The sequence below is a fragment of the Calidifontibacillus oryziterrae genome (assembly GCF_000331575.1).
Lineage (GTDB): Bacteria > Bacillota > Bacilli > Bacillales > Bacillaceae_J > Calidifontibacillus_A > Calidifontibacillus_A oryziterrae.
The window spans coordinates 57672-173014 of the sequence record NZ_ANOK01000005.1; the positions used below are offsets into that span (position 1 = coordinate 57672).

Below are 115343 nucleotides of genomic sequence, written 5' to 3' on the forward strand. Positions count from 1 at the left end.
GAATGTCTGCGGTAATTCTCTCATCCGCTGACATATCAGTCGCATCTACTGTCGTAGGTATAACTGCCGGCATCCACATTCCTATTAGCATACAGATAACCACAAATCGAGCGGTTATTTTGGTAAGACCTTTAGTGTACATTTCATCTCCTCCTACTAAAGTTTAGTTGTAATTTTCACCAATACTATTGCTTTATAGGGGGCCACCCACGAAATTCACACATCAACACGAATTTCATAGCCCTTTTACCTTGTGGAACCCTGATGGTGTTTTGTGATAAATCAGCTTAAGGCATTTTTCCCCCATTCTATGTTGACTATAATTTTTTTAAAAAAATCATGCATTGACGATTTTGCGGATAGAAAAAAACACCTTGAAAAATATTCAAGGTGTTAGGCCATATCATATTAAATTTTTGTTATATGAATAGATTCGACTAGAGGGCAATCATGAAATTTTACCTGGGATGCGAGACTTTTTTTATCCGCCTGATGTTTTTTCCTAAACTCCGATGGTGTACATTGAAAGTTTTGCTTAAAATGTTTAATGAGATACTTCACGTCGGAAAACCCACACTCCATGGCAATATCTATAACCCTTCGCTCGGTGCTCAAAAGTAGCTTTGCCGCCTGTTCACATTTGCTGTAATACAATAATTCCTGGAAAGTGAACCCAAACTTATCCTTAATATCATGAGATAAATGGTGCAACGTCACACCAACTTCATCTGCCAAGGCTTTCAATCCCAATTGTACCTCTTGTTCGCCGCTCGCATGTCCAGCAATCTTTTTGAGTCTCTCAACCAATTTTTCACTAAAGGGGGTTATGCCATATCCCCACCGTAAAAAATCAAAACTATAATTCAGGTAAGCAATCATATTTGTAAGGATATTATGAATAGTATCTTTGCTATTACCAGTGGGACCTTCACTTAAAGCTTTGAGCAACTGGGCAATTGTTTCTTTTACTATTTTATATTTTTCCGGCACTTCTGACTCATGGTAGGGTGAACAACAGTAAATAAAAAAATATTCGTTTTCGGGAAGTACATCCCGGCAAAAGCTTGCATCAATCTGAAGTATTAAAACTTCATTATCCTGTTCACTTTTGGTGATGCGGTGCAATTCCCCAATGTTGATTACAGCGATATCATTCTCCTTAAGCAGTAGGTTATCATTACCAAGTCCCACATGAACCGAACCTTTTAAGACCTGGATAATTTCCAACGTATCATGCCAGTGGTAGGGATATTGCTCTATAGATCTAACAAACGCTTTAACTGGTAATCCATCTGTAAATTCAATTGTTTCCGGTCGCATATATCCCACCTACTTTGTTTGTCTTTGTCTCAGCTACCTTACTGCAAGTGTGGTAAATCCATAAGCTTTTGTCGCATATATTCCCACCTACTTTGTTTGTCTCAGCTTTTCTGGATTTGTACGTTATTTTTACTTATTAACATACCCGCTTGGTAAATACTCCCTTTTAACAGCCTTTAAATTTTTTAATACTGATAAATAATACTTACGATAGATTACAGTATGAATATCATAACGTATTCCTTTTAAATCTCTTAATACTGATAAATGATATTTACATTCGCACGGATTTCCATTTCTCCGCCTGAGATTGGCGTAGACGAGACACTATCATAAGAAACGCCACTTGCTGAAACCTTTTCCATGCCATAATTGATTGGGGATGGCAAATAAGCACCCGATTCACTTATAACAGCTGGTACTGTTAGAGAGATTCCATATATACTCGCAATATACTCCGCTTTTGATTTTCCGTTTTGCACTGCTCCCTTTAATGCTTCCAAATATTTTTTCGTTTTTACAGCGTCGCTCAATCCAAAAGCAATATTATTAATTTTGTTTGCACCTTCTTTAACAGTAGTATCAATAATAGTACCTACTTTTTGAAAATCGTTTACTGTAACTCTAATATTATTAATTACCTCATAACCAATTAGTATTTGTTCTCTAATTGTTTCAATCCCGCCTTGATTATTTTTCTTTTCAACATTTTTCCATTCGTATCTCGGCTGAATTCGATAATCAGTCGTGCGGATATCCTTCTCCTCAAGCCCAAGATTTTTCAACTGTTCCATAACTTTGTTCATCTGATGTTTATTTAACTCCTGCGCTTTTTTTGCATCCTCATTAAACGTGTTAACTGCGATATCAATATAAGCAATATCAGGCGCAACCTTAACACTATACTCCCCATTCACACTGATTGTCTTTTTTGATAGTTCAGACTCATTCGCATAAGCATTTGTGCTACTTGTTAACGAATTTAAAGTGATAAATAATATTGCCATGACTACAATACCAATGATTTTCTTCATCGTTCCAATTGTCATACAAATCATCTCCTCATATAGATTTTTTTAAAGTAGTAAATACTATTTTTCAATGCTGACGTTTTAAATGTTCGTTTCTGCTCCTTATATGACTTTTCCACAACATGCTACTAGTATTATTGTTTAATAACTGACTATTTCCTCTTTATTATATAATAAAAAAAAGAAATTAGCGGACAGGAGTTCCGCTAATTCCCCAGTTTAGACATTATTATTGATTTTTACGGACATATATTCCGTTATTCGTGATATTAAGTGCCAATTGAATTCGATGAACATCAAATAAAGGATCCTGTGTCCATTAATCATGCTATACTATAATTTTTCCATAAAATAACGGATCTGTTGTCCGCAAGATAACTCCATTTCAGAGAAGCATTATATGAGAGAGGAATTTAAATTAAAAACTGGATTATTTTCAATTTCATATAATAATTCGAATGTTTTAGGTGCATTTTGTTTCAAAATTTCTCTTGAATTATCATCATAGTAATACATGGCAAATGCTTCGGCAAAAAATTCATCTTGGTAGTCTAAGAAATATTGGCGTGATGGCATTAATTTTGGCGCTTCTTCCTTCCATATTGAATTATATACTAAATTCTCTTTAAGAGCTGGATAGTTTCTCTCAAATAAGTGGCCAATCTCATGTAATTCTAAATTTATCGAACTATGCCCCATTCCAGTCTGACTAGCTCCTATTTTTGCTGCTGCTAAAGTAGAGCTACAACCACCTGGAACATCATCCCATGTTAATCCATTATCCCACCCTCTAGGTACTATCCCACTTAACTTTTGAAAATATGGTTCATCTGTAATATTTCCATCAAAAAGCTTTACTTTCAGATTATTCTCAGCTAAAAAAGAGAGAATAACTGGATCAATTTGTGAAATTCTCATAATCATATTGAGTGCACTTTCTCTATCGAAGTCATTATTTTCCGGCAGAAGAACAATATCGCGAACAAGCATTTCTACTCGTTTACTTTCATATGAAATGTCTAGCTGCTTTTCATCCAATGAATCACCCAGTGATTTTCCATTAACATAACTATTCGCTGAAAAGATTATTACAATTGAAAAAAAGAATAACGATATTCTTTTCATGAGTATACCTCCCAAAGAATCAAATCTTAATAAAAAATATAAATTATGAGTCTGAAAGTTATATGAAAAAAATAAAAAGTCTAGTAGTTTTATGAGATTTTTTACGAATAAAAGCGGAATTAAAGGCCATACGTTGAAGTTAGATCAATCATTCCAATTTCAAATGGTACTCAAATCAAAAAAGAAAAAACCCCGAATTCAAATTGAACTGCACCCCAATTGTTGGACACCATCTAACAATTGGAGGTGCAGTTCAAATATCCGAGGTTTCTTTATCAATCTAGTTCGTATGATAAGGTCAGCTAAAATTCTGCATAACCATTTTATCTAGTTAATTATTTGTTCCAATGAGCTTTTGCTTCCTCCTCAAGCACTTTCAACCTTTTATAATAATCTGGAAATTCATTGAGATGAGCCAAAGCAATTTTCCCAGTTGTTATAGGATCATCCGTTGTAACATTTGTCAGATTGTATTTTCTCCCATGTTCAAGTTCAGTATTTACTCCCATCCAAAACTCATTTAAATCAAATTTACTCTTCGTAAAATCAATACCTAATAGTATTGCTATGGCAGCAGCTTCCTCTTTTGAAAAGCTCGTTCTAAATTTGATTCTTTTTATCCCAAAGATATTTGAATTTTTGCGATGGCCGTGAGCTTCTTCTGCTGCCATTGCATCTTCTTTGGTTACATGAACAGTACCAAATGGATGGTTAGGCGGAGCATATATCGAGTAAAGTTTTAACGGAATGTTACCTATATTGGTAAGATTATGCCATGTTCCAGCAGGTATTAATATTGCAAAATCATCATAGACATTTCTTTCAAAATCAAGATTATCCTTGCTATTGCCCATTTGAACAAGCCCCTGCCCCTGTTCAACCCGTAAGAATTGATCGACATCAGGATGCATTTCCAATCCGATATCTTCACCAACATTGATACTCATTAACGTAACTTGCAAATATTCTCCTGTCCATAAAGCGGTGCGATAAGTTTTGTTTTGTTTCGTAGCTTCATTAATATTAACCACAAATGGTTCAGGACCATAATCTGCTAACCTAATCCTTTCATTACTATTAAAATATCCAATTGGATCCATTCTGTTTGTATGCTCTATCTCATTAGGAAAAGCTCCATAATCAGACTGCCCTCTAAAGTTATAAATGGGTACATTTACATAATACGGATATTGATATGGATACATATTTGGAACGTAATACATTTTACTCATTCCCTTCATAGCTTTTCAAATTATACTATGCACTATGTTTGGGTAATGTTTTTTATTATGCACTATGTTTGGGTAATGTTTTTTATTTAAAACTGGTACTGTTTAGTGAATTACATTCCTACCTACCACTAATCTTTATAACAGCAACGGTACATGCCTATTAAGGTGGTTTAATTTAATTACGTACCTATTTTTCATCTTTATAACAGAGATAGGATCAAATATTGAGTAAAAATCCTTAATCGATTTCAACTTCTAGATTTAACGGACCTCAAATCCGTTATTTATCAACAATACGCGTTTTTTTACTTTTAACGGACACCAGATCCTTTATATGCTGAATAGTAGCTGAAAATTACCTCGTTTTCTCCAAATAGCGGAACGTATGTCCGTTAAATTTATGAAAATCAATAATTCCCACAAATAGCGGAACGTGTGTCCGTAAGATTCGCAACTTGGGTTTATTGTCGCACCTATTTATCTTCATGAAGGATGGCAAGATGGATATTATCAGATGTATGAGCGTTTGGATACTGAATTACCTTCTGAGGCGAAGAAAGATCTTACCTTTGAGTTTATCCAGCATCGTTTTACAAAGCCTGCTAAAAGAGTAATTGAAAAAAACTACCCGATGACAAAATTAGAGTTAGATGAAGAAAAAAGAAGATATAAATGGGGAAAATACGGAATTGGAAAATATATTTATCAAAAAGATGAAGAAGGGGACATAAAAAAACATCTTTACACCTTTATGGAGAAGTTTTTCCCAAAAGCAAAACTAGAATATTTCACTTAGTTTACTTGATATCACCACCATATACAATCCTTTCAAGATTATGAAAGGTCCTCTTTTTTTTTTATTTAATTCATCCCGATAATGTTGTCTATATTTCTTCCAAATTAACTCATAATTTAGCATTGCAATTACATAATAATTATTATAAATCTAGTTTTCTACGTTTTAGTTAACTAGATGAATAAATTATTAAACTTAAATGAGGGGGAGATGGAAATATGGATACTAAAGAAAATGGCAACATTGGAGGATGCCCGTTTCACGGTGGTGCAACTAGCCACAAATCAAGTGGCACTTCAAATCGAGACTGGTGGCCAAATGCATTAAACTTAAATATTCTCCATCAGCATGACAAAAAGTCCAACCCTATGGGAGAAGACTTTGATTATGCTGAGGAATTCTCGAAGTTAGATTACGATGCTCTAAAGCAGGATCTTAAAGATCTAATGAAAGACAGTCAGGATTGGTGGCCTGCTGACTATGGTCATTATGGTCCATTGTTTATTCGTATGTCTTGGCACGCAGCTGGTACTTACCGCACAGGCGATGGCCGAGGCGGTGGTGGAACTGGTAACCAACGTTTCGCACCACTTAATAGCTGGCCGGACAACGTTAGCCTTGACAAGGCACGACGTCTTCTTTGGCCAATTAAGCAAAAGTATGGGAACAAGATCTCATGGGCAGACTTGCTTGTTCTAGCAGGAAATGTTGCGATTGAGGACATGGGCGGTCCAACAATAGGTTTTGGAGCAGGCCGCCCAGATATTTGGCATCCAGAAGAAGATATCTATTGGGGCACGGAAACGGAGTGGCTAGGTGATAATCGTTACACAGGTGATCGTGATCTTGAAAATCCACTTGCTGCTGTTCAGATGGGGTTGATTTACGTGAACCCTGAAGGTCCAAACGGCAAACCAGATCCGATTGCTTCGGCTCACGATATTCGTGAAACCTTCGCACGTATGGGGATGAATGATGAGGACACTGTTGCACTAATCGCTGGCGGTCACACTTTCGGTAAGGCTCACGGTGCAGGAGATGCAGCTCTTGTTGGTCCAGAGCCAGAGGCTGCTCCAATTGAGGCACAGGGATTAGGCTGGCAAAGTTCTCATGGAAAGGGATTTGGCCGTGACACTATAGGTAGCGGTATCGAAGGTGCTTGGACTGCTAATCCAACACAGTGGGATAACGGTTACTTCGATCTATTGTTTGGATATGAGTGGTGGCTTACAAAAAGTCCTGCAGGTGCCTGGCAATGGGCTATTGTAGATCCTGCTGACGAGCATCTTGCACCAGATGCAGAAGATTCATCAATTAAAGTTCCAACAATGATGACCACTGCTGATTTGGCATTGCGTCACGATCCAGAATACGAGAAGATTGCTCGTCGTTTTCATGAAAATCCAGACGAGTTTGCTGATGCATTTGCCAAGGCATGGTTCAAACTTTTACACCGTGACATGGGACCTAAAACAAGATACCTAGGTCCGGAAGTTCCAGAAGAAGATTTCATCTGGCAAGATCCTGTACCAGCAGGTAATTATGATTTAGCTGAGTCTGATATAGCAGAGCTAAAAGCAAGAATCCTTGAATCAGGACTTACAGTCAGCCAACTAGTGACCACTGCTTGGGCTTCTGCTAGTACGTATCGTGGGTCAGATCATCGTGGTGGTGCTAACGGTGCCCGCATCCGTCTTGCCCCACAAAAGGATTGGGAAGTCAATCAGCCCGAACAACTTGAACAAGTACTTCATGTATTCGAAAGCATTCAAAAGGATCTAGATAAGAAGGTAAGCATGGCCGATTTAATTGTACTAGGTGGTAATGCTGCAATTGAAAAAGCTGCACAAGATGCTGGCTTTGATGTAATAGTTCCTTTTGCTCCTGGACGTGGCGATGCAATACAAGAGCAAACCGATATAGAAAGCTTTGAAGTGCTGGAGCCGATCGCTGACGGTTTCCGTAACTATCAAAAGAAACAGTATAGTGTAAGTCCAGAAGAACTCCTTATAGATAAGGCTCAGCTCTTAAATCTAACGGCACCAGAAATGACTGTTCTTATCGGCGGTATGCGTGTTCTAGGTACAAACTATGGTGGCACTGAGTATGGTGTGTTCACAGATCGTTTAGGTGTACTTACAAATGACTTCTTCGTTAACTTACTTGATATGGGAGTCGAATGGAAGTCTGTAGATGGTGTCATATATGAAGGCCGTGATCGCAAGACTGGCGAAATCGTGCGTACAGCAACAAGAGTAGACTTAGTTTTCGGCTCAAACTCTGTTCTACGTGCCATAGCGGAAGTTTACGCTCAAAATGATAACAAAGAGAAGTTTGTACGTGACTTTATCGCTGCTTGGGTCAAGGTGATGAACGCAGATCGCTTTGATCTTAAAGCGATTGGCCATAGAAAAGTTGAACTAACAGGTAAATAAGTGTTAGAAAGACACGGCTTTCCGCCCACAATGGCGGAAGCCGATGTCCTTTCTTATACTTTAATCCTTTACCACTGAAAAGTAACGAAACAAATTCTAAGTGCTACGATTGATTACTGACCCCATGATCTATAATGCCGAATTTCATTTCCTACTTTCCTAACATTTCGACAAACAATTTCACTTGCTCTCGAATGGCAATAGGATCGTATCGATAAAATTGATCAAAATCGTTAACAAAAAATTTATTATTTTTCACAGCTTCAAGGTTTTGATAAATGGATAAATTTTGTAATTTTTTCAAACTTTGGCCTATCCCCTCAGGATCATATACTGTTAAAAACATATAATCCGCAGCATATTCTGGCAATACTTCATAAGAGATTTCCTTCCAGCCTTCCCCATTCATAACTTCTTTTTCAATTATTTCTGGAGCTTTTAAGCCTAGTGCATCATATAATGCTTGTCCACCACGACCAAAGTTGGCCCCAAATACATATAATTTGTCATCAGGGGTTAACTCATAAATACCGAACGTTGTATCTTCGTCAAAAACTCCTTCAAGCTTCTTTTTTGCTTCTGAAATTTCCTTATCATATTCAGCTATAAATTCTTTTGCTTCACTGCTATTACCAGTTATATCCCCGAATTTTTCCAGCGTATCATAAATATCAGCATCTGCTGCCCACGGGATATATAGTGTTGGCGCAATTCTTGAATATTCTTCATAACGATCTTCGTACATTGTAATAATAAGATCTGGTTCCAAGTCTAAAATCATTTCTACATTTATTGGTGAACCTAAATCCATTATTTTCGAGAGTTGATCTTGTATAAATGGATGAGCAAAAGCATCTGAATCTGCACCAACTACATTTGCTCCAACAGATAACAATTCTCCCACATAAAAATCGGTTACAATTCGCTCTGGTTTAACGGGGATTTCAATATTCCCTTTTACTGTTTCATATGTCCTGACCTGCCCAGCAGACTCTCCTACAGATTGATCTTGTACAATATCACTTGAATCAGAATTCCCACCGCAAGCAGACAGAACAAGTATTGTAAGTAAAAAAGATAGACTTAGTAATAGGCTTTTCTTTACCATTGATATATTCCTCCAATGTAAATTTTAATTCTCAGTCAGTTTTTACATGTAAAGTCATTGTTGATTTATCTCAATATTTTCTTTAGAATTATGGCTCTCCCTGAAACAACTGTGGAAACCTTATATATTCATTCGTATATGGGCCTAGAAATTTGCATGTTTGTCTGTTAACCTTGGTAGTAATTTTCGTTACAGCCACTTCGTTGTTTTAGCGCGTTCATGTCAAGCAAATGTCGTTGAACTGGCAGAATGCATGCCAATAGAAAACAATATGCAACAACTCACATATATCAAGCTTTTGCCCGTGCAAGCAAATATAGAAAATATGGAGCCCCAATAATCGCAACAATTATTCCCGCCGGTATCTCAGACGGTTGAATGATAAAGCGCCCAACTGTATCAGCAACAAGTACTAAAAGTCCCCCTAGTAAAGCTGCAACAGGCAAACTAAATTCATGTTTTGAACCAACTAACTGCCTCGCAAGATGCGGTGCAATTTACCCTACGAAACTAATACTTCCGCTTACAGATACACTTGCTCCAGCTAGCGCTACAGCCGATCCTAGCAAAAATAATCGTTCTCTTTCAATCGAGGTACCTAAACCTATCGCATGCTGATCCCCTAAATCAAGAACATTTAATACGCGAGTTTTTAATAACACAATTGGTAAGAGTATTATTAACCATGGAAGCAAAGCAACAACATTCTTCCAGCTTGATATTCCGATATTTCCAGCCATCCATACTGCAATTGATTGATAATTCTCTGGCGTTAAACGTAATGTCAATACAATCATTGCGGCATTGATCCCTGCTGCTATCGCAATTCCGGTCAGTATTAATCTTGTCGGCGAAATTCCCTCACCGCGCTTATAGGAAAATGCATAAATAATTCCAGCGGTAATGAGCGCCCCACAAAATGCAAATAGAGGTAAAAATAATGAAAGCTCCAATGCTCCTGCTGGAACAAATGAAATAAATAGCATAACTCCTAAACCTGCACCAGAATTTATACCCAGTATTCCAGGCTCAGCAAGAGCGTTTCGCGATATACTTTGTAAAATACACCCTGAAATAGCTAAACCAATTCCTACCAGCACGGATATTACGATTCGCGGTAAACGAAATTCAAATAACACTAAATTTTGTCTATTGGTACCCTGACGTAGTAATGTCTGAAAGACTTCGAATGGAGAAAGCTTACTAGCTCCTGTATTCATACTGATGAAAAAAGTCACTACGAGTAAAATTAGTAAAATAATCATAACAATGATGAATTTCTGTCTTTTTTGAAGTTGCGCCTTTGACATTAGAGTCTTTTGAATCATAGCTCCCTTCCTCCCTTTCTCGCTAAATAAAGAAAGAAAGGTACGCCAATTAAAGCAATTAATGCTCCAATAGGTGTTTCAGATGGCGGATTAATCATTCTGGCACAAAGATCCGCAACAACCATGAACAAGCTTCCGATAACAATGGAACATGGAATAATCCATCGATAATCATGGCCAACAAGAAATCGAGTAATGTGGGGAATCATAAGCCCGACAAAACTAACTGCACCAACAACTGAGACTGCAATGCCTGCTAAAATTAATACGATGACAGCTCCAAAAAGTTTTATCACACCTGTTCTTTGCCCAAGACCGATGGCAACCTCTTCCCCAAGATTTAGTAATGTTAGGGATGGACCGATGATAAAAGCTCCAATCATTGCAACTACTACCCAAGGAGTGAGGATTTTGAGATTACTCCACGTAGTACCTGAAACATCGCCTGCATACCAAAAGGCTAAATCTTGTGCAAGATCAAAATGAATAGCAATCCCTTGACTTAATGCTACAAGCAATGCACTGACAGCTGCACCTGCCAAAACAAGGCGCATAGGTGTTAATCCACCTTTTCCCATAAAACCAATTCCATATACTAAAATGGTGCCAAGCATAGCACCTACGAAAGAAAACAAAATAAGATATTGATAAGACAGCCCTGGGAAGAATGCAAAACAAATAGCCACCATAAAGGCAGCACCTGCGTTTAAACCTAAAAGGCCTGGATCTGCAAGGGGATTTCTTGTCATCCCTTGCATGATAGAACCTGCTACCGCAAAGCAAGCACCTATTATTGCGGCTCCTAGGACTCTCGGTAGTCTGATTTCTTGAATAATTTGATGTGTTGTTAACGTAGAATTATAATCAAACACTGCGAGCCAAACAGTAGAAAATTTAATATCAGCTGCACCAAATAGAATCGAACTCCATATCGCAAACACCAATAAGGCTATGCCGCCGAATAGGACTATACTTGCTACCATAGGCTGATTCTTTGGTTTTAATGTTAACTTGTCTGCATTTTTCGTAGAATCTTGCATGTGTAACTCCTTTAGGAACGCGCTTTACATAATTGGTACGATAAACAAATGGGGTGATTACTAAAAGGACATTCTGCTAGGATTGCATTGATATCAAATATAGTTTTTAAATTGTCACTAGTCATTACCGTTTCTGGAGAACCTTCGGTTACTATTTTCCCAGCTTTCATCGCAATCAAATAGTCAGAAAATCTAGAAGCATGGTTTAGATCATGTAGAACCATCAATATGGTTTTGCCTTCTTGCTCATTCAGTTTTTTTAATAATAATAGTATGTCTAGCTGATGTGCTAAATCTAAATACGTTGTCGGCTCATCTAAAACTAGAATTTCTGAATCTTGAGCAAGTGCCATCGCAATCCATACTCGTTGTCTTTGACCACCTGATAATGATTCAACAGGATGATCTCTATACTCAGATAGTCCTGTTTCTTCAATCGCCCAATTGATAAAGTGATAATCCTCCTTTTTTAACGATCTAAAACCTCGTTGATGTGGAAATCTACCATATGATACAAGCTCAAACACAGTTAATCCTGGCGGTGTCTCAGCCGTTTGCGGTAAAACTGCCATTTTTCTAGCAATTTCTCTTGTATGTAATTGATGAATTTCCTTTCCATCTAAAAAAACAGTCCCTTGTTTTATTTTCAACAGTCTTGATATAGCTTTTAACAACGTTGACTTACCACAACCATTTTGTCCAATAATCGTTGTTATTTTTTTCTCAGGTATTTTTACGCTTAAGCCATCAATGATGAGAAAATCATTGTAGCCTACTGCGATTTGATCAATTGTAAGTCCTGACATAAAATCCTCAACCTACCTTTGCTTTTGACACTGATAATCATTATCATATACTCATCCTAATGTATGAAGCCAATCGAGTCAATGAGCTATATCACACCCCTTTGTCAAATAGTATGGTAAAAATAAGGCAAGAAAACTCGTTTATAATGATTAAAATGAAGGCAAAAATTTATTTCTTTAATAATATTTCATGTAATATCCACCATGATTTAAAAAGTAAATATAACATCTCTTTTCGTGTTATAGCGTAGCCAAAGAACTGAAGGGGTATTGAACAAAAGGAAAAAGGACTGTACCACTATTGGATACAGCGCTTACTACCATAGCTTAATGAATTAACAAAAAAATGAGCTCGGTGTTTACCATGAGCTCATTTTTACTTTGTGTAAATTTCAGCAATGCAACAATCAACGTACGTTGAGTAGTAATCCCGCAAACATATTAACATAGTGGTATTTGCCTATTATAATTTAAATATCCTTACTTCCTAAATCGTCCATTGGTTGTTTATAACGCCTATCAATTTCCAATAATCCCCATATTGTGCCTTTTGCTAGCACAGCCTTAGTTGAAATATTCATCAGTATCCTTATTATACCAAAGTCGCCCTATCTAAACATGAAATATACGTACCTTGTAATTTTATCCTTGTTCATTCATTTACTAATTTAGTACTTTATTTATTCCATTAATAATAACATTTTCTTTGTGTGTTACCGTCATAGATTACTAGTTTTTCGCGATTATTCCTTTTTCTCCGTAAATGTATTCCTTAACCCCTTCAACAATAGCAGTAGCCACGCGATTTTGAAATTCATCAGCCCACATTTTGAACTCATCCTCGGGATTTGTCAAATATCCTACTTCTATCAAAGCCCCAGGCATTTTTGTATCCTTTATAACAAATAAATCTTTCACCATTATGCCTCTATCCCTAAATCCGGTAGCTTCCGCCACATGTTCCTGCATGGTCTCAGCAAAATGGCGAGAATTGTTGTGATAATAATATGTTTCTGTGCCGGAAACATTCGGATTTGTAAAAGTATTTCCGTGAATCGAAATAAATAAATCTGCATTTAAGTTGTTCGCATATTTTGGTCTGTATCTACTTTCTTGCGAAATAAAGCTATCATCCGTTCTTGTCATAAAAACTTGTATTTGAGGTTCCTTCTCCAGTAGTTTTTCAACCTTTCTCGATACACTTAATGTAAAATCTTTTTCATACTGGCCACTTGCGCTTGAAGCTCCGACATCTTTGCCACCATGTCCTGGATCAATTACAACCTTAAAAGGTGTGTTACTGTTTTGGTCACGATTGTGATTATCACTACTGGAACTAACTTTCATGTAATTATCGTTATTGTTAATGGAATTGTTGATGAAAACTGATAATAGTAGAATGAGAAATAAGATCAATATAATAAAAAGCCTACTTTTTCCCCTTCTTCTCCTATTATTGTGCTGGAATGCCATCGCTAATCTATCCCTTCTATTTCAAAGTATCCTTGTACTTTTTAAAGATTAATAGAGAGAGATAAAGATTAGGTGCAGATCATGTCAATATCATTTAAAGAATAGGAATCGGAAATCTATCGGTCTTCTATTCCTTGTTACGTCTTTTTTTAAAGAAGAAAACAAGAGAAATCAAAAATAGACATATAGTAAGAAACCATGTAGTAAAAAATGCAAGTCCTAAACCAATATTGGCATCCACATATTGCACAATTTTATGATTAATTACTGCGTATACAACAGGACTTGCAACACCTAAATATATAAAGCACGCGATTGCATACGGCATTTTACCTTTCTTATTTGTACTTTTCAAGTAAATTACAAAAGGTATAATCAATATAAATAAAGTTATTAGTAATAAAATATTCAAGGACAAGTGAATGCCCTCCCCCATCTTTCACTATATTTCTGCAATAACTTCAATGAAAATTAGCGATGAGCCTTGCGAACAGTAACAGTGACTGTTCGTCTATCCGTTCAATACCTATGGCAAAGGCTGATTGAACGGGTGGCTCATATATTCTTGTTTCTTTAAATAAAAGAAAAACAACACGCCATCTTCAGTATTCAAAACACCATACTGTGCACCATGCAGCTCCAAAATATTTTTTGAAATAGCCAGACCTAATCCTGTTCCACCATTCGACCGCCTACGAGACGCATCCCCACGGTAAAATCGATCCCATATTTTCTCTAAATGTTCCTCTGCTATATGTGCCCCTTTATTTTCAATGCATACTTTTACACGCTCGTGCTCTTCTATTGTAGAAATGATAATCTCTTTGTTTTCTGGTGTATAACGAATCGCGTTCGTAATAAAGTTTGTCAAAACCTGTTCAATTCGATGTTGATTGGCAACAACCTTCACTTTAAATAGTTGTTTATGGACATGTAATTGCTTGTTCATTATATCTATATTTAATTGCACACATATATACTCGATGACCTCATCAATATAAAATACATCCATCTTCATTTTATACGTACCAGACTCAAATTTTGCTAATTCGAGCATATCGACAATAAGCATATCCATTTTATCTACTTCTTTTGACATCGCTTGAAAATAATAATCTTTTTTATTACTCGCAACCCCATCTTCCAAAATGGAGATGCAGCTTTTCATAATGCTTAAAGGGGTCTTTAATTCATGTGACACACTCGAAATAAATTCTTTTCGTGTATTTTCCAACCTTTTTTCTTTCTCTATATCTTGTTGCAATTGATTAATATACGAATGTAACGTATTGGAAAGCGTATTAATATTTTGTGACAATGCACCAATCTCATCATTTGATGTAATACGTATAGTCTCAGAAAAATCTAAGTTTGCCATCTTGTTCGTCGTATCGTTTATTTGTAATAATGGTTTGGCAATCTTTTTTGAATAATAAAATGACGAAAGAACAACAAGAAGAACTACTAAGATAATTAGGTAAATATAATAATCTTTTAACATTTGAATAGCTTCATCAACTGGTTGTAATGATGTCATCGCAAAAATATACATTGTTTCACCAGTTGTATCTTTTATCGGTTTAATAAATATTTTGTAATTAATATTATTTTCTTCAAAGTCGATTGTTTCAGGCTTGCTATAATGGCGTTCAGCAAACAGTAAATTCACCTGAAATTGTTTTACCCTTTCTATAAATACACGATTTGTATAAATGTTTGAACTACCTGACCCAAAAGGTAATTGTAATTCCTGAATATCTCCTTTTAAAAACAACTTTGAACCATTATAAATGTTTGAATTGCCTGGTTCCACGGGTACTTGTAATTTCCGATTGTCGTCCATTAATTGCCTCGATTGCTCTATTGGAGAAGGTTCTGTTATCTCTTTATTACCATATAATTTTTCTGATAAGAGCATATTTTCCAAGACTGTATTCTTATTATCTACCGTTAATATAGCTGGAACTACCGTATTATCTTTTTTTATTCCGTCTATATAAATTCGATTTCCTTGTTTCAGATCGAACTTGACCCTTTCCATTTCTTCTAAACCAATTAAACTATACAAAGGAATGGAAATCGTCCGGTTAGAAAACTCTTTATCTCGAGCTGGATCTATATGAACTTTTATGGAAAAATCACTTGCGTGTTTAATAGTTCCTACCCTGTCTAATACTGCAATCCAAGTCATATTTTCTTGGTAAAAATCCTGCTTTAGCTTTTGGATTGTTTCAACATTTTTTTCAGATTTTAAATACTCTTTCGTAAAGCTTTGAATACTTGTTTCAATATTCTTTACCTTTTGGTTTTCATAATATTGCTTGAAAAATATAGTTTGTCCAACAAAAATTGTTGCCAAAATAAACATACATAATATAGTTGTTAAGATAAATAGCTTTAATACAATCCCTTGTTTCATACTTTTCCCTCAAATTTATAACCCGCTCTAATAACCGTAACAATACAATTTGCTTTATTTCCTAATTTATGACGTAAATTTCGAATATGACTATTGACCGTGCGATCATCGCCCGAAAATTCGTACCCCCAAATTTTCGTAATGAGTTGTTCTCTTGTCAAAATAATCCCTTGATTTTGCATTAAGTAGGTTAGTATTTCAAATTCCGTATACGTCAAACTAATTTGTTCTCCATCAACAAATACCGTACGTGTAGGAAAATGCACATGAATACCACTACTTATTAAAGTATCTTCGTTAGATTTGTTACTTATATGAGAATATCGACTATCCAGTAATCGTTTTACTCTAGCCAATAAAATCGGGGGGCGGTACGGTTTTGTAACATAATCATCCGCCCCCAGTTCAAAACCTAATAACGTATCATCTTCATCGCTTCGTGCCGTCAACATAATAATAGGTACATTGGATGATTTTCGAATCCGCTTGCATACAGACCATCCATCTAATTCTGGCAACATAATATCTAGAATAATTAGGTGTACTTCATATTCTTCAAAAATAGCTAGAGCTTCATTTCCATCTGCTGCTTCTAACACTTTATATCCTTCATCTACTAAATAATCTTTCATAATTTCACGTAAAATATCTTCATCTTCTACAATTAATATCGTTTTTTTCATTTTTCTCCCTCACAATGCTTCAACGGTTACTACCTATGAAAGAGTACCATATTGATGTAAAGATGAGATAAAGATGTTGACTTAAATTCAGATAATCTTTACTACAGTATCCCCACCTAATTTAATAAATTTTAGAATTATTGTTCCCATATTTCCATTTTCAATCAATCCAGTAATGATACTTTCACTCAAAATCAATCAATGATTTTTAACTTACGTCTCATTTCCGCATAAAAAGTAAGACCTCGGCTCGGCTTAAAAATCCCCCGAACCATTAGTCCGAGGGAACATATTTTAATATTCAAGTATGCATTTAAGGAAAATCTCCGCTTATTTACCATCCTATAGAGGACTACCATCCTCATTCCAATATTCCCATTCTCCTATTTCTTCACCAGCAGCATAGGCACCCCTAGCTTTAATCTGCCCATTCTCATAATAGTATTCCCACGTACCTGTCTCTAGGCCCTCTTCATAGCTTCCTTCAGACATAAGTTGACCATTGAAATAATATTGCTCCCATGTTCCTGTCTTTTTATCATTAGAATACTGTCCGATAAATTCTTTTGCACCGTTATGGGTATACCAAGTTTTGTATAAGCCATCTAATACTCCATTGTTATAGTTGGCTTCAAGCGTCTTACTGTATTCAGGTCCTTCATATTTTTCATGGATGCCATGATACGTATTATCCTTGTATACATACCTTTCGGAAATCAGGCCACCTACATAATTTTCCCAAGCTCCCTGCTTGTCTCCGTAATCATCTTCATACCAGACATAATACCAGTCTGAAGAGCCTTCAATTTCCCTTGTTAGCTGCGAATAATCCACTCCTGTATCATCAACGACATATGGATAGAATTCCACGGTGATAGTCGGAATAAATCCCCCTGAATTTTTCACATTAGATGGTGGCAGGAATTCCCCTTCAAATGTATACAATCCTGTATAAGGAAATATTCCAACAACGCTATCAACAGTAGGATAGAGAACGACCGGATCCTCTTTCCAGTCTACGTTGAGATCCATAGTATCTGGGCCAGGACTTAAATATACTTTGATTTTTTTCGGTAAGTAAGATGATACGGCTTCAGCAAAACTCGTACCCTCTGGGATTCTCACGGTTTCTGCCGGATCATCATATCCACCAATTTCAAATTCATCATAAACTGGAACTTCTCGATACGTTACAGTAACAACCCTATTAAAGGCCGGCATTGACCCTGTTACGTTATCAATATCAGCATAATAACCATCAATTGTAGGAGAAGGGATATTGTAGTCTTCTCCTACCTTAAACCTTTTAACAATCGGTTCTGCTACTTTTGTTTCATCTTCATATATATAGTTGATGGTTAGTTGATAAGTTAGAGTATCATTATAATAAATCACGGTGATATATTTAAATGTTTCATCCATTATTCCGGTAACGACTGGTGTATCCGCAGTATACCCTTCTATTGTTGGAGAAGGAACACTAAACTCCTCACCTTCTTTTAGGCTGTCATCGTTATAAGGATCTGGTGCAAGGACAGCCTCATCATCGATTACATAGTTTATAAATAACGTATAAGTCTCCTCAAAATCCTTTGTGTATATGACTGTAACGGTCGTATCTCTTGCGATAATACCTTCTACCGTTGCTTTATCAGGAGTATAACCTTCTATTGTTGGTGTAGGAATATTGTAGCTATCTCTATATTCATAATCTTCTTTTTTAAAAGTTGCAGGTGCTGCCACTCCGCCATCGTCAATCACATATTGCACAGTTAAAGTGTAATAGATGATATCATCATCTGAGTCGTCTTCGTCTGAATCCCCTGAATCATCTGAATCGCCCTCATCTGGGTCTTCTGAGTCGTCCTCATCTGAATCCCCCGAATCATCTGAACCATCTGAACCACCGGAGTCATCTGATTCGTCCGAATCTCCTGGGTCTTCTAGTTCTTCCGTTTCCCCAAGTCTCTCTTCTTCTATTTCTTTTTCGATTTCATCTAGAATTTCATCGATCGGTCTACCCTCTAGTTCTTCAATTTCTTGGATTAATTCATCATACACCCTATCAAACTCTTCAATACCCATGTCCAACTGATCTAGCATTGTATTTATATCTTCATAGCTAATCCCATCAAAAGTAGATGCATAATCTTGATTCTTTTCATAATCCAATGCAAAGTTCATATCAGAAAATAATTGTTGATAATCTTCCATAAAATCGGATGAAAACATCTCAGATTCTAATAATTCTTGAGGAATCTGCCCATCTTCTAAAGGGATTTCAACATAAGCGATACTTCCACCTTCAGCATCACTACTAATTTTAATTCCGAGAAGCTTCCCTTCATTCACCAAATCTGCAATTTGTTCTCCTACATAAAATATTTGGTTCCCTAAATCAGCCCCACCAAAGTCAGATAGGCCAAAAATAGAGGATACCGGCGCAAAATCATCCTTCATCTTATCAAATGTCATCGTTACTTTATCATTTTCTCCAACGATAATTGCACTACCTAATGAACTGACATCTAAAATAACATCCACACCAGAAACAACAACCCCCGCAGCTTCACCGAGATACAACGTACCTGCCGCTGCCGTAGACATACCTGCGGTAATGATTGTACCCCCTATAAAAAGTCCTACTTTACTAGCTGTCTTTGTAGTTCTAGCGATTAATTCTAGATTCTTGTAAAAGGCCTCATCAGCCATAGCATCTCCATGAACTATTTCACTAGACAATTTTAAAATTTCAAAGGCCTGTTTTGCATCTACTCCTAGCTGCTTGGAAAACTCTTTCAGCTTTTGCGCACTTTTAATGGCATCAAACTGATTTTGTATTTTTTCAGCCCACTCAAGACTATTCCCATTGGATGCAAGCATTGAATTTTCCATTTTCTCTTCCACATCACTAATAAAACGATCCGCTGCATATTGCATAGTTAAACTATTCTGGTATACCTTATCCCATGTTTCCGACGCTTCGTTTCTAGTTTTAATCCACTCATCCATTCCAACTTTATCAATATCCATAGTAAATAATTTCTCATTCAGCAGAGATGCCTTAATAAATAATGATACTGTATTATTTGTAGCTTTAGAAACTGATCCCATTTGTAGATCTTTATTAGATCTAGTAACTTCGCCTGAATTTATTGATTGAATGGTTTTTAAATCATTAATTCGTTTAACAATTGTAATAGCTTCACCAAATGTTAATTTATCTTGTATTCGCAGAGTCTTATCATCATATCCACGAAGTATACCTAGTTTAATAAACCTATTAACATCGGCTATTAAACTGTTATCAATTTGTTGACTATCTCTATAATCCCTTACTGAAACCTTTAATATCTCTTCATATTCCAATGTATCAGCTAACAGATTAACTACGTCAATTCTAGTTAAAGCATTATCATCACAATCCATATCTTTCTTATTTGAAAGTGCGATATTAGTAACTTGTTCAAACAATGCCCGGAACTCACAGGATGAAATATTTTTATTTAGGTTAATAGGTTCTTCTTCTGTTAAAATATTCTTTTGTTTAAAATATTCAAAGTTTTCACTTGCCCAATGATTTACGTTTTGAGCATAGGCAAAGTTGCTAAAAAGTAAAAACAATACTGTTGCTAAAGCTATAGTTCTTTTAGTGATCATTCTCAACTCACCTCTAATTTAATTTTTGAACGGTATACAAAATTTGTTATTGTAAATGCTTACCTTCCTGCAATAAACATTCCCGATTATTTGTATATCTACAAAAGTAGTTTAAAAGTAGTTAATATAAAATACATCACTATTAAGTATGAAATCACAAAAAAAACGCCTTTCATACTTTAGTACGAAGGGCAACATTGTATAATATCTATAATATTTTGCGACTATACGTCCTTGAGAAAGGTGCTAATGAGTTCCGCACGACTCGATACATCATACTTTGAATAAATATTTCGCACGTGCGTTTTAACAGTACTTTCACTTATACAAAGAATCTCACCAATTCCACGATTTGATTTTCCCATCAATATAAGTTCAAGTACTTCATTTTCCCTTTCTGTAAGTGGTGTTGCTATCTTTGTCTTTTGAATAATATTAGGTAGTTGTAGGTTTTTTAGGCTATCATAGTTTGCAAGATAAGTATGGTTCTTGATTAAAATCGTTAATTGACGATTAAGCGGCGGCAACAAAGCAAGTGCAATACTTACTACTACAAGTGCAATAACTGCCACTTCTGCGCTTGGTAACCGCATTGATGTAACACCCAATCCAATAATATCACCGAATAATACTCCAATTACATTCGCTGCAAGGCCTATACCAAAAACTACACTTGGATTTTTACTATAATCCAGCATCTCAGCAATTATACTCCACCAAAACAAATCAAAAATACCACAGGCTGCTAGCATCAACGTGTTCACAATAATAAAATCCATGGATTCACGTCCTACTAACATAAAAGAAATAAACGAAGCCATAATCATTGCCATACCAACGTATAAAATATGTGATCGTTTCACTTTAGTTGGCAAATTGCGCATTATAATAATGGCAAAAATATAAGGTACAGCCCAATACCAGCTCAACAAACCCGTTAGATGTTTAAAAGCAGGATTTATAACTTGATACATAAGACCAGAGTTAATAGTAATAATACTGACAAATAGAAATAACAACACAAGAGATTTTATAGCATTGTTGCTAGATTCTTTTCTTTCAGTTTCTTTAATTAATAGTTTATTAGTTTCAACTGGTATGAACCAAATAAATAGCATACCTAAACCTAAGCAGAGCATAGATAAAGCAAGGCCCACAAATGGCGATAGATTAATAGCAATCACATTGATAACTATCATTATAATGTTCGAGTAAATCAACACATCTGCACAAGTCTTAAGCCGCTCGTATTTAGGTGTAAATAATTTTAAAAAATATCCCCATGAGGCTATAGCACAGCCACCAGAGTATCCAATAATAATTAACCCAATACCCCATAAATTTGCAACATTAAAAACGAAAGGTGTAGTTGCAATTAGACAAATACCCATAGTAATGAGCATCGTGCGTCTTGCCATAACAGATGTTTTTACTACTAAACCGCAAGATAACAGTCCTGCAAAATGTGCTACAATACCAGCTAATACGTAACCAAAAGGATTATAATTGTAGTGGTCAAAAAGGCTATATAATACCTGGCCTTCAAAAACAAAGGATAATAAGTAAGCAGATAGCAAGACGAAACCATTAATCGAAAGGATTCGTTTATCAGTTATTTTAAACATAATTATTAAACCATCTCCTATAAATCAACCATAACCATTTTTCCAGTTTTATTAATGTATTAGCCAGCTACTAGTGAGCAAAAGTAAAGGCCGACCAAACAGAGATCTCGTTTGATTGACCTTCTTTTTATTGATAATATTAAACTTTGTGAAATTACATGAATTTTATAAATATTCTACTAACTTATTATACTACTATATATCACCCTTAAATGTGGACAACTCGTGACATTTTGCTTTGCCCTATTATTGTTCCCATATTTCCATTTTCAATCAATCCAGTAATGATTCTTCACCGTATTAAATACGCGATGTGTCTATCTAATAATATTTTATTAAGTTAATATCGAATTTAGGTAGTCCAATAAATCCGATTTTTGAAAGAGGCGCTATATGACTTAAGATACAATATTTACAATCCATTCTCACTTTCACTTGCCTACTTACAATCTATCATACGAAAAGAAATATAATTATCGGACTAAGTTTAATTTCTTATCTTTGATTTCATAAATTACATCAGCCACATTCTCAAGCAGCCGATTGTCATGAGTGATAAACAATATGGTTCCAGTATATTCCTTCATTAACACTTCCAAAGCTTCTAAACTCGATATGTCAAGAAAGTTGCTAGGTTCATCCATTAACAGGATATTGTATCTCCCCATAAGCATTTTTGCCAGTAACAATTTAATAATTTCGCCACCGCTTAAAACAGATAAGCTTTTAGCAATATCGTTTTGTTTAAACCCCATTGATGCTAGCACTGAACGGATTTCTGATACATTGTAATCACACTCCTCTTGCATAAACTCCATGACATTCTGATTACTGTTGTACTTGTAACCATTTTGTGCAAAGTACCCTATTTTTGCCTTAGGTGAAATAGAAATTCCATCTTCATGGTTTAAGATCATCTGTATTAACGTTGTTTTTCCCGTTCCATTACCACCAGTTAGCGCTACTTTTGCTCCAAGCGGAATTTGAAAAGATGCATTTTCAAACAATACCTTTTCTCCAAATATTTTATTAATTTCCGTACCGACAATAGGATATGGATTGTGGAGTGCCAATGCTTTGCTTTGCCTGAAACGAATCCTACGAATGTTTTCTGGAGCTTCTACATCTCCCAAGGCCGCAATCCTATGTTCCAGAGACTTAACGGCATTATGCATCTTTTTTTCCTTACTTCCCATTGATTTTTGATGAGCTAAACGCCCACCACCTTCAGTATTTTTTTTCTTTGAAGCACCTTTTACCTTCTGTTCTAGTTTACGAGCATGTTTTCGCTTTTCCTCCGCAGCCCTTTCCAATCGATCACGTTCTGCAACAAATTGTTCGTATTCTGCAGCTTGGTTCTTGCGTTCATCCTCTTTCTGGCGAAGATAATCAGAATAGTTTCCCCAATACTCCGTGATTTTGCCATCTTTCAGTTCCCATATTTTATCTACTACCTCATCAAGAAAATATCGGTCGTGACTAATAACTAACAGTGCACCTGTAAAATATTTTAGCTGTCCGATTAGAAAATCAATTCCTTCACGGTCTAAATGACTTGTTGGTTCATCCGCTAAAATACCATGCACCTGTGCTGATAATGCCTGTGCTAGTTTAAGCCTTGTTTCTTCACCACCGCTCATGGTCTGTATATCCAATTGCTCAACACCGAGCTTGCCTACAAGTGCAAAATCTTTTTCCGCCTGCAATCTTACTTCGTCCAACTGGGGGATATAGGCAAATTCACCGAGTCGATTAATTTTACATCCTACCGGGGTTAATTCTCCTAAAAGCACCTTAAATAAAGTGCTTTTCCCTACACCATTTGCTCCCACTAGACCAATACGGTCATAATCATATACTTCTAATTCTTCTATATCTAAAACATCACGCCCTGTGAATTCCACATAAACGTCTTTTGCCTTTAATATCAATTCCATATTATTTCCTCCTGTCTATAATCGCCTGTTTTCATTTGCCTGTACGCAGGGAAAACCCTGCGATTTAAGCAGGAAGAATTACATGAAAATATAATACATAAATAACCCTCCAATTATGTTTACTTTATTTTGAATCTAATTTTCTTATCTCAGTCACCATTGGGCAAACACTAGCAATACCGATGATTAAAATACCTGATATGAAAAACCAATGGTTTACACCGATTCTATCCGCAAAGAATCCGGAAAGGATTAACCCAAATGGCATAGCAAGTGACATGAAGCTCCCTGTCAATGAAAATACACGTCCTAAATATTCAGGCTTAATTTTCTCCTGAAAAAGAGCTGTTTGTACACCGCTGTAAAATGGCACCGAAAGTCCCATCATTGCACAGCAAACTACAAATATCACAAATCCACTCGGAGGTAGTAAGCCTGAAATGACCAAACTAGACCCCATCACAAAAATGGATACCGTGATTAATAGGATTCGCTTTTTATAGTTGCCAAAAAACCCTAACGATAGCCCCCCTGCCAGCATACCAGAAGCATAAGCAATCTCCGTGATAGAAATATGCATCGGTGTCCCATTAAAATATTCCATGGTGATTAAAGGATATAATGCATTAATAGGCATATATACAAACATATATAATGTTCCTATTAGTAGTAAGGCAAATAATCCTTTATTGTCCTTTAAGACTATAAATCCCTCTCTCATCTCGCCTATAAAATTCAGCTTAAAGTTTTGCTTGTCTACTTTAAGCTTTGGAATATTCACAAAAGCTACAGTGAGACTAGCAATTACAGCACCTAACACATCGATCGTAATAATCGCATTTAATTCCCAAACAGAGTATAACAATGCTGCTACTGCGGGACTAACAATATAGCTAATAGACTGCAAGGACTGGCTATAACCCGCACATTTAGTTAACTGATCTTCCGGTACTAACAGAGGAGTGACCGCATGTAGAGCAGGTGTATGAAAAGCTGTGCCAACACTACGGATAAACAATACTACCATAACGATCCAAACAGGTAACTCCATATAAAATGCAATAATTGCTAGCACTGCTCCAGCTGCTGCAATAATTAAATCAGCACCAATCATTATCTTTTTCCTATCATAACGATCCACCAATACACCAATAGCTGGCCCAAAAACAGCATATGGTAGAAAACCAACTAGTGAAGCCATAGATAAGACCATCGCAGATCCTGTTTTTTCTGTAAGATAAAAAATAATTGCCATTTGCAGGATGGCACTTGTAATTAATGATACTGCCTGCCCTGCCCATATTGTAAAAAACTTAAGTTTCCAATTATTAAATTTTTCCATGTTATTGCCTCCTGCATACTATCTGCTTGAATTCTGCTTGAATTTTTATGGTTCTAGGCAATAAAAAATGCAGGCCAAAATCCACAATGTGGCTTTAGTCTGCATACATACAATATGAAAGCATTCTTAAAAAAGACATAGTTAAATAAAGCTATAGTTAAATAAGCTATATCCTAACCGTAACTAATGAATGCCCAATATCGTATAAATAAGCACAACAAAAAAGCCTATCATCGGGGATAGATTTTGCCTTTTTTATTGCCAGCTTATCTTAAACGCATTGAGGCTGTCATAGTTTCGGTTCCTCCTATGTTCTTATTTGTAACAACGTGCATTTTAACACAAAAAATTAATATGTTCAATATTTAGAGTTAAAAATCCACGGGGAAAACCACCAATTACGACATTCCCTGTTCAACAACACATATCTAGTCCTTTATCTCCCAAGCTGGATTCCAAACTACTTCCCACAAATGGCCATCCGGATCTTGGAAGTGACCAGAATATCCACCCCAAAAAGTCTCATGTGCTGGATCCGTTATTGTTGCACCCGCTTTTTCGGCTTGTTCTAATACTTTATCTACTTCTTCTTTACTATTTACATTGTGACCAATTGTAAATTCAGTAGGACTTGCAGGAGCCTGTGTAACTTTTGCCTCATATGCAATACTTTCTCGTTTCCAAATAGCAAGCTTCAAACCTTCTTGTAGATCAAAAAAAGCAACTGCTCCATGCTCAAATTCTTTCCCTACAATACCTTCTGTTGGTAGTCCTAAACCATCACGATAGAATTCTAAAGCCTTTTCCAAATCATCTACACCTAATGTAATTACAGTGATTCTTGGTTTCATAAGTGATCTTATCCCCCCTCAATTCATCCTTAAATAGCAATAAAAAGAATCTTTTTTTTAATATTCATTTTTTCTTTTCCTATTTCTGCCAGATAGCCAAAGTAAGAATTCATTATTCTTATTCCCAACAGACTCTTTTTTATACGATAAAATAAACAATAACCGCTAGAATAATAGATGTCACTGTCATTGCTGCTAATGGGCGCATTGCTTTCTTACGCAAGTCTTTCAAACTTACATTTAGTCCCAGTCCTACCATTGCAGCTGTTAAAAGCCAAGTCAAAACCGTGCATCTCTCTAACATCACCAAGTTGTATGGTATGCTCCAAAGATCCTGATACCTTTCTCGTCTCTGCCCCTTTCATAATTGAAAAATTCCTGTAAAAGCAGTTCTCATAAGCTCATTTGGAAGTCAATTGAACAGCTAATTCCCAGACTCTTTCAATATTAGCTATATCATCAGCATATTTAGGGTAAACACCTTTATCAGTTAGCTGCTTGAACTCTTGAATAAATCCGCTTGAATAATTGGAGGGCCTCATCAATTCTCTTTTGTCATTGAAAAGTTTACCGGTTATATCTTTACATTCTTCAGAAGTACAGATATAGAAGTAAGTATCTGCCATTGACTCTGGCGTGGAACTATAAATATTTTGAATTGATGCGGCCATTCTCCATACAGATTTGAACTTTATCAATGTTTCTTTTGACAACTTTATTGCAGGTATTTGAATGGCATTCACCTTGATACCATCTTTTCTAAAGACATCTGCCATTTTGAAGGTCAACATCAATAATGCCATTTTGGAGTCTCCATACATTTTGTAGCTATTGTAACGCCTACTATCGATTAATTCCCCCTGCAAATTATCATAGTCAATTGTCCTATTTGAATCAAAGAAGTGCCTGATATTGGTCGTGCAGGCATTAAGAACTCTTGCATCCTCCGATTTTTTAAGAACATCTGCCAACAAGTGAGTCATTAGAAATGGGCCAATGGCGTTGGTTGCAAAAGATAATTCAATATGATCTGGACTTAATTGATATTCTTTTTCACCATGCTTAAAATATCCCGCGTTATGAATCAAGATATCTAGCTTTTTATATTTTTTCTTAAACTCAGAGCAGAAATCTTTTATAGACTGAAAAGAAGAAACATCAAGTTTAAGTAACTCAACGAAGTGATTGTTGGACTGTTCTATTATTTCCTGTTGAATTTTTTTACTTTTTTCAATATTACGGCATGCCATGATAATCTTGTACTGTTCTCTCGCGAACCTAATGGCTGCAGCCCTACCAATACCTGAATTTGCACCTGTAATAATAACGATTTTATCATTCAAAATGACCTACCTTCTTTCATGAAATTCAATTGGACAATCAGAAAACCAAATGAACATCGCCAACATTACCTAAAAGCTGCTCCATTTTAAGAGAAAAGTCTATAGATATGTATTAATCTAACAGAAGATTTTATTTCCTAATTACATTTTACACCCTAGATTACTACAAACATAGCAATACCATATAACATCTTACTATGCTTTAACATTCTCAAGTAATCACCGCCCATTAACCCTTACAGGATTCTGCCTGCGTTTTTTGTATTATTGGTAGACGGGAACATATCCACCCTCGCTCGTATTGTCTCCAAAAAGGGCGCTCTAACTAAGAGCGCCCTCAATCATAAACATTGTTGTAATTAATAGTCTTTTTTCTTTACTGGAATCCAGATTTCGCTTCGATAGTTTGGATTTCCAGTGTCTGGGCTCTCATTCCATAAAATTTCAGGACCTGGGGCTGCCTCAAACCCTGAAGTTGGAAACCACTCTGAGTATATCCTTCCCCATACATTTTGAAGCGTTTCCGGGAAGGGTCCAATGGATTCGAAAACTGCCCAGGTACTAGCTTCTATATTCAAAACATCGAATTCTGCTGTTTCATCACTTGAAGTTGCTACCCCGATGTAATGATCCAGCTCACCCCTTTCTTCCATTCTTCCTTCCGAGAAGTTTGTAGATGCACTAATAATCCCTTTTGGTTCTATATTTGAAAGGGCTTTTAATTGTTTAATAACCTCAGGGGTTAAAAGTTCACTCATTTTTGAAATCTCTGGATTGACGCCTTCAAAAATTATTGGAATTCTCTTCTTAAATCCTACTAACTTAAAAGGTCCTTTCTCAACAATGCGATAATTCATTTCGCATCCTCCTTTAATTGATAATTGAAAGGTCATTCTAGGATAGGCTTTTAACTGTGTATTCTCCCTTCTTGCTTCAGAAGGAAGAATACCATGAATAGAATGAAAAGCACGGGAGAATGAATCAGCTGAATCATAACCATATTTGACAGCAACATCGATTATTCTCAAATTTGTATCCTTCAAATCAAGGGCAGCCAACGTTAGTCTCCTTCTTCGAATGTATTCTGACAAACCAATTCCTGATAAAAAAGAAAACATCCTTTTAAAATGATACTCTGAGCAGGAAGCAATTTTTGATACTTCACTATAATCAATATCCTCCGTTAGGTGCTCTTCAATATATGCCAATGCTTTATTCATACTACGTAACGAATCCATCAAACAACCTCCTTTCATCATCGATATTATCAAAGGATGCGCTTACCCATCCGATAATCTGTGCACAGTATAGTCGACTCGTGTTATTATCGTTGACCATAATATAATCTGTTGCAAAATATTAAATTGCGCTCTTTCCAAAATTTCCTGTATTATTGACGTTTTAGCATCTGCGTAATGATGAACATGATGCCACTTACTCTTTGCCAAGCCTCGTTTGACTTGTGCATATTTCTCCCGTTCACCTTCATTAGCCCGTAGCCAATCTCGAAAACGTAACATTCTATCAATCTCTGATGTACCCGAACTGAACACATACAGATTGATGTCGGTATACTATTTTTTCTTTGCGATATAAAATACATAGCTGTAATAGTGCTTAAACCGATTGTACATATCGGCTTCTATTTTACCTTGTTCAACAAAATCTTTAACTTCATCAGCATAATCATATTTTTTCAGGAATTCTTCCGCATTTTCCATATGTAGATCTATTAGGTTTTTCTTGGTTGAAATTTCTTTTTCATAGAGCTCTCTTTATAACCTTATTTATTTTTTCATTAATTGCTCTAATCCTATTTCGGATGTTAACATTTCAAGATTATTAAATATTTCTTCTTCGCTCCAATTCCACCACCCTAGCTTTAGCAGAAATTCAATCTTTTCGTCACTAAAGCGTTTTTTGATAAATTTAGCTGGATTCCCACCATATATTGAATAAGGTTCAACACTTTTTACTACTGTTGAGTTAGCAGCAATAATCGCACCATCTCCAATTTTAACACCTGGCATTATGGTTACATTTTGACCTATCCACACATCATTGCCAATCATTGTGTCACCCTTAAAAGGAAGTTGTTCTATTGTAGGAGTCACCTTTTCCCATCCACAGCCAAAGATATTAAAGGGATAGGTTGTAATCCCATCCATTCTATGATTTGCGCCATTCATGATAAACTTAACACCCTCTGCAATTGCACAGAACTTACCTATTATCAGTTTATCCCCCAGAAATTCGTAATGATGCTCTATATTTTCGTAAAATTTCTCTGGAGACTTTTTATTATCGCTATAATAGGTATATTCACCAATCTCAACATTTGGTCTTTTAGGTAGATTACTTATATAGCAAACCGTCTTTATATTTTCATTCGGATAAAGCTTTTTCTTATCTGGTCCCGTCATTGAATATGGACTCCTTTCAGGTATTCAACCTCATTTACTAGTCTTTGAAGAATCTCTATTCCTTTTCTTGTACAATCTACATCAGTTGATATTAAGGAAATAACCTTATCGACCCTTTCCTTGTAATCGCTTGGCTTAATCTTAAAATCTTCAATCAACATAACAGCCTTTTTTTCATTTATACAGTATTCTTTATTTATTGCAAACAAGACTTGATTAAGGGAAGATATGCTTCGAAAACAATGCCCGCAAACATAGGATACATCGTCTTTATCTATATTGTTCTCAGCAAACATTAAAGAGAAACCTGCCTCAAACATAAAAAATTCGGTTAGCCCTTTCTGCAAAGCGGTTGGATAACGTTCTGCTTGCTTTTTAAACTCATAAAAGTTTTCATCATTAGCGTATTGTATCTTGCTGATTGCCAATTCTCCACGATACATGGCGCTAATATATCCATGGGGATGCCCTGTCTGATAATTAGCAGTAACAATTCCTTGCTCCGTATTTTTGATTATTTGTTCCACCCGTTTTTTATCACGTAAAATCAAGTCAACATCATACCCATTTATGACTAACCATCCACCGCCATTAACCCAATCACCCCACGCTCCGGGAGGTACAACAAGGTTGCTTCTATTCTCATCATCTAACTCCGTAGCAAGTTGATTAATCGCAGTCAGGTCAAATGATTCTGAATTGTAATAGATTCCGATATCTATATCAGAATCCTCTGTATGGGTGCCTCTTGCACGTGAGCCCCCTAATACAATGCCTTCTATACAAGGCATAGAGGATAATTTCTCTACTACTAATTTAATAATATTATCCATCAGGCACACTCCTTGAATCGATTAACTGCTAACAGTACCAAAGTTCCAAGCCAAATCTTTTACTTCTAATAAAATATCGCAATTTATTTTAAAAATTTTTATAACTCAAATTAGATACATCATAAATATTTTCCTTCTCTAAAATCGGATTCCAAACTTTAGATCGTTAATTTATAAGAACGTTCCGAGCTATTCGTATATTTTGCCGAAAACCGAGTCTGAAAATATGGTAATTTTAATTATTAAACTCTCTAAATAAGATGCACATACGTCCCACAAGGCATGAGTGGTGATGGCAGATTGGATATCTTGTTTCATTATTCATCAAAATGCTGGCCTTTCTTCTGTCAATGCTGACAAAATTAGCATGCCAAGCAAAGAAACTTTTTGGGAATTCCCCATACCCTTCTGAAGAGGTCAGCTCACTATCCTTTATTCCTAACTTATCAAGCAATGTCTTTGTACATTGAATTAACAATTAACATTTGATTCACCCTATCGTTTACAATTGTTAAAAACGAAAGCAAAATTTATTAAATAAGATCTTCAATGTTTTCCGAGCTCTACTTTCTCGACATCAACACCATGCACTCCACATGGCTCGAGAGGACAGAATGAATGTCATTTGAGCGTGTCCGTTCTCGGAAACATATCCACTGAATTTAATATTTCTAGGTTCGCGGGAATATATCAACCATTATGTATTGTTCTTTAAAACGGATTACTAAGCTTCGCCTTTTTGAAACCTGACTTCCACACCTAGAAAATCATAAAGGCATCAACTGTGTTCGACATATGTTGCATCAAAATCAGCTTCAGTTATTAAGGACAAATCATCTCGTGTAATATTTGAAATATTCACTACTCTTCTTGCGTGATTCATGACCAAATCATCATAAAGGTTTCTGACCAAACGACCATTAGCAAAATTCTCATCCTTTGAAGATACTTGTTTTTCAAAAAACATATGGATTTTTTCTTCTGCGGCCTTATCCAATGCGTAGTCATTTTTCTTGCACATAGAAAGTAAAATTCTATCCAATTCAGTAGGACTATAATCCTCAAATTCAATGAATGTGTTAAAGCGAGATTTTAGTCCCGGATTGGACTCGAAAAATTTATTCATTGGCTCTGTGTATCCCGCAACAATCACAACCAAATCTTCTCTATAGTCTTCCAGTGCTTTCGTTAATTCTGTCAAGCACTCCCTACCATAAGAATCGGAATGGTCATTTTCTGTAATGCTATAGGCTTCGTCAATGAAAAGTACGCCACCCTTGGCCTGCTCAATAACCTTTTTTACCTTCAGAGCAGTTTGTCCTTGATATCCAGCAATCAAATCAGTTCTTGATACCTCTACAAAGTGTCCCTTTGAGAGGAGTCCTATTTTCTTATAGATTCTTCCAACAATCCGTGCTACGGTAGTTTTTCCTGTACCAGGATTTCCCTCAAATGCAAGATGTAAAGTATTTTTGGATGCGTGAAGATTATTCTCCCTACGCAACTTCTGAACCTTTTGATAAACAATCAAATCATGAACCTTGTCCTTGACTGTATCTAAGCCGACAAGGGCATTAAGTTCGTCCAGTAATTCCTGCAATGTTCTTGTATCTTCAGTTGGCACTGTATCTGGTTTGCAAATACCTTGTAATGTCGAGTAACCATAGTATTCAATCAAACTGGAATTCAAGAACTGGGCTACACGCTTTACCTCAGTCTTATATTTAGGATTGTCAACCACCTCAGATATTTTCTTAAGGAGTGAAATCGTCGCCGACTTACTATTGTCCTCGACTATCAATGATGCCAGCTTAGTTATTTCTCCACAGGCATCTGTAATAGCATCTAATTTTGAAGCATTATTTATTAATGTCTGCTTGTACTTATCCATCATATCACCTTCACAAGAATCACTATCAACTCAACAATCGCAAGTCCTACCGCACCCCCGGCAAGCAAATATGCATACTTAATTTTTTTCGCTAACATCTCCACCGCCGTATTGGACTGTTCAATAGCACCTGCAATTGCAGCATTAGTATCATCCTTGTTTGTCTGAACAATATCCTTTATCTCACCACTCTGCTTTTCTAACTCAGACAACTGGGTAGAATGGTTCTCGACAGACTCCCAAATATCATCTACATCATCTAAATGAGCCATGCTACAGAGTTTTGTTTTGTACTCATTCAATCCATTGATGCTTGTTTTGTTCGCCTCTACAAGATCAATGATATCCTCATCTTTTTGCTTTAGTTCTTCCAGTCTAACAGCGTGTGTTTCGCTTCTGTTGGCGAGTTCTCCTATGCGAAGCCGATGTTCTTCAGTTCGATTCCAACTAGCATCTACATCTGTTAAATGTGCAAGGCCAGACAAATTCTCCATAAATGCAAGAAGCGTTTCTATATCCGCTTGCTGTTTGGTTGTGGTATTCTTGAACAAAGTTAACTCATCACCGATATTTTGCAGGGAGTCATGTGCAGAAGATATGGACTCCCACATTTCATCGATATCCTGTAGATGTGTGATTTTTTCTAATGCACCAGTAAACGAGATGATAGATTCCAACCTTACAGTTTGTTGTCCTAATTGCTTTGACAAATCATCAATTGTCTTTTCTGCCGCCTTTAATGCCGACTTAACGACATCTGCTTTTTGGGCACTTTCTTTACTGCTGGCAGTTGCACTGCTAATTGAATTTGAAAGCTTGTTTATTTCCTTATACCATTTCTGGCAATCACTCCAAATTTTATCTATGTCCCCAAGGTGAAGGTAGCCGTCAAGTTTCTGTTTGAACTTTTTCAGTTCTTCGAGCGTTATTCTCTGGTTTTCTATAATCTTCTTAATCTTTCCTTGTGTTTCTTGGATGCTTTGGCTCGTTTCCTCAGTTGCCTTGATAGATACTAAAATTGCTTGAATATAATCCTTGTCCAGGGCCTCCAATGCACTATACACCTGACCAAATTCTTTAATTAGCTTAATTTGAGTGTTATTAATACTATGCAAATGTGATTGGATTTGAGTTGTTAATTCATTCAGCTCTTCTCCAGTTACCTTGTGTTTCAAACCTATACCGCCGCCCAAAAAGAAGTCTCCAAACCACTCTCCAACTTCCTTTGAATCGTCTACCCTTTTTAAGTCCAAATCTGTTGTGGTTTGTTCGGAAAACTGTTTTATCTCTTTTTTGGCGTTCTCAAAATCATGATATTTTATAACTAATTCGCTCATCTTCAATCCTCACTCAACATTTTATCTAACTCCGTAGAAACCTGGTCTATATCATTATTTGTACTTTCAGAAATCTTAACTCTTTCACGAATTGTGTCAACAGATTTCCTTGATGATACTGGCAGCCCCTTCGTGTCTGGTGTACATATTTCCTATTGCCGAATCCTTCACATCTTCATATCCAGTTTCCTCATCGTGAACAACCTCTTGGCTAACAAGGGATGTATCACCACCTGTTGTCTTTACCTCGAAAGTTTCTTTTGGACTGATATCAGCATTCCGATTTGCTTTTTCCTTTTTGTTCAGCAACACATACACAGCTACGCCAAGAATCAAGGCAACTCCAATAAACCCTAAAACTTTTTTCACAGCAATCAATCCTTCAATTCATCAAACAACTTATCAATATCGTCAAATGTATCCTGTATAGATTCATCAGTTGAACAGTTTGCTCTGATGTTCTCGACAGACTCCGCCATAACAGTTGCTGCTGCGACATGAAGGTCATGAATGTCAGTTGCCAATGTTACCTTGGTGTGTTCAAGTTTTACCTCATTTACAACCTGGACTTTATGTTGAAGATTTAAAATCTCATTGCCTTTTTTAATTTGGGCATCAATATTTTCTGCCTTCAAACTTTTTTCAATCTGTTTTTCAATAAGGTTTATCGCAATAGCACCAATAATACCAGCAACTACTGCTCCAAGGAAGATGCCCAAAATATTCGCCAGGCTACCGAGCAGAGGGATTTCAAACGCAAAAATAGGAATTGTCATCAGACCTTTTTCAATGACCTCTCCAAGTAACAACGCACCTGAACCAGTTAAACCAGCAATAATTATTTTACCAACTTCAAGAAGGAGACGACCAACAGGCTTTCCTTTATTGACAGGGTTCTTAATATAGTTGACAGCATCCTTAAGTGATTTCCATCCCTGTTTTAGCAACATCCACATCTTCTTAATCGTTCCGAAAATAGGTCCGATAATTGCGGTTGCAACTGTACTGAAAACAGTGTTCCCTGCGTTAATCAGATGCGTTTTCATTTTTCCGATGAAAGAGTGAATTGCCTCTTTCAAACTGTCAAGAAGGGTATCTAAGCCTTTCTTTACAGACTTAAACCACTTAACCAACTTAGCAATGATTTCTCTAACTAACTCAGCAAGCAGCTGCATAAGTACTGCCCGGAGTGCTTTCCCACCAATACGGAAAGCCTCTTCTTTTTGAGACTTTTTGCCAGACTCGATGGATTTCTGTTCTGCCTCTCTTTTCTGTTTCTCGTACTCTTCACGAGCTTCAGCATCTTTCTGACGCATTTTTTTATCATCTTCATCACTGATGTCAAATATCTCATTAGGCTTTTGACCATTAGCGTTTGGATTATCAAGCCACTCGGTTGTTGGCTTGTCACCCTTTGAACGATTAAGGCTCGAATCCATTTCGTTAAGGTTTGCCTCACTATTAGCAAAGGCGATTTGTTCCTCTTTTGTCATGTGAGCGTTAGCCGCCGGGTCTCTAATAATTTCTGCTGCCGATACAGTGTGATCCATATCCGTGTGTTTCTCAGCAGAACCACATGGTCGGTCATCATCAAATGGTTTTCTTGCACCTTTAACCAATGTAGCTTCCTTTTTTTCAGTTCTAGTCGTATGAGTTACAACATTTCCATTTTCGTCTTTTACGAAATTGGACTGCCAATCATCGTAACGTTCTTGATAATCAATTTTTGTATTATGTGTTGCAATCTTTCCGTTTGCAAAATTTTCTGTGGTTTGAATATGTGCTTCGTTCCTTAAATCAAGGTGGAGACCATTATTTTCTTTAATGAAATCTTCTCCGGCGGTAACAGCAACTTGATTCAGAAACTGTTCCCAAACAACATCCATAATGACATTCCCAAGGTTGTCTGGATTGCCAAGCTTCTCTTTTTCCTCTGCCAAGAATTGCATATCAGCCAGTTCTTCTTCCAATTGGCTCTGAAGTTTTTCTTCCAGTTCATCTAAGTCAAATGATTCAAAGGAAACATCATCATATTCTTCTTTTATATTTAATATCGCATTATCCTTTGCCATATATTCTTTACCCCCTTTTAACAATTGTTATTTATTCATTCAAAAATTTTTTTGTATCAAGAGATTTTAACTTTCATAAAAATCTATCCCTGTTTCAAAGAAGTCCGAAAAGAATTCGGATTTCAAAAAGCGAAAGAACTTATCTGAAGAATATGAATAAAGCTGAGACAATAGCAACATCGTATTTGCTGTAGCAACATTTTCTTTCTCATGGTATCTCTGGAAATAATGAATCTTCATAACTATTTATCTCCTCTTTTTTTCTTTCCGTAGTTCTTTGGGAAGTAATCCTTCCCAAGTAGCCAAACACACTGGTCAATTTGCTTCAGGTTATATTTATCCAAGCCATAAAAGGCACGGAAATCAATCAGTATACCTTTGAATTTAATATAGGCCTTCAAATCGTCATCTTGGAAATCCGAGAAACTATCACGATTCCTAAAATAGCGAAGCACCTCATCAACGTAGCTGTCATAAATCGGATAATCAAGTGGATTGTGATGGCTACAATACTTTGTGGCAAAAGAGTAAAAATTCTTCTTTGTATCACCGATAGTTACATACTGGATATCTCGAACTAGGGTAACATCACCAGCTTTATGTCTTGAATCAATATCCAGAGTACATATGTGCTTAGCCACCGGATAGATTGAGAAAATATTCGTACTATAAAAGTCGTTAAGCGTTGATGCCTTCAAAAGAACATCGATAATGTCTGTATTCTTCGGGCATATCTCAAAGAACAGTTTATTAAGTGCATTCTCCTGCAGGTGGTAGTTCTCAAGACCATCCCACTTAGCAAGATAAAACTCTACCTGCTCAATTGATGGATCAGGAACATCAACATCCATTTTCTTTTTACGAGTATATGTACGATTAGCAGTATTCTCCTGTTTGTGCATTGATGGCTCGGCAATTCAATCAGAAGCTAAGAATAAACGGAACCTCCTTAGATGAGACAAGTAACTATTAACAAGTGATTTAACATTGCCGGTCAAGTTCTCAGAAAGAGCCTGTCTTAATAAATTCTTCGCCTCATTCTCGAAATCACTAGCAGTCACTGCATTCCAGAACAGGGCCTTTGCTTCCTTTTCTCCAAAGATAGAAGGTATCTACATAAGCAGTATTGATTGTTGCATTTGAAATACTCTGGCTATGCAGGAAGTTTCTATATAAAGCACGCAATTCATCATATGGTAAAGCTATCATTTTATTAATATCCAAAGTCAAATCTCCTTTACCCGATACCACTTAATCTTTCAAGCCACTTCAATTAATCATTTTAAAAAATATTTACTCGTCGTTTTTATATTAAATAATTCTTCTTTGTCTTTTTCTGTTAACAAATCATCCGGATGTTTAATAGAATCCTGAATCCAATTAGCCTTATCCATAGCCCATTCATATTCATCTGTTGTTTCATCCAGCTCAGCAGAAATGTATTCCTTTATTAGTTTCGAGTAAAAATAGTTTATCGAGTTAGTCAGCAAATCCTTGGTTCTTTTATGTTCCTTTTCTCTTCGCTTCCTGAGTAATTCCCGATCCCGTTCTTCTATCAATCTTCTTTCTTCCTCTAGGATATGTGCCTTTTCTTCTTCATCAATGATTGACGGAAGTGAAAATATGTATAAGAACACCTTTCTTAATAAATCTTCAGGTGTCATAGTTTGCGTTTGTTTTATTAATTTTTCATGCTTTCCCCATTTACGCCAATACAACTTATAACCTACTTCAACATTTACTTTTCCTATTGTTTCATACTTAAATGTGTTGTAACGTGAATAGTCTTTATCCTCTGGCGATAATGTGACTTTTTTACAAGGGAGTCTAAATTTCAAACTGACTGTATACTTTTTATACAATACTTGTATTTCATCATATTTACTAACGACTTTTGCTCCAGCCATTTCAAGTGCTTTAAATAAACTATCAATGAAAGGTAAAACTTCTGGAATGATTTCACCCGAAGCAGAATTAATTCTTAATTTATCCTCTCTATATGATTGCGTTTTTCTGCGGTATTCCACTATTTCCTTATGGGGTATATTGGATAAAGTCTTATTAACCTTTAATGAGTTGTATATTTTAGTTAATTTTTCTTGGTCAGATTCTAGGTCAAGAAAATAGGACAGCTTTTCCTTTTCTATCTTCTTTGTGGGTGAAGAAGCGCTCTTTTCTGCAGGGGGGCTACTGGACTTTTTTTCATTTACTGCAACTGTTATTTTTTTAGGTACCTTTGCAATTTGTTTTTTAGCTGTTTCAATGACAACTATTCGGTTATCATTTGGATTTGGTAGTGGCTGTTGGACTGGCTTCTCATTCCCCAAATGTAAACTGCTCCAATAAGATGCTGTAGGTAATGGAATATCATTGCTAGTACATGTATTTTTCAATTTATTATAGAGTACATTTAACTCTTTAGCTGTTTTAGTGGTACCAATAGTCCATAGCTTTTCATATAAATCTTTTCTCGAGATTGATAGCATGATTTTCCCTCTCTTTATCCTTTGTTTCATTTTATATCTACAAAAGTTTTCGGTCAATTTGATACTCGGGTCTTTGACAGTTGCATAAGGAAAAATCTCTGAAAGCCTTGATATAGGCTTATTTTTTTGTCTTTTTTACCTTTTTATATATCGCACCTTATCGCACTGTGTTATAATATAAGGAAAGAGAGGTGATATTTGTATGAGACTCAAGGTGACCAAGTCCAAAAATGCAGCTTCACTTTATGTAATAAAATCTGTTTATAACAGTAAGACTCAATCAAATTCTTCAGTGATTGTAGAGAAACTCGGAACCGAAGCTGAACTCAGAGAAAAGTTAAATGGACAGGATCCTTATGAATGGGCTAAAAAATACATTGATGAATTAAATCAAAAGGAAAAAGAACTCAAACGTGAAGTTATTGTTAAGTATAATCAATCAAAATTGATCGAAAAAGACAAACAACGTTCTTTTAATGGTGGTTATCTCTTCTTACAAAAAATCTATCATCAGCTGGGGTTACACAGAATTTGCCAAGAAATATCTAGCAAGTATAAGTTTGCCTTTAATCTTGATTCTATTCTGTCAAGATTGATTTACGGCAGAATCCTATATCCGTCTTCAAAACTAAATACCTGCCAACAATCAAAGAGATTGTTAGAACAACCTGACTTCGAATTGCAGCATATATACAGAGCATTGGAAGTGATTGCTAAAGAAACGGATTTCATACAATCCGAGCTTTACAAAAATAGTTTGGCTCTATCCAAACGGAACGACCGTATTCTTTACTATGATTGCACAAATTACTTTTTTGAAATCGAACAGGATGATGGTCTCAAACAATACGGCTTCGGCAAAGATCACAAACCTAATCCGATCATTGAGATGGGTTTATTTATGGACGGGGATGGTATCCCTCTTGCTTTTAGTATTCATAGTGGCAATACCAATGAACAAACAACCCTCAGGCCCTTGGAAGAAAAAATCCTCAAAGACTTTGAACTATCAAAGTTTATTGTCTGCACAGATGCCGCCGGACTATCATCAACGGAAAATCGAAAATTTAACAATAAAAAAAGTCGGGCATTCATTACAACCCAGTCTGTCAAAAAGTTAAAAAAACATCTAAAAGAGTGGGCACTCGACACTTCAGGCTGGCATCTTGCGGGAACTGATAAAACGTATGATATCGAAATACTCGTTCAGGATGAAATGACTTATGAAAAATATAAAGGCGAAACCTTTTTCAAGGAACGTTGGATTAAGGAGGATGGTCTCGAACAGAAACTTATTGTTACCTATTCTTTAAAATACCGAGATTATCAGAGACAGATTAGAAAGAGGCAGTTAGAACGTGCCATAAAACTGATTCAATCTAGGCCATCCGACATTATGAAAAAAAATCAAAATGATTTTAAACGGTTTATTTCTCCTACTAATATTACAGATGATGGCGAAATAGCGGACAAAGTCATATACCGACTGGACGAACAAGCCATTGCAACAGAAGAACTCTATGATGGTTTTTATGCAATATGTACGAACCTAGATGATGATGCTTCAGCCATTACAAAGATCAACCACAGACGTTGGGAAATTGAAGAATCTTTTAGGATGATGAAAAGCGAGTTCAAAGCCAGACCTGTTTACTTAAGTCGAGATGACAGGATACAAGCACATTTCACTACATGTTTTCTGGCGTTAACGCTTTTCAGATATCTTGAAAAAAGGTTAGGAGAAAAGTTTACAAGCCATGACATTGTTACTGGTTTAAGAGAGATGAACTTTTACTCAATTCCAGCCGAAGGCTATATACCAACCTATACAAGAACAGATTTGTCGGATGCATTACATGAGGCATTCGGTTTCAGAACGGATTATCAGATCGTCAGTACTAAACTGCTAAAAAAAATTTTTAAAGACACAAAGAAATAAAAAAAGTACGCATTTTTTCAGATATAAAAAAAGCTTGGACTCCACTGTTTTCAAGGGTTACCAAGCTTTTTTTCTTATATAACTGTCAAAGATGGGATTATAACATTTTTAACATGCAAAATGAAGGTGAAAATGGCTTTAAATCAACATTTCCAGCAGATTTAGAACACTCCTTTCGATGATTTTTGAATAGCCTTTGGTTGCTGAATTGACAACCCTTCTAGCAGCCAGCGGAGGGTCTGTTGGAAAAGTTTACGTACTTCATTTTCATCTTTAGGCCACTGAAGTTTTCCGTTATCCAAACGTTTATAAAGCATGGCAAAGCCATCCCCATCAAAATACAAACATTTGTAACGGTCTTTACTCCATCCAGAAAATAAAAATATAGAATCACCATAAGGATCCAGATCAAAAGAATCCTGAATCAGTGTGGCAAGCCCATCAATACCCTTTCTCATATCCGTTTTACCACAAATAATATAAATATTTTTCACGCTCGTAAAATCGTGTCTCATAGATGTTTCAACTCCCTCATAACAGTTTGGATTATGCGCTCATCTACGCCGTTGAAGAAGGAGATTTCTGTGGTTGCCGTCTTAATCATGCAAGCCGGTTTTGAGGAAAGCGCTGCTGAATTAATTGGAGAAGTATTTTTATCTTCAGTTTGTAATGTAACGGGGACGATGGTTAATATTTGTTGCGGCATAGAAAAACACCTCCTTTAATTGATACATGTATCGTACCAAAGGGGTGCTGTTGATTTGTATGCGTTGTTTGAATGGGGGCTTACAGTAAATCAAACATATCTGTTTAAACTATCTAAGAAAAAAGGGTTTACTTTACATTATTTTTTACTATGCATAACCTTTTGACTCTGGATCAGATTTTCTACAAAGATATACCTTGAACCGCCTTGCCTGCTGATATTTAGTAAATTCCTCTGTCATGATAATGTCCCCTGCATTCTCTCTGACTGCCAGTAATCGATCTTGGTCATAGACTATTTCAATGGACATCCATCCAAAAAAACGGAAGGCATTTTCATGCATTCGGATAAGATCCGTTGCCCGAAACGGCCGGTCTAGCCACTCTACATATTTGTATCTTGAGTGGGCTAGCACAAATCCAATGAAATAAAGCCGCGTGTACGTTCCATCCGTTGTGGGAATCCTTTTTTGCCCAAAATCCACCTGAATCTGCTGCCCCATAGGAAGTTCAGGAACTGCACTAAACTCCCTTTCGGAAGTGATTTTTGGAATATGATAGGTTTCCCTTAGCTCATTTACATAATTCCTTACTGTCCCTTCGGTGATAATGCTAACGTTTAGTTTTTCCTCTAGCCAATCAAATACCTGTGCTCCCGACAAATCAGGATGTTCCTTGAGCCACCCCAAAATCTTTTCCCGAAAAGGATCATGCTTTTTACTTCTACTTTGTAGAGAGATGACAAATAGGTAAAATTCGTCTGGTGTCATTTTTCCATAGTCTATTACCCTATTTCTAGAAATCTTTAATTTTCTGGCAATCGCACTGTTAGAAAACCCCTCACTGCGAAGCCTATGAATCTCGTTGTAGATTATATTTTTCCACTTCCTATTCCTCACTTTCCATAGACTACTTCAAGTATATAGAAAGTGTGTAAATTAAGGTAAACTGTTGAGTCTTATTTGTCGAATTCTGTTTACCCTTATTTGTGGAAAACTGTTACTTCTAGTTTAACGTTTACAAGCTTTAAACAAAACTCGAATCAAAGTAATGAATCAAGATAAAAAGCATTATAACAAGTTAAAGAAATACTGGAAGCTCCTCCTAAAAGATCAATCAAAAATTGATTATACCAATACCATCGTTGCTTTAGAAAGTTAATGCGTGAAATAGATATCATTCATTATTTAATAAAGCTTGACCCAGAATTAAAAGCCTCATATGAGCTACATCATGACGTGCGATACTGCATGAAAAACAAGGACTTTGAGCTTCTGAAGAAGGCTTTAGTTAACGAATATAAGAGCGTTTCTAGCTATATGAAAACGGCCATCAATACAATTAGGAAATACATAAACTATGTGGGGCACACCCTTACATACGATTATAATAACGGTGTTTTAGAAGGTATTAATAATAAAACTAAAGTAATTAAGCGAATCGCATTTGGTTATAGATGTTTCTACCATTTCAAAAATCGGATTCTCATTACCCAAAATTTAGCGACAATAAAAAGAGCTTAGAGGAAATAAACAACCTCTAAGCTAATTGATTACATTTTACCGGCTAATGTCAATAAAATTATTCACCAACACCATTTAACAAAGAATCTGAATTAATAAAGCAAACGGCTTTTTATACTTGTTTTAATATAAGAAGAACATAATTAAAAAACTATGTCTCCATATTTGTTAACAGCTATTGCAACAGGAGTACGCAATTCTTTTCGAAGAATTAGTAAATATAAATAACTATTAATAAATTAAAAATTTCTTTTATGTATAATAATATATTCACTGTTCATTGAGCTTACAGGTTTTTGATGAACAACAGAAGTAACTTTGGGCGTTCTTTTTATAGGAATATCTCTCTGAGCTTGCTTAACGTTACAAAAGTTCCGTCTTTCTAAAAAGGTCTTGGTTATATCTGTTAAGTTAATTTGTACTCTATCGACTGTACGATTTCCAAGAGTTAAAACAATGTATTTGTCAGTAACTCTACATAGTTCTTCAAGAAATTGAAAATAATCACTAAAGAAGCGAATCACTTTTCTATGCTTCGAAACTGAAATCCTATCTAAATACGGTTTAATTAGACTTTTCTCATATTCGTTTATATTTTCTTCGCTGTTTATTCCTCCCATACTGTTTGAATCAATAATGGAATAATTCTCCAATTCCCATCCTTCTAATTCTAAATCATTTTGGGGTATTGTGTATAGCGCAAGCATAGAAAACTGGCCATATGGAACAGTAGTTGCATTTTCTCCATACGGTGGAGATGTAATAGAAACATCGAAATTTTTATTATCAAAAGTTTTCATTTTTTTCAGCACATCACATTTATAAAGAATAAAGTTGTTGGATGAATGCATAAATTTATCTGCATTTTTTTCAATTGCGGCAATAAAATTTTCTGCAACTTTATTTTCAATTCTGGAAATCGCATCTGTATCTTTAATGTGTAGTTTATAAGTTGAGCTTCTTGTATTACTATGCTTTCGAATAATATCACACAACATATACCAAAAAAACAATCTATTTTGATCATCTTTGATATGCATAATTGCTGAACGTATAACTTTTAGAGATTCAAAAACATCTTTACGTAACCATTTATCCATATTAGGAAAGGAAAATGGATATATATATTTAGGGTCAGCAAGGTAACTTTTCAATTTTTCAATATCTTTGTATACATTAGCTTTAACTCCCTGAAGTTTAACTTTTGTTATTAAATTTGCAAGAGGGTTGATATCACATCCTACCAGATGTATATTGGGCGATATCTCCATAGCTTCATAAAGAGCCGTTCCTGAACCATGAAATGGATCAAAAACTGATAAAATATCATTTTCAAGAATTAACTCGTTTAGTATATTTTTTTGCACAGGTGCAATCATAACTGCTGGATACAATACTGTTCCATGTATATCGCCACTTTTTTTATAGTCTTTAAAAGCGATATTATTTAACATAAAGTACTCAAACCTCCTTTTTCACAATTACAACCAACATCAACTAATATTACTGTTATTAAGCATTTCATTTACGACTACGACAAAAACACCTAGAAGTTTTGCAAGTTGTATAATATCACTTTCACTTATGTAAGCTCCAGATTTATGCGCCCCCAAGTGAGCTGTAGATATTCCTGACCTAAACCGTTGGGAATCCAACATATTTCCCAGGCTTTGAAAATCAATCTTTGTAGATTTGGAGATAGATTCTTTAAATGCTTTGTTACTTTTTATATAATCAACAACCTTCACAACTCGGTCTTCAAATGAATGCACACCTCTAAAGAGGGTATTAAATTTACCGGACTTATTTATCGAATCAATACTTAAGTCAAATATTGCCCTTAATGAGCATGAAATTAGTTCTAAATATTCTCTATGATTCAAACTGTTGATTTGCTTAATAAGTTTATCAACATAGTTATTATAGCTAATAGTATAACTTTTGTGTGAAGGTAATGAAATAAGCAATCTTTCTCCACTTTTGCCAGCTATCGCTGATTCTGGACGATAGAATATAAATTGAAGAGTTTTCACTACTAACCCAGTTCTAGGATCTAAGTAGGTATATTCAATATATTTTTCACATGGCTCTATGACGCTTGATAATATGCCTCCTTCAACTTTACTTCCATCTTTTTTAATAATTAACAAGTTTTTATCAACCATAATTCCATTACTATCGTAAACTGAAGCTATATAATTTTTTAAATCAACCTGACCTGTAGGAACAGAAATTTTCACACTGCTACAATTAAAATTAATAACTGCAGGAATGAGTGAATTATTTCCCTTAGGATTATCCGGTGGATGATTGTCATCCTGGGTATGCTTTTCTTCTTTACCAGTTACTGTACTAGATCCATTTTGAGAAGTCGCAGCCTTTGGTCTTATATTTATTATTTTTTCCTTTCCGAATAATGAATAACTAACTTTGTCACCTTTACAATTTATGACAACGTTTGATCTAAAAGCAAAATCGCTCTTAACGTATTTTCTAAATTTTTCACTATCGGCAATGTCATTACACTCTGGGGGTAATGCTGATAACGTTAATATATTAAAATCCATAAGATATTTTTTGTTTTGTGATCCAATCACCTGGATTTGTTTATTTACATCAGATAAAAAAACCCTTATAGAATCAGTTAATTCATTCTGTAAAAACTGAGTTCTATCCGAATTAAAATTTATCAAGGAATCATCACTAACAATCCTCACAAAACCGATCATCTGGTTTAATACCTGCGTAGTTTTAATGTTTTTCATTATATTTGGATCAAACAAATCATAATTATTAAATAAATTCGCATTAACATAAATCAAAGGAGTTAAATCATCTTGAGGATTATAAAATAGCTGATCCACCTTCGCTTTTCCATATGGTGGAAACTGGAAGATAACTAATTCTATGTTTAATTTATATGATTTTGAGTTAAATAAAAAATCTTCCGAGAGTATCTCACTATTATTATAGAAAAACTTAATTTTTTGCTTATCACTATCATATGTTACATAATATAGTTGGTGCTCTTTAGCATTACTAGTTAATGGGAGAGTATCGCAGCTTGTATATTTCATTCCATTGATATGCAATTCTATTATAAAATTCTTATCATCAAATGCGTTCAGGACTTTTTTATAATTTTTCTCGATGGTAAAATAGCTTTCTAACGAACTAGCATTATATTCATCTAGTAAAATTGTTATAGATGTACCTTTATCAATAGTGTTATTTTCGGTTATTTCAATTTCAAATTGTGAGATATCACTAGCTTCAAGAAGGGAATTATAATTCACTTTAAAAATAAGTCCGTTCTTCTTTCGTGTTTTCCATTCTACATGTCTGCCAAATTTGAAAACAGATAAAAATCCTAATCCTTTAGACCCTTGAGTGTATCTTCCGTACTTATTGATCTGGCCATATTTTTTTGTACTATTTGAAATATGAAAAAGAGTATCAATATCGTTTTTATCCATACCAGAACCGTCATCAATTATCTGTAGTGTTTTTTGTGATGAGTCTAGAATAACGGTAACCTTTGAAGCACCCGCATCATATGAGTTTTTTAGCAATTCATTAAGTGCGATTATATTTGACGGTATTTTTTCAGACAACTCACTAATGATATTCCCACTAACAGTTATTTTAGAATTCATACTTATCCTCCTATCCTCGTAAAGATATCAAAAAATTAAACACTTGATGATTTCTAAGTTTTTAAATATCTCTGTTGTCCCGAAGATGACTTGTGTATTCCTTTAACATTAGCATTTGATGTATTAACATAATTCAAAAATAATGTACCCAGCAAAAGACGTTGGCTCCGAGAAATACGGTTCCATTCGTAGCCTTTAAATAAATCTCGTACAAGGAAAACTTCCCCTTTGTTCAGATTTTCCGTCTCCTTAATTGCAGTATTTAAAAGATAATTCACATCTGGCATCAATAACCCTCCGTAAATATCGATGTAAACAACGTTATTGATATGATTATATCACTTGAATGAAATTATTTCCAATAAAATTACAAAATTCTATATAAAAAGAGAATGCCGTCAAAAAACCGACATTCTCTCATTATTGCCCAGTCTCAAATTACCCCACACTGCGTAATATAGACATGTCTAAACACTCTACTCAATCCACTGAGTAAACATGTCTACACACTCGAGGTCTAACACTACGGAAACTTCAATTTTATTTTTCAAAACCTTATTTCTGAAATCTTCGCCATCCGTTGTGAATGTAGCGAATTTCGCAAAGTGCTGAAAATCAGTATTTCTAGGTATCTTTCCTTTGCATTCCTATTACGCACTCCACATGGCTCGTATGGGGGAACATATCCACTGGCTGAATGTAGTTCACTTTGTATACTTTGCTTAGAAATTGAATATCTTTTGCTAACGTTGATGGATTGCAAGATACATATACCATTCGTTTTGGCTTTAGCCTTAAAACTGTTTCGAGGAATTTTTGATCACAGCCTGTCCGCGGTGGATCCACAATGATCACATCTGGCTTCCAGCCTTCTTTTTCCCATTTAGGTAACCAATATTCGGCTTTCCCAACTACATAGGTAGCATTTTCGATATGATGTCTTGCTGCGTTTTCACGTGCATCTTCAATTGATTCTCCAATTGTATCCATTCCACGTATTTCGGCAGCACCTTTTGCTAACCAAAGTCCAATTGTTCCAACACCGCAGTAAGCATCAACAATTTTCTCGCACCCCGTTAATCCAGCTGCTTTTTTCACTTCATCATAAAGCTTTACAGTTTGAATCGGATTCAATTGAAAAAATGCTCTTGCCGAAAGTTCGAATGAAAAATCACCTAATGTTTCTTGTATGACCTCCTCACCTTCAAGATGAATCGTTTCATTGCCGAACACCAGTGATGTTTTTTCACCGTTAATGTTTTGAATGATAGAATGCACATCTGGTAACCGTTTTTTTATTTCCGCAATTAATTTATCCATTTTCGGTAGCTCGCGTTTTGCAGTCACTAAAACAAGTTGAATTTGTCCAGATTGGAATCCAACTCTAGTTACAATCGTTCGCACTAGGCCTGTCCGTTTCCGTTCATTATATATAGGAATATTCAATTCCTCTAATATTTGTTTAACTACTTGTGTTGTCTTATTTGTGCTCGGATGTTGAATCATACAGTTGGAAATATCAACTAGCTTATGAGAATTAATACCATATAACCCTGCTAATACTTTTCGATCATTTCTACCAACCTGAAGTTGACTTTTATTACGATAGCCCCAAGGATGTTCCATTCCAATCGTCTCTCTTATATCAAGGTCTTCGATTTTAAATTTTGTATGCCGTTCAAATGCTTGTACTACAATATCCCATTTTTCACGTAATTGCTCGCGATAATCTAAATGCTGTAACTGACAGCCACCGCACTCTTCATAAACCGGGCATGGTGGCGCAACACGATGTGGGGATTTTTCACGGATTTTTTTTATTTTCGCTTCTGTAAAATTGTTATTCACCTTTGTGGCTTCCGCAACAATTACCTCGCCAGGCAATGCTCCCGGTACAAATACTGCTTGTTTTTTAAAAAAACCGACACCTTCACCGTTGATGCCAAGTCGTTTTATTGTCAGCGGGAATTGTTGGCCTACCTGCAATTGTGCTTGTTTTTGTTCATTTGGAATTGGTGGCTTTTGTTTCCTATCAATTATCGAATCTTGACTTTTTCGCTTTGATAACGATGAAATTTGATTACTATTTTTTATTTGGTCACGACTTTTTCCCGGCTTCTGCTTTGCCATATTAATTACTCCATTCATTTTTCTAGTTGTTTCTATTATAGGGTTATATTTTATGTGCAGGCAAATTTACTATGTAATGAGGAATATTTTTTGCTGGCAAAGGAAATAACCAGCTAACATTTTGAACTACACCGCTAGTTGTTACTTGCGAATCTAACAATCGGGTGTAGTTCATTATTGCTGGTTTTTTCCTCTTTTACATATTTATTTAAAATACTGTTGATATAGCAATGGTTTTGGAATACTACGTTCAAACATTAAATCATCTAAGCTTTTAAAAGTATATCCTTCCTTCCGCAAATCATCAATCACATTGGAAAGTGCTTTTGCATTGTCTTCAGATACAGCGTGTAGCAAAATAATTGCTCCAGGATGTATTTGTTTCATTATATTATCATACGCATACCTCCAACCTTTTTGGCGATCGGTATACCAATCTATATAAGCAAGTGACCAAAAAACATTTACATACCCTAGCTGTTGTGAGAGCTTCAGGGTTCGCTCACTGTATATCCCCCTTGGTGGTCGAAGATACATCATGTCCGTTCGCCCAGTTTGTCTTTCATATTCTTCTTTTATAAGATTTAACTCTTTGGCCAGGCGTGTATCACTCACTTGTGTTAAATCAGGATGATGCCACGAATGATTACCAATAATATGTCCCTCATCAACCATTCTTTTAATTAAATCTTCATTTTTAGTAAGGTAATGTCCTGTAACAAAAAACGCTGCTGGCACGTCTTTCTTTTTTAATACATCTAAAATTTCCTCAGTATAACCATTTTCATAGCCATTATCAAAAGTTAAATATATATCTTTTTTCGTTGTGTCACCTAAATAAAAGGATCCGTATTTTTGAAGATTATTGTTATGGACAGCACCGGCATCTGGCGGCTCGTGATTAACTGACCTTTTCAAGCCCCAGTGTAGCGACTTATTTGAAATAGGTTCAGCTTGCGTAATAGCTCCGTTAACTACAAACAATACTACTATTAATAGAAGTTGAATAAGGTTTCTTGTACGCTTACTTTGTGTGCCCTTATTATGTGTGCCCTTATTATGTGTGCCTTTATTATGTGTACCTTTATTATGTGTACTCGTATGTCGTGCACCCTTCATTAGCAATGGCCTCCCTTTTTGGCAGTCTTTATAAATAGCTTTTGAAGGTTGGCTAAATTCATACGAAACATGTTTTACCAAACCCTGTATTTTGACACAAGCAATGGACTTTAAACGTACAATTCAATTTTTCCCATTTTATTCTTAAAATTTAATTCAATATTCATGAGCACTATTCAGATTCCATGTTCTACTCATAAAATCTGAAATTTACTCCAAATTCAGAGTTCTACTCACGAAATCAGGTACTTTACTCGCGGAATCGAGTGCTTTTCTCGCAGAATCGAGAGCTTTTCTCGCAGAATCGAGTACTTTACTCGCGAAATCGGGTACTTTACTCGCGAAATCGAGTGCTTTACTCGCGGAATCGAGTGCTTTTCTCACGGAATGGAGTACTTTTCTCGCGGAATCGAGTGCTTTTCTCGCGGAATCGAGTGCTTTTCTCGCGGAATCGAGTGCTTAACTCGCGAAATCGAGTACTTTACTCACAGAATCGAATGCTTTTCTCGCAGAATCGAGTACTTTACTCGCGAAATCGAGTACTTTACTCACAGAATCGAGTACTTTTCTCACGGAATGGAGTACTTTTCTCACGGAATGGATACTTTACCCACATAATTCGGTGATTTACCCACGAATCCTAACAGATTACCCATATAAATCTGAACTTTACCCATGAAACCCAGCAAAATACCCATATAAATCTGAAATTTACCCACGAACTCGAGAATCACAACTAGAAAAGTCCAAAACAAAAGGGAGTTACCCATTCCCCAATGAGTACTCCCCGTTAAAATATCCTAAAATCCTGTTGAATCGGTGCCAATTATTGACCACGGCCAAGTCTAAATCCTAAACCAAATCTAGGGCCAAATTCCAAATTCAAATCGAAAACCAAATCAAAATCCAAGGTCAAATTCAAATAAAAGCCCCAGACCAAGTCCATATACAATTCAAATTTAAAGGCCAAATTCAAATTTCAATGTCAAAGAAAAATCCAGATTCAAATTCAATTTCAAGTCCAATTTCAGGCCCTAATCCAAACCCTATATTTAGTTAAATACTTTATCCTTAAATTGTGCTAATTTCTCAAGTGATGATTTTTCCACATCTTGATGTAGGCTATTGCCATGTGAATCCATTGTTACAACAGCTTTGAAGTTTTTAACCTTTAAATGCCACATTGCTTCTGGAATACCAAACTCCATTAAGTCTACACCTTCGACAGCTTCAATACATTCTGCATAGTATTGGGCAGCACCGCCAATTGCATTTAAATATACGCCGCCATGCTCTTGTAAAGCTTTTAACGTTTTTGGTCCCATACCGCCTTTCCCCATTACTGCGCGGATACCAAATTTTTTCATAATATCCCCTTGGTATGGCTCCTCACGAATACTAGTTGTTGGACCAGCAGCTTTCACATGCCAAACACCTTCAGAATCCTTTAACATAACCGGACCACAATGGTATACAATTTGGCCATTTAAATCAACTGGTGCGTCATGCTCCATTAAATGATGGTGAATGGCATCGCGACCTGTGTACATTCTACCATTAATTGAAACAACATCGCCTACTTTTAATGAACGAATCTGTTCTTCAGTAATAGGTGCTTCTAATACAACCTCACGAGTTTCGTCACTAGTACCACCAGCCTTAGCAGCTTCCTGTTGCAACTTAACAAAGTCAACATCGTCTCCTTCAGTGTAATGCCATTCTGTAATTGCACCCGTTTGCGGATCAAGCTTCACACCTTGTCGACGGAACGCCCAGCAATTATAAGCAACTGATACATAGAAGCTTGCTGGGATGCGGTTTGAAACCCCAATCTTGCAACCTAGTAAAGTTGTTTCGCCGCCAAATCCCATTGTACCAATTCCTAATTTATTTGCATTTTCCATTACATACTCTTCTAATTTACGTAAATCTTCATTAGGATTTACATCATCACAATTTCTAAAAAGTTGGTTCTTTGCAAGCTCATATCCAGATGTACGGTCCCCACCGATTCCAACACCAATAAAACCAGCTGAACATCCTTGTCCTTGTGCTTGATAAACAGAATGCATAATGCACTTACGAATACCGTCTAAATCACGACCAGCACGGCCTAATCCTTCTATCTCACAAGGTAAACTGTATTGAATATTTTTATTCTCACAGCCGCCACCTTTTAAAATAAGCTTGACATCTATATAATCATTTTCCCATTGCTCATATTTGATGACAGGTGTACCTTCACCAAGATTGTCACCGCTGTTAGCACCAGTTATGGAATCAACTGAGTTGGGACGAAGCTTACCATTTTTAGTTGCTTCCGCAATAGCTTTTCGAATAGCAGCTTTAATTTCTAATTGATTTACACCAATCGGAGTTTTGACAACAAATGTTGGCAACCCAGTGTCCTGGCAGATCGGCGATACATTTGTATCAGCCATAATAATATTGTTAGTAATTGTGTCTAAAGACATTGCTGCTCTTGTCCCTGCACTTTCACTCAATTTTGCTTTTAAAATTGCGCGTTTTGCATCCTTCGGTAGCTTTGTGGATGTTTCAACTACCAGCTCGTACATACTTTCATACAATTTTTCCATTACTAAATACCCCTTTCCCCTCTGCTCCTATTTATTTGGCTAATGCTATTCCACCAAGCAAAAAAGTAGAAATTTTTATCCTATCGGAAGTAAACAGCATTAATTCTGATAGTATAAAAATTCCGAATTCATTTAAAATACTACCACACCCTATTATAATCCTTGTCACTTTTTTACGAAAGTAGACCAATCAAAAATCTTATAAAACAAATGATTTGAACAACATCTTATTAGCTTTACCTACATTGAATATTCATAAGAATTAGTCCCTGAAGATTCCTACGTAAAGATGCTATTAAAAAATTCTATCATCAAATGTTACCGATCTTGATAATTTAAGCTAACCTAAAGTAAATATTACCAATCTGGTCTAAATTGGTTAATTTTATCTTGAATATCATCAACCATTTGTAATAGCTTATCAATATCTTCTACATCCGCTTCCTCAGGTTCAATCGATTCCAAAACCTTTAGGAGAAGATTCATACGATTAGTTAACCATTCAATTTGTGACTTTTTATCGTGAATTGCTTTAGACATCGCTTTTCGCTCCCTTCATTTCTAGACTAATAGTAGCTAATATTATGTAATTTGACAATGATCGATTCATAGCGAGATGTTCATCCAACACACCTCGTACAAAAAAGGATCATGTATGGATGGCCACCCCACATGATCCCCAGTAAATTAAACTTTTTTGATAGATGGGCCTAGAAACGATGCTAAAAATCCTCGCGGCAAGAATCAAGAGCTAGGCTGGGCTAAACCATAACTAACAAATTACCTTCCTTTAACAAAAACGCTTACAAACAGTGGCAGTCACGATGCTGGCTGGGCTAAACCATAACTAACAAATTACCTTCCTTTAACAATGCAACAATGCGCTTACTGACAATGACAGTCACGATGTAGGCTGGGCTAACTCATAACTAACAAACCAAACACTTTAATATATTATCTAGGTGTATCAGCAGTAATAAATTTAAACGATAAATGATCTTGAACTGGAATCCAAGCTCCAATGCCTTGTTGAGTTACATTTTTCACCTTTAACTTTGCTTTACTTCCTTTTAATTCAAGATATACTTCCCCAAAGGTAACCTTCCCTTTTTCATTTACCGCAGGTGCATAAGCATACAAATAACCGAGCTTTTTGGGGGCAATATTATACACCTGTTCCTTTTTCGTACCTTGTCCAATAACAGTGTCAAACGCTAATGGAAGCTCGGTTTTTTTCATTGCAGTAAGCATCATCATTTTTTGAACTTCTTCTGCGTTATTAATTCGAGACGTTAACCCACCTTTGATTACAGACTCCTGCTCCTGTAAATAGTGAAATTTATAAGGAGTTTTTCCACCACGGTTATCATACTTATTTGTATTGGCAGGCTTATACTCCCAATTAATATTCGTTTCCGTTGATTCATAGCTTAGTGGCCATTGGCCAAGATAAATGGTTGCACGGTAACCAATAGCTGTTGGTGTTGTATTAATAGAAGACTCATTCAAGATTCGAATAAGGTCAGGATTCTCAATTGGTACATCCGATGTTTCAAGAAGCTCTTTTGTTAAATCACTTGGCTGTAAGTATGGTAAATCTTGAGTAGGATTCGGATAAGTATTTTCTTTCGAAATATCGAGCACAGAATCCGGGACTTTTACATTACCAGATTTATTGGACTTTGATTGGTCCGCATTAATTGGAGAATGTTGTGTAAATATCGATAAAATAAGGAGTGAAATTAATATTAAACCGCTACGTAAAACTTTCACTGTCTTTACCTCCTTTACAGTAATTACTTGTATTTTTTTCGATTTACAAGTTGTTTATCCACTTGGGATATTAGAAAAATATGGACATACCAAAAAGACTTAGACTAAAATTGAGAAAGTTTATTGTCGGACTTACTTAGTTTATTCATCCAAAATTGACTTTTATTGTAGGTGGGCGTCCATTTATTGTCCTGAATCAATTTTTATTGTCCGGAATCATATGTTTATTGTCCAAATTCATATGTTTATTGTCCAAATTCAAATGTTTATTGTCCGACTGCCATATTATGGTAAAAATAATACGCATATCCACTACCGCCGTTAGTACAGCAACAAAATAAAAAGCACCCGAAAATTTTATTGCCCTGAATCAATTTTTATTGTCCGGAATTAAATTTTTATTGTCCAAATTCAAATTTTTATTGTCCGGAATTAAATTTTTATTGTCCGGAATCATATGTTTATTGTCCAAATTCAAATGTTTATTGCCCGACTGCCATATTATGGTAAAAATAATACGCATATCCACTACCGCCGTTAGTACAGCAACAAAATAAAAAGCACCCGAAAATTTTATTGTCCTGAATCGATTTTTATTGTCCGGAATTAAATTTTTATTGTCCAAATTCAAATTTTTATTGTCCGGAATTAAATTTTTATTGTCCGGAATTAAATTTTTATTGTCCAAATTCAAATGTTTATTGTCCGACTTCCATATTATGGTAAAAATAATACGCATATCCACTACCGCCGTTAGTACAGTAACAAAATAAAAAGCACCCCAACTGCCACATTATGGCAAAAATAATACGCATATCCACTACCGCCGTTAGTACAGTAACAAAATAAAAAGCACCCGAAAAAGGTGCTTATGCTTATAAATATGTTTAAATGTTAGTTTTTAATCTGCATACTTTTTTCAAAATCTATAGCAAATAAAATCCGATTCCCATTATTGCATATGCAGCCAATAATGTAGCACCTTCAAACCAGTTCGTATCACCATCATTAGATATTGCAATTGTTAGCAATACAGCTGTGACCATTGATATAAGCTCAGATAATGTAAACACTAACGGCATTGGTGTTGGGAAAAGTAATGATATTAATACGAGCACTGGAGCTACAAACATTGCGACTTGAAGGGTTGAGCCAACAGCAATTTCGACTGCAACATTCATTTTATTTTTATAAGCCATTATAATCGCTGAAGCATGCTCTGCTGCATTTCCAACAATCGCAACGATGATAACCCCGATAAATAACTCACTCCATCCAAATGTTTCAGCTACTGCTTCAAATGAATGTACTAGCTTTTCCGAAACGTAAGCAACAGCAACTGTTGCGGCAAGCAATACAGCTAGCGCCTTGTTTCGTCCCCACTCTGCTTCCTCATGCTCATGAGCTTCGTCACTTTTATGCTGATATACCCCACGGTGTGTGACTAGTTTAAAGAAAAGAGCGCTTAAATATAATGTAATTAGTATTATGGAAATTCCTGTACTTAGCGCAATTTTCTTCTCTTCGATCATTCCTTGTGAAAACACCTCCGGAATGACAAACGCAACAATTACAGCAAATACTAAAAGACCAGAATTATGACGGGCATCATAAACATTAAATTCCTGACGCTTATATTTTAGTCCCCCTACAAAAAACGATAACCCTGCTACTAATAATAAGTTTCCTAGGACAGATCCAGTTAATGATGCTAGGACAACCCCAACTAAACCAGCCTTTAAAGCAAATATAGAGATAATTAACTCGACTGCATTCCCAAACGTTGCATTTAACAAACCACCAATCCGCTCACCAGCCACCACAGCTAAGCTCTCTGTAGCTCTTCCCATATAACCAGCAAGCCCAATTATTGTTAAACAATATACGGCAAACATTAAGATAGTCGGCATGTTTAGCATACTACCAACAACTGAAAACGGTACTCCAATTAAAACGACGAGAAAAAATATTTTATTTACCATCTTCTATATCCAACCTTTCTAATTAAAAAGTCAAACTACTATTATTACAATTAATAAAAAATAGGATTTTACACATTTACCATAACCATCAATATAAAACATTATTTGTAAAAAATAAAGTACTGTAAAAAATACAAATTGAACACAAAAAAATACAAATTGACTACAAAAGAAAAAATTTTTAAAAAAGTAAAACTTTTATATTCACAAACATACCCCTTTAGGTATATAATCGAAAATATATGTCAAAAGTGACAAATTAGTGACAAAAAGCGACAAAGGGGGCTTTAAGGGATGGCAAAGATTGTCATTTTGGGTGCTGGGTTTTCGGGACAAACTGCTGCGTTGTATTTACGTAAGAAATTAAAAAAGGAACATGAAGTTATTGTTGTTAATCCATGGCCACGTTTTACGTATATTCCTTCATTAGTATGGGTTGGTATTGGCCAAATGGAACCTGAACAAACAATGTTTGAGCTTGCACCGGTTTTAAAGAAAAAGGGGATTAAGTTTTTACAAGCATGGGCACGAGAAATTCATCCAGATGAACAATATGTAGTAACAGAAGCAAATGATGGGTCAGGTGAAATTCAAAAAATTGAATACGACTATTTAATTAATGCTACCGGGCCACATTTAAACTTCGAGGGTACTGAAGGTTTAGGACCAGATAATGGTCACTCTCATTCTATTTGTAATATTCATCATGCGAAGATGGCAAGGGACGCTTACTTGAAGACAGTTGAAAGAATGGAAAAAGGGGAAAATGTGAAAATTCTGATTGGTACAGGTCATGGTCAAGCAACATGCCAAGGTGCCGCATTAGAGTATATAACAAATATTCATAGTGACCTTGTAAAACGCGGATTAAGAGATCGCGCGAAAGTTATGTGGATTTCCAACGAACCTGCGTTAGGTGACTTAGGTGTCGGCGGTATTTACGCAAAAAAATATGGTTATATTATGAAATCCGAGCAATTTCTTAAATCGCTATTTGCTGAATTTGGTGTTTACCATCAAGTTCAAACTGCAGTAACAAAAGTAGAAGCTGGTAAAGCAATTTGGGAAAATTACGCAGGTGAAGTTGGGGAAACTGAATTTGATTTCGCGATGTTAATTCCACAATTCCAAGGAACAAAAATTAAATATGTTAATAAAGATGGTGAAGATATTACATCAAAATTAACAAATCCAGGCGGCTTTACGCTTGTTGATGGTGGTTACGGGAAGAGCTGGGGTGACATAAAAGGTTCTGATTGGCCTTCAACATATCAATCACCAATCTATTCAAATATATTCGCTGCAGGAATTGCATTTGCTCCTCCAGGGTCTATTTCCAAGCCACATGTAACAAAAAATGGAACAGTTATAACTGCAACTGCTCCTAGAACTGGAATGGCTGCTGGGATCATTGGTAAGGTTGTAGCTTTAAATGTTGTGGATATGATTGAAGGAAGAACACCTTCACACCAAGAATCAATGACTGAAATGCCGGGGGCATGTATTGCATCATTAGGAAAATCTATTTGGAATGGTTCCGCTGCAACAATCTTAATGTATCCTGTAGCTCCTGATTATGACAAATACCCTGATTACGGACGGGACCTTAACGTGTGCGATTTAGAGGTCGGCCTTGCAGGCGCTTGGATTAAGCGATCATTACACACTGCATTTTCATATAAAATGAAGGGAAATCCCGGCTGGAGTATGATCCCAGAATAAATTATACAATACGAATTTACAATTTCGTTCGTAGGAAACTTTTACTTTTATATGAAACGACTTAAAATATCATTTTTTCAATGAAAGGTGGATCATTTATGGAGCTTATTAAAGAAATGAAACCTACAAAAAGAACTTTATTTGCACGACAATGCAAAAGCTATCAATTTATACGCTTTGTATCATTAAATTTAAGAATATTAAAAATTGCTTTATTCCCACCACATCAGAAACATTAATATCAATAATGTATAAATCTCAAAGGCTGACTTTTGTTAGCCTTTTTAATTTGCTTGTCTTCCAATTAAAATACTTGTACGATAGTTGCATTAGGCCCAAACCTTACTACCGATGGACTCTCACTTAGTATTGACAATAAAGAAATAACTAAAAAATTAAACAAAATACTTTTGCTGAATTGCAGTAACGAACAGGAGTTTTAGTAATGTACAACCCTAACAGACGATTTTGGATATTAATAAGTATTGTTGGCATTTCCGGTTTTTCTCAAGGGATGTTATTGCCTTTAATAGCTGTTATTTTTGAAAACAGTGGAATTACATCAACATTAAACGGATTCCATGCTACTGCAATGTATATCGGTGCATTAATTTCATCACCTTTTATAGAGAAGCCTTTAAGGAAGCTTGGCTATAAACCAATGATTGCAATTGGAACATTGTTAATTATTATTTCGTTGACTGTCTTTCCATTATGGCAAGCATTTTGGTTTTGGTTTGTATTACGATTAATAATCGGAATCGGTGACCAATTACTTCATTTCGGAACACAAACATGGATAACTGCTTCATCACCAATCCATAAAAGAGGACGAAACATTGCAATTTACGGCTTCTTTTTTAGTGTCGGCTTTGCTACTGGACCGCTAATGACTAGATTCGTATCTATACATACATATTTGCCGTTTTGGATTGCGGCCGGGATTAGTTTAATTGCTTGGCTCCTATTATTAACAATAAAAAATGAAATACCAGATAAAGATGATAATGATGTAGATGGGAAAGAAGATACTTCATTTAATCGTTTTGCTAAAGCATGGAAGTTAGCTTGGGTAGCTTTTCTACCACCATTGGGATATGGATTTTTAGAAGCCTCTCTTCATGGGAATTTCCCTGTATATGCTTTACGAACAGGAATTAATGTTGATCAACTATCGATCATATTACCAACATTTGCAATAGGTAGCTTGCTAACTCAAATGCCGTTAGGAGTCCTCAGTGATATCATTGGACGAAAGAAACTATTGCTGATAATCATGTTTGGAGGCTTTACAACATTTATGATTGCCAGCATATTTGAAACAAATTTTTGGGGATTATTTATTTGTCTTTCAATTGCTGGGATGCTAGTTGGTTCAACATTTTCACTTGGACTTAGCTTTATGGCTGATTTATTACCGAAAAATCTTTTACCTGCCGGTAATATCTTATGTGGTGTTTGTTATAGTATCGGTAGCATTATTGGTCCTTTCATCGGAGGTTTATATATTCAATTGTTCCCTAATGGAAGTTTCTTTTATGTAATTAGTACAGTTTTACTTCTTATTTTTATTTCACTTGTCGCATTTAAACAAAAAGGGTTAAAACAAGCTGTCCATTCACCACAACCGTAATCCTGCAATGACAAGACTGGGCAGCTTTTATAGGTTTAGCCTATTTTTATTTTTTTCAAAAATATATATTGACCTTTTTCTGTTTACTGTTATATAATACAAATAACAATAAAACACTGTATTAATACAGAAAGTGGAAAAATAAATTTTTAGGAGGAATTAATAATGAGTCGACAAGAACGGAAAAACATGATCGATTTTATTACAAAAAACAGAGAGATTCACAGTGAGAAGCTTATGTATATGACTGATGATGAAATCGAACATATTTATAACAGTACGTATTATCATTTTGAAGAAATTATTGAAGGGTAAATCGAACGGAACTCCACCTAAACTGAAAATAGCGCAAGCACCTTCGTCAGCTCCAATAGAAAAAAAGCGCCAAGCGGAAAAATGCCTCCCGGCTTCAAGCGACAGAGGCATTTTTTTGTTTTCCAGTTTTAGTTCGATTTACGATAATAATTCCACTTGTAACAAATATTAATCCTAGTAATACAAACATATGAATCGTTTCACCCAATAAAAGTGCAGAAAGCATTACTCCAAAGATTGGAATAAAGAATAAATACATCGATACTTTTCCTACTTGATTATATTTCATCACATTGTTCCAAAGGATAAAGCCTGCTGCTGATAAAAATGATAAATATAAAAGCATCCAAACAGCATCAACTGAAAAATGCAAAGGTGTAAATCCTACAAACATTGCGCCAGCAGCTATTAAACCGATAGCACCGAAAAGCATTTGATAAGCGGTTAAGTATGCTACATCCATCTTTCCACTGCCGTTTTTGGCCAAAATATTCCCTAATGCACCAGCCATCATTGCGATTAACAAACAAAATTCACCTAATCCAAATTTAAATTCAAAGGTTCCACGTGTTAGATTCACAAGGACAACTCCAGTAAAGCCGACAACAAGACCTATTACCTTCTTCCAGTTCAAAGCATCATCTTTATACATAAAATGGGCAAACAATATTTGAAAGAATGACGTTGTTCCAGCGATAATTGAGCCTTGAATTCCCGTACTTAAGCTTAAACCAATATAAAAAAATACATATTGGATAAAGGTTTGGAACAAGCCGATTTTCAATAGTGGCTTAATCGTTGCTTTTTTATATCGAGCATTTCTTTTCGTGAGTAACATAAAAGCAATGATAAATAGTCCCGCTAAAAAAAATCTGTAACCCGCAAATAATAGCTGTTCTGCTGTTTCATTACTTCGAATGGCGAGCTCGTCATAGCTTAATTTAATGACTGGAAAAGCACTACCCCAAAAGAATGTTGCCAGCATTGCAGCAATAATTACCCCATACTTATTTGTAAAAAACTTTTCCGATGTCAATACTACCCTTCCCCTCCCGCAATTTAACCTCTAAGCTTTTATTTTATACCATATGCTACATTACAAAAAGCAAAATACTTTTCAGTAGAAAAATTTGTAATTTTCATCTTCCCATTAACAATGAATAATGATATACTCTTTTTATAATTATTCTAATTTATATTTTATAATTATTATAAACATACTTCTGCTGAACTTAAAATAAATATTGATTTGATAGTGACTATAATTATCAATTAGAAAAAGGAGAGAAGAAAAATTGGACTTACAAATAAGTCGGACTAAAAATCATTCTCAATTAGATACAGAGCAAATGCCCATTATTCATAAAATAACGGAGCATATAGAACTTATCGCAGCTTTTTTCAGCGGAGCCCTCATTTTATTAGCATGGATATTTTCAAAAAATGGCTTTGATTCTTTGTCTATTGGTTTATATATTAGCGCATTCCTCATTGGTGGTTTCGCTAAAGCAAAGGAAGGCATTGAAAATACAATTAAAGATAAAGACTTAAACGTAGAAATGCTCATGATTTTTGCTGCAATAGGTTCTGCCATTATCGGTTATTGGGCAGAAGGTGCAATTTTGATATTTATATTTGCACTTAGCGGCGCCCTTGAAACATACACAATGAATAAAAGTAAACGGGAAATTTCTAGTCTTATGAGTCTTCAACCTGAAGAAGCGCTAAGATTGACTAAAGAAGGTGAAGAAGAATTAGTTACTGTATCTTCCTTAGTAGTTGGTGATCACATCCTCGTAAAACCAGGGGAACGTGTTCCAGCTGATGGCGAAATAGTAAGAGGAGCGACAACAATTGATGAGGCCGCAATTACTGGTGAAGCCATTCCTGTTACAAAAAATGTGAATGATGATGTTTTTGCAGGAACTGTAAATCTAAACGGATCGATTGTTGTTGAAATAACGAAGCCTAGTAGCGAGACATTATTTCAAAAAATCATAACATTGGTACAAACTGCCCAAAGTGAAAAGTCTCCTTCGCAATTATTTATTGAAAAATTCGAAGGTACTTATGTCAAGGTTGTCCTACTTGTTGTAGTACTAATGATGTTTTTACCACATTATTTGCTAGGCTGGAGCTGGACTGAAACCTTTTATCGCGCAATGATCCTACTTGTTGTTGCCTCACCATGTGCACTTGTTGCTTCTATCACTCCTGCCACTTTAGCCGCCATCACAAACGGAGCAAAGCATGGAATTTTGTTCAAAGGTGGGATCCATTTAGAAAAGCTTGCAAGTCTACAAGCGATTGCTTTTGACAAGACAGGTACCTTAACTAGAGGAAAGCCGGTAGTCACAGATGTTATTGTTGCAGAGGGGATAACCGAAGAGGAGCTATTAACAATTGCAGCATCAATCGAAAGTCATTCCACCCATCCGCTAGCTAACGCCATTGTTGATTATACAAAGAACAAATATAACTGTAAGCTCGAAGAGCCTACTTTGTTCAAGGATATTGCAGGTTGGGGGATTGAGGCTACAGTATATAATAAGCAATGGAAATTAGGTAAAAAGGGCTTTATGGAAAAAAATGAAGCAGAAGCTTTTCAAGGTACGATTACAAAAAAACTGGCCAGTGAAGGTAAATCAATCGTATACGTACGAGACGAACAACGAATCCAAGGATTAATCGCTTTGAAGGATACCGTTCGTGACATTACAAAACAAGCGATTCAAACACTGCGGAATAGTAATATTCAAACTATTATGTTAACAGGTGACAGCACAAAAACAGCGGAGGCAATCGCTATGGAAAGTGGGATCGATGAGTACATTGCTGAATGCTTACCTGAAAATAAAGTGGATCATTTGAAAAAACTTCAGGCAAAGTATAAAGACGTCTGCATGGTTGGTGACGGGATCAACGATGCTCCAGCTTTAGCAACTGCAAACGTTGGCATTGCAATGGGAGAAGGTACCGATGTTGCTCTTGAAACAGCTGACATCGTACTTATGAAAAACGATCTTACGAAAATTTCTGAAGCAATTATCTTATCAAAACGGATGAACAAGATTATCAAACAAAATATTGTATTTTCTATCTCTGTTATTATGCTATTAATCGCTTCAAATTTTCTTCAACTCCTAGATCTTCCTTATGGAGTTATTGGACATGAAGGAAGTACAATTTTAGTAATTCTCAATGGTCTTAGACTTTTAAAATAAGTCAAAACTTCCCTCATCGAAGGCCGCTTTTACCTCGATGTGGGAAGAAATTTTATCCTAGATGTTAGACTCTTTAACTAGATTATATTTATTTTTTAATGGAAGTTATTCTTTTTATTAGCACTGCTGGATGTTTTGTGCTTTGTATTGCTATGATTTTTCTTTTGATTTTTACCCATTATCTTCCCCTCCTAAAATGGACATGAGTGAAAGGATAGGATCACTTTCACAACCTTATTATATTCCGAGGGTTACTATTCATATTTATAAAAGTAGTCCAGCTTTGGAATTATTTATGATATGGGAACCTATTCATTCGCAAAATAGCATTAAGCTCCCCCCCTAAAATAATAATCATCGCTGATAAATAAAACCAGATCATTAGAACTATAATTCCACCAAGACTTCCGTATGTTGCTGAATAATTACCGAAATTGGTTACAAAATAAGAGAAAGCAAATGAGACCAATTGCCATCCTATCGTCGCAACAACCGCACCAGTCCATACTTCTTTAAAACGAAGTCTTTTATTTGGTGCTAGAAAATACAACACAGCCAGAATGGACACCATCACAAAAAAACTGGTTATGATCCGAAACGTATCCCAAATAATCATAAAGGTGTTAGCCATTTCAAGATGTTTAATAATAAACAAACCAATCGCTTCTCCAAAAACCTGTAATAGTAAAGCAACAATGATAACAAAAATCATACCAAATGTTAGAAATATGGCCATTAATCTCGAAACAAAAAACGTTCGACTTTCCGTAACGTCATAAGCTCTATTCATCGCACGTATAATTGCATTGACGCCGTTTGAAGCAGACCAAATTGTCGCAATTACCCCAAAAGAAAGCAAGCCCCCTCTTTTTTTCTCGAGGATCATTGCTAAATTAGTTTCTATTAATTTTATCGTATCTCCTGGTGCATAGCGATGAACAAGTGAAAGAACATCATCCTGAGAAATTGGCAGGAAACCGATTAAGGTGATTAAAAATAGTAAAAATGGAAATAAAGACAGCAGAAAAAAATAAGCTAATTGTGCAGATAACCCAATTACTTCATCATGATTAAAGCGGTATAACAGCTCTTTTGAAAATTCTCTCACATTCATGACTTTATGATCAGTCATTTAAACACCTCACAATCATTGGTTGTTAACCAATTTTTAACAATCAATGATTAAATCCTTTCCTTATCTCTTACTATTTTTATTAGTGATATTTTGTGTTGATGCTGTTATATCGTTCACTTTTTCTAAAATATAATGGATATCCTCGGTAAACTCTTCTATTCTCATTCTTGCAGCAGCAATATTTTCTCCAATATCTCTTCCTATTTTTGCTGGATTTTTAGCAATACTCCACACCTTTTTACTACAGCTTTTTACATTTTCAACTGCTTTCTCTCTAGTATCACGATCAAGTAAAGAAATCGCGGCACCTACCATTGCACCAATTAACATTCCATTCACTAATTTACTCTTTTTCGCCATACCACAACTCCCCTTTTATCGTTAAATAAATACTTATTATTTATCACCTAAAACCATTAAAAACGTTACTACTACGATTATCGTACAAAAATTGCATCTTTCTAATATGTATTACCATTTTTTATGAATAAAATCACTATTACCTACATTATATATAACAATATCATTTCAAAAAACTATTCTCCCGAAAAAATTATAAGACTATTCACAAAGTTATGACTGTTGTTGTATAATAATTTTATCCATTACCATAATGAAGGATTTTAACGTATTTTTATTATTCTAATAAACCTTTATTTAAATGATATTGAATAAATATAAATTCACATTTATATTTATTAATATAGCTTTTGTTAGATCTCTAATTGATTAATAACATATTAGACTTCTAACATATATAATTTTTGTTTAAATATACATATTTAAGGGGGAGATCAAATGAAATCTAAAACTATTAAGTCATTTCTTTTATTTTTGGCACTGACATTTGTAATGATTGCGGCAGCATGCGGCCAATCACAAACTTCTACTACAGAAGAAGCACCTGCGAACGAACCAGCTGAACAAGAACCAGCTGCAAAGAAGAAACTATTAGTTGGAACAGACGCTGCATATCCACCATTTGAAAATATTGAAGCTGGAGAAATTGTTGGCTTTGATGTTGATCTCATTACTGCTGTAATGGAACAAGCTGGTTACGAATTTGAAATTCAACATACTGGTTGGGAGCCACTTTTCCAAATGGTCACTAACGGTTCAGTTGATGTAGGTATTTCAGCAATTACAATTACTGAAGACCGTCAAAAAACGTATGACTTTTCAACACCATATTTTGAAGCATCACAAATGATCTTAGTTCCTGAAGGATCAGACGTGAAAAATTACCAAGATTTAAAGGATAAAGTAATTGGTGTTCAAAATGGTACAACAGGAGACTTTAAGGCTCAAGAGCTACTAGGCGAGAAAAGCACAGACATTAAGAAATATGAAACAACTCCATTAGCAATTATGGCAATGATTAATGGCGAATCAGAAGCAGTCATTGCAGATAACGTTGTTGTCCAAGAATATGTTGCAAACAACCCTGATGCAAAGGTTGTTGCGATTGAAGATCCAGATAGTTTTGAATCAGAATATTATGGATTAATGTTCAAAAAAGGAAATGATAGCTTAAGAGAGGAATTAAGCACTGCAGTTCAGACAGTTATTGATAATGGAAAGTATGCAGAAATTTATAAGCAATGGTTTGGCTATGAACCAGATATTGAAAAGTTGAAGCAATAATTGACAACGTAATAAAAATTGCGTAACGCAGCCGTTACGCAATTTTTATTCAAAATAAAGGAGTAAGCATATGAATTTCGATTGGAGTATTGTAACAGAATATCTTCCCTTCTTTCTAAAAGGAACGCTTTGGACAATTGGCATGTCTATAACCGGTATCCTAATTGGCTGCATCTTGGGCTTATTTATTGCTCTTGGTAAAATGTCATCTATCAAAATAATAAACTTACCTTTTGTATGGTATATTAACTTTTTTCGTGGTACCCCGCTTTTAGTACAGCTATTATTAATCCATTTTGGTGTAGTTCCAATTTTTATGACACCAGCAAATCCTATAGTATCTACAATTTTAACCTTATCATTAAACTCAGCAGCGTATGTAGCTGAAATCTTTCGTGCAGGTATCCAATCAATCGATAAGGGGCAAACAGAAGCAGCTCGTTCCTTAGGAATGTCGAATACACAAACGATGAGATACATTATTATTCCACAAGCATTTAAGCGTATGATTCCTCCACTTGGAAATGAATTCATTGTACTTTTGAAAGACTCTTCACTCGCTGCAATTATAGCAGCCCCTGAATTAATGTATTGGGGAAGAGCAGCTGTGGGGCAATATATGCGAGTTTGGGAAGCGTATTTAACAGTTGCATTAATCTACCTCGTATTAACACTCTCACTAACATATCTACTTAACTATATAGAAAAGAGGGTGGCAACGGAATGATTAAAGTAAAAAATTTAAAAAAATCCTTCGGCTCACTAGAAGTTTTAAAAGATATATCAGTTGAAATAAAACCGCAGGAAGTTGTCGTAGTGATAGGTCCTTCTGGATCTGGTAAATCAACCTTTCTTCGTTGTTTAAACCTTTTAGAATCGATTACAGATGGACATGTATTAATTGAAGGCATTGACTTAGTTGATAAAAAAACTGATATTAATAAAATTCGTGAAGAAGTTGGCATGGTATTTCAACAATTTAACCTATTTCCGCATAAAACAGTTTTGGAAAATATCATGTTAGCTCCTATAAAGGTTAAAAAAGTCTCTCCTGAAGCAGCAAAACAAAAGGCATTAGCCCTTCTTGAGAAGGTTGGTCTTCGGGAAAAAGCAGATGTATATCCTGATTCTTTGTCCGGCGGACAAAAACAACGAGTTGCCATTGCTCGGGCGCTCGCAATGGAACCAAAAATCATGTTATTTGACGAGCCTACATCCGCTCTTGACCCCGAAATGGTCGGTGAAGTCCTTGAGGTTATGAAACAGCTTGCCAAGGACGGTATGACAATGGTTGTTGTGACTCACGAAATGGGGTTTGCTCGTGAGGTTGGAGACCGCGTACTGTTTATGGATGGCGGTTTTATTGTTGAAGAAAATGTTCCGGTTGAACTTTTCAACAATCCACAACATAATCGAACAAAAGCATTTTTAAGTAAGGTGTTATAGTAGTTTTTATAGATTCTCCTCATTCGACTGGGTGATTTAGTAGTTCTAGATGGTGCATAATTTTATTTACTATACAAACCATATTTTTTTGCAGGAGGAGGAAACAATGAATGGAAACATCTTTTACTTTTATGGATTTGATCAATAAGGTAAGTGGTTGGATTTGGGGGCCGCCACTGCTGGTATTAATTGTAGGAACAGGTATTTTCCTGACAATTAGATTAGGATTTTTGCAGATTACAACTCTTCCATACGCGCTAAAGCTCGCTTTTAGCAAGCACCAGGATAAAAAATCCGAGGGTGATATCTCGCATTATCAAGCACTAATGACTGCATTAGCTGCTACTGTTGGTACAGGTAACATAGTTGGGGTTGCAACAGCAGTAGTGTTGGGGGGACCTGGTGCTGTATTTTGGATGTGGCTTTCCGCCCTTTTTGGAATGGCAACAAAATATGCCGAAGCCATTCTCGCTGTCAAATACCGAGTAGAAGACGAGAACGGCGAAATGTCAGGCGGTCCAATGTATTATTTAGAACGTGGCTTAGGGCAGAAATGGCTCGGAGTCCTATTCGCCTTGTTCGGTGCAATCGCAGCATTCGGGATTGGCAATATGGTGCAATCAAATTCCATTTCCGATGTAGTGGAAGCTACTTTTCATATTCCCACGTGGATTACTGGCGCAGTTCTAACAATTTTTACTGCTCTTGTTATTCTTGGCGGAATTAAAAGTATTGGTAGAGTAACAGCTTTCTTCGTTCCAATCATGGCCATTTTTTATTTAGTCGCTGGCCTAATTGTCATGATTATGAATATTAGTGAAGTCCCTGCTGCTATCGGTCTTATTTTCTCTGATGCATTTACCGGTAGTGCGGTAGCAGGCGGTGCAATTGGTGCTGTAATTCGCTGGGGTGTTGCTCGCGGTGTTTTCTCAAACGAGGCTGGTTTAGGTTCTGCGCCAATCGCTGCCGCTGCAGCCAAGACTGACTATCCCGCTCGCCAAGCTTTAGTATCCATGACTCAAGTATTAATCGATACAATTGTAATTTGCTCGATTACTGGAATCACGCTAGTTATGGGTGGTATTTATAAAGACGGACTAGTAGGGGCTGAGTTAACATCAGCAACATTCGAACAATTTATCGGGTCACCGGGGCCACTTATCGTAGCAATTGGTTTAGTGTTCTTCGCATTTTCAACAATCCTTGGCTGGTCTTATTACGGTGAAAAGTGCTTCTCTTATCTTTTTGGTAAAGCAACAGTAAAATATTATCGTCTTGCCTTCGTAGCAGCTGTATTCATTGGCGCTGTTTCTACACTAGATGCAGTATGGGGAATTGCTGATATTATGAACGGACTAATGGCCTTCCCTAACTTAATAGGTTTACTCGGATTATCAGGAGTGGTCGTTCACGAAACTCGTAAATTTAGAAAAGTAATGCAAGAAGAAAAAATGAGGCAAAATAGCTAATCAATATAGAAAATGATTATCGGTCCAAATCATATAAGTGATTTGGACTTTTTTCTTGATTGTAAGAGTCGTAAAAAAAGTTCTATAATAGGATAGTATAATAGAATTCTTTTTTATTAAGGGGATTTTCACATTGACGACTGTTACGAAAGAAAGAATTACATATTTAGATATTTTTAGAGCAATCGCTATTTTAGCAGTGATTGTTATTCATACGATCGCCCAGCCTGTTACATTATTACCAACTGATTCAGCGATATACCCCGCTTATATTAGCATTTATGCATTAGTGCAATTCGCAGTACCATCGTTCATTTTTCTTAGCGGTTTCGTGTTATTTTATAGCTATGAAAGCAGATGGAACTTAGCCACTTGCAAAGCATTTTTTAAAAAGCGTATTTTATTTATTGTTATACCTTATGTACTATGGTCACTTTTTTACTTTTTAGTATTACAGCTAGGCTATAATCAAAACCCTTTTACACATATTCCTAACTTTCTGCGTGACTTATTAGTAGGGAAAAACTATACACATTTATATTTTATTTTCATTATCATTCAATTCTACATATTATTTCCTGGTTTTATGTACATTCTTAAACGTTTTACATTTATACGTAAATATTTAATATGGATTGTCATTTCAATTCAATTAATCTATTATCTATTAAATTTATCAGTTTTTAAGATTCAAGCAACTGGCAGCTTCTTTATGACCTATCTTTTATTTTTCTTATTAGGAGCATACATTGGATTACATTATAAGGATGTCATTGAAAAGATTAGAACACATTCGAAGGTGTACTTATTCCTAAATACGGTTGTTGCCATCCTTGTTGTGATTAAATATTACCTTCGCTATACAATTCCAGGTTATGGTCAAGCTTGGATGCCTTATGCAAATTTTGTTTTATATTACTCGTTTGTTCCTTTAACTTGTATAAGTATACTAATTATATCTAGATGGTTACATGATCATTTTCAGGCAACAAGACTAGTACGAACACTTACATCATGGGGACAAGGATCGTTCTTAATTTACTTCGCCCATCCATTTATATTGCTCGTATGGCGGCACTTTTTTCTATCTAATGATCCGATTGGCTATCATATAACTATAATTGTAGGTGGAATTTTATCGTTACTACTATCATGGATTGGTTATATAATTATCAAAAGATTTAGCTGGTCGTGGATTTTCATGGGAAAATAAAGAAAATGAAACGAAATTAAATAAAAAGCTTATGCAGAGATTTTACATCCCGCATAAGCTTTCTTCATCTATTTTGTTTGATTTCCTCATAAATTTAACAATACATGAATCAATTTTGAGTTTCGTGAATTTTGCTTATCTTCTCTTCTATATTTGAACGAATCTTATCTACGACAGTAAAATCCATTGCGGCAATGTAAATAGCTTCTAACTTATCATGAAGCTCTTTTGCCTGTGCTAGATGAGATATACCCTCCTTCATCTTCTCTGAGTATCTAGACTTAATTTCATTGATAGAATCTGCGTATTTTTCATCAGTTCCATTATTTATAACTATTTCGTACATATCAATAATTACATCATGATCTCTTTCCGGAAAATGCTCATGTGGTGCTGTACTATCAAAGATTGCAATTCCAACCTCTCTTACAATTACCATATCTATACTGTTCGGATCAAAACCACAATGATAAATTTCAACATCAAAACCACGTACTTCAGCTTCTTTCGCAATTTTCTTTAACATCGTCGATTTGCCACTGCCAGCTCTACCCTTTATAAAAAAACGATTCGCCACATTTGCCGTTAAGTTTTGGATAAAGTCAACCGCCCCTTTTGGTGTTGCTCCACCTAAAAAACGATGTTTTACATTTGGCTGTTTATTTAAGTTTATTTGGCCAAAAAATAACTGAATCAACTCCTCTGTCAGTTTATTAGCTGCAGTAAAGTCCATATTTTTTATATAAATTTTTTCCCATTCATCATGTATTTTTAAAGCTTCGGCAAAATTCTTGTATGCAGATTGAAAAGCATTTGAAATCTCGTTCGAGATCCTAACAATTTCAGATTTATTAGCTAATAACCTATTTGAATCCCATGCCTCGCCAAGGTTTACATATTCCTCAATTGCTCCCGGAGCTTTTGGTTCGATAACATGTGGCGCAGTCCCATCGACAATTCCTACCTTTAACTGCCTAATAATAACCCCATCAATCGAGTTATTATCAGAGGAACAATGTAAATATTCAATATCAAAGTTTTTTTCAAGCCAATTCGCACCAACTTTTTTCATCAATGAAGATTTACCAGTTCCAGGACCACCTTTAAGTATGAATAATCGTTCTAAGTCTTTGAGATTTGAATCATATAAACTAACAAAGCCTTTCGCCGTATTACCACTGGCATAATAGTTAATTACCGTTCCAGTCATGTAATTCCGCCCCTTTCCACATGTAGATTTATGCAACATACTTGAACCAATAGCCTCTGTTTATGGAAAACATGTCTTTTGTTAACCTACCTATCTATAAAATATGTTAAGATATTGAAAGCCATTTGGTTTGCTATTGCAGCTGGATTTTATATGGTTTTATGATTTTCTACAACATTTTGATTTTCTACAACGTTTTGATTTTCCATTACAGTAGATTTTTCTATAACCATTTGATTATCTATTGTCATATGAATTCCTTCTTCTGTTTCCTTTAATACAATATGCAGGCACAACTATATAGGTGAATGCCCAATTAAAAAAGTATTCTTCCATCCTATTCATATCTCGGCTATAATCTTTATATGTGTGTTAAAAATAGGCTAAGTTTCTAATTGCAATTTAGCTTAATTATAGATACGTTAGCTATTATGATTAATAAAGGAGTCTTATTATGAGCATTTTACATGTAAAAAACTTAAGTCACGGCTTTGGTGATCGTGCCATTTTCAATAATGTCTCCTTCAGGCTTCTCAAAGGAGAACATATTGGATTAATCGGAGCAAATGGTGAGGGTAAATCCACCTTTATGAATATCATTACAAGAAAGCTTGAACCAGATGCCGGTCAAGTGGAGTGGTCAAAAAACGTACGAGTTGGTTATTTAGATCAACATACAGTGTTAGAGAAAGGACTAACAATTCGTGATGTATTAAAAACAGCGTTTCAATATTTGTTTGATCTTGAAGCGGAAATGAATCAAATTTATGAGCGTATGGCAGATGCAACACCTGAAGAATTAGAAAAGTTATTGGAAGAGGTTGGTACCATTCAGGACCTACTAACGAACAATGATTTCTATATTATTGATGCAAAAGTTGAAGAAGTTGCCCGTGGTTTAGGATTAAACGATATTGGGCTTGATCGAGATGTTCAAGATTTAAGTGGGGGACAACGTACGAAAATACTACTTGCAAAGTTATTGCTGGAGAAACCTGACATCCTCCTACTTGATGAACCAACCAACTATTTAGATGAACAGCATATTGAATGGTTAAAACGTTACTTACAAGAATATGAAAATGCGTTTATTTTAATTTCACACGATATTCCATTTTTAAATAGTGTAATTAACTTAATTTATCATATGGAAAATCAAGAATTGAATCGCTATGTCGGTGATTACGATAATTTCTTATCAGTATACGAAGTGAAAAAGCAACAATTGGAAGCAGCATTCAAAAAACAACAACAAGAAATTGCTGAGCTGAAAGACTTTGTCGCACGAAACAAAGCTCGAGTTTCAACGAGGAACATGGCCATGTCCCGTCAAAAAAAGCTAGATAAAATGGAAGTTATCGAATTAGCTAAAGAAAAACCAAAACCAGAATTCAATTTCAAGGAATCGAGAGCATCTGGCAAGTTAATTTTTGAAACGAAAGATCTAGTTATCGGTTATGATGAACCCCTTTCTCGCCCATTAAATTTACGGATGGAACGCGGCCAAAAAATTGCCCTTGTTGGTGCAAACGGAATTGGAAAAACGACGCTCCTAAGAAGTATTATTGGAGAAATCACGCCGATCTCTGGAACTGTCGAACGTGGAGATTACCTTTATACAGGTTATTTTGAACAGGAAATGAAGACAACGAATAACAATACTTGTATCGAGGAAATTTGGAATGAGTTCCCTCATCTAAGTCAATATGAAGTACGTGCAGCACTCGCAAAATGTGGACTTACGACAAAGCATATTGAAAGCAAAGTTGAAGTTTTAAGCGGTGGTGAAAAAGCAAAGGTTCGCCTTTGCAAACTCATTAATAATGAAACAAATCTGCTTGTCCTTGATGAGCCGACAAATCACCTTGATGTTGACGCGAAGGAAGAACTTAAGCGTGCCTTGAGAGCATACAAAGGTAGTATTTTACTAATAAGTCATGAGCCTGAATTTTATAACGACGTTGTCACGGATGTTTGGAATTGCGAATCTTGGACAACAAAGGTGTTTTAAATGGCTCTGCTTAGGCGAAATAGCCCAAAATTATTGAATAAAACAACCTTTCGGACTCCAGATCCGCTATTTGCGAAAATCCTGTACTATAAGCTACTATTGCGGACAATAGATCCGTTATTTTATAGAAATCACTAGAAAATGGCTTCTATACAATCAATTAACGGATCCCATGTCCGCAAAAGTTCAAATTTCAATAATTATTTCAAATTAACGGAACTGATGTCCACTATCTATATGTTTCAGCATCAAAAGTTTATACTTGCATAGTATACATCTCAGTTTCCTTTTCTAAATGAGACAGAATAACCTTAAATAGCAACTTCGAGAAAGATTATGCACTTTCTAAAAACAGTATAGACTAATCGTAACAAAAGGACCTCATCATTCATGATGAGGTCCACGTATATACTAGAACAACCCTATAGCTTTGCCATCAGCATCAACATCCATATTTAATGCCGCTGGCTTTTTCGGTAATCCAGGCATTGTCATTACATCCCCTGTCAATGCAACAAGGAAACCAGCACCAATCGATGGACGTAATTCCCGAACTGTGATCGTAAAGCCTTCAGGTCTACCAAGCTTTGTGGGATCGTCCGATAATGAGTATTGCGTTTTCGCCATACAGATCGGAAGCTTATCCCAGCCAAAGCTTGTAAATTCTGCAATTTGTTTTTTTGCTTTCGTTGAAAATTCTACTCCGCTTGCACCATATACCTTTTTTGCAATCGTTTCAATTTTAGCTTCAATAGGTTCAGTTGTATCATATAACGGCTTAAAATTGTTTTCTTTCTCATCTAATACCTTCAGCAATTTAATTGCTAAATCTATTCCACCTTCGCCACCTTTTGCCCATACATCAGAAAGTGCAACATCATAGCCGCGTTCATCGCACCAGTCGTGAATTAGCTTTATTTCAGCATCTGTGTCGGTAACGAAACGATTAATTGCGACAACAAAAGGCAAGCCAAAGCTTTGAACTGTTTCAATGTGCTTCTGCAGGTTTTCCATTCCGTTACGGAGTGCTTCCACATTCTCTACTGAGAGGTTTTCTTTTGCCACACCACCATGCATTTTCAATGCCCGAATTGTGGCAACAATAACGACAGCCTGTGGCTTCAATTCACCAATACGAGATTTAATATTTAAAAACTTCTCAGCTCCAAGATCCGCACCAAATCCAGCTTCTGTTACAACATAATCACCAAGTTTGCTCGCCAGCTTTGTTGCAATAATGCTATTACAACCATGAGCAATATTTGCAAACGGTCCACCGTGTAAAATTGCTGGAGTATTCTCTAATGTTTGTACTAAATTAGGCTTAAGCGCTTCTTTAAGCAACAGAGTTAAGGCACCTTGTACTCCTAAATCCTTAACAGTCACAGGTTCATTATTATAATTATAAGCAACAACAATACGTGACAATCGTTCCTTTAGATCATTTAAATCACTTGCTAAACAAAGAATTGCCATTATCTCAGATGCAACTGTAATATTGAAGCCGTCTTCACGCGGCACGCCTTGGACCGGACCACCAAGACCAACGACAACCTGTCTAAGTGCGCGGTCGTTCAAGTCTACTACACGCTTCCAAACAATTTTTCTCGTGTCAATTTGACATTCATTACCTTGATGTATGTGGTTATCAATAAAAGCTGATAGAGCATTATTCGCAGTTGTAATCGCATGGAAATCACCTGTAAAATGAAGATTGATATCCTCCATTGGCATAACCTGTGAATAGCCACCGCCACTTGCTCCACCTTTTATCCCCATCGTTGGTCCAAGTGAAGGCTCACGAAGAGCCACAATTGTCTTATTCCCAATTTTATTTAAAGCCTGACCAAGTCCAACTGTCACTGTTGATTTCCCTTCACCAGCAGGTGTTGGATTGATTGACGTAACTAAAATCACCTTTCCATCAGGTTTTTTTTGAAGTCGTTTCATTACGTCTAATGAAATTTTTGCCTTGTACCTTCCATATGGCTCCCATTCATCATCACTTAAATTTAGCGTATTAGCAATTTCGCTAATTGGCTTCATGACTGCTTCTTGTGCAATCTCAATGTCTGACTTTACCTTTTTAGCCTCTACACTCATTTCTTTCCCACCCATTATTTATGTTTTATTTTTTGTTTGTAAGTTATCCTTACCTATTGTATACGAAAAATCCCAGAAACTCACCCTCGTTTTAAAAGATTGTTTAAATTTTGAAACTAATTTAAATTTTCGTCGTCTAATATATATGGTGGGAAATTACAAGGGAGGCAAATTTTAATGAGCGCTAAAGGCTGTATTAAATGTGGCAGTACTGACGCAGGACGAAAAGAAGTAGCAATGACAGGCACTGGTTTAGCAAAAATGTTTGACATACAAAATAATACATTTGTTGTTGTTTTTTGTAAAAATTGTGGATACTCTGAATTTTACAATCGCGACCCATCTACCGCTGGAAACGTCCTTGATTTATTTTTTGGCGGTTAAACTAAACACCCTATATACATAGATAGGAGCTATCTAATAAGTCATCTTTAACTTAAGGATAGCTCCTTTTTTTAATAGTTTCAATTTGCGTCGCTCTAGTACAGATTTTTTACAGGGCAATATTTAAATTAGTAAAAACTTAATTACTTGACTTTATCATCTTTTCAGCAAGCATAAATATTTCCTCTTTTTTAAGAACATTTCCGACATCTGTTATCGTATATTGTAATCCTTCTTCTTCCCACATAAGCGTGTCTCCAATTCCATACTGACCTTCTAATAACTGAGCATTTTGTCCATGTACTTGATAATCATTTGAAAATGTCTCAGAATTTTCAACTTGATTTATCGTAAACAAGAAATAGGTAAATCCATCTTTCATATAAGTAATACTTATCGTTTTTTCACCTAGATTTATTATAGGTTGCATTTGAATTTCTTCTGATGAAGGGAAATAATAAAATGACTTACCTAATAGATTTTGAGCTTCTTCGATTGTTATCGTTGGTGGTTGCTCATCCTTTACCAACTTGACATCTTTAGGAAGATGTAATGCAAATAAATCATCGCTGATCTCAATATTCATTTGATAGTCTTTAATTAATGTTTCCTGGCGAGCATTTCCAAATTCACTACTAATTTTCTTCATAACCCATTTCTCTTGGTCAATCCAAAACTCTTGATTTCCAATAATGCCATTTGGATCTTTTGCGATAGCTTTCAAATGGTAGGTTAAAACACCATCTACCTTTTCTTCGCCTATAAACGTAATTTCGTGCGTCTTAGCCAAATCGTTTAATCCTTGGATGAAGGAATCGATTAACGAATTAGGTTGGTCTACATGAGTAGTAGGCGCACCCATTACAACTGCATTTTCATCTCCTTCTCTGTATAAAATTCTCTCAACTCCATCAAAAACTGTATATCTTACCGGACCGTTCTCTGCAAAAATTTCATATCGAAAGCGACCGGTTCCATAATCATGCCATACTTTTAACGTTTCCTCAGTTAGAACTTTGTTATTTTCAGAAGTTACTGTGACCATCTCTTGATAAAAGGATTTTGGCACTTTCAATTGCTCATGCTGCTTTAAAAGCTCTTCCACAATTTGCTCTGAGGAAGTATATTGATTCCCTTCCGCACATCCCGTCAATGTTAGTGTTGATGCTAACAAAACACCACATAATAGTTTAGTTATCTTCATATTCTTTTCTCCTCTGGTTCAGGGGGAAATATTATAACACTTTTCCATAGATAAAGAACCATTCTCCCCGATCATTTTTTGTAAAATGGAAGCCAACAAACAATTGTTGTCCCATGGTCTGCTTCTGAATAGAGTTCAATCATGCCCTCATGCTTTTCGATAATTATTTTGGCAATACTAAGTCCAAGTCCTGTACCCGTATCAGACTTTGTTCGGGCTTCTTCGACCTGATATAGAGGTTGAAAAACCTTTGGTTGATCCTTTTCAGGAATTACTTGACCTTCATTTTGGACAACGACTATGAAGCCATGTTCACGATACTTCATAATAGATTGTCTTGCAACTGGAAAAATCCATTGTGGTAATGAATCTATCTCAGAAAAAGCACCTAGCCAAATTCGTTCGTTCGCTCTCGTAAATTTGATCGCATTCGTAACAAGATTATCGATTACACGAACCATTTCCTTGCTATTAACAAAAATTGTCCCCGTCACACTAATTTGTTGTGTTAATATAATCTGCTTTTCATCACATAATTTTTCGTAGCCACTAAGAAGCATTTCAAAATATTCTTCCGCATCAACAACGACACGTTCCATTTTTTTCTCATCCGATTGAAGCAGTGTGTAAATTGTCAAATCATCCAACATTTGTTTCATATAATCTGCCTTACCTATAATCACATCAATATACTCGTTTCTTTCTCCATCTGTTATATTTGTTTGTTTTAATGATTCACTATAAGCTCTCATCGATGTTAATGGTGTTTTTAAATCATGGGATATTGATGCGATGATAAATTCTTTTCCCTTCTGTTCCTGTTGAACCTTCGTTTGAGTTAAGGTTAATAGTTTGCGCATCTTCTCAAAATGTTGAATTAATACTCCGATTTCATCTTTTCCAGCCCGAATCTCAGCAACGCTTTTGCCAGCTGCAAAGTCAGTCATTTGTCTCATTAATTGAGTTAGTGGTATTGTTAATTTACGCTTTACAAGTAATATGATAAAAGTGTAAATCGCTATGAAACTTAGAAAAAAGAGGAAGGTAATCAAATTTCTTTTCTCATTCATTTTTTGAATGTTATCTACCCTAGTAATCTCAATTTCGTAAAAGCCGATAATCGTACCATTTAAAAATACTGGTTTCTTAATAGTATGTGCTCGTAGACCAGAACGGAGCTTATATAAGTCCTGATAAAGCTCTTCCTTTGCTAGCTTTGAGGAAAAGTACGCATTTTGATGGCTACTAAATAACGGTACACCCTCTGCATTAAATAAACGAATACTTTCGTAATCTGTCGTTAACGTATTTAATTCGTCTATATACTGATTCGAATTACTATACAGAGAAGGATTCTGTAACTTTTTTTCAAGCTTTGCAATCGTAGTATTTGCATCAAGGTAATCATGAAATAACTGTTGGTTATTCGTTGATTGCAACCAAATGTAAAAACAATAGGCTGATAATAACGGTAACACCATTACAATAAAATAACTAATCGCAAGCCATGTTCTCAATTTCATACGCAAACCTCACCAATAAAACGATATCCCATTCCCCAAACAGTTTGGATAAAAATCGGTTGTTTAATTGGGTCGTTAAGCTTAGTACGTATGCTTTTAATATGAACCGTTATTGTATTGTTACCTTCAACATCTGGATGATTCCATATGTGCTCATACAACTCCTTCTTCGAAAAAACTCTGCCTGGGTTCGCTATCAGTAGTACCAGTAATGCATATTCTTTAGATGTTAACGCTACTTCTGCACCGTTTAATGTTACTATTTTATTGTAAAAATCAATACTTAAACCAGACTGGAATGTTAGCCGTTCATTATTTTCAAATTGCTCACGATGATATCTTCGGAACCTGCGCAGATGAGATTCAATCCGCGCCTCCAATTCTAGTAAACTAAAAGGTTTCGTCAAATAATCGTCTGCTCCCCCTCTAAAGCCCCTCACTTTATCGTCGTCTTCATGCCTTGCACTGATAATTAATAAAGGAACATCATCCGTCTCGAGCCGAATGTGTTTAACCAGAGTGAATCCATCCATTTCCGGAAGCATTAAGTCAATAATAACTAAATCGTAATGGTTTGCCTGAAAATCATCCCAGCCTTCCTGACCAGTCGAAGCCCAAGTCACCGCATATCCTTTTCTTTGTAAATGATCACGTATTATTCTTGCTATTTCTAAGTCATCTTCCACCACTAAAACATGAATGCTCACCTGCTTACCTCCCCTGATTACGAGTATAAATGGAAAATTTGGTTAATCTATAAATTTAATAAATTCTTTATTTTTTAGGGCCGTTCACCTACCGTATATTACCAATAATAATTTATTTTTTCCTAATAAGGAATTTCAGTTTCCAAATCTGGGTTATTAAGGGGAGAATAAAGGTAAACTACACACAACAAAGGGTACCCAATTTATGAGCACCCACTAAAATAAAGATTCAATTAACACGTTCAGCGTGTATTATAAAAATAAATTACGAAACTTCATCATCCTATTACAAGCTTTTATAGTCATTTGCCTCAAACAGGTCAATTAGCTCGACGTCTTTGTTTTTATCGCTAAAATAACGATATGTGAAGTCATTTTCGAATAACACTGCATATCTCCCATACCGGTCTTTCACGAGTAAGCTACGGGAATCAAATAGACGTCTATCCTTCGGTTGCTCTACCAGCCATCGTGGAATTCTTTCTCCTATGCTTGTAAATTCAATCTCAACATTGTACTCAGCCCTCATGCGATATTCAAATACCTCAAACTGAAGTTGACCAACTGCACCTAAAATAACATCATCATTGGAGTCTTGTTTGAACAATTGGATTGCTCCTTCTTGCACAAGCTGCTCAATTCCTTTTTTAAACTGCTTTGATTTCATAACGTTTTTCACGCGTACTTTCCGGAACATTTCCGGCGGGAATTGTGGTAGCTCGCGATAATGAATCTGCTCTTTTCCTTCAGTCAGTGTATCGCCGATTTGATACATATTAGGATCATAGATTCCAATAATGTCACCTGCATATGCTTCCTCAACCGTTTCGCGACTTGAAGCAAGAAATTGCTGGGTCTGATTAAGATTAATGGTTTTACCCGTTCTTGTTAATTGGACACTCATGCCACGCTGAAATTTACCTGAGCAAATCCGTAAAAAAGCAATTCGGTCGCGATGTGCTGGATTCATATTTGCTTGGATTTTAAAAATATAGCCTGTAAAAATAGGTGTATCAGGACTAACCATGCCATCATCTGTCTTTCGCGGTTTTGGCGGCGACGCAAACCGAATGAATGTATCAAAAAATGTGTGAACGCCAAAATTAGCAAGGGCGCTCCCAAAAAATACAGGTGTCAGTTCACCCTTCATCACCCGTTCAGCACTAAATTCATTTCCCGCTTCATCTAAAAGCTCGAGCTCATCAAATACCGACGCAAACAAGGGATTTTCACTTTTATTTAATTCTCCTAAAGGAACAACCTCCTCTTTTTCATCGCCCATATAACGAACAAATTGATCGTTAAAACGATCAATAATTCCTAAAAATCGCTTTCCCATTCCAACTGGCCAGTTCATTGGATACGATTCAATTCCGAGAACATCCTCAATTTCTGATAATAGCTCAAGCGGTTCTTTCCCTTCACGATCAAGCTTATTTATAAATGTAAAGATCGGAATCCCTCTCATCCTACAAACTTTAAATAGCTTGATCGTTTGGGGCTCTACTCCTTTTACGGAGTCAATAATCATTACAACGCTGTCGACTGCTGTTAACGTCCGGTAGGTGTCTTCGCTAAAATCCTCATGTCCAGGAGTGTCTAATATATTAACGTAATAATTTTCGTATGGAAAACTCATTACACTAGATGTAACTGATATCCCTCTTTTTTTCTCGATTTCCATCCAATCCGAGGTTGCGTACTTGCCTGTTTTTTTACCTTTAACCGTTCCTGCTTCACGTATAATATTTCCAAACAACAATAGTTTTTCTGTCATTGTCGTTTTCCCAGCATCGGGATGCGATATAATTGCAAATGTCCGCCTATGATTAACTTGTTCTTTTATACTCATGACTCATTTCCTCTCAATTTTTTCACTTCCTAAATATATCACAAGGAATTTATGAAGGAAAAGAGCAAATAGAAAGAGGTTGAAATTTATCTGTTCAACCTCTTTACGAAAATTTAAGTCATAGTTCCTGACTTAAATCTCTCCTTATGAAAATTTCAAGTCATAGTTCCTGACTTAAATCTCCCTTATGAAAATTTCAAGTCATAGTTCCTGACTTAAATCTCTCTTTACGAAAATTTAAGTCATAGTTCCTGACTTAAATCTCCCTTATAATATAGAAAGCCTTACAATATTAATAATTAAAACTCAATTGACCGATAATCGTATGGATCAATTTTTTTTAACATCGCAAGCTGGTCGTTAGTTGGTGCTTTTGTAGTTTTAATTTCATCATAAATTAGATTGAAACCTGTATTTTCTTTAACCTCCTCTAAACTAGAAGTTGGATGAACCGAATCTAAATGGAGCTTACCGTTTTTATATTCAAATACGCATAGAGGCGTAACAATTTTCCAAAGGTTACCCCTTGTTGTGATGAAATCAACTTTTTCAACAAAAGTACGTTTATCATGTTTTGTCCGCCAAATAATTGCTTTTTTGGCTGTTGGAATTAGCACGGCACTTCCCGCTCCACCAGGAAGGCGAACCTTTGGTTTTTTATAGGAGCCAATAACTGAAGCATTAACATTCCCATTGATATCGAATTGGATTCCACTTAGAAAGGCAACATCTAATCCGCCACGCATCGATAGGTCAAAAATTTCTTGGAGTGGAAAATATGCTTCCGAATTCTCTACCAAATCACTACCAGCTGATGAATATCCTGCTTTTTTAATAGAAGCTGGATTTACACCACCAGGAATATTTAGATGAACTAAGTTCGGAGCATGCATCTGTTTTGCTAAATGCATTGCCACCATTGGGAGGTGTGAGGATACACCATGGAAGACAGATTCATAATCCTGGAGAAAATTTGCGATCGCGCAAGTCATGACATCGCTAACTCTATATTGTGAATTCCTCATAAGCGTATTGCCGTCCTTTCTCCAGCATAATCTTTACTTTCATAGTTTTTTAAATAAGAATGAGCGATTTCGTCCTTCCCCTTCATTTTTATAAATGCCGTGAGAACTTTATCATCGATATCATATTTCTTATAACAAGCCGTTGGACTAGCGCCATTTGGTGCGTGGACAATGGCATGTACAAGAAATCCGGGAATATCAATATTTTCGTGTGCAACCTTCATTCTACTCTCGGGGATAATTTGTTCTGCAGTGATAATCACCTTTTTGGCAGCACGACTAATAATGACATCCTCAAACTTAGGTCCGTAAATTCGCGCATTGCCTTTTGTATCACATTCTTGTACATGAATTACAGCAACATCAGGAACTAAAGATTTCACTAACGTAATCGGTTCCCCGCTGAAGGGATCTTCGACAACTACAAAATAATCATTTTCTAATAATAAATCGCCGGCATTTAAACCTCTAACTGGCATAAACGGAACATTCATTGTTGCTGCTCTTAACGCACTAATTACAGTGTAACAGGCATGTTCATTTGCGGTTACAACTCCTTCTTGTACAGCCTTTCGATAATGTGTCGCGAGTCCATATTTTGTCTCATAGCTTACAAATCCAGCATGTACAGCTCGAACATTTTCCAACGCACAAAGTAAATCGATCTCATGTGCAGCCGCAGTTTTCACAATTGTTAAGTTCCTTTTGCTTTGCCTCGCCATTTCACGCACGAAAGACATAGGTGCACGATGTAATACATTACCACCAAAAGCAACCATATCTCCATTTTGGACAAGTGCAACCGCATCCTTCAAGCTCAAAACCTTTTTCATTTTCCGCATCACCACTGTTTCCATTTTTTGACGGGGTCAGGAACCTCTATGGCACCCTCCCTGGACACCTCCCTGGCACCGTATTCCATTCTATTTGACAGCGTTGCTTGCAATATGAACCGCATCCCACACCCCAGCAAAAGGCGGAGCATAGCATAAATCTGTCATACCGAGATCATCCGCTGTCATGTTATTATGAATGGCTACCGCAAATACATCGATTCTTAATACGACACCCTTGTTACCGATGGCTTGGGCACCTAGTATCCGCTTTGATCGTTTTTCACATATTAGCTTTATCCAAATGGGTGTTTGATCAGGATAATAACGAGGATGATCGGCGCTTTCGACAAATACTGTTGTGTAATCAATCGCTAAATTCTTTGCATCAATTTCTGATAACCCTGTCCGCCCCAGTTCTAGATCAAACACTTTGATTGCCGCGCTTCCTAGCGTACCAACATATTTATTGTGTCCTCCAGCTATGTTAACACCAGCGAGACGACCGGTTTTGTTGGCATTTGTTCCAAGCGGGATATACGTATTCTCCTCCCTTACTTTGTGATAAACTTGGGCGCAGTCCCCGGCAGAATAAATATCTTCAATGTTTGTTCGCATTTCACGGTCAATAATGACCGCACCATTTTGCGCTAGGGAAATTCCTGAACCAGCTAAAAACTTAGTTGCAGGCTTTACCCCAATTGAAAGCAGGACTAAGTCTGCCTCATATACGCCTTTATCGGTTCTAACACCTTTAACTCTTTCATTTCCGATAAAACCTTCAACCTTCTCTCCAAGGTTTAATTGAACACCATGTTTTCGTAATTCCTTTTCTGCTAGATCAGTTATTTCTTGATCAAATGTTTGTAAAATTCGATTAGAAAGCTCAATGACACGAACATTTTTCCCTAAAAAAGACATTGCTTCTGCAACTTCTATACCAATATATCCACCGCCGACAATTACTACATCGCGAATATTTTGCTCGTTTGCAATTTCTTTTAATTCAATTCCATCCTCTAACGTTTTCAAAACATGAATCCCCGGAAGTTTAACCCCCTCTAGTGGTGGTACGACTGGAAAAGTGCCTGTGGAAATCATTAATTTGTCATAGCTGTCTAGGAAAACTTTATGATTGACTAAATCTTTGATCATCACTTGCTTTTTCTTCGGTTCAACTTTAACGACTTCATGGTAAAGATGAGTTTGTATATTTAGTTCCTTTTCAAAATGATCCCTCGTTCGAGCGATCATTTTCGTATAATCATCGTTTTCACCAGACACATAATAGGGCAGTCCACATGCACCATATGAAAGGAAACCACCTTTTTCATAGACCACTACTTGTGCATCTTTATGAATTCGTTTTAGCTTTGAGGCAGCAGACATTCCAGCAGCTACCCCACCAATTACGACTAGCTTCATCCGCAACTACTCCTACAACGAAATTGTAGCCTTCTTCATATTACAATTTCGAAAATTATTTCATTTACCAACATATTTCTGGATTTTACCCTCATTTTTTTGCATTTCCCTCAATGTTTCAACACTTTACCCATATGAATTAGCTATTTACCCATATATTTTCGACCTTTACCCATATGAATTAGCTATTTACCCATATGTTTCAACGCTTTACCCATATGAATTAGCTATTTACCCATATGTTTCAGCACTTTACCCATATGAATTAGCTATTTACCCATATATTTCAATTAACTACAGATTTCACCTTCACTTCGGCATATGCTAAAGCTTCTCCAGCATCTAGTTCACCTGTAAAAGCTTTATAAATATAATCGTATAATGGTGCCATCTTTTCGCCGGCGCGATCCATCATCGGTAATGGTTTGGCATATTTTTCTATCAGTTTGAGATGTGTATCATACCATCTGTATTTTTCAGCATCCTTAACATACGTTGATTTACGAACAGGGGATCCAGCATAACCGCCAACGATGCGATCTACTTCGGAACTTGTTATATAAGCTAAAAACTCGTTTGCCAATTTTTTATTTTTACAGCGTTGGCTAATGGCGAAACTCCATGTTACATTCCAAGCTGTTTTTATTGCTGCAAATCCTACATCCTCAATATCTAAGCAACGGTCATTTAACACGACCCCCAGTTGTCCACCCCAAGTAACTGTAAGCGCTACCTTTTTCTTCTGGAATGCAACCCTTACTTCATCATTTCCATACGTATGCGTATCTTCTGGTGCATATTTCTTCAATGAGTTGTACTTCTTTAATGCAATAATGCCTTTCTCATTATTAAAAGATGGTGCATGACTTGTAATGTCAAAAGCATCTATTGCTTCATTTCGTAAATACGGTAAAAAATCCAAGAATATTTCACTTTGATGTGCCTTAAGTGCTATAGCTCTCATATTATCAACACGGTCGCACTTTTCTGCGAGCAATAAAATTGTATCCGTATCTACTACGTCCGATAACTGTTCATTCATCACTCTACTAACAACACTTTTTCGATACAGGAAAATATGACCATCACAAAACGAAGGATACAAATAAGGTCGGCCATCAACAACCATTTCTCCGGCAATTACATCTAAAATATCCTCACGATTATATTCCTTTGTGCTTGGGTATTGTACTTCAGCAAGAAATCCTTGATTAATAAAGTCCTTCGCCCATAGATGACCTGCTACCATAACAATGTCATAATCTTGCTCACCATTAAAAGTCGACATCATTGTTTCATAATACCGATCAAACGGCACAATATTAAATTCTACTTTGACGCCTCTCGTTTTATTAAATTTTTCGATTAACGAAAATCGCGAATCAGTATATGCATATACTGCCGGGTCCCCAACTGCTAATACTTTTAAACCGTTTTCGATATCCATTCCCTATTCATTCACCTGCTTATTTCACCCCTTGATTTCTGGTTCGTGATCAATGATTCCAACAACGACAGCATCAATTGGTGCTTTTTTTGTTAATGCATGCCCAGCAGCATCACCGGTTGTGACAAGAACAAGTTCTCCTTCACCTGCTCCTATATGATCAGCTGCAACAAAGTAGTCTTCTGATTCCCCATAACGAGGTTGAACAACTAGCAATTTATAACCTTGCAATGCATCATTTTTTCTTGTTGAAACTACCTTGCTAACCACCCTCCCAATAATCATTCGCACGAACCTCCTTTCCTAAAAAGGGTCTTCCCCTTCACTTACTGCTTAAAATACGTAATCTATACAAGGGATAAAGATATTTTTTAAATTTAATTTCGAGGACCTTGCTCTTATGTTTCACCACTTTAATAGTCCCTAACGTCTAAAAAATTAATTTTAATTGCTCATTTCCTTTTAAGCCAAAAGCATTGGCATCGTCAGTATCAATATGCATATCTAGTGCATATCTATCCTTTATTCTTATCGTAACTTGATCCATTACCCCCCCTTTAGCGCCTTCAACTAATACAGAAACCTTCTGGCCATCAAAGACACCATAATCATTTGCATCCTTTGGTGTCATGTGGATATGACGATCGGCAATTATACAGCCTTCCTCAAGGGTGACTGAACCCTTCGGACCAACAATTGTAATCGGTGCTGACCCTTTAAGATTCCCAGAATTTCTAACAGGAGCTGATAGTCCCAGTTTTCGCGCATCGCTACTCGCTATTTCGACTTGTGTTTTGCTTCGTAACGGTCCTAACACTCTTACATTTTCAATGATTCCTTTTGGACCGATTAGTGTTAACTTCTCATTACATGCATATTGCCCTGGCTGCGATATCTCCTTAAATTTTGTCAGATGATATCCTTCACCAAACAATAGTCCTACATGATCCTCTTGCAAATGAATATGCCGTGCTGAGATACTCACAGGTACGTGCGTTTTTTGTTTATTACCATTTAACAATTTGCTGTTTTTTAATTCTTCGATTACCAAATACGTTATCTCTTCAATAAGGTCATCTCTAGTTGTATTTATCACTTAAATCACGCCTTATTTTAAATTCGGGATTAATTTAGTAACGTCTGAATGCGGTCTTGGGATGACATGCACTGCTACTAACTCGCCTACCCTTCCTGCTGCTTCAGCTCCTACCTCCGTTGCTGCTTTGACAGCACCAACTTCACCCTGAATAATAACTGACACGAGTCCCGAACCAATTTTTTCACTACCAACAATCTCTACATTTGCAGCCTTTAGCATCGCATCTGCTGCTTCAATTGCAGCCGTTAACCCTCTTGTTTCAATTACTCCAAGTGAACTATTCATGTTGTGTTCTCCTCCTGTATTTATCCTTTTTCTGCTTTCGTAACGAAACCAATTCAACTGCTTTTAAAGAACACCCTAAAATTATTTAATATTTGGAAGTAATTTAGAAAGGTCACCGTGTGGCCTTGGGATAACATGTACTGCTACTAACTCGCCTACCCTTCCTGCTGCTTCAGCTCCCACTTCCGTTGCTGCCTTGACAGCACCCACATCACCTTGGACAATAACTGATACTAAACCAGAACCAATTTTTTCACTCCCTACAATTTCCACATTTGCGGCCTTTAGCATTGCATCCGCCGCCTCTATCGCTGCTGTTAATCCTCTTGTCTCGATTATTCCTATTGATTCATTCATGATAAAGCCTCCTTGCTAGTCTTTGTTGTTGTTTTATTCGCTTCTGTTTTACTAGTTCTTTTCCGTCTTTTTTGTTTAGGTGAAGTATCTTTTTTAGCTGTTTTTACTAAGTCTGCACTTTTGGAATGATCCTCTGGTAAAAGATCTTCTACAATACTTAACCTACCTGGCCCTTCAATTTTGGATGGAACGATAAATTTTAAAATTTCTGAATGGGGATTTGTAATAACCAAAGCCATTTTTAATGGGTTTTTCGGTTTGTTTTCACAAATCTGCTTAGCTAACCTTATAGCTGTTGTGGCATCAGGAATACTGCCCCCAACAATTAATGTTACTAATCTCCCACCGAGGTAGTTTTCGCTTGTTACAAATTCTACATTACTTGCCTTACATATTTCGTCTAAAAGCTCCATCGCGGTGGCAAAGTACTGTGCTTCTATTACGCCAATCGCTTCATACTTTTTCATCCATTACCACCTTCTCATTTGCACATTTATAAAATTCTAAGCTGACATTAAACCAGAAGGCACGAAGCACTTCGCTTGTTTTTTACAATCTATAATTGTATACTTCCCTTTCTAGCAAAAATTAAATACGACAGGCCTGATGCAAACTCTAATGCATACTCTAATGCAAACTCTGATGCAAACATCAATGCAAACATCAATGCAAACTCTAATGCAAACTCTCGTTAGTTTTATTTATCTACAATGGAATACAAACCTTTATAAGGCCTAGGAATGACACGATAAGCAACTAGCTCTCCATGTCTCATCGCCTCAGCTTGTCCTATATCGATCGCATACAGGACTGATGCTAAATCCCCTTTAATAAAAATAGCAATTAATCCTGACCCAACCCGATTAACCTTATATAGATCTACAAAAGCTGATTTAGTCATTGCATCAATACAAGCTATGGCAGTTACCATCCCCGTTACCTCTATGATCCCTAATGACTTATTCACTTTCTCCACCCCTTACTTGTGCTCTTTTCAGGTAGATTCCCAAACTAAAATGGAAAGTGGTCTACCTTTATTTGAGCTTTACCTTTCCGGTAGAAAGGAGCTTTTCTAAACCAGGCATTGCTGATGGTATTATATGGGAAAGAATATCCTTTTCACTTATATACCTGCTTGCTTCTTGCCTTGCCGATTCTAGGGCAATTTTGATATCATCAACTCTACCGCTAAGTTTTACTTGAATTACCACTGGTATTGGTGCGGCATTGCCCAAAACTGGATTATTACTATCGATTCCTTCTATTTTAATGTTTGCCGCTTTACATGCTTTATCCATTGCCGCAAGTGCCACACTATAACCTTGTACCTCTAAAAAGCCTACTGCCTTCTTCATGTTAATCACCTACATTTGTGGATGGTGTTGGGTTTCCCTTTATTCCACTATTTTGAAAAAATTACTACTTTTAAACCAAGAAAGAACACCGTGCTAGATGATGCGAAAGCCACCTTCAGCTAACACACATCTTCTTTGTCTCGTAAAAGTTCTTGCTGACGTAATTCCTTCCCCAGTAGGCCCGGCAATTGTCATCGTTGTATGACCTTCACCACCAAAGCCAACTCCAGCTAATGATGAGGCGTTTTTTACAAATATCGTTGTTTCAACTGCTCTCGCAAACCGAGTTAAGTTATCGACATTTTTGGAGTGCATTAATGCTGTGTGGCGATTTCCATGCTCTGCCTCCACAGCCATTGCAATTGCTTCATCCAAGTTTCGAACTTTTACAATTGGAAGAACCGGCATTAATTGCTCCACTTGCACAAAAGGATGATCAAAATCTACTTCACAAATTAACAGCTTTACGTTTGAACTAGGTTGAACACCGATCTTTTCTAAAAACTTGCTTGCGCTTTGTCCAACCCATTTCTTCGCAACATGATACTCCCTTTTCGTATCTAGGCTACATCCTCTAGCTTCTTTGTTTACATTCTCTTCAAGGGCGAAGGTCATTACGTGTTCAAGCTCGTTTTGCGAAAGCATATATGCTCCGTTATTGAGCATATGGAATATTAAATCATCAGCAACAGCATCTATAACAAATACTTCTTTTTCCGCAATGCAAAGAAGGTTATTATCGAATGATGCTCCTTCAACAATTGCTTTTGCTGCATGTTCAATGTCCGCAGTTTCATCAACAATGACTGGTGGATTCCCTGCTCCTGCACCAATTGCCTTTTTCCCTGATTTTAATAATGATTTGACTAAGCCCGGTCCTCCAGTTCCGACAAGAATTTTTACCTTTGGATTATCAATTAGCCTTTGCATTGTTTCCATAGTTGGCTCTCGCACCATTGTTACAAGGTTCGCCGGACCACCTGCCTCAATTATCGTTTTATTTATGAGTGAAACAGCATAAGCACACGATCGTTTTGAGGATGGATGTACATTAAACACAACAGCATTTCCAGCTGCAATCATTCCGATTGTATTATTGAATATTGTCTCAGTCGGATTTGTTACTGGCGTAACTCCTCCAATTAGTCCAAACGGGCCTTGTTCAATAATAGTCAATCCGTCATCACCCGAAATTGCATGCGTCCTCAAATCCTCTGTCCCAGGTGTCTTTAAAGCAGTTAACTCTAGTTTGGCAATTTTATCTTCATAAACACCTAACTTCGTTTCTTCAAAAACGAGCTTTGCTAAATATTCCTTTTCTTTTAATATTGCTTTACGTATTGCGGAAATTATTTTTTCACGATCTTTGAGTTGAAAGTTTTTGACATAATTCCGCTGGGCGTTAAAACCCTCTTCAATTGCGTCATCCATATTTTCAAAAACGCCAAACTGTCCTGTAGATGAATCTAAATGACTACCACTAGCTTGGCCGTTACCTTTATTACTCGTGTTCGTAGTAGTAGCGCAATGGTTCACTGGAGCTACTAGTCCTGGAAATTGCTTATTTTTCCCATTATGATTGGTGCCATTTCCCTTTAGATATCCACCCGAATTCTCTGACTTGTTATGTTCTGATGGATCTAGTGTCTTCATTTTGATGGGTCTGACAGATTTTGGGGTGTCATCATTAGCTGTCTTTGCCAGTGATCCTTCCACGTTTTGTAAGACGGCTTGAACTATTTTTTGAATATCATGTTCTGTTATATTCATAGTTAGCGGTGATACTCCTTTCAAAGCTTTGTGTTTACGAGTACATGGCAACTTTGAGTTTTACTTTGTGAATCAACTGAATCAACAAAATCAACAAGTAGCATCCTCTTGTTAGGGTTAGCGCTTCATATTTTCTAGAACCTTTTCGGTTACTTTGCGAACGATAGTCTCTATCAACTCTTCTTTTGCTTGTAATTCATTTTTACCCTTCAAAGGATTTGTAGTTTCATCTTTACATGGTGGTACTCCACCAGTTTTGATGCCAAGTTTTTCTCTTAATCCCATTAAGGTATCAATTTGGTTGCAATTCAGCTCATTCACTTTATTAATAATATTGTTTGAATACATTAGCATTAAGGCATAATGCTCTAAAGATTCCATCCGAAAATACGCTTCGATAATATCTCTTCCCCAAGTAAGCGCCCCGTGGTTTGCAAGAAGTACCGCATTATAGTTTTTGCAAAATGGCGCGATTGAATCTGGTACTTCCTGTGTGCCTGGTGTTGCATACGGTGCAATTGGCACTGTGCCTAACAACACGACCGCCTCCGCCGTAACAGGTTTTTCCAAGCTAATCCCCGCAATGGCATACGATGTAGCAACAGGTGGATGCGCATGGACAACAGCCTTAACTTCAGGATTTTCATTATAAACGCGTAAATGCATTTTAACTTCAGAAGACGGTTTATGTTTTCCTGAGATAACATTTCCCTGGAGGTCCATTTTCACCATCATGTCAGGTGTCATAAAACCTTTACTTACTCCTGTTGGTGTTGCCCAAATTGTATTTGGTCCGCATTTGACTGTTATATTACCGTCATTCGCTGCAACAAAGTTTTTATTATACACCCTTCTACCAATTTCACATATCCATTTCTTTGCTTCAAAATCAGAATAATAGCCGTTATTATCAACCATTTTAACCATCCCCATTTCCGAAATCACTATTACCAAATAACTTTTCAATTTATATTAAAACACACAAAACTCATTAAAAGATGGTATCCAATAAAATTACATACTTTTCTTTTATGCTTTGGATTTAGCTTTAACTTTAGCTTTATCTTTGGCTTTGGCTTTAGCTTTGGCTTGCTTCGAACATTTTCGGAAGACTTTCAGTAAACGGAGCATATGCAATCCCGTCTTCTGTGATGATGGCACTAATAAATTGGTGATCCGTTACGTCAAATGCAGGATTATACGTTTTTACATCCTTTGGTGCCATTGATTCTGCATACCACTTTGTCGTTATTTCCTCAGAAGGACGCAATTCAATTTCAATGTCATCACCTGTTTTACATTCTAAATCTACAGTTGAAAGTGGTGCACAAACATAGAAAGGAACACCGTAATGTTTAGCAAGTATAGCGACACCTGATGTGCCAATTTTATTTGCTGTATCGCCATTGGCTGCGACACGATCACAGCCAACAAGTACTGCTTGTACTTTGCCTTCCTTCATAACAATTGAGACCATATTATCGCATATTAAAGTGACGTCAATTCCCGCTTCATTTAATTCCCAAGCTGTTAACCTTGCTCCTTGTAGTAATGGACGCGTTTCATCAGCATATACCTTAAAATTATATCCTTGATCTTGTCCTAAATAGATCGGTGCCAGCGCTGTCCCGTATTTTGAAGTTGCAATTGCACCTGCATTACAATGTGTTAACAATCCCATGTCTGGCTTCAGTAATGACAATGCATATTTACCTATAGATTCATTTACTTTTTCGTCTTCAGCACGTATATTTTCTGCTTCTTCCTTTAAGGCGGCTTTAACCTCATCCACATTCTTACCTTTCTCTAATAAAAATCGTTTTTCCATTCGATTTAATGCCCAAAAAAGGTTAACTGCAGTAGGACGTGATGATGCTAAGTAATCTTTAATCTTCTTAAATTCTTCATATAATTCATCATAAGTAGAGGCATCTGTTTTTCTTGTTCCTAAGTATATTCCATAAGCCGCAGCAATTCCGATTGCCGGAGCACCACGAACCTTTAAATGATAGATAGCATCCCAAACATCCTTCATATTATCGATTTCTAAAAATATTTTTTTATTAGGTAAGACGGTTTGATCTAATATGATCAGCCTATCTCTTTCGTCATCAAGTCTTACTGATTGGATTACTCCACTTGATTTGTCCATTTTAGATCCTCCTATCTAAAACCGTTGTTGTGTGTCTTTTACTAAAGAAACGTAGTCATTACCAGTTTTCATAGTTTGTCTTTGGAGAATGCACGTTTTCCCTATTGTAAGAGCGATTTTTTCAGCTTTTGTTCTAGCGTCTTTATCTTGAATTGAAGTAATATCCTTAACATGTGCCAATCCGATTATTCTTCTACATAATTCAAGGCCAGTAACAGCAGCTGTATCTCTTAATAGGTTATCTAAGTAATACTCCCTATATCCTTCATACTTTGCTACACGTTCAGTCGCGTTTTCATCCCAAGCTTTTATGAATTTTTCTTTAAAAAGATCAACAATATCTTTAATTGTATTTTCAATATAGGTGGTAAAATCATCTCTAGCTGCATTATCTGAAATTGTAAATTTGCCATTTACATATGCAAATATTAGATTAGCGATTACATTTCCAACGTCGTAGCCTGCAGGACCATAAAAAGCAAATTCGGGATCAATGACTTTCGTTGAATCCTCTTTGATAAAAACAGAACCAGTATGAAGGTCACCATGGATTAATGATTGGGCATTTGTCATAAATTCAAATTTCAACTTTGCTGTTTCAAGTTGAAGTTTTTCGTCTTTCCAAATGTGTTCCTTTACAAACTCGCGGGATCCTTCAAAAACATCATTTCGTGGGCAATCATAAAATGGCTCGGTATAGACTAGGTCCTCCGAGATTTCGCAAAGCTCAGGATTGATAAAATCTCCAACCAATTCTTTCTTTTCCTTATGGTCCATAACAACATCAGAGGTTAATAGCAAGGTATTAACTAGAAAAGTGGAAATATGATCTGCAAATAGTGGGAATTTTTTATGTTCAATCAACGCTGCTCTCATAATTTGGTGATCAGAGAGGTCATCCATTGCAAAGCAATTCATAATCGGATCGTAATGATACATCTTTGGCACAAGGCCAGGAGCTAACTTCCCCTGCAAAGCTAATATTTCACTTTCAATTCGATTGCGGTCTGGGGATAATTTAAATTCATCAGAAATACGCGCAATAGGACCGGCTTGTTTAAGAATTAGCGATTTATTATTTGCTTCATCAACTAGTCTAAATACATAGTTCAAATTTCCATCGCCAATTTCTTTACATGTAAGCTTCGCGTTCGGATCAAAAAAATTTAAAATGCTTTTTGAATATGCAATTGCGTCCTCTTCCTTCATCGTAAAATACTTTGTTTTAAAATCAGCCATTTTTATCCTCCTATTTTTATTTCAGCTTATAGTAGGTTAACGCCAGTGCAAATGCTAACACTGTTCCTTTTACAATATCCATTGCATAATATGGAACCGACATCATAACTAATCCATTTTGCAGGATCCCTATTAGCACTGCGCCGATAAATGTCCCAAAGGCATTTGGTTTCCCAGCACCAAGTACGGAGAAGCCGATAAAGGCTGCTGCAACAGAGTCCATTAAATAAGGTGCACCAGCATTAATTTCTGCTGTCATGACCCTAGCGGCAAGCATAATTCCACCAAAAGCAGCAAACATAGAAGACAATAAATAAGCAATCACCTTATATTTATCCACTGCAATCCCTGATAGTCTAGCAGCTTCTTTATTACCGCCAATAACATACATATAGCGTCCATGCTTTGTATAGGTAAGAAAAATATGAACCAAAAAAACTATGACAAGCATAATAATGATAATCCAAGGTACTTGGCCGATTTTTGCAAAAATTGGGCTAATAATACCCGTAGCAAATGTACCATCTGGCATAACCATATTTTGAGATACTGTTGCACCCCTCGTATAGGTAAGAGCAATCCCCTGGATAATGAACATTGTTGCTAATGTGATTAACATATCCTGTATACCAATTTTTATTATCATAAAAGAATTAAGCAAACCGACTAAGAGTGCTGCTGCAACTGCCGCAAGAATCGCAATGAAAATATTTTGTGAATACCAGACAAACATTGATATAACAATCGCGTTTGCTAATGATGCTACTGAACCTACTGATAAATCAAAGCCATCAACAGACAAAGAGATGGTAATACCGATCGCAATAATTGTGACAATCGAAATTGATCTTAAAATATTTATAATATTATTCGTTTGAATAAAGCTTGGATTTGCGATTGCAAAAATGATAATTAAAGCAACAATTGTAATCATCGTTCCGTATTTATAGAGAAAATCAAAAAAGTCAAATTTTTGTTTTGCCACAGGATTCGCTTGCTCCATTCTATTTGCCTCCTGTTGAATAATATAAAATTTGTTCTTCCGATGTGTTTTTTGTTTCAATTTCTTTGACTACTTCACCATCGTAAATCACATAAACACGATCGGTTATTCCCATGATCTCCGTTAGTTCACTAGAAGCATAAAGAATCGCCTTCCCTCGTTGTGCCAAGCCAGCAATAAGCTCGAAAATATCCTTTTTTGCACCAACGTCAACTCCTTTTGTCGGCTCGTCAAAAATATAGACCTCTGCATCAGCTACTAACCATTTCCCGATTGCGACCTTTTGCTGATTACCACCTGATAAATTTTGCACTTTCGTTTCAGTTGATGGCGTTTTTATGCCAAGACTCTTGATAATATCTTGTGCATTTTTCTTTTCGCCCTTAAAGTTGAGAAAACTAAATGCTTTACTGAATTTTTTTAAATTAGCTGCGGAAAGATTCGTCGTTACAGTTTCTTGGACGAGAATACCTTCCTTTCTTCTTTCCTCTGGGACTAAGGCAAGACCTTGTTTAACAGCCTCATAGGGATTATTAATTTTCAGACTTCGCCCTTTAATATTAATCTCGCCAGCAGTTTTTGCTTCAGCACCAAATATTGCCTTACAAACTTCTGTCTTACCGGCACCAACTAGTCCAGCCAGACCAACAATTTCGCCTTCCCTTATATATAGATTTACCTTTTTCACGACTGATTTATCATAAAGCCCCTTTACTTCAAGTACTTTATTGCCAATTTCACCTTGAAACTTTGGAAACTGTTCTTCCAGCTTTTGCCCAAGCATATACTCTACTACACGCGCCTGTGTAGTATCCGCAATTTTTTCTTTTATTACAAATTTTCCATTACGCATAATTGTTATCTCATCACATATTTCAAATAGCTCCGGAAGTCGATGAGAGATAAAAATAATACCAACATTTTGTGCTTTCAAATCTCTTACAATCCGAAAAAGCTCCGTTGTTTCAGCATGGCTTAAAGGAGCAGTCGGTTCATCTAAAATAAGAAATTTACATTCTTTTGAGATCGATCTCGCTATAAGAACCATTTGTTTTTCTGCTAAAGTAAGATCACTAACTAATTTTTTTGATGAAACTTTAATATGCATGCTTTTTAAAACTTCTGTTGCTTTTCGATGGATTTCTTTATAATTGACAAATTGTTTTGATCCCATATCATGAACAGTTTCATTCAACATGATATTCTCTCCGACCGTTAAGTACGGGATCAATGCTGTATCAACCTCTTGATAGACAATTTGTATCCCAAGATCCTGTGCATCCTTCGGTGTTCTTATCGTAACCTCTTTCCCATCCATATAAATGGAACCAGTATAGTGGTTATAAGCACCCGAAAGTACTTTCATTAGCGTAGATTTCCCCGCTCCATTTGCCCCGATGAGAGCATGGGATACACCAGTTTCCGTAGAGAAATCTACATTATCTAAAGCCTTAACACCTGGAAACTCGATCGTTATATTCTTCATTTCTAACAATGTTCTCATTGCGCCCATACGTCCTTCCCTCAATCAATTGTATGAAAAAAAGTAATTAACTTATTAGGGGCCTTAAGCTTACTCTGGGACATGCACATTTAGCCGAGCTGTCGTAGCTCTTTTGGTAGCTAAATGTAAGACCAGAGATGCTTTGACCCCTATTAGTCCAAATAGTACTTTTTCTCTTAAAATCTTTATACAATCGTTCGAATTCGTTCGCTATTGGATGAACATTGTTCCCTTATTTATAGTGGTCCCGTAATACATCCATCCATTCTTCATTGAAAGCTTCAGATTGTCCCCAACCTGGAATGATATTAGCAAGATTAGCCATATTAACAGGCTCTTGAGAGGATTGAACTAAATCTTGTGTAATTAATGATGCTTCCAAGTCATAGGTCGGCGGAGTCTCTTCACCAGCAAGCTTTTTTGCAAGTATTCTCATGTTCACTGCCCCAATTAATTTAGGGTCAACAGCGGAAGTTGAAACCCATGGACTTCCTTCCTCCTGAATTAATTGTAGGTCTGCATTTGATACATCTATTCCGTAAATTTTAATTTCATTTCTTCCTGCTTCTTTAATGGCGCGAGCGGCACCGATTGCAAACGCATCCCATGTAGCAAAAATTGCATCTAACTCCCCTTTTTTATACTTATTTAACATTGCTGCCACTGCATTTTGGGTTTGGACGGAGGTGTCGGCGGCTGCAACTCCAAATCTTTCCAGTTCTTTAATTCCAGGATTGGCACTTAACACTTCTTGATACACATTATTACGCCTTACCATTGGTGGAAATCCATCTACCCAAAGATAAGCAATATTTGCCTTCCCGTTTGTATCTTTAATTAATTGATCAAGAGCTTGAACAGCAAGAGCTTCATCATCTTGAGATGTAAGAGTTACACCCTCAATTTCTGTTAGCTCACTAACTGAATCAAACGCAACTACTTCAATTCCTTTATCCCTTAATTTACTTACATCATCTGCTGTAGCTGCATCATCACCATGGGAAAGAATAACACCATCATAATCCTGCTGCATAGCTTGAGCTATCGCATCATGGAATTTTGCAGTATCACCATTAGCTGTAAAGATGTCCACTGTGAATCCTAACGATTCGCCCTCTTCCTTAGCACCAGCTAAAAATTGAGCTGTATGATCATCCCCGCCAATTTTACGGATGACCTTAATTTTGGCTCCTTCTCCTGTTGCAAATCTTTCAGGTACATTCTCCAATGACACTGGTTCTTGATTTTCAGCTGGCTCTTTGGCTGTATCTCCACCTGTATTACAACCAGTTAAAAAAAGCATTGCAGAAAGTACTGTTATCATTGTTCTTTTTAAAAATTTTTCCCTCATCTCTGACCACTCCTTTTTTTACAATCTGATTTTTCTTGTTGAGCAAGCTTACGCAACACTGTTTCCTTTTTGCACCTTCTACTATTTTTTACAACTGCATAAATTTGATTCATATTTATTTTTTAAATAAAAGAGCATATTTTATTCAGGTTGGACAAATGCTTTAAACGTAACTACTAGTGTTCTTTTAGATTCAGTATATTTATGTATTGCTTTTCCTAATGATTATTTTTATTTCACGACCTTTACACTTGATGGTAGAGTATTTATAAACGAAGAGACGAAAAAAAAAATGAACAGAGAGTTTATCCCTGTTCATTTAAAAACTAGCCATTTCATAATTATTTTTTATTATAAAGATTTTATAAACTATCGCCAAAATCTTGTCTGAATTTTTCTACTAGTTTATTTTGCCAATTCGATGTTGTGATCAGCTTTCCAAAGAAGAAGCGTAGGACACTTGGCTCTTCCACAAATTTCAAGCCTTCAATTAAATGACGATTTTCATAAAGCCATACGATTCTGTCAATAGCATATTTAACATGTGACAAAGAATAGACACGTCTTGGCATCGCCAATCGTAAAAGCTCCATATGAGACAATGTCTCATTTCCATCTTCATCTCTTTGCTCCGACATTGTACCGCGTTCCATGCCACGTACTCCACTTACTAAATAATATGCTGCAGCTAAAGCGCCCGCAGGATATTGTTCCTGTGGAATATGGTCTACAAATTCCATTGCATTAATATGACAACCTAGCCCTCCAGCAGGTGTTACAACTGGTACACCTTTTTTCTGAAGTTCGTTAACCATAAACTCAATAAATTGCGGACCTTGATTGACCATATTCTCATCCATTGTTTCTTCTAATCCAATCACAATGGCTTCCATTTCCCGAACGGACATCCCACCATAGGTTAGAAAACCTTCATAAAGAGTGACTAGTTCACGCATTTTAAGATATGCTTCCTTACTATTTGTACAAATACCGCCACCACGAGCACAGCCAAGCTTCCGTGCTGAAAAATAAATAATATCAGCCAAATCTGCAAGTTTACGTGTAATTTGATTAATGCTCATATTTTTGCATTTTTCTTCACGATTCTTTATGAAATAAAGATTATCTGCTAATAGACTTGCATCATATACTAACATAATCCCAAACTCATCACATACTTTGCGGATTTCTTCCATATTTTCTAATGAATGAGGTTGTCCCCCAATCAGATTGGTTCCGGCTTCAAGACGGATAAATGCAATTTTTTCTTGTCCTTGTTTTTGAATTAATTCCCGTAACTTTGGTATATCCATGTTGCCCTTAAACGGCTGATCGCTTTTAATCTTTAAGGCTTCTTCCGTAAAGATTTCCTCTACTACCCCACCGTTTAAAACAACATGTGCCTTAGAGGTTGTAAAATGGTAATTCATTGGAACGATTGTTCCTTTTTTCACAAAAGACTTTGAGATAATATTTTCGCAAGCTCTTCCTTGGTGTGCTGGTAGGAAATACTCTTTACCAAAAATTTCTTTAATTTTATTGTGTAATTTTGTAAATGTCCCCGATCCAGCATAACTATCATCAGCTTCAAGCATAGCTGCTTGCTGCCTGTCACTCATCGCGTTTACTCCACTGTCGGTAAGCATATCCATAAAAATATCACTGTTCTTTAACAAAAACGTGTTATAACCGGCTTCTTCTATTGCCACCAAACGACGTTCAATCGGCTGAAGATTTATTTTTTGGACAATCCGAGCCTTATGCATTTCTAATGGAACACTATCGCCATAATAAAATTTAACATGTGACATCGTAACACTCCCTTTGCAATTCAGAAAAAAATCCCATTATTAATACGAAAAGTATACAGCTAAAAAATTAAAATACAATGAGGTTTACAAAGATAGGTTCAATATTATAAGTTGTTTATCAATTTAAAGCCTAAACGCTTTTATGCGTTATATTATTAAAGCGAATTTACAGAGAAAAAACCGCCTACCTCACTTAACTAAAGTGTAGAATATAACGGTTTTCTTCTAAAAATACATACATTATTTTGCTATTATAACCTCAACCTTTGTGAAGTTTACTTAAACTAGTTCCTCAACCTTTTCTAGCATTGTTCCGTTTGTAGCTAGATTAATATGCCAAGAAAATGCTTTTTCTAATACATGCGGAGTCTGCCCGCCTCTAGAAAGTGCCTCATAATAGTAATCACGTAGCTGATTACGATACATTGGGTGTGCACAGTTTTCAATAATTTTCTCAACACGTTCACGTGGTGCTAAACCACGTAAGTCTGCATAGCCTTGTTCCGTAACAATAACATCAACGTCATGCTCGGTATGATCAACGTGAGAAACAAATGGAACGATACTTGATATTTTGCCACCTTTAGCAATTGATTTTGTAACAAATATAGCTAAACGCGCATTTCTCGCAAAGTCACCTGACCCACCAATCCCGTTCATCATTTTTGTACCTAGTACATGAGTGGAGTTGACATTACCATAAATATCCAATTCCAATGCTGTATTTATCGATATTAAACCAAGGCGTCTAATAACTTCAGGATGATTCGAGATCTCTTGTGGTCTCATAAGTAGACGATCGCGATATTTATCAAAGTTTGAGAAGACTTCATTCATTTTCGATTCTGACAACGTGATTGAACAGCAAGAAGCAAAGCTTACTTTTCCCGCATCCATTAAATCAAATACAGCATCCTGTAATACTTCAGAATATACTTCTAAATTTTCAAATTCAGAATCGATCATTCCATGGAGGACAGCATTCGCTACTGAACCGATTCCTGATTGCAACGGTGCAAGTCGCTCAGTCAGGCGACCAGCTTCAATTTCCTTCCGTAAAAATGACATTAAATGCTGTGCCATCTCAACTGTTTCTTCATCGGGCTGAACAATTGTTGATGGAGAATCTAATTGGTCCGTGAAGACAATTCCTTTCACTTTGTTAATATCAACAGGAATACCCACCGTTCCTATTCGGTCATTTGCCTTTGTTAGTGGAATCGGATTCCTCTCCCCTTGTTTTCCTGGTTCATATAAATCATGAATTCCTTCTAATTCCGTCGGTTGTGCTGTATTTATTTCAATAATGATATTATTTGCATTTAACGCAAATGATAAAGAGTTTCCGATTGAAGTTGTTGGAATAACCATCCCATCCTCCGAAATTGATACCGCTTCCAATATTGCAAAATCAATAGGACCCATTACATTTGCACGAACTAGCTCAGCTGTGTGTGACAAATGCTGATCAACAAATAAGAAATCCCCTTCATTAATCCCTTTTCTCATCGTAGGGTCTGCTTGAAATGGTAAACGCTTTCCAATAATTCCAGCCTCAGCAAATAGCTTATCTATATCAGATCCTAAGGATGCTCCCGTAAAAACATTTACTTTAAAGCTTTCTGTTTCTGCACGTTTAACTAATGCAAATGGTACCGCTTTCGCATCACCTGCACGTGTAAATCCACTTAACCCTAATGTCATTCCGTCTTGAATCCATGAAGCCGCTTCTTCTGCTGTTACAACACGATCTCTAAATCGGACATCTCTTATCCTTTCAATACTTTTTCCCATATCCCCATTACCCCTTATAAATGATAGTAAATTAAATTATTTTTTATATTAAATTTATAACGAAAATTCTCATAAATTATTTTTTTGGTATAAAACAGTTAATTTTCCGACGAACTAGCATATCTACATACTGAAGCATAGAATTTTTGCAATAACAAAAATACCAAAGAAGATAATTCGACGACGAAATAGCTAATTTCTGTACTAAAACAGAGGTTTTTATAACGATCAACTGTATGAATCTGTTATAGTATTTCAAATTTTATATAAATTATGGTTTTTTGTGCCCTCTCATAAATAACAAATGAAAATTCACTATTTACTAACCCAAACAAAACAGAGGCTGCCCCCTACGGACAGCCCATGATTTTTGCTAGGTAATTATTACCTTTTATATTTTATTTACTTACACTAATTCTTCCACTTTTTCTAGCATTGTGCCTTTAGTAGCTAAATTAATGTGCCAAGAAAGTGCTTTTTCCAATACATGAGGAGTATGACCGCCCCTAGTGAGCGCTTCGTTATAATATTCGAGAAGCTGCTCACGATACATCGGATGTGCGCAATTATTAATAATTAATTCTACACGTTGTCTTGGAGCTAATCCACGTAAGTCAGCTATACCTTGTTCTGTTACAACGACATCGACATCATGTTCAGTATGGTCAACGTGTGAGACAAATGGGACAACACTCGAGATTTTGCCACCTTTGGCAATTGATTTTGTTACGAATATTGCTAAACGGGCATTACGTGCAAAATCACCAGAACCACCGATTCCATTCATCATTTTGGTCCCCATTACATGTGTAGAATTGACATTCCCATAAATATCAAATTCTAGCGCTGTATTAATTGAAATTAAGCCAAGACGGCGAATGATTTCTGGATTATTAGAAAGTTCCTGTGGTCGCAAAACAATCCTGTCTCGATACTTATCAAAATTCGAATAAACGTCATCCATTTTTTCCTCTGAAAGACCTAAAGAGCAGCTAGAAGCAAATTTGACTTTTCCAGCATCCATTAAATCAAACACTGCGTCTTGTAAAACTTCAGAATATAGCTCTAAATCCTCAAATTCTGATTCAAGCATTCCGTGTAGAACAGCATTTGCGACTGACCCGACTCCTGATTGCAATGGAGCAAGATGTTCTGTTAATCTACCTTCAGCTATTTCATTTCGTAAAAAATCAAGCAAATGCTTTGCCATAATAAGTGTTTCTTCATCTGGCGGTACAATAGCAGATGGTGTATCTGGCAAATTAGTAAAAACAATTCCTTTAACTTTATCAGCATCATATGGAATACCGATTGTCCCAATTCGATCAGACGGTTTTGTCAAAGGGATAGGTTGACGTTCTCCTTGTTTTCCGGGATCGTAAAAATCATGCAAGCCTTCTATATTTGTTTTGTGTGCCATGTTAATTTCGATAACAATTGATTTTGCATGCTTTGCATAAGTTAATGAGTTCCCACATGAAGTTGTTGGTATGATCATTCCATCCTTCGTGATTGAAACCGCTTCCAAAATAGCGACGTCAACCTGCTCAAGAACATTATTACGTATTAAATCAGAACAATGCGACAGGTGGGCATCAACAAATAAAATTTCACCTTCATTAATCGCACTTCTCATCGTCTTATCGGCTTGATATGGCAACCTTTTCCCAACAATACCTGCTTCTGTAAACATTTTATCTATGTCTGAGCCAATTGAAGCACCCGTAAATAAATTTACTTTAAATTTCTCTTTTTCAGATCGCTTAACTAACGCAAATGGAACTGCTTTTGCATCACCAGCCCTAGTAAATCCGCTTATCCCAAGAGTCATTCCGTCTTGAATCCATGAAGCTGCCTCCTCTGCTGTGACGACGCGATCCCGCAAACGCACATCCCTTATACGCTGTAGCTTCTCTTCCATACCCCATACCCCACTTTAAGTTTTTTAAAAATATTTTATCTTCAAAATTAAGCAAAAAGTGAGTATACGGATAAATCACCTAAAAATTTTTATAAGCTAGCAAAATCCTATACTAAAACAGAGTTATTTTCTCCCCTTAATGTATAACAGATTAACCTTTAACCTTAAAAACCTAGAAGCTTCCGAAAATAGCTGGAATACAATTGGCTAACCGGAACTCGGTCTCCGTTATCCATTAACAATAAAAATTTCGAATGAGTATCAGGGAATATCTCTTTAATATGATTGACATTCACGATAAACGAGCGATGACAGCGGATAAAATAATCCATCGGTAGAAAGTATTCAAACTCTTGGAGAGAATACTTATGTGTGCCTGATAATCCATCTGCATACACGAAGGATTTCTTTTCCTTTGCTTCCACGTAGACAACCTGTTCAAACGGAATCGGAATCCAACCATCATCTGTTTTGACTGTTACAACAGATTTTCCATCTGTTAAAGCTGGATAAACAGCTGTCACACACCCTTCTATATCGCCGTCTTGGCTAAAAAAAGGTACAGCCATACCATGATATGGAACTCCATAAATTTCACGGTTTATAAATTCTGATACTTTTTGTTTTGATGTTAACGCTTTGTATGTAATGGTCCCTCGTTTGATACTATCCCCTGGTTTAATTTTCAAATCAATCCGTTTGCTCTGGCGATAATAAATGTATTCTTTTGTATTTGAAACTGCTATTGATATTTCATCAGAAAACAATTCGCTAATCACTTCTAAAACGGATACCAAATTTGTACTCTCCATTGTCCCTACCAACCTCCACTAAGGAATTGCCGCTAAAACTAGTTTTAGTTTATCATTCTATTGTTTGTTAATTCTATAAATCGTACAGAAATTGTCGTTACGAGCTCTGCTGTTGCATGAGTAGATGTTCCATGAAAAATGCAAAACCCTTATGAAATATATTACTATAGCAATTGATTTTTAAATAATCATACTTTTTTAACAATTTTGTGAACGCAGGTGGAATTATTTCTAAGTTGACTATAATCTTGATAAAATATAGATGTAGGTATTAAATATTAAATTGGAGGGTGATTCATATGCCGGCTCTTCATGATTTACTACCTAAGATTTGGAACAAAAGGTCGCAGGAGTTAGAGGATTTTTTTGCAAACCCTTGGCCATTCAGCAAGATTTTTGATGTTGACGTTAAGGAGTTGGAAAAGTCCATCTCTATCCAGGCAGATTTACCAGGTTTCAAAAAAGAAGACATTGAACTTGAGCTTGACGATTACTCCTTAACAATTAAAGCTTCAAGATCCTCTGAAAGAGAGGAAAAAGGCGAGAAATACTATAAACAGGAGCGCCAGTACGGTAAAGTTGAACGAACGATCCCGCTACCAGCAGAAGTAATAAGTGACTCTTCAAAAGCAAAATACAAAGATGGTGTTTTAACTGTAACATTGGAAAAAAGAAATCCATCATTACCAAGTCGACAAAGAATTTCTATTGATTAACTTTAGTCCATAATTAAGAAGCTGTGTCTCCCTTATAAATTAGGGAAATACAGCTTTATTTTCATGGTTAAGCTTGATCAAAACTGTTCACTTAAAATCATTTTAAGTTTTCCGCTCACTATTTTCCCACCTATCAAACTATATACTTACAGAAAAAGCATCCACACTTATCATGTGTAGATGCCTTTTTATTTTGAAATTTAATCTGTCGTCGCTCACTAACAATCGTTTCTTAATTACTAGTTTAATCATCATTACTAGTTTAATCATCATTACTAGTTTAATCATCCATTTTCATGCTATCACTTTTTGATTTAATCTTCTAACATTAGTCTTTCCAGTTGTAATGGCTCAATATACTCACCATTTTTGTACGCCCTCATATTTCCCCCAGAGATTTCATCAATTAATACGATTTGTTTATCTACTAATCTACCAAATTCAAATTTAATATCATATAACTCAATATCCTTCTTTGTTAATTCATCCTTTACAACACTACCAATTTTTCTAGTTAGCTCTTTTAATTCTTTGTATTCATTCTTTGATAAAATTCCAAGCATATCAAGAGCATCCTCACTTATAGGTGGATCTTGGCGCTCATCGTCTTTAATTGTAACTTCTACAAATGCATCTAATGGCTGACCTTCTTCAGCATACGCTCCATACCGACGCAAAAAACTACCAACCGCACGATAACGGCAAATGACTTCAAGACCCTTGCCAAATACTGTAGCTGGCTTCACAGTCATAGTGGCTTCTTCAATATTAGCATCTACGTAATGAGTAGGAATCCCTTGCTCTTGTAGCTTCTCAAAAAAGAATTTTGTTAATTTAAGTCCAGCCTGCCCTGCACCCTCCATTGTTAAACCAACCGTGTTGGCGCCCGGATCAAAAACACCATTTTCCCCAGTCACATCATCTTTAAATTTGAGTAAATAATTTCCGTCCTCTAATGCATAAACGTTTTTCGTTTTCCCAGTATAAATAAGTTTCATTTTTTTAATCCCTTCTCTATTAAAGTTTTTCTATTTTTATTATGCATGAAATTTTCTGAATAAATCAACTACTGATTTTGCATAATAGCAAATAACTATAAAATTATTGTAATATTATATTCCTTTTGACACTTTAGTTAAGTTGATAATAATGATATGATATAAAATTTTCGAAATAATCGATTTTATCATTGACAGTGATGGAATTTTATATTTACTATTGTTATAGAACAATAGTTTTGTGGATTTCGATATATTATATCAGCATAGTCAGGAGGAAAGTGATGGATAGCTTAGCACATTACCAGCACGCAAATAAAAAAGCAGAGACACCACCTAAAAAAAATATTGGCCAATTGTTCGGCTTAGGACTCGGTCCTATTTTATTTTTACTCACATTATTATTCGTATCACCTGAGGGAATGTCAAAAGAAGCAACAGCAGTTTTAGCTAGTACGCTTTGGATCGCTACCTGGTGGATCACAGAGGCAGTTCCAATTCCTATAACAGCATTATTACCAGTTATATTGTTTCCGCTTACAAAAGCTGTAGATGGCGGAATTACTAATCAATATGGTGATAGTACGATATTCCTTTTTCTTGGTGGATTTGTATTAGCGATTGCACTAGAAAAATGGAATTTACATCGTCGTATCGCATTGAATATTATCTTACTCGTTGGCACAAGCACTCAACGTCTCGTATTAGGCTTTATGGTAGCAACTGGATTTTTGTCAATGTGGATATCTAACACAGCGACTGCAATGATGATGATGCCTATTGCACTATCTGTTCTAACACATGTAAAGGACTCATTGAAGGGAGAAAACGAACAAGCTACAACAAACTTTGGCAAAGTACTTTTGCTAGGTGTGGCATATTCGGCCTCAATAGGCGGTCTTGGTACATTAATTGGAACGCCGCCAAATACAATATTTGCGGGTGTCGTTCGCGAACTGTATGGAATTGATATTTCATTTGCAAAATGGATGCTCTTCGGCGTTCCAATCTCAGCATTTTTACTACTAGTCGCATGGATTTACTTAACAAAAGTTGCTTTCCCATTGAAAATTAAAGAATTGCCTGGTGGAAAGGCAATTATCCATGAACAAAAAATCAGCCTTGGAAATATGAGCTATGAAGAAAAAGCAGTGGCAGTTGTATTTGTTGCAACAGCATTGGCATGGATTACACGTACATTCGTTTTAGAAAGGTTTGTTTCGGGGATTAATGATACAGTTATAGCAATTATGGCAGCTGTTGTTCTTTTCCTTATTCCTTCTAAAAAAGGCGAAGACGGCATGCTTTTGACATGGGATGATGCTAAAAAGCTACCATGGGATATATTATTACTTTTCGGCGGTGGCCTCGCCATTGCAAAAGGCTTTAAGGATTCTGGTTTAGCACTATGGATTGGTGAACAGTTAACTATTTTACAAGGAATTCACTTTATCTTAATTATTGCAGCTGTCGCAACACTTGTATTATTCTTAACAGAAATTACTTCAAATACCGCAACAGCAACTATGATGTTCCCGATTATGGCATCGCTTGCATTGGCTATTGGTGTGCATCCATATGGGTTAATGATCGCTGCTGGCTTAGCCGCCTCCTGTGCATTTATGTTACCTGTAGCAACACCACCAAATGCTGTCGTCTTTGGTTCAGGTCTATTAAAAATTAAAGATATGGCAAAAGCTGGATTTTGGTTAAATATTTTCTGCATTTTTATTATTACTTTATTTATCTTTTTCTTCCTTCCGACTGTGTGGGGGATTGACCTATCCATCTTCCCAGAGAGTATGAAATAGCAATTTAGCAACATAATGATAGCAAGAACAAAAGCTATAGGCGCCCTGATTAGCGACGTATAAACTAAGAGCGCATCGACTGGGATAAACAAAACACGTCGAGGGACGAGTCGATGTTGACTTATCGCAAAAGAAATTTTCGGGGATCGCCTTATTCCAATCAGGACGAGTCGATGTTGACTTATCGCAAAAGAGATGAGCGAAGTTTACTAGTCGCTGGGCGCTGGAACTGGACGACTACTCTCTGTGCTTTAGTATTTATCCACAGGATCAAATTTTATAATTTCCTAAACAATTATAAAAAGTGCCCGGTTGCGGCACTTTTTTGTACTTTAAGAAAGTTTAACTTTGTTAAAGGATTAAAGTATAAGAAAGGACATCGGCTTCCGCCATTGTGGGCGGAAAGCCGTGTCTTTCTAACATTATCATTAAAACAATGAAACTTATTTTGCATTCCTTCGTAAATAATTTAAAATAGTTTGAAGGGTGGATGAAAGTAAAGGATTACAACCCGCATTTTTTACATTAAAAATCATGAACAAACATGGAGGGAAAAGTATTGAAAAAAATTATGACATTAATCCTGACTGCAGCGCTTATTTTTTCGCCTGTAGGTAGTAATGTTTTTCAGGATCATTCAACAACTGTGGAAGCAAAATCTTATAAATCTGGTAAAAGAAGCTTTAACTTCAATAATAACAATAATACAAATAACAACTCGCTATTTCAAAACAAAAAGGCCGATACTAATACAAACTCTAATGCTACTACTAATAAGTCTACAACCACAACAAATCCTAAAGGTGGATTTAATTCTGGCGGGTTAATGAAGGGTCTTATGCTCGGCGGACTAGCAGGCTTGCTATTCGGTAGTTTATTTGCAAACATGGGAATTCTCGGCTCTATTCTCGGTTTAATGATAAACATACTTGCGATTATGATTTTAATAGCTATTGTTCGCAAAATATTCTTCTTAATTAAAGACAAGAAGAAAAAAGAGGATACGAATCCGTGGCAGAGTTAGTGATCCTCGAGCAGGATATAATTAACGCAGTTTGCGTTTATATATCACGCAAAAAGCATGTAAAGCCTGAGGAAGTCGAAGTAGAATTAATGTATGATGACGAATACGGCTTCTCTGCTGAATCATACGTTAATGGGTATAAGCAAATATTAATCACCGGTAACTTAATCGAGGCATTGCGGATATGGCTTCAGGAATTTTTAAACCGAGACCCTTATGCCGGAATTGAGCTTGTTCTTGATGATAATGAAGGTATAATTGCCAAAATTAATTAGTCTTGCAGGACAAAAAAAAGGCATCTGTAATTATTTGCAGATGCTCTTTTTATAGTGATATTATCGAATATCTCTTACAAACAACAGCTTATACAATTGTATAACGACTAGTGGTATCATCGCTAGGCTATAAATATAGCCTAACTGCATTCCGGTTAATGATGCAACCTCAAAAACACTCATTAAAGGTGGGACGAATAACACAATATGTAATAAGGCTATACCTAGTATAAATGCCAGCCAACTAAATTTATTTGTAAATACCCCAATTTTAAAAATGGACTGCTTCGACCTTGAATTAAATCCATGCAACAATCTTGATAAACACAATGTTGCAAATGCCATAGTGCTAGCAGTTGTATAGTCCCCTGTTGATAACCCCATACTAAATGCAATGATAGTAACAATCGCAATTATCAACCCTTCCATTATAACATTGGTTGCAAATGATTTATTTAATAATGGTGTATGAATATCTCTCGGTTTCTCATTCATGAGCCTATCATTATGCGGTTCTAACCCAATTGCTATTGCAGGTAAGCTATCAGTAAGTAAATTGATAAATAATAAGTGCACTGGTAGAAATGGTGCAGGTAATGCAAATATCGTTGCATACAATACGGTTAGGATAGCACCTGTGTTACCTGACAATAAAAACTTTATTGCGTTTTTTATATTTTCATATATGCTTCTACCATTTGATATCGCCTTTACAATTGTTGCAAAATTATCGTCAGTTAACACCATTGAAGATGCGTCTTTCGCCACTTCCGTTCCTGTTATTCCCATTGCAATACCGATATCCGCTTCTTTTAATGCTGGAGCGTCATTTACGCCATCTCCTGTCATGGCAACAATATTCCCTTTTTTCTGCCATGCTTTCACAATCCGAATTTTATGTTCTGGTGATACACGAGCATAAACTGAAATTCCCCCAACCTTTTCCATGAGTTCATTGTCAGTCATCTTCTCTACATCGTACCCTTCAATCGCTTCAGATGAATCATTTAATATTCCAATTTGTTTCGCAATCACCGAAGCTGTTACTTTATGGTCACCAGTAATCATCACGGGCTTAATGCCTGCTTTTACACAGTTTTTCACAGCATCCTTAGATTCTTTCCTCGGCGGATCCATCATTGCTGTTAAGCCTACAAATATTAAATCTTTTTCATCCTCAGTATGGATATCCTTACCTTCTGCCACCTCTTTATAAGCAAAGGCTAGAACTCTCAAACCATCCATAGAGAAGTGTTGATTAACTCGCTCAATCCCTTCTCGCATATCCTCAGTAAGATCAAGAATTCCTTTTGATGTTTCAACTTTAACGATTCTTGTTAGGAGTACATCAACTGCTCCTTTCGTAATCATGATTGTTTTTTCATTAATTTTATGAACAGTGCTCATTAATTTACGATTAGAATCAAAAGGTACTTCCGCTTTTCTAGGGTATTTTTCACGCACTGTTAATTCGTCTAAATCGTATTCTTCCCCAAAGTTTACTAGGGCAACCTCAGTGGGATCGCCTATTTCCTTTTTATCTAAAGTTACTGAATCATTACATAATAGCGCCATTAAAACAAATTTATATTGCAAAGAATTTTCTTTTTCTAATTGATCGTGTTGTTTCACAGTTAGGTCAAGAAATACTTTTTGAACAGTCATCTTATTTTGTGTTAATGTCCCTGTTTTATCAGAACAGATTACTGATATGCTCCCTAAACTTTCTACAGCATGTAGCTTGCGTATTATTGCATTTTCCTTTGCCATCTTTTGAGTTCCAAAAGCCAGAACAATTGTTACGATTGAACTCAAAGCCTCCGGTATCGCCGCAACTGCTAGAGAAACAGCAAACATAAACGAATCGACTAGCTCCCGTCCGCGAACAATATCAAGTCCAAAGATCAATAAGCAAATCGTAATAATTCCAATAGCTAACCTTTTCCCAAAATGATCTAGACTTACTTGTAATGGAGTTTTCTTTTCCTTTGCTGAATCCAACAAGTTTGCAATTTTCCCAATTTCTGTGTTCATTCCAACGGCAGTCACAATAGCAGTACCACGGCCATTTGTTATAAAGCTACCGGAGAATACCATATTGTTCCGATCACCGATTGAAACATCTTCGCTTAATTCTTTTCCGCTTGGCAGGACCTCGCTTGTAATTTCTCCGCTTGTAATTTCTCCGCTTGGCATTTCTCCGCTTGGCATTTCTCCGCTTGGCATTTCTCCGATAGAAATTTCTCCGCTTGGCACACAAGCGAGGGAAATTGGTTCACATGCTTTTTCAACAGCTACTGATTCACCAGTCAAAGAGCTTTCGTTAATTTGTAAACTATAGCTTTCTAGTAATCTTCCATCTGCACTGACATAATCACCAGCATCGAGATAAAGAATATCTCCTACTACAACCTCACGCGAAGGAATTTCAACCATTTTCCCTTCCCTCAAAACTTTTGCTGAAGGAGCTGACAATGCCTTGAGACTATTTAGTGACTGTTCCGCCTTTACATGTTGGATTGTACCAAGTAATGAATTTAAAATGACAACAAATAAGATTACAATTGTACTTTCTATTTCTCCTAAAAATGCCGAAACAATGGCAGCCACAATTAAAATGATTACTAAAAAATCTTTAAATTGCTCAAAAAAAACTTGTAACGTACTTTTCCGTTTTTGTTCCTCTAGCTCATTCAAACCATACTTACTCCGTCTTTTTGGCACATCAGCAGCACTTAAACCTTTTTCGTTAACTTCGAGCAACTTCATCGTTTCAGTAGATGAAATCAGGTAATATTTGGTCATTTATAATCACGGCCCTCTTGTTCTTTCTAACCTCTTTTATCTACGTTCCAATTTTTATACTACATATTAAAGATACTATTTTTCCCACATTTCTACAAAAAATTAACGATTTTCTCGTTTGTATAGCCTAAACAATATTGTATAAAAAAACAAGCTATCCTTTCCTCAATAGCTTGTTTTACATTACTCGATTTAAACAGCTGGTTGTTTTTCCTTCTTTTCATTAGTAAGGAACCAGCCAGCTGTTGCAATTCCAATTAGTACTATATAAAACGTAAGTTTCCATCCTGTTGAATGAACAAACTCTTCTGATAAAATACCAATTTCCGGATGGCCTAATGTCAATACCGAAAGTTTTACGCCAACCCATCCTACGATCGCGAACGCGGCGATCTCTAAGCCCGGTCGAGCATGGAGAAGTCTTACAAAAAAGTCTGCCGCAAACCGCATCAAAATAACTCCTATTATTCCTCCGGTAAATACTACAAGGAACTTACCGCCGTCCATTCCTCCGATTTGAGGGATATTCGTATTTGGTAGAGTAACTGCTAGTGCTACAGCCGCTAAAATCGAGTCCACCGCAAAGGCAATATCCGCTAATTCCACTTTAAATACTGTTGCCCAGAAACCAGATTGCTTTTTTTCTTTTTCGACCTTATGCTCATCTTTGCTTTTGAAGAAAAGCTTCCTGACGATATGATTAATTGCAATAAATAATAAATATATGGCCCCTATAGCCTGAACCTGCCACACATTGACAAGAAATGAAATTATAAATAATGAACCTAGTCGCAAAATAAACGCGCCTGCCAATCCATAAAATAACGCTTTTCTCCTTTCATCCTCCGGCAGATGCTTTACCATTACAGCTAAAACAAGAGCATTATCAGTTGCTAACAAGCCCTCTAGAACAATTAATAATAATAGTACCCACCCGTATTCCAATAAAATTGAAAAATCCATTCATTTTCCCCCTAAAAAAATGATTTTCGGTCAAATATTATCTTTGCTTTTTTAATTTAGTGTTTCCCTTGCGCATATTAACATTCTCCGATTTACCAATTTGAAAATTACCACCAACTACCTTTATTTACACCCATGTTACTTTGCACTGATTTATTACCATCAAACTAAGCACAAGGAAACCTTTACCGGCATCGGCAAAGGTTTCTAATACAATAAAAGACCTTTACCAGTAGGTAAAGGTCTTGCTAACAACAATATTTGTTGCCAACAAAGCCGGGAGAAACAAACTCCGAATTGACGACTTTGCTGTAAAAGCTACTCCCCTTTAGGAGAAATATTCAGTATTAGTAGTGATTATTTTAAGTTTAAACTATCTTTTATTTGTATGTCAATTAGATATGCTTTACTATCTAACAATCTATTAATTTATTTTTTATTTCGCTTAGACATTCTTCCTAATATAAATGCTCCAGCTGCAACACCAAGTACTGTATTTGTTTTTTTGTTAAATACTTGTTTTGCCACTAAATTTAAATTTTGTGGTCGTTCTGCAAGACGACGCATAAAATAGCCGTACCAATCTTTACCAAATGGAACATACGTACAGAAGTTATAGCCTTCTTTTGCTAATTGCAATTGAAGATCCTTTCTAAACCCGTAAAGCATTTGAAACTCATATTTGTCTTTAGGTATATTATTTCTTTTCACAAACTTTTTAATATGATTAATAATATTATGGTCATGAGTTGCAATGGATGTGAACTTACCGTTCAATAAATGCCACTCAACGACCTTTATGAAGTTTGCATCAATGTCCTTCTTTTCTTGATATGCGATTTCGGCTGGCTCTTTGTAAGCACCCTTTACAAAACGCAAACGTAGGTCTTTATATTTTTCTGTATATTCTTGAGCGCGATGAAAATAAGACTGAATAACCGCACCAACATTATCATACTCTTTCAAAAGCTCATCAAGAACATCATAGGAAGGCTGCAGGTGACTTGAATCTTCAATATCAATGTTTACAAACATATTGTAACCGCTTGCTTTTTTGAGAATTTCTTTCAAATTTTCCAACGCAAAATCAAAATCTATATCTAACCCTAGTTGGGTAGCTTTTAAAGAAATATGTGCATCTACATTATTTTCGTGAATAGCTTCAATAACTTCAAGGATTTTTTCTTTTGCCTCTGTCGCCTCTTCTTTTTTAAAGACAAACTCCCCCAAATTATCAACAGTACAAGAAATCCCATGAGCATTTAGTTCTTTAATGCTTTTTATTGTTTCCTCAACATTTGTACCAGCTACTACACTTTGTGCCCCTAATCGTAATCCATATTTTTTCGCTGCACTATTTAAAAATTGATTTTGAGATAAAGCAATAAAAAAATCTTTCAACATTGGAAATTCTCCTTATCAATATTATTTTATGATAATTTTAGCACATTTCATTATAAAACTGGTATTAAAATATTTTTCTAATATAGTTTACCAATTATTTTAAATAATATTAATAGTATGAAAAAATTGATTCTAATGACAAAAAAACCTTTTATTAAGCGAAATAAAGACATGAAATTCAAATAAATTGATAGAACGTGTGGGGAAATGTACACTTTCATGCAACAATTTCCAATACGAATTCAATCCTCATTGAACATCATGCCATATAGTATTTATTAACTTTCTGCTAATTTAGAAATTACCTTTTTGCCAGCAGACTTTTCATTTATTTCCTCAAGTGGTGTTGCTCTTTTTATAAAAAAGGCGAGAATTAAAGCAACAAGTGCAATGAAAGCTGCAACAAAAAATGAATAGTTAGTTCCTTCCAACATCGCTGTTGCTGTAATTTGCTGTTTCATTTCTGCTATTGACGCTGCAGTTTGCTGGCCAGCTACATCGCTCATTGCATTCGCCGTTAATTCAGCTGCAACCTTTTCGGACTTCGTAGACATAACAGTAACTAGCATCGCTGTGCCGATTGCCCCTGATACTTGATTTAACGTGTTATTCATCGCGGTACCATGAGGATAAAACCTTCTAGGTAATTGATTTAACCCGTTAGTTGAGACAGGCATCATTACCATTGACATCCCAAACATCCGAATAGCATGGAGAACCATTAAGTAAGTATAAGAGGTCTCAAAGGTTAATTTGCTGAAATAATATGTTGTAACGGTCATAATAGCTAACCCAACTATAGCTAATACCTTACCGCCATACTTATCGAATAATCTTCCAGTTATCGGTGACATGCCAGCCATTACAATCGCACCAGGAAGTAACATTAAGCCCGCATCTAGAGGTGAAATTCCACGGAGTGATTGTACATAGATTGGCAAAAGCAGCATTCCTGAAAACATCGCCATGTTTACTACGATCGTAATTGTTGACGATAAGGCAAACATTGGGTATTTGAAGATGCTAAAATTTAACATTGGCTCATCTTGCTTTGATTGTCTTAAAATGAACCATATCAATGCAATTAAGCCAATTATTATCGTCCCGTATACTTCTGGACTACTCCATCCTTTGTTCCCCGCAGAACTAAAACCATATAAAATTCCGCCAAAACCTACGCTAGACAATAATAACGAAAACATATCAAGGCTGATATCAACTTTTTCTTTTTTATCCTTTAGTAGGAAAAAGCCAATTAACAGCACGGCTACTGCTATCGGTGTCACAAAGTGAAAAAGCATCCTCCAATCATAATGCTCAATGATCCAACCTGAAAGGGTTGGCCCAAT

98 protein-coding genes and 6 pseudogenes (2 of these 104 cut by a window edge) are annotated in these 115343 nt (G+C 36.1%); 21 read left to right on the forward strand and 83 right to left on the reverse strand.

Going from position 1 to position 115343, the window contains the following annotated elements:
- From D612_RS0104795 to D612_RS19925, 6 genes and pseudogenes are all read right to left on the reverse strand, one after another.
- Positions 1–142, reverse strand: partial view of an immunoglobulin-like domain-containing protein gene (locus D612_RS0104795; RefSeq protein WP_017754354.1) — the start only. It extends 4130 nt beyond the left edge of the window; only the first 142 of its 4272 coding nucleotides appear in the window; its start codon is at positions 140–142; its stop codon lies off the left edge, out of view.
- 266 nt (positions 143–408) lie between these two features.
- A complete protein-coding gene (locus D612_RS0104800; protein WP_017754355.1) occupies positions 409–1320 on the reverse strand; it encodes an AraC family transcriptional regulator in 912 nt (303 codons plus the stop codon).
- Between the two features lie 254 nt (positions 1321–1574).
- Positions 1575–2369 (reverse strand): SIMPL domain-containing protein, encoded by a 795-nt coding sequence (locus tag D612_RS0104805; protein ID WP_017754356.1) that lies wholly within the window; start codon positions 2367–2369, stop codon positions 1575–1577.
- Between the two features lie 378 nt (positions 2370–2747).
- On the reverse strand, positions 2748–3476 hold the full coding sequence (locus tag D612_RS0104810; RefSeq protein WP_017754357.1) for an anthrax toxin lethal factor-related metalloendopeptidase: 729 nt from the start codon (positions 3474–3476) through the stop codon (positions 2748–2750).
- 335 nt (positions 3477–3811) lie between these two features.
- The gene (locus D612_RS19920; RefSeq protein WP_407637450.1) at positions 3812–4105 is read right to left on the reverse strand and encodes a DUF5661 family protein; all 294 of its coding nucleotides are present in this window, start codon (positions 4103–4105) and stop codon (positions 3812–3814) included.
- Positions 4103–4699: pseudogene (locus D612_RS19925) on the reverse strand (cupin domain-containing protein); the annotation flags it as partial. The gene D612_RS19920 and the pseudogene D612_RS19925, both read right to left, overlap by 3 nt.
- Before the next feature lie 463 nt (positions 4700–5162).
- Between D612_RS19925 and D612_RS0104820 the strand changes: the two are divergent.
- Together D612_RS0104820 and katG are read left to right on the forward strand one after the other, a co-directional pair.
- A pseudogene (locus D612_RS0104820) lies at positions 5163–5504 on the forward strand (spore photoproduct lyase family protein); the annotation flags it as partial.
- 218 nt (positions 5505–5722) lie between these two features.
- Entirely contained in the window at positions 5723–7939 is a 2217-nt protein-coding gene (gene katG, locus D612_RS0104825) for a catalase/peroxidase HPI (protein ID WP_017754360.1), read from the forward strand.
- Positions 7940–8090: 151 nt separating this feature from the next.
- On the opposite strand, the gene D612_RS0104830 is transcribed toward katG, so the two are convergent.
- From D612_RS0104830 to D612_RS0104965, 28 genes and pseudogenes are all read right to left on the reverse strand, one after another.
- Entirely contained in the window at positions 8091–9047 is a 957-nt protein-coding gene (locus tag D612_RS0104830) for an ABC transporter substrate-binding protein (protein WP_017754361.1), read from the reverse strand.
- A gap of 290 nt (positions 9048–9337) precedes the next feature.
- Positions 9338–10372: pseudogene (locus tag D612_RS17900) on the reverse strand (FecCD family ABC transporter permease).
- A complete protein-coding gene (locus D612_RS0104840; RefSeq protein ID WP_407637451.1) occupies positions 10372–11358 on the reverse strand; it encodes a FecCD family ABC transporter permease in 987 nt (328 codons plus the stop codon). Before D612_RS0104840 ends, D612_RS17900 begins: the two are co-directional and overlap by 1 nt.
- 68 nt (positions 11359–11426) lie before the next feature.
- On the reverse strand, positions 11427–12221 hold the full coding sequence (locus D612_RS0104845; RefSeq protein ID WP_017754365.1) for an ABC transporter ATP-binding protein: 795 nt from the start codon (positions 12219–12221) through the stop codon (positions 11427–11429).
- A 729-nt stretch (positions 12222–12950) separates the two neighbouring features.
- A complete protein-coding gene (locus D612_RS0104850) occupies positions 12951–13568 on the reverse strand; it encodes an N-acetylmuramoyl-L-alanine amidase family protein (RefSeq protein ID WP_233274983.1) in 618 nt (205 codons plus the stop codon).
- Positions 13569–13821: 253 nt separating this feature from the next.
- A complete protein-coding gene (locus D612_RS0104855; RefSeq protein ID WP_017754367.1) occupies positions 13822–14112 on the reverse strand; it encodes a hypothetical protein in 291 nt (96 codons plus the stop codon).
- 108 nt (positions 14113–14220) lie between these two features.
- Positions 14221–16113, reverse strand: coding sequence for a sensor histidine kinase (locus D612_RS0104860; protein WP_017754368.1), 1893 nt, complete (start codon positions 16111–16113; stop codon positions 14221–14223).
- The gene (locus D612_RS0104865) at positions 16110–16796 is read right to left on the reverse strand and encodes a response regulator transcription factor (RefSeq protein ID WP_017754369.1); all 687 of its coding nucleotides are present in this window, start codon (positions 16794–16796) and stop codon (positions 16110–16112) included. Before D612_RS0104865 ends, D612_RS0104860 begins: the two co-directional genes overlap by 4 nt.
- Before the next feature lie 342 nt (positions 16797–17138).
- Positions 17139–20456, reverse strand: coding sequence for a MucBP domain-containing protein (locus D612_RS0104870; RefSeq protein WP_017754370.1), 3318 nt, complete (start codon positions 20454–20456; stop codon positions 17139–17141).
- Between the two features lie 224 nt (positions 20457–20680).
- The gene (locus tag D612_RS0104875; RefSeq protein ID WP_017754371.1) at positions 20681–22081 is read right to left on the reverse strand and encodes a LuxR family transcriptional regulator; all 1401 of its coding nucleotides are present in this window, start codon (positions 22079–22081) and stop codon (positions 20681–20683) included.
- A gap of 473 nt (positions 22082–22554) precedes the next feature.
- A complete protein-coding gene (locus D612_RS0104880; protein ID WP_017754372.1) occupies positions 22555–24018 on the reverse strand; it encodes an Msr family ABC-F type ribosomal protection protein in 1464 nt (487 codons plus the stop codon).
- A gap of 124 nt (positions 24019–24142) precedes the next feature.
- Positions 24143–25360: a macrolide efflux MFS transporter Mef(A) gene (gene mef(A), locus D612_RS0104885; protein WP_017754373.1), complete on the reverse strand. Its 1218-nt coding sequence runs from the start codon at positions 25358–25360 to the stop codon at positions 24143–24145.
- Positions 25361–25788: 428 nt separating this feature from the next.
- A complete protein-coding gene (locus D612_RS0104890) occupies positions 25789–26211 on the reverse strand; it encodes a VOC family protein (RefSeq protein WP_017754374.1) in 423 nt (140 codons plus the stop codon).
- Between the two features lie 139 nt (positions 26212–26350).
- A pseudogene (locus D612_RS19380) lies at positions 26351–26500 on the reverse strand (putative sulfate exporter family transporter); the annotation flags it as partial.
- A gap of 112 nt (positions 26501–26612) precedes the next feature.
- The gene (locus tag D612_RS0104900) at positions 26613–27554 is read right to left on the reverse strand and encodes an SDR family NAD(P)-dependent oxidoreductase (RefSeq protein WP_017754376.1); all 942 of its coding nucleotides are present in this window, start codon (positions 27552–27554) and stop codon (positions 26613–26615) included.
- A 359-nt stretch (positions 27555–27913) separates the two neighbouring features.
- Complete coding sequence (locus D612_RS0104905) at positions 27914–28792, reverse strand: AraC family transcriptional regulator (protein ID WP_017754377.1); 879 nt, start codon at positions 28790–28792, stop codon at positions 27914–27916.
- A 129-nt stretch (positions 28793–28921) separates the two neighbouring features.
- Positions 28922–29125, reverse strand: a pseudogene (locus tag D612_RS17905) (GrpB family protein); the annotation flags it as partial.
- Between the two features lie 216 nt (positions 29126–29341).
- Positions 29342–29977, reverse strand: coding sequence for a Vat family streptogramin A O-acetyltransferase (locus D612_RS0104920; protein WP_017754380.1), 636 nt, complete (start codon positions 29975–29977; stop codon positions 29342–29344).
- Positions 29974–30813, reverse strand: a complete 840-nt coding sequence (locus tag D612_RS0104925; protein WP_026092399.1) for a nucleotidyltransferase domain-containing protein — start codon at positions 30811–30813, stop codon at positions 29974–29976. Before D612_RS0104925 ends, D612_RS0104920 begins: the two co-directional genes overlap by 4 nt.
- Before the next feature lie 232 nt (positions 30814–31045).
- Complete coding sequence (locus tag D612_RS20090) at positions 31046–31288, reverse strand: DUF6933 domain-containing protein (protein ID WP_407637449.1); 243 nt, start codon at positions 31286–31288, stop codon at positions 31046–31048.
- A 300-nt stretch (positions 31289–31588) separates the two neighbouring features.
- Positions 31589–32701, reverse strand: a complete 1113-nt coding sequence (locus tag D612_RS0104930) for an AAA family ATPase (RefSeq protein ID WP_017754382.1) — start codon at positions 32699–32701, stop codon at positions 31589–31591.
- Positions 32701–34038, reverse strand: a complete 1338-nt coding sequence (locus tag D612_RS18635; RefSeq protein ID WP_017754383.1) for a hypothetical protein — start codon at positions 34036–34038, stop codon at positions 32701–32703. Before D612_RS18635 ends, D612_RS0104930 begins: the two co-directional genes overlap by 1 nt.
- Positions 34039–34134: 96 nt before the next feature.
- Complete coding sequence (locus D612_RS0104940) at positions 34135–34407, reverse strand: hypothetical protein (RefSeq protein WP_017754384.1); 273 nt, start codon at positions 34405–34407, stop codon at positions 34135–34137.
- Between the two features lie 5 nt (positions 34408–34412).
- Positions 34413–36110, reverse strand: coding sequence for an AI-2E family transporter (locus tag D612_RS0104945; RefSeq protein WP_017754385.1), 1698 nt, complete (start codon positions 36108–36110; stop codon positions 34413–34415).
- Between the two features lie 66 nt (positions 36111–36176).
- On the reverse strand, positions 36177–36350 hold the full coding sequence (locus tag D612_RS19715; protein WP_017754386.1) for a hypothetical protein: 174 nt from the start codon (positions 36348–36350) through the stop codon (positions 36177–36179).
- 2 nt (positions 36351–36352) lie between these two features.
- Entirely contained in the window at positions 36353–37012 is a 660-nt protein-coding gene (locus D612_RS0104955; protein WP_017754387.1) for a hypothetical protein, read from the reverse strand.
- Between the two features lie 148 nt (positions 37013–37160).
- Positions 37161–37334 carry a hypothetical protein gene (locus tag D612_RS19810; RefSeq protein ID WP_017754388.1) on the reverse strand — a complete coding sequence of 58 codons (174 nt, stop codon included), beginning with the start codon at positions 37332–37334 and terminating at the stop codon, positions 37161–37163.
- 53 nt (positions 37335–37387) lie between these two features.
- A complete protein-coding gene (locus tag D612_RS0104965; RefSeq protein ID WP_017754389.1) occupies positions 37388–38596 on the reverse strand; it encodes a hypothetical protein in 1209 nt (402 codons plus the stop codon).
- Positions 38597–38798: 202 nt separating this feature from the next.
- Between D612_RS0104965 and D612_RS0104970 the strand changes: the two genes are divergently transcribed.
- Positions 38799–40535 (forward strand): IS1634 family transposase, encoded by a 1737-nt coding sequence (locus D612_RS0104970; protein ID WP_017754390.1) that lies wholly within the window; start codon positions 38799–38801, stop codon positions 40533–40535.
- Between the two features lie 161 nt (positions 40536–40696).
- Here the strand turns inward: D612_RS0104970 and tnpB are convergent, their stop codons facing one another.
- Entirely contained in the window at positions 40697–41050 is a 354-nt protein-coding gene (gene tnpB, locus D612_RS0104975; RefSeq protein WP_017754391.1) for an IS66 family insertion sequence element accessory protein TnpB, read from the reverse strand.
- Positions 41051–41119: 69 nt separating this feature from the next.
- On the opposite strand from tnpB, the gene D612_RS19390 reads away from it, so the two are divergent.
- Entirely contained in the window at positions 41120–41260 is a 141-nt protein-coding gene (locus D612_RS19390; protein WP_154649438.1) for a hypothetical protein, read from the forward strand.
- 129 nt (positions 41261–41389) lie between these two features.
- Here the strand turns inward: D612_RS19390 and D612_RS0104985 are convergent, their stop codons facing one another.
- On the reverse strand, positions 41390–41929 hold the full coding sequence (locus D612_RS0104985) for a DDE-type integrase/transposase/recombinase (protein ID WP_233274984.1): 540 nt from the start codon (positions 41927–41929) through the stop codon (positions 41390–41392).
- A gap of 66 nt (positions 41930–41995) precedes the next feature.
- Positions 41996–42139, reverse strand: a pseudogene (locus D612_RS20140) (DUF2481 family protein); the annotation flags it as partial.
- A 261-nt stretch (positions 42140–42400) separates the two neighbouring features.
- Here D612_RS20140 and D612_RS19225 point away from each other — a divergent pair.
- A complete protein-coding gene (locus D612_RS19225) occupies positions 42401–42763 on the forward strand; it encodes a transposase (protein WP_017754394.1) in 363 nt (120 codons plus the stop codon).
- Between the two features lie 239 nt (positions 42764–43002).
- Here D612_RS19225 and D612_RS0104995 read toward each other — a convergent pair whose 3' ends face one another.
- The 10 genes from D612_RS0104995 to cax form a co-directional block, all read right to left on the reverse strand.
- The gene (locus D612_RS0104995) at positions 43003–44217 is read right to left on the reverse strand and encodes a TRM11 family methyltransferase (RefSeq protein WP_017754395.1); all 1215 of its coding nucleotides are present in this window, start codon (positions 44215–44217) and stop codon (positions 43003–43005) included.
- 39 nt (positions 44218–44256) lie between these two features.
- The gene (locus D612_RS18970; protein WP_017754396.1) at positions 44257–46419 is read right to left on the reverse strand and encodes an ATP-binding protein; all 2163 of its coding nucleotides are present in this window, start codon (positions 46417–46419) and stop codon (positions 44257–44259) included.
- A gap of 53 nt (positions 46420–46472) precedes the next feature.
- Positions 46473–46706, reverse strand: coding sequence for a single-stranded DNA-binding protein (locus D612_RS0105005; protein WP_017754397.1), 234 nt, complete (start codon positions 46704–46706; stop codon positions 46473–46475).
- 337 nt (positions 46707–47043) lie between these two features.
- Positions 47044–48549 (reverse strand): 23S rRNA (uracil(1939)-C(5))-methyltransferase RlmD, encoded by a 1506-nt coding sequence (gene rlmD, locus D612_RS0105010; RefSeq protein ID WP_017754398.1) that lies wholly within the window; start codon positions 48547–48549, stop codon positions 47044–47046.
- A 204-nt stretch (positions 48550–48753) separates the two neighbouring features.
- Positions 48754–49668, reverse strand: a complete 915-nt coding sequence (gene pdaA / locus D612_RS0105015) for a delta-lactam-biosynthetic de-N-acetylase (protein WP_017754399.1) — start codon at positions 49666–49668, stop codon at positions 48754–48756.
- Positions 49669–50720: 1052 nt separating this feature from the next.
- On the reverse strand, positions 50721–52265 hold the full coding sequence (locus tag D612_RS0105025; protein WP_017754401.1) for a fumarate hydratase: 1545 nt from the start codon (positions 52263–52265) through the stop codon (positions 50721–50723).
- A gap of 357 nt (positions 52266–52622) precedes the next feature.
- Complete coding sequence (locus D612_RS0105030) at positions 52623–52805, reverse strand: SE1561 family protein (RefSeq protein WP_017754402.1); 183 nt, start codon at positions 52803–52805, stop codon at positions 52623–52625.
- A 414-nt stretch (positions 52806–53219) separates the two neighbouring features.
- Positions 53220–53987 carry a YfkD famly protein gene (locus D612_RS0105035; protein ID WP_051023157.1) on the reverse strand — a complete coding sequence of 256 codons (768 nt, stop codon included), beginning with the start codon at positions 53985–53987 and terminating at the stop codon, positions 53220–53222.
- Positions 53988–54408: 421 nt separating this feature from the next.
- Positions 54409–54777, reverse strand: coding sequence for a hypothetical protein (locus D612_RS0105040; protein ID WP_017754404.1), 369 nt, complete (start codon positions 54775–54777; stop codon positions 54409–54411).
- Between the two features lie 187 nt (positions 54778–54964).
- Positions 54965–56020, reverse strand: a complete 1056-nt coding sequence (gene cax, locus D612_RS0105045; protein WP_017754405.1) for a calcium/proton exchanger — start codon at positions 56018–56020, stop codon at positions 54965–54967.
- A 294-nt stretch (positions 56021–56314) separates the two neighbouring features.
- On the opposite strand from cax, the gene D612_RS0105050 reads away from it, so the two are divergent.
- The 4 genes from D612_RS0105050 to D612_RS17925 all read left to right on the forward strand — a co-directional run bounded on the left by D612_RS0105050 (position 56315) and on the right by D612_RS17925 (position 59690).
- The gene (locus D612_RS0105050; protein WP_017754406.1) at positions 56315–57742 is read left to right on the forward strand and encodes an NAD(P)/FAD-dependent oxidoreductase; all 1428 of its coding nucleotides are present in this window, start codon (positions 56315–56317) and stop codon (positions 57740–57742) included.
- Between the two features lie 98 nt (positions 57743–57840).
- On the forward strand, positions 57841–57981 hold the full coding sequence (locus tag D612_RS19725) for a hypothetical protein (RefSeq protein ID WP_017754407.1): 141 nt from the start codon (positions 57841–57843) through the stop codon (positions 57979–57981).
- Positions 57982–58187: 206 nt separating this feature from the next.
- On the forward strand, positions 58188–59375 hold the full coding sequence (locus tag D612_RS0105060; RefSeq protein ID WP_017754408.1) for an MFS transporter: 1188 nt from the start codon (positions 58188–58190) through the stop codon (positions 59373–59375).
- A gap of 165 nt (positions 59376–59540) precedes the next feature.
- A complete protein-coding gene (locus D612_RS17925; protein ID WP_017754409.1) occupies positions 59541–59690 on the forward strand; it encodes a BH0509 family protein in 150 nt (49 codons plus the stop codon).
- Between the two features lie 94 nt (positions 59691–59784).
- Here D612_RS17925 and D612_RS0105070 read toward each other — a convergent pair whose 3' ends face one another.
- On the reverse strand, positions 59785–60726 hold the full coding sequence (locus tag D612_RS0105070; protein ID WP_017754410.1) for a DMT family transporter: 942 nt from the start codon (positions 60724–60726) through the stop codon (positions 59785–59787).
- 313 nt (positions 60727–61039) lie between these two features.
- Here D612_RS0105070 and D612_RS0105075 point away from each other — a divergent pair, with 313 nt between their 5' ends.
- Positions 61040–62914, forward strand: coding sequence for a heavy metal translocating P-type ATPase (locus D612_RS0105075; RefSeq protein ID WP_051023158.1), 1875 nt, complete (start codon positions 61040–61042; stop codon positions 62912–62914).
- A 289-nt stretch (positions 62915–63203) separates the two neighbouring features.
- Here D612_RS0105075 and D612_RS0105085 read toward each other — a convergent pair whose 3' ends face one another.
- Together D612_RS0105085 and D612_RS0105090 are read right to left on the reverse strand one after the other, a co-directional pair.
- On the reverse strand, positions 63204–64046 hold the full coding sequence (locus D612_RS0105085) for a YihY/virulence factor BrkB family protein (protein ID WP_017754412.1): 843 nt from the start codon (positions 64044–64046) through the stop codon (positions 63204–63206).
- A gap of 63 nt (positions 64047–64109) precedes the next feature.
- Positions 64110–64409, reverse strand: coding sequence for a hypothetical protein (locus D612_RS0105090; RefSeq protein ID WP_017754413.1), 300 nt, complete (start codon positions 64407–64409; stop codon positions 64110–64112).
- Between the two features lie 438 nt (positions 64410–64847).
- Between D612_RS0105090 and D612_RS0105095 the strand changes: the two genes are divergently transcribed.
- The 5 genes from D612_RS0105095 (at position 64848) to D612_RS17930 (ending at position 69821) form a co-directional block, all read left to right on the forward strand.
- Positions 64848–65693 carry a basic amino acid ABC transporter substrate-binding protein gene (locus D612_RS0105095; protein WP_017754414.1) on the forward strand — a complete coding sequence of 282 codons (846 nt, stop codon included), beginning with the start codon at positions 64848–64850 and terminating at the stop codon, positions 65691–65693.
- Between the two features lie 70 nt (positions 65694–65763).
- Entirely contained in the window at positions 65764–66420 is a 657-nt protein-coding gene (locus D612_RS0105100) for an amino acid ABC transporter permease (RefSeq protein ID WP_017754415.1), read from the forward strand.
- A complete protein-coding gene (locus tag D612_RS0105105) occupies positions 66417–67139 on the forward strand; it encodes an amino acid ABC transporter ATP-binding protein (RefSeq protein WP_017754416.1) in 723 nt (240 codons plus the stop codon). Before D612_RS0105100 ends, D612_RS0105105 begins: the two co-directional genes overlap by 4 nt.
- A gap of 110 nt (positions 67140–67249) precedes the next feature.
- Positions 67250–68608, forward strand: a complete 1359-nt coding sequence (locus tag D612_RS0105110; protein ID WP_017754417.1) for an alanine/glycine:cation symporter family protein — start codon at positions 67250–67252, stop codon at positions 68606–68608.
- Between the two features lie 133 nt (positions 68609–68741).
- A complete protein-coding gene (locus D612_RS17930) occupies positions 68742–69821 on the forward strand; it encodes an acyltransferase (RefSeq protein WP_017754418.1) in 1080 nt (359 codons plus the stop codon).
- Positions 69822–69930: 109 nt separating this feature from the next.
- Here the strand turns inward: D612_RS17930 and D612_RS0105120 are convergent, their stop codons facing one another.
- Positions 69931–71031 (reverse strand): PRK06851 family protein, encoded by a 1101-nt coding sequence (locus D612_RS0105120; protein ID WP_017754419.1) that lies wholly within the window; start codon positions 71029–71031, stop codon positions 69931–69933.
- A 454-nt stretch (positions 71032–71485) separates the two neighbouring features.
- Here D612_RS0105120 and D612_RS0105130 point away from each other — a divergent pair, with 454 nt between their 5' ends.
- The gene (locus tag D612_RS0105130; RefSeq protein WP_017754421.1) at positions 71486–73042 is read left to right on the forward strand and encodes an ABC-F family ATP-binding cassette domain-containing protein; all 1557 of its coding nucleotides are present in this window, start codon (positions 71486–71488) and stop codon (positions 73040–73042) included.
- A gap of 411 nt (positions 73043–73453) precedes the next feature.
- Here D612_RS0105130 and D612_RS0105135 read toward each other — a convergent pair whose 3' ends face one another.
- On the reverse strand, positions 73454–75145 hold the full coding sequence (locus D612_RS0105135; RefSeq protein WP_017754422.1) for a formate--tetrahydrofolate ligase: 1692 nt from the start codon (positions 75143–75145) through the stop codon (positions 73454–73456).
- Positions 75146–75322: 177 nt separating this feature from the next.
- Here D612_RS0105135 and D612_RS0105140 point away from each other — a divergent pair, with 177 nt between their 5' ends.
- Positions 75323–75529, forward strand: a complete 207-nt coding sequence (locus D612_RS0105140) for a zinc ribbon domain-containing protein (RefSeq protein ID WP_017754423.1) — start codon at positions 75323–75325, stop codon at positions 75527–75529.
- A gap of 139 nt (positions 75530–75668) precedes the next feature.
- Here the strand turns inward: D612_RS0105140 and D612_RS0105145 are convergent, their stop codons facing one another.
- The 26 genes from D612_RS0105145 to D612_RS0105280 form a co-directional block, all read right to left on the reverse strand.
- Positions 75669–76733, reverse strand: coding sequence for a LolA family protein (locus D612_RS0105145; RefSeq protein ID WP_017754424.1), 1065 nt, complete (start codon positions 76731–76733; stop codon positions 75669–75671).
- Between the two features lie 71 nt (positions 76734–76804).
- Positions 76805–78256, reverse strand: a complete 1452-nt coding sequence (locus D612_RS0105150; protein WP_017754425.1) for a sensor histidine kinase — start codon at positions 78254–78256, stop codon at positions 76805–76807.
- On the reverse strand, positions 78253–78963 hold the full coding sequence (locus D612_RS0105155) for a response regulator transcription factor (RefSeq protein ID WP_017754426.1): 711 nt from the start codon (positions 78961–78963) through the stop codon (positions 78253–78255). The genes D612_RS0105150 and D612_RS0105155 overlap by 4 nt, the downstream gene beginning before the upstream one ends.
- A gap of 286 nt (positions 78964–79249) precedes the next feature.
- On the reverse strand, positions 79250–80815 hold the full coding sequence (locus D612_RS0105160) for a peptide chain release factor 3 (RefSeq protein ID WP_017754427.1): 1566 nt from the start codon (positions 80813–80815) through the stop codon (positions 79250–79252).
- 299 nt (positions 80816–81114) lie between these two features.
- On the reverse strand, positions 81115–81840 hold the full coding sequence (locus D612_RS0105165; RefSeq protein WP_017754428.1) for a CoA-transferase subunit beta: 726 nt from the start codon (positions 81838–81840) through the stop codon (positions 81115–81117).
- Entirely contained in the window at positions 81837–82673 is an 837-nt protein-coding gene (locus D612_RS0105170; protein WP_034726036.1) for a CoA transferase subunit A, read from the reverse strand. Before D612_RS0105170 ends, D612_RS0105165 begins: the two co-directional genes overlap by 4 nt.
- A gap of 90 nt (positions 82674–82763) precedes the next feature.
- On the reverse strand, positions 82764–84098 hold the full coding sequence (locus tag D612_RS0105175; protein WP_017754430.1) for a CoA-disulfide reductase: 1335 nt from the start codon (positions 84096–84098) through the stop codon (positions 82764–82766).
- 286 nt (positions 84099–84384) lie between these two features.
- Positions 84385–85545 carry an extracellular solute-binding protein gene (locus D612_RS0105180; protein ID WP_017754431.1) on the reverse strand — a complete coding sequence of 387 codons (1161 nt, stop codon included), beginning with the start codon at positions 85543–85545 and terminating at the stop codon, positions 84385–84387.
- 24 nt (positions 85546–85569) lie between these two features.
- Positions 85570–85830 (reverse strand): EutN/CcmL family microcompartment protein, encoded by a 261-nt coding sequence (locus D612_RS0105185; RefSeq protein ID WP_017754432.1) that lies wholly within the window; start codon positions 85828–85830, stop codon positions 85570–85572.
- Between the two features lie 145 nt (positions 85831–85975).
- On the reverse strand, positions 85976–86641 hold the full coding sequence (gene pduL, locus D612_RS0105190; RefSeq protein ID WP_017754433.1) for a phosphate propanoyltransferase: 666 nt from the start codon (positions 86639–86641) through the stop codon (positions 85976–85978).
- Between the two features lie 12 nt (positions 86642–86653).
- Positions 86654–86929, reverse strand: a complete 276-nt coding sequence (locus D612_RS0105195) for a BMC domain-containing protein (protein ID WP_017754434.1) — start codon at positions 86927–86929, stop codon at positions 86654–86656.
- 81 nt (positions 86930–87010) lie between these two features.
- Positions 87011–87286, reverse strand: a complete 276-nt coding sequence (locus D612_RS0105200) for a BMC domain-containing protein (RefSeq protein ID WP_017754435.1) — start codon at positions 87284–87286, stop codon at positions 87011–87013.
- Positions 87283–87753 carry a BMC domain-containing protein gene (locus D612_RS18650; RefSeq protein ID WP_017754436.1) on the reverse strand — a complete coding sequence of 157 codons (471 nt, stop codon included), beginning with the start codon at positions 87751–87753 and terminating at the stop codon, positions 87283–87285. Before D612_RS18650 ends, D612_RS0105200 begins: the two co-directional genes overlap by 4 nt.
- Positions 87754–87983: 230 nt before the next feature.
- Positions 87984–88253 (reverse strand): BMC domain-containing protein, encoded by a 270-nt coding sequence (locus D612_RS0105220; RefSeq protein WP_017754438.1) that lies wholly within the window; start codon positions 88251–88253, stop codon positions 87984–87986.
- Positions 88254–88320: 67 nt separating this feature from the next.
- Entirely contained in the window at positions 88321–88641 is a 321-nt protein-coding gene (locus D612_RS0105225) for a BMC domain-containing protein (RefSeq protein ID WP_017754439.1), read from the reverse strand.
- A gap of 93 nt (positions 88642–88734) precedes the next feature.
- Positions 88735–90411 carry an aldehyde dehydrogenase family protein gene (locus tag D612_RS0105230; RefSeq protein WP_017754440.1) on the reverse strand — a complete coding sequence of 559 codons (1677 nt, stop codon included), beginning with the start codon at positions 90409–90411 and terminating at the stop codon, positions 88735–88737.
- A gap of 117 nt (positions 90412–90528) precedes the next feature.
- On the reverse strand, positions 90529–91329 hold the full coding sequence (locus tag D612_RS0105235) for a class II aldolase/adducin family protein (RefSeq protein ID WP_017754441.1): 801 nt from the start codon (positions 91327–91329) through the stop codon (positions 90529–90531).
- A 160-nt stretch (positions 91330–91489) separates the two neighbouring features.
- The gene (gene mtnA, locus D612_RS0105240) at positions 91490–92563 is read right to left on the reverse strand and encodes an S-methyl-5-thioribose-1-phosphate isomerase (RefSeq protein ID WP_017754442.1); all 1074 of its coding nucleotides are present in this window, start codon (positions 92561–92563) and stop codon (positions 91490–91492) included.
- 15 nt (positions 92564–92578) lie between these two features.
- Positions 92579–93802, reverse strand: coding sequence for an S-methyl-5-thioribose kinase (gene mtnK, locus D612_RS0105245; RefSeq protein ID WP_017754443.1), 1224 nt, complete (start codon positions 93800–93802; stop codon positions 92579–92581).
- Positions 93803–93818: 16 nt separating this feature from the next.
- Positions 93819–94805 carry an ABC transporter permease gene (locus D612_RS0105250; RefSeq protein WP_017754444.1) on the reverse strand — a complete coding sequence of 329 codons (987 nt, stop codon included), beginning with the start codon at positions 94803–94805 and terminating at the stop codon, positions 93819–93821.
- A gap of 1 nt (position 94806) precedes the next feature.
- Complete coding sequence (locus D612_RS0105255; protein WP_017754445.1) at positions 94807–96318, reverse strand: sugar ABC transporter ATP-binding protein; 1512 nt, start codon at positions 96316–96318, stop codon at positions 94807–94809.
- A gap of 223 nt (positions 96319–96541) precedes the next feature.
- Positions 96542–97660 carry a sugar ABC transporter substrate-binding protein gene (locus D612_RS0105260; RefSeq protein ID WP_017754446.1) on the reverse strand — a complete coding sequence of 373 codons (1119 nt, stop codon included), beginning with the start codon at positions 97658–97660 and terminating at the stop codon, positions 96542–96544.
- Positions 97661–98022: 362 nt separating this feature from the next.
- Positions 98023–99471: a tryptophanase gene (locus tag D612_RS0105265; RefSeq protein WP_017754447.1), complete on the reverse strand. Its 1449-nt coding sequence runs from the start codon at positions 99469–99471 to the stop codon at positions 98023–98025.
- A gap of 279 nt (positions 99472–99750) precedes the next feature.
- Positions 99751–101265, reverse strand: coding sequence for an acetyl-CoA hydrolase/transferase family protein (locus tag D612_RS0105270; RefSeq protein ID WP_017754448.1), 1515 nt, complete (start codon positions 101263–101265; stop codon positions 99751–99753).
- A 406-nt stretch (positions 101266–101671) separates the two neighbouring features.
- Positions 101672–103186, reverse strand: coding sequence for an acetyl-CoA hydrolase/transferase family protein (locus D612_RS0105275; protein WP_017754449.1), 1515 nt, complete (start codon positions 103184–103186; stop codon positions 101672–101674).
- 164 nt (positions 103187–103350) lie between these two features.
- A complete protein-coding gene (locus D612_RS0105280) occupies positions 103351–103998 on the reverse strand; it encodes a LytTR family DNA-binding domain-containing protein (protein WP_017754450.1) in 648 nt (215 codons plus the stop codon).
- A 299-nt stretch (positions 103999–104297) separates the two neighbouring features.
- On the opposite strand from D612_RS0105280, the gene D612_RS0105285 reads away from it, so the two are divergent.
- Positions 104298–104714 (forward strand): Hsp20/alpha crystallin family protein, encoded by a 417-nt coding sequence (locus D612_RS0105285; protein ID WP_017754451.1) that lies wholly within the window; start codon positions 104298–104300, stop codon positions 104712–104714.
- A 314-nt stretch (positions 104715–105028) separates the two neighbouring features.
- Here the strand turns inward: D612_RS0105285 and D612_RS0105290 are convergent, their stop codons facing one another.
- Positions 105029–105712: a phosphoribosylaminoimidazolesuccinocarboxamide synthase gene (locus D612_RS0105290; protein ID WP_017754452.1), complete on the reverse strand. Its 684-nt coding sequence runs from the start codon at positions 105710–105712 to the stop codon at positions 105029–105031.
- Between the two features lie 284 nt (positions 105713–105996).
- Between D612_RS0105290 and D612_RS0105295 the strand changes: the two genes are divergently transcribed.
- From D612_RS0105295 to D612_RS0105305, 3 genes are all read left to right on the forward strand, one after another.
- On the forward strand, positions 105997–107523 hold the full coding sequence (locus D612_RS0105295; RefSeq protein ID WP_017754453.1) for an SLC13 family permease: 1527 nt from the start codon (positions 105997–105999) through the stop codon (positions 107521–107523).
- Between the two features lie 559 nt (positions 107524–108082).
- The gene (locus D612_RS0105300) at positions 108083–108547 is read left to right on the forward strand and encodes a hypothetical protein (protein ID WP_017754454.1); all 465 of its coding nucleotides are present in this window, start codon (positions 108083–108085) and stop codon (positions 108545–108547) included.
- Entirely contained in the window at positions 108535–108822 is a 288-nt protein-coding gene (locus D612_RS0105305; protein ID WP_017754455.1) for a YxcD family protein, read from the forward strand. The genes D612_RS0105300 and D612_RS0105305 overlap by 13 nt, the downstream gene beginning before the upstream one ends.
- Positions 108823–108882: 60 nt before the next feature.
- Here D612_RS0105305 and D612_RS17940 read toward each other — a convergent pair whose 3' ends face one another.
- From D612_RS17940 to D612_RS0105325, 4 genes are all read right to left on the reverse strand, one after another.
- Positions 108883–111627: a cation-translocating P-type ATPase gene (locus tag D612_RS17940; RefSeq protein ID WP_017754456.1), complete on the reverse strand. Its 2745-nt coding sequence runs from the start codon at positions 111625–111627 to the stop codon at positions 108883–108885.
- 192 nt (positions 111628–111819) lie between these two features.
- Positions 111820–112590: a TerC family protein gene (locus D612_RS0105315; protein WP_017754457.1), complete on the reverse strand. Its 771-nt coding sequence runs from the start codon at positions 112588–112590 to the stop codon at positions 111820–111822.
- Positions 112591–113019: 429 nt separating this feature from the next.
- Positions 113020–113994, reverse strand: a complete 975-nt coding sequence (locus D612_RS0105320) for a proline dehydrogenase family protein (protein WP_017754458.1) — start codon at positions 113992–113994, stop codon at positions 113020–113022.
- Between the two features lie 278 nt (positions 113995–114272).
- Positions 114273–115343 carry the 3' portion of a DHA2 family efflux MFS transporter permease subunit gene (locus D612_RS0105325; RefSeq protein ID WP_017754459.1) on the reverse strand. It continues 474 nt past the right edge of the window, so the window shows 1071 of its 1545 coding nt (coding positions 475–1545); its start codon lies beyond the right edge, outside the window; its stop codon occupies positions 114273–114275.

What these genes read in the sequence shown, in the direction of transcription:
- D612_RS19725 (WP_017754407.1), top strand. Translation starts at nt 57,841, where the DNA reads ATGGAGCTTATTAAAGAAATGAAACCTACAAAAAGAACTTTATTTGCA.
- D612_RS0105165 (WP_017754428.1), bottom strand. Translation starts at nt 81,840, where the DNA reads ATGAGGAATTCACAATATAGAGTTAGCGATGTCATGACTTGCGCGATC.
- D612_RS0105130 (WP_017754421.1), top strand. Translation starts at nt 71,486, where the DNA reads ATGAGCATTTTACATGTAAAAAACTTAAGTCACGGCTTTGGTGATCGT.
- D612_RS0104920 (WP_017754380.1), bottom strand. Translation starts at nt 29,977, where the DNA reads ATGACGGGACCAGATAAGAAAAAGCTTTATCCGAATGAAAATATAAAG.
- D612_RS0105320 (WP_017754458.1), bottom strand. Translation starts at nt 113,994, where the DNA reads ATGTTGAAAGATTTTTTTATTGCTTTATCTCAAAATCAATTTTTAAAT.
- D612_RS0104905 (WP_017754377.1), bottom strand. Translation starts at nt 28,792, where the DNA reads ATGGATTCGTTACGTAGTATGAATAAAGCATTGGCATATATTGAAGAG.
- D612_RS0105235 (WP_017754441.1), bottom strand. Translation starts at nt 91,329, where the DNA reads ATGGTTGATAATAACGGCTATTATTCTGATTTTGAAGCAAAGAAATGG.
- D612_RS17925 (WP_017754409.1), top strand. Translation starts at nt 59,541, where the DNA reads ATGAGTCGACAAGAACGGAAAAACATGATCGATTTTATTACAAAAAAC.
- D612_RS0105170 (WP_034726036.1), bottom strand. Translation starts at nt 82,673, where the DNA reads ATGAAAAAGGTTTTGAGCTTGAAGGATGCGGTTGCACTTGTCCAAAAT.
- D612_RS0104830 (WP_017754361.1), bottom strand. Translation starts at nt 9,047, where the DNA reads ATGGTAAAGAAAAGCCTATTACTAAGTCTATCTTTTTTACTTACAATA.
- D612_RS0105060 (WP_017754408.1), top strand. Translation starts at nt 58,188, where the DNA reads ATGTACAACCCTAACAGACGATTTTGGATATTAATAAGTATTGTTGGC.
- D612_RS0105140 (WP_017754423.1), top strand. Translation starts at nt 75,323, where the DNA reads ATGAGCGCTAAAGGCTGTATTAAATGTGGCAGTACTGACGCAGGACGA.
- D612_RS0104840 (WP_407637451.1), bottom strand. Translation starts at nt 11,358, where the DNA reads ATGGTAGCAAGTATAGTCCTATTCGGCGGCATAGCCTTATTGGTGTTT.
- D612_RS0104845 (WP_017754365.1), bottom strand. Translation starts at nt 12,221, where the DNA reads ATGTCAGGACTTACAATTGATCAAATCGCAGTAGGCTACAATGATTTT.
- D612_RS0105075 (WP_051023158.1), top strand. Translation starts at nt 61,040, where the DNA reads ATGCCCATTATTCATAAAATAACGGAGCATATAGAACTTATCGCAGCT.
- tnpB (WP_017754391.1), bottom strand. Translation starts at nt 41,050, where the DNA reads ATGAGACACGATTTTACGAGCGTGAAAAATATTTATATTATTTGTGGT.
- D612_RS19715 (WP_017754386.1), bottom strand. Translation starts at nt 36,350, where the DNA reads ATGAAGATTCATTATTTCCAGAGATACCATGAGAAAGAAAATGTTGCT.
- D612_RS0105295 (WP_017754453.1), top strand. Translation starts at nt 105,997, where the DNA reads ATGGATAGCTTAGCACATTACCAGCACGCAAATAAAAAAGCAGAGACA.
- D612_RS0105145 (WP_017754424.1), bottom strand. Translation starts at nt 76,733, where the DNA reads ATGAAGATAACTAAACTATTATGTGGTGTTTTGTTAGCATCAACACTA.
- pdaA (WP_017754399.1), bottom strand. Translation starts at nt 49,668, where the DNA reads ATGAAGGGTGCACGACATACGAGTACACATAATAAAGGTACACATAAT.
- D612_RS0105160 (WP_017754427.1), bottom strand. Translation starts at nt 80,815, where the DNA reads ATGAGTATAAAAGAACAAGTTAATCATAGGCGGACATTTGCAATTATA.
- D612_RS0105005 (WP_017754397.1), bottom strand. Translation starts at nt 46,706, where the DNA reads ATGCCAGATGTGAATTATCTTTTAAATACTGCAATTAAGGAGACGGAA.
- katG (WP_017754360.1), top strand. Translation starts at nt 5,723, where the DNA reads ATGGATACTAAAGAAAATGGCAACATTGGAGGATGCCCGTTTCACGGT.
- D612_RS0104865 (WP_017754369.1), bottom strand. Translation starts at nt 16,796, where the DNA reads ATGAAAAAAACGATATTAATTGTAGAAGATGAAGATATTTTACGTGAA.
- D612_RS0104945 (WP_017754385.1), bottom strand. Translation starts at nt 36,110, where the DNA reads ATGGCAAAGGATAATGCGATATTAAATATAAAAGAAGAATATGATGAT.
- D612_RS0104850 (WP_233274983.1), bottom strand. Translation starts at nt 13,568, where the DNA reads ATGAAAGTTAGTTCCAGTAGTGATAATCACAATCGTGACCAAAACAGT.
- D612_RS0105090 (WP_017754413.1), bottom strand. Translation starts at nt 64,409, where the DNA reads ATGGCGAAAAAGAGTAAATTAGTGAATGGAATGTTAATTGGTGCAATG.
- D612_RS0104965 (WP_017754389.1), bottom strand. Translation starts at nt 38,596, where the DNA reads ATGCTATCAATCTCGAGAAAAGATTTATATGAAAAGCTATGGACTATT.
- D612_RS0104995 (WP_017754395.1), bottom strand. Translation starts at nt 44,217, where the DNA reads ATGTTAAATAATATCGCTTTTAAAGACTATAAAAAAAGTGGCGATATA.
- D612_RS0105230 (WP_017754440.1), bottom strand. Translation starts at nt 90,411, where the DNA reads ATGAATATAACAGAACATGATATTCAAAAAATAGTTCAAGCCGTCTTA.
- D612_RS0104870 (WP_017754370.1), bottom strand. Translation starts at nt 20,456, where the DNA reads ATGATCACTAAAAGAACTATAGCTTTAGCAACAGTATTGTTTTTACTT.
- cax (WP_017754405.1), bottom strand. Translation starts at nt 56,020, where the DNA reads ATGGTAAATAAAATATTTTTTCTCGTCGTTTTAATTGGAGTACCGTTT.
- D612_RS0105260 (WP_017754446.1), bottom strand. Translation starts at nt 97,660, where the DNA reads ATGAGGGAAAAATTTTTAAAAAGAACAATGATAACAGTACTTTCTGCA.
- D612_RS0105135 (WP_017754422.1), bottom strand. Translation starts at nt 75,145, where the DNA reads ATGAGTGTAGAGGCTAAAAAGGTAAAGTCAGACATTGAGATTGCACAA.
- D612_RS0105315 (WP_017754457.1), bottom strand. Translation starts at nt 112,590, where the DNA reads ATGGATTTTTCAATTTTATTGGAATACGGGTGGGTACTATTATTATTA.
- D612_RS0105200 (WP_017754435.1), bottom strand. Translation starts at nt 87,286, where the DNA reads ATGAATGAATCAATAGGAATAATCGAGACAAGAGGATTAACAGCAGCG.
- D612_RS0104805 (WP_017754356.1), bottom strand. Translation starts at nt 2,369, where the DNA reads ATGACAATTGGAACGATGAAGAAAATCATTGGTATTGTAGTCATGGCA.
- D612_RS0105105 (WP_017754416.1), top strand. Translation starts at nt 66,417, where the DNA reads ATGATTAAAGTAAAAAATTTAAAAAAATCCTTCGGCTCACTAGAAGTT.
- D612_RS0104800 (WP_017754355.1), bottom strand. Translation starts at nt 1,320, where the DNA reads ATGCGACCGGAAACAATTGAATTTACAGATGGATTACCAGTTAAAGCG.
- D612_RS0105195 (WP_017754434.1), bottom strand. Translation starts at nt 86,929, where the DNA reads ATGAATAGTTCACTTGGAGTAATTGAAACAAGAGGGTTAACGGCTGCA.
- D612_RS0105275 (WP_017754449.1), bottom strand. Translation starts at nt 103,186, where the DNA reads ATGGAAGAGAAGCTACAGCGTATAAGGGATGTGCGTTTGCGGGATCGC.
- D612_RS0105040 (WP_017754404.1), bottom strand. Translation starts at nt 54,777, where the DNA reads ATGCGTATTATTTTTACCATAATATGGAAGTCGGACAATAAACATTTG.
- D612_RS0104810 (WP_017754357.1), bottom strand. Translation starts at nt 3,476, where the DNA reads ATGAAAAGAATATCGTTATTCTTTTTTTCAATTGTAATAATCTTTTCA.
- D612_RS0105250 (WP_017754444.1), bottom strand. Translation starts at nt 94,805, where the DNA reads ATGGAGCAAGCGAATCCTGTGGCAAAACAAAAATTTGACTTTTTTGAT.
- D612_RS0105120 (WP_017754419.1), bottom strand. Translation starts at nt 71,031, where the DNA reads ATGACTGGAACGGTAATTAACTATTATGCCAGTGGTAATACGGCGAAA.
- D612_RS0105110 (WP_017754417.1), top strand. Translation starts at nt 67,250, where the DNA reads ATGGAAACATCTTTTACTTTTATGGATTTGATCAATAAGGTAAGTGGT.
- D612_RS0104860 (WP_017754368.1), bottom strand. Translation starts at nt 16,113, where the DNA reads ATGAAACAAGGGATTGTATTAAAGCTATTTATCTTAACAACTATATTA.
- D612_RS0105050 (WP_017754406.1), top strand. Translation starts at nt 56,315, where the DNA reads ATGGCAAAGATTGTCATTTTGGGTGCTGGGTTTTCGGGACAAACTGCT.
- D612_RS0105025 (WP_017754401.1), bottom strand. Translation starts at nt 52,265, where the DNA reads ATGGAAAAATTGTATGAAAGTATGTACGAGCTGGTAGTTGAAACATCC.
- D612_RS0105225 (WP_017754439.1), bottom strand. Translation starts at nt 88,641, where the DNA reads ATGAAGAAGGCAGTAGGCTTTTTAGAGGTACAAGGTTATAGTGTGGCA.
- mtnA (WP_017754442.1), bottom strand. Translation starts at nt 92,563, where the DNA reads ATGGACAAATCAAGTGGAGTAATCCAATCAGTAAGACTTGATGACGAA.
- D612_RS0105280 (WP_017754450.1), bottom strand. Translation starts at nt 103,998, where the DNA reads ATGGAGAGTACAAATTTGGTATCCGTTTTAGAAGTGATTAGCGAATTG.
- D612_RS0105175 (WP_017754430.1), bottom strand. Translation starts at nt 84,098, where the DNA reads ATGAAGCTAGTCGTAATTGGTGGGGTAGCTGCTGGAATGTCTGCTGCC.
- D612_RS0104880 (WP_017754372.1), bottom strand. Translation starts at nt 24,018, where the DNA reads ATGGAATTGATATTAAAGGCAAAAGACGTTTATGTGGAATTCACAGGG.
- D612_RS0104970 (WP_017754390.1), top strand. Translation starts at nt 38,799, where the DNA reads ATGAGACTCAAGGTGACCAAGTCCAAAAATGCAGCTTCACTTTATGTA.
- D612_RS0105255 (WP_017754445.1), bottom strand. Translation starts at nt 96,318, where the DNA reads ATGGGCGCAATGAGAACATTGTTAGAAATGAAGAATATAACGATCGAG.
- D612_RS19225 (WP_017754394.1), top strand. Translation starts at nt 42,401, where the DNA reads ATGCGTGAAATAGATATCATTCATTATTTAATAAAGCTTGACCCAGAA.
- D612_RS0105270 (WP_017754448.1), bottom strand. Translation starts at nt 101,265, where the DNA reads ATGGGAAAAAGTATTGAAAGGATAAGAGATGTCCGATTTAGAGATCGT.
- D612_RS0105180 (WP_017754431.1), bottom strand. Translation starts at nt 85,545, where the DNA reads ATGGATATCGAAAACGGTTTAAAAGTATTAGCAGTTGGGGACCCGGCA.
- D612_RS0105185 (WP_017754432.1), bottom strand. Translation starts at nt 85,830, where the DNA reads ATGATTATTGGGAGGGTGGTTAGCAAGGTAGTTTCAACAAGAAAAAAT.
- D612_RS0104875 (WP_017754371.1), bottom strand. Translation starts at nt 22,081, where the DNA reads ATGTTTAAAATAACTGATAAACGAATCCTTTCGATTAATGGTTTCGTC.
- D612_RS17940 (WP_017754456.1), bottom strand. Translation starts at nt 111,627, where the DNA reads ATGACCAAATATTACCTGATTTCATCTACTGAAACGATGAAGTTGCTC.
- D612_RS0104890 (WP_017754374.1), bottom strand. Translation starts at nt 26,211, where the DNA reads ATGAAACCAAGAATCACTGTAATTACATTAGGTGTAGATGATTTGGAA.
- D612_RS0105285 (WP_017754451.1), top strand. Translation starts at nt 104,298, where the DNA reads ATGCCGGCTCTTCATGATTTACTACCTAAGATTTGGAACAAAAGGTCG.
- D612_RS0105265 (WP_017754447.1), bottom strand. Translation starts at nt 99,471, where the DNA reads ATGTCACATGTTAAATTTTATTATGGCGATAGTGTTCCATTAGAAATG.
- D612_RS0105085 (WP_017754412.1), bottom strand. Translation starts at nt 64,046, where the DNA reads ATGACTGATCATAAAGTCATGAATGTGAGAGAATTTTCAAAAGAGCTG.
- D612_RS18635 (WP_017754383.1), bottom strand. Translation starts at nt 34,038, where the DNA reads ATGAGCGAATTAGTTATAAAATATCATGATTTTGAGAACGCCAAAAAA.
- D612_RS0105030 (WP_017754402.1), bottom strand. Translation starts at nt 52,805, where the DNA reads ATGTCTAAAGCAATTCACGATAAAAAGTCACAAATTGAATGGTTAACT.
- mtnK (WP_017754443.1), bottom strand. Translation starts at nt 93,802, where the DNA reads ATGGCTGATTTTAAAACAAAGTATTTTACGATGAAGGAAGAGGACGCA.
- D612_RS18970 (WP_017754396.1), bottom strand. Translation starts at nt 46,419, where the DNA reads ATGAATTCTAAAATAACTGTTAGTGGGAATATCATTAGTGAGTTGTCT.
- D612_RS0104955 (WP_017754387.1), bottom strand. Translation starts at nt 37,012, where the DNA reads ATGCACAAACAGGAGAATACTGCTAATCGTACATATACTCGTAAAAAG.
- D612_RS0105100 (WP_017754415.1), top strand. Translation starts at nt 65,764, where the DNA reads ATGAATTTCGATTGGAGTATTGTAACAGAATATCTTCCCTTCTTTCTA.
- D612_RS18650 (WP_017754436.1), bottom strand. Translation starts at nt 87,753, where the DNA reads ATGAAAAAGTATGAAGCGATTGGCGTAATAGAAGCACAGTACTTTGCC.
- rlmD (WP_017754398.1), bottom strand. Translation starts at nt 48,549, where the DNA reads ATGGCAAAGCAGAAGCCGGGAAAAAGTCGTGACCAAATAAAAAATAGT.
- D612_RS0105095 (WP_017754414.1), top strand. Translation starts at nt 64,848, where the DNA reads ATGAAATCTAAAACTATTAAGTCATTTCTTTTATTTTTGGCACTGACA.
- D612_RS0105290 (WP_017754452.1), bottom strand. Translation starts at nt 105,712, where the DNA reads ATGAAACTTATTTATACTGGGAAAACGAAAAACGTTTATGCATTAGAG.
- D612_RS0104930 (WP_017754382.1), bottom strand. Translation starts at nt 32,701, where the DNA reads ATGGATAAGTACAAGCAGACATTAATAAATAATGCTTCAAAATTAGAT.
- D612_RS0105150 (WP_017754425.1), bottom strand. Translation starts at nt 78,256, where the DNA reads ATGAAATTGAGAACATGGCTTGCGATTAGTTATTTTATTGTAATGGTG.